Origin of the sequence: Pseudomonas sp. BF-B-15, from assembly GCF_019946675.1 — a bacterium.
GTDB classification, from domain to species: Bacteria; Pseudomonadota; Gammaproteobacteria; order Pseudomonadales; family Pseudomonadaceae; genus Aquipseudomonas; species Aquipseudomonas migulae.
Map to the genome: position 1 here is coordinate 1 of NZ_JAGYFZ010000010.1, position 93181 is coordinate 93181.

The window sequence follows — 93181 nt, forward strand, 5'->3', positions numbered from 1 at the left end:
CGCCAGCAAGCTGGCTCCTACAGGGGGGAGGCGGGGGAATTCTCGATCTGCGGGGCGACGCCGGACCTGTAGGAGCCTGGCTTGCCAGCGATGGCGGTCTGAAGGGCGGCGCAAAATTTGAGGCCGCCATCGCCAGCAAGCTGGCTCCTACAGGGGATCGCGTAAATCCTGTAGGAGCCGGCTTGCTGGCGATGTTTTTGGCATCACCGCAACGTAATGCTCGTCGACTGTAAAAGTTTGCCATCGCGGTCGTGATAACTGACGCGGATCTGTTCTGGCTCAACGATCAGGTGCGCGAAATTGTCCTGGCTGATGACCTGGCTGGTCAGTTCATGCCGATAATCTCCGGCGGCAGTCCGCACCAATGGCTGATCAAGGATGAAGGTGGAGGCTTTGGCGTAGGGCAGCAATTTGCTGTTGCACAGCGGCGAGGAGACGATGGTGTGCACCTCGAAGTCCGGGTCTTCGCTGTGGGTCAATCGACTGGTCAGGGAGCCGTGCACATCACCGGACACGAAGAACACGTTCTTGATGCGGCGTGTACGAATGGTCTCCAGCAGCCGTAGTCGTTGCTCCGGAAAGGCTTTCCAGGCGTCATCGCCCAGGCGTTTTCGGTCGGGGTAGAACATCACGCTGGTGACCACGAATTTGACCCGGGCCGGGCTGTGGATCAGCCATTCGCACAGGGCCTGCTCCTGCTCTTCGTCGAGAATGCGCCGGTCGCCGGCCGACAGGTTGCGTCGGGTCCGGCTGTCAGTGACAAACCATTCGATATCCCCGTTGGTGAATTGATACCAATAGCGTTTCAGGGGGTAACGGATGTTTCCATCTTCAAGCAACTCATGGGCCGGGCTATGGCTGGCTTGATATAACTCATAAGCGGCGATGGCATTGTTATAGAGAAAGTCATCGTTTTTGTTTTTATTGGTGGGCCAGTTGTCTTCGATTTCATGGTCGTCGAGGATCATGTAAGTCGGCGTGCCGGACATCAACTTTGAAATGTGCGGCTGGGAAAAAGCCATGCGGTACTTGCTGAGTATTTCTTTGTATTCCCGATCAGGGGCGATGATGTTCAAGTCGTCGATATAGACTTGGTCGCCAGTCATCAACAGGGCGCTGATGGGCGTTTCGGCGCGCTGCGCCAGGTTGGTGATGGAGGCAAAGATCCGGTCGCCCAGATGCGGGAACGAAGGTGCGCCGACTGTCATCCGCAGGTAACGGCATGACCCGACGATGTAAGCCCGTGGCGCTGCGGGATTGTCGGACTGGGTGCTGAAACGGTAGACATGCCTGGGCCATTGCAGCGGCAGTTCCTGAACCGTCTCCACGGTGTGCACGGGGCTCATGGGGCTGAACCAGCCTGCCTGGTATTCGTACTCGGTATCGGTGGCGAGATCGTTGAGGGCAAAGACGTCACACATGTCTCGCGTGCTTGTCAGCTGTTTGAATATTGCTTTGGACCACGGCGTATCACCGCTGCGTCGATAACGAATTCCACCAAACACCAAAGTGTCTTCTTGTAACTCGCCACGTAAAAAGATACGGGCGTGTTGAGTTGTAGTGTGGCCAATAATCGGGCCGACTGTAGGTTTAAACATATTCGAATCCATTCGAAGGGGTATTAACTAAATAAGTAAGCCGACTAAACCTTTAGTTAGTCATTTGTATAACCAAGCCTAGTGGGAGGCCGGCAAAAAATATCGTGCCGAAGTGGATTCGAGTTGTGGGCTAACTCAACCACTAACGTAGGAAAGTGACTTTCTTCAAGTCAAAAAAAGCCCCGCCAAATTGGCGGGGTTGAGGTACGAGCGTGGCGCTCGGAAAACGTGAAACGCGAACGGCCCTCCGGTGAAGGAGGGCCGGCCGGTGTTACAGCAAGATGGTGCGGATGTCCGCCAGCAGGCTGCTCAGACGCTGGGTGAAGCGTGCAGCAGCGGCGCCGTTGATCACACGGTGATCGTAGGACAGCGACAGCGGCAGCATCAGTTTCGGCTGGAAGGCTTTGCCGTCCCAGACTGGCTGGATGGTTGCCTTGGAAACACCGAGGATCGCCACTTCCGGCGCGTTGACGATCGGCGTGAAGCCGGTGCCGCCAATGTGGCCGAGGCTGGAAATGGTGAAGCAGGCGCCTTGCATGTCGTCAGCGGTGAGCTTCTTGTCGCGGGCTTTGGCAGCCAGCGCAGCGGCTTCGGCTGCCAGTTGCAACAGGCTCTTCTGGTCGACGTTCTTGATGACCGGAACCAGCAGGCCTTCAGGGGTGTCGACGGCGAAGCCGATGTTCACGTACTTCTTGCGGATGATCGCCTTGCCGCTTGGTGCCAGCGAACTGTTGAAGTCCGGCAGTTCCTTGAGCATGTGCGCGCAGGATTTGAGCAGCAGCGGCAGGATGGTCAGCTTGACGCCGGCCTTCTCTGCAACGGCTTTCTGAGCGATACGGAACGCTTCCAGCTCGGTGATATCAGCCGAATCGAACTGAGTCACGTGCGGGATGTTCAACCAGCTGCGGTGCAGGCTCGACGCGCCGATTTGCATCAGGCGAGTCATCGGCACTTCTTCGGTTTCACCGAAGCGGCTGAAGTCCACGACCGGAATCGGCGGGATGCCCGCGCCGCCGGTTGCGCCAGCAGCAGCGGCCGGTGCTTCCTTGGCCTTCTGCATCATGGCTTTGACGTAAACCTGAACGTCTTCTTTCAGCACACGACCGTGCGGGCCGCTTGGGCTGACCGCGCTCAGCTCGACGCCGAATTCGCGGGCCAGTTGGCGTACTGCAGGGCCTGCGTGAACCTTGGCGCCCGACTTGGCCGGAGCCGCCGCAGGTGCTGGAGCAGCAGGAGCAGCGGCGGCTGGCGCAGGAGCGCTCGGTGCCGCAGCGGCTGGAGCCGACGCCGCAGCCGGGGCAGCAGCAGGCGCAGCGCCTTTGACTTTCAGCTTCAGGATCAGGTCGCCGGTACCGACTTCGTCATCCAGCTTGATGGAAATGCTTTCCACCACGCCAGCGGCAGGCGATGGGATTTCCATGCTCGCCTTGTCGGATTCCAGGGTGATCAGCGACTGGTCGGCGGCGACGGTGTCACCGGCCTTGACCAATACTTCGATGATCTTGGCCTTGCCCGCCGAACCGATGTCCGGGACGTGAATGTCCTGAACGCTGTCGGCAACCGGTGCGGCCGGGGCGGCAGCGGCTGGCGCAGGTGCAGCGGCAGGAGCCGCCGCCTGAGCTGGCGCGGCCGCAGCCGGTACCGCAGCACCTGCCACTTCCAGGTCCAGAATCAGGTCGCCGGTGCCGACTTCGTCGTTGAGCTTGACGCTGATGGCTTTGATCACGCCAGCGGCAGGCGATGGGATTTCCATGCTCGCCTTGTCGGATTCCAGGGTGATCAGCGACTGATCAGCCTCGACGGTGTCGCCGACCTTGACCTGGATCTCGATGATCTGGGCCTTGCCTGCCGAACCGATGTCCGGCACGTGCACTTGCTGAACCGAAGCGGCAGCTGGCGCAGCAGTAGGAGCGGCCGGCGCTGGAGCAGCGGCCGGTTTCTCTGCGGCTTTGGCAGCAGGCGCGGCAGCAGCAGGAGCCGCAGCAGCGGCACCTTCGACTTCCAGCTCCAGCAGTTCGTCGCCTTCTTTCAGGCGGTCGCCCAGCTTCACTTTCAGGCTCTTGATGATACCGGCCTTCGGCGCAGGCACTTCCATGCTCGCCTTGTCCGACTCAAGTGTCAGGATGCTCTGGTCGGCTTCGATACGGTCGCCGACCTTCACAAACAGTTCAATTACTTCACCTTCACCGCTGCCGATGTCAGGTACGCGAATGAGTTCGCTCACAGAATCTCTCCTCAGCAGTCCAGTGGGTTGCGTTTTTCCGGGTTGATACCGAACTTGGCGATGGCTTCAGCCACCACTTTAGGTTCGATGTCACCACGGTCAGCCAGTGCTTCCAGGGCTGCCAACACCACGAAATGACGATCGACTTCGAAGAAGTGACGCAGCTTCTTGCGGCTGTCACTGCGGCCGAAACCGTCGGTGCCCAGGACTTTGAATTCCTTGGACGGGACCCACTGACGAATTTGCTCAGCGAACAGCTTCATGTAGTCGGTAGACGCGATGACCGGACCTTGACGGCCGTTCAGGCACTCTTCGACGTAGCTCAGTTTAGGCTTCTGGCCAGGGTGCAGACGGTTGGTGCGCTCGACGGCCAGGCCATCGCGACGCAGTTCGTTGAAGCTGGTAACGCTCCACACGTCGGCGCCAACGTTGAACTGCTCGCGCAGGATCTTCGCCGCTTCACGGACTTCACGCAGGATGGTGCCGGAGCCCATCAGCTGAACGTGGTGCGCCGCTTCGCGGGTGTCTTCTTCGAGCAGGTACATGCCCTTGATGATGCCTTCCTCGACACCGGCCGGCATGGCTGGCTGCTGGTAGGACTCGTTCATCACGGTGATGTAGTAGAAAACGTCCTGCTGCTCTTCGGTCATCTTCTTCATGCCGTCCTGAATGATCACCGCCAGCTCGTAGCCGTAGGTTGGATCATAGGTGCGGCAGTTCGGGATGGTGGCAGCCAGGATGTGGCTGTGACCGTCTTCGTGTTGCAGGCCTTCGCCGTTCAGCGTGGTCCGGCCGGCAGTGCCGCCGATCAGGAAGCCACGGGTACGGCTGTCGCCGGCAGCCCAGGCCAGGTCGCCGATACGCTGGAAGCCGAACATCGAGTAGAAGATGTAGAACGGCAGCATTGGCTGGTTGTGGCTGGAGTACGAAGTACCGGCAGCGATGAAGGAGCTCATGGCGCCCGCTTCGTTTATGCCTTCTTCGAGGATCTGGCCCTTTTTGTCTTCCTTGTAGAACATCACCTGGTCTTTATCGACTGGCTCGTAGAGCTGGCCGACGGACGAGTAGATGCCCAACTGACGGAACATGCCTTCCATACCGAAGGTACGGGCTTCGTCGGGGATGATCGGAACGATGCGCGGGCCGATTTCCTTGTCCTTGACCAGCTGCGCGAGGATCCGCACGAAGGCCATGGTGGTGGAAATTTCACGGTCGCCCGAGCCGTCGAGGATCGCCTTGAGCGTATCCAGCGATGGCGTCGGTACGCTGAAGCTCTGCGCGCGGCGCTGTGGCACGAAGCCGCCCAGTGCAGTGCGGCGCTCGCTCAGGTAGCGGGCTTCGGCGCTGTTTGGTTCTGGCTTGAAGAACGGCAGGTTTTCCAGCTCGTCGTCTTTGACCGGGATGTCGAAACGATCACGGAACAACTTCAGGCTGTCGACGTCGACTTTCTTGGTGTTGTGCGCAGTGTTTTTCGCTTCGCCGGCACCGGTGCCATAACCTTTGATGGTCTTGGCCAGGATGACGGTCGGTTGTTCTTTGTGGTTGACCGCTTCGTGGTACGCCGCGTAGACCTTGTACGGGTCGTGGCCGCCACGGTTGAGTTTCCAGATCTCGTCGTCGGACAGGTCTGCAACCATCGCCTTGAGTTCTGGCGTGTTGAAGAAGTGTTCACGCACGAACGCGCCGTCTTTGGCTTTGTAGTTCTGGTACTCGCCGTCGATGACTTCGTCCATGCGACGTTGCAGGATGCCGTCGACGTCTTTGGCCAGCAGTGGGTCCCAGAAACGGCCCCAGATGACTTTGGTCACGTTCCACTGAGCACCGCGGAACACGCCTTCGAGTTCCTGGATGATCTTGCCGTTGCCGCGAACCGGGCCGTCGAGGCGCTGCAGGTTGCAGTTGATGACGAAGATCAGGTTGTCGAGCTTCTCGCGGCCAGCCAGCGAGATCGCGCCCAGGGATTCCGGCTCGTCGCACTCGCCGTCGCCCAGGAAGCACCAGACTTTCTGCTTGCCTTCCGGAATGAAACCACGGGCTTCCAGGTACTTCATGAAGCGCGCCTGGTAGATCGCCTGGATCGGGCCCAGACCCATGGATACAGTCGGGAACTGCCAGAAATCAGGCATCAGCCAAGGGTGCGGGTAGGACGACAGGCCCTGACCGTCCACTTCCTGGCGGAAGTTGTTCATCTGGTCTTCGGTGATGCGGCCTTCCATGAACGCACGGGCGTAAACGCCTGGCGAGGTGTGGCCCTGGAAGTAGATCAGGTCGCCGCCGTGTTCGTCGGTCGGGGCCTGGAAGAAATAGTTGAAGCCGATGTCGTACAGGGTTGCGCTGGAGGCGAAGCTGGAGATGTGACCGCCCAGGTCAGAATCTTTCAGGTTCGTGCGCATCACCATGGCCATCGCGTTCCAGCGTACCAGCGAGCGAATGCGGCGTTCCATGAACAGGTCGCCAGGCATGCGTGCTTCGTGGGTAACGGGAATGGTGTTGCGGTATGGCGTGGTGATGGCGTAAGGCAATTGCGAACCGCTGCGGGTTGCGAGTTCACCCATACGGGTCATCAGATAGTGAGCACGGTCTTCGCCTTCTTTGTCGAGAACCGATTCCAGGGCGTCCAGCCATTCCTGGGTTTCGACGGGATCGAGGTCTTGCATGGCTTGCTCCAGGGCGGAAAGGCTTCCAGAATCGGTTGCCTGAGTTTGCGACTGGCCTTGTGGGCAGACGATATAAATTCTTGGATTGCCGAGAGGTAGGATTCGGCGGCGTGTAGTTTTACTACAAATCATCGGGCATTTCAGCTATTCGAATGTATATACGAGTAGTAAAACTACAGATGAGCGGCTTGTGGCCTCCGGCTACGTTGTGAGAATAATCGTTAAGGTTGGTCTTTTGCCAACCGAAAAAGGTGAAAGCTTGATGCTGCCTGCCAAAAATAAAGAAATTTCAGCTATTTCTAACCTTTGTTCGACAGTCGATCAGGTAGTGCAATTTGAAAATTCACTACATGCAGCCTCCTACACGCCGATCAAGGATAGACCATGAGCCTCCCTACGCTTGCTGAACTGCCCGGCATTCTCCTGCCGTTTGTCACCCGCGCCGAGCAGTCGTTCCGTACGGCCGTCGAGGCTCTTGATGATGATCAAGGCCTGTCCGCCTGGACGCCTGAGCGCTGGGCGCAATTCGCCCGCGTCACCGCCGCCAGCGACTTCGTGATTGAACAGAGCGCACGTGACCCTTTGATGTTGCTGGCGCTGGTGCAGTCCGGTGAGCTGGACCGTGGCTATGCTCCCGGCGAACTGTGCGCGCAGATTGCGGCAGCGGTGAACGCGGCTGAAACCGAAGACGAGCTCGGTCGTGCCCTGCGTCGCCAGCGCACTCGCCATCAAGTGCGGATCATCTGGCGCGACCTGACCCGTCAAGCCGATCTGGTCCAGACCTGCCGCGACCTCTCGGACATGGCCGATGCGAGCATCGATCAGGCCTATCAGTGGTTGTACTCGCGGCATTGCCAGCAGTTTGGCGTGCCCACCGGCCGACGCAGCGGCGAGCCGCAGCAGATGGTCATTCTCGGCATGGGCAAGCTTGGCGCGGTCGAGCTGAACCTGTCGTCGGACATCGACCTGATCTTCGCCTACCCCGAGGGTGGCGAAACCGTCGGCGTGAAACGCTCGCTGGATAATCAGGAATTTTTCATCCGCCTCGGTCAGCGCGTGATCAAGGCGCTGGACCCGATGACCGTTGACGGCTTTGTGTTCCGCGTCGACATGCGCCTGCGCCCTTACGGTTCGTCGGGTGCGCTGGTGTTGAGCTTCAACGCGCTGGAGCAGTATTACCAGGATCAGGGCCGTGACTGGGAACGCTACGCGATGATCAAGTCGCGGGTGGTGGCCGGCGACCAAGTGGCCGGCGCACAGCTGCAAGACATGCTGCGCCCGTTCGTTTACCGGCGTTACCTGGACTTCTCCGCCATCGAAGCGCTGCGCACGATGAAGCAGCTGATTCAGCAGGAAGTCCGGCGCAAGGGCATGGCCGACAATATCAAGCTCGGCTCCGGCGGCATCCGCGAAGTCGAGTTTATCGCCCAGGCGTTCCAGCTGATCCACGGTGGTCGCGACCTGAGCCTGCAACAACGTCCTCTATTAAAAGTACTGAGCACGCTGGAAGGTCAGGGTTACCTGCCGCCGGCGGTGGTCAGCGAGCTGCGCGAAGGCTACGAATTCCTGCGTTACACCGAACACGCGATCCAGGCGATTGCCGACCGCCAGACGCAGATGTTGCCGGACGGGGCGCAGGATCAGGCGCGCATTGCCTTTATGTTGGGCTTCGCCGATTGGGACGCCTTCCATGAGCAGCTGATGTATTGGCGCGGTCGCGTGGCCTGGCACTTTGGCCAGGTGATCGCCGACCCTGATGAAGAGGAAGGCACCGAAAGCGAAGTGGTGGTCGGCGGTGAATGGCTGCCATTGTGGGAGGAGGCGCAGGACGAAGAGGCCGCTTGCCGTCAGTTGGAAGAGGGCGGTTTCGCCGATGCCACCAAAGCGCTGAAAGCCTTGGCCAGCCTGCGCAGCAGCCCGCAATTGCGCGCGATGCAGCGTTTGGGCCGCGAACGCCTTGATGCGTTCATTCCACGGTTGCTGGCCCAGGCGGTCGAGCACGCCAACCCGGATCTGGTGCTGGAGCGCGTGCTGCCACTGGTCGAAGCAGTGGCCCGACGCTCCGCGTACCTGGTGCTGCTGACTGAAAATCCCGGCGCGCTGCGACGTTTGCTGACCTTGTGCGCCGCGAGCCCGTGGATCGCTGAACAGATCACGCGCTTCCCGCTACTGCTCGATGAATTGCTCAACGAAGGCCGGTTGTTCAAGCCGCCCTTGGCGCCAGAACTGGCCGCCGAGTTGCGCGAGCGCCTGACACGAATCCCCGAGGATGACCTCGAACAACAAATGGAAGCCCTGCGCCATTTCAAACTGGCGCACCGTTTGCGCGTCGCCGCGTCGGAAATCGCCGGCAGCCTGCCGCTGATGAAAGTCAGCGATTACCTGACCTGGCTCGCTGAAGCGATCCTCGAACAAGTGCTGGCCCTGGCCTGGCGCCAGACCGTGGCCAAGTACGGCACGCCGCAGCGCACCGATGGCACCTTGTGCGATCCCGGCTTCATCATTGTCGGTTACGGGAAAGTCGGCGGTCTGGAACTCGGGCATGGTTCGGACCTGGACCTGGTGTTCATTCACGATGGCGATCCGCAGGCAGAAACCGACGGGCCGAAACCGATCGACGGTGCGCAATTTTTCACCCGGCTGGGGCAGCGGATCATTCACTTGCTCACCGCCCAGACCAACTCCGGTCAGCTGTATGAGGTGGACATGCGCCTGCGACCATCCGGTGCTTCGGGCCTGCTGGTGAGTTCGCTCGGGGCGTTTGCCCGTTATCAGGAAAACGAAGCCTGGACCTGGGAGCATCAGGCGCTGGTACGGGCGCGGGTGCTGGTGGGCAGTCAGGATGTCGGCCAGGCGTTCGAGAAGGTTCGCGCGGCGATATTGGGCAAAGTTCGGGATTTGCCGACCTTGCGTCAGGAGGTCAGCGAGATGCGCGCGAAGATGCGCGATAACCTTGGCAGCAAGAGCACCGCGGCCGGCACCGGGGCGAATGCCTTCGAAGCCACGGCGCCGTTCGATCTCAAGCAGGACGCGGGAGGTATCGTCGATATTGAATTTATGGTGCAATACGCGGCTCTGGCGTGGTCCGAAACACACCCGCCATTGCTGCGCTGGACCGACAATATCCGCATTCTGGAAGAGCTGGAACACGAAGGGCTGATGCCCGCCGAAGACGCCAGCCTGTTGCGCGAGGCCTATAAAGCCTACCGCTCCGCCGCACACCGGCAGGCCTTGCAGAAGGACGCCGGGGTGATACCGGGCGACCAGTTCGCGGACGAACGGCGGCAGGTATTGCGGATCTGGCGCGAGCTGGGATTGAGCTGAAACCGGACAGTGGCAGCACCGAATACCCCTGTAGGAGCAAGCTTGCTCGCGATGGCGGAGTGTCAGTCACCACCAATGCTGGATGTGATGGCCTCATCGCGAGCAAGCTTGCTCCTACAGTAGATCTGCGTTGTTTTGTAAATTGAGGCAGCTAAGCTGCACCGCACTGGATGTGCACCAATACCCAATGTGGGAGCAAACTCCCACAGTAGATCTGCAGTGTTTTGTAGAATTCTCGAGGCGGGGAGGCGTATGCCTCCCCGGTTCGTTTTTGGAAACCACATGAAAATTCTGATCGTTGGGCCCAGTTGGGTCGGTGACATGGTGATGGCGCAGACACTGTTTCAGTGTCTCAAGCAACGCCACCCGCAATGCGAAATCGACGTGCTGGCCCCCGAGTGGAGCCGGCCGATTCTTGAGCGCATGCCCGAAGTTCGCCAGGCCTTGAGCTTTCCGCTCGGCCACGGCGCGCTGGAGCTGGCGACGCGTCGGCGCATCGGCAAATCCCTGGCCGGTCAGTACGACCAGGCGATCCTGCTGCCCAATTCCCTGAAGTCGGCGCTGGTGCCGTTCTTCGCCGGTATCCCGAAACGCACCGGCTGGCGTGGCGAATTTCGCTACGGCTTGCTCAATGACGTGCGCACGCTGGACAAAGAACGTTACCCACTGATGATCGAGCGCTTCATGGCGCTGGCGTACGAGCCCGGCCTTGATCTGCCGAAACCGTATCCGCGCCCGAGCTTGCAGATCGATCCGGTCACCCGTGAAGCGGCGCTGGCCAAATTCGGCCTGAGCCTCGACCGTCCGGTGTTGGCGCTGTGCCCTGGTGCCGAGTTTGGCGAGTCCAAGCGCTGGCCGTCCGAGCATTACGCCCAGGTCGCCGAAGCGAAGATTCGCGAAGGCTGGCAAGTCTGGCTGTTCGGTTCGAAAAATGATCACGCCGTGGGCGAAGACATTCGCGCGCGGCTGATTCCCGGCCTGCGTGAAGAGTCGGTGAACCTCAGCGGCGGCACGTCCCTGGCCGAGGCCATCGACCTGATGTCCTGCGCCGATTCGGTGGTGTCCAACGATTCCGGCCTGATGCACGTCGCGGCGGCACTGAACCGCCCGTTGGTGGCGGTGTACGGCTCGACGTCGCCGGGCTTCACGCCACCGCTGGCCGAACATGTCGAGATCGTGCGCCTGGGCATCGAATGCAGCCCGTGCTTTGATCGCACGTGCCGCTTTGGTCATTACAACTGCCTGCGCCAGCTGATGCCGCAAGCGGTGAACGAAGCCTTGCAGCGGTTGCAGGGCACTGTGGTCGAGGTCAAATAGTTTGCGGGTTCTGCTGATCAAGACTTCTTCGCTGGGCGACGTGATTCATGCGTTGCCGGCGTTGACCGACGCATCCCGGGCGATTCCCGGCATCACGTTCGACTGGGTGGTGGAAGAAGGTTTCGCCGAAATCCCGACCTGGCACCCGGCCGTGGGCAAGGTGATTCCGGTGGCGATCCGTCGCTGGCGCAAGAACATCTGGCAAACCATCAAAAGTGGCGAGTGGAAGCGCTTCAAGCAAAGCGTTCGCGCCACCAAATATGATCTGGTGATTGACGCGCAAGGCCTGTTGAAAAGCGCGTTGCTGACCCGCTACGTCAAGGCGCCGGTGGCGGGCCTGGATAAAGGTTCGGCGCGAGAGCCGATTGCTGCGCGCTTCTATGATCGACGCCTGGCGGTCGCCCGTGGTCAACACGCGGTGGAGCGAGTGCGTCAGTTGTTCGCCATCGCCCTGGGTTACGACTTGCCAAAAGGTCTGGGCGATTACGGCCTGAACGTCGAGCGCCTGGTGGAATTGCCGCGCAAGAATCCTTACGTGCTGTTCCTGCACGGCACCACCTGGGACACCAAACACTGGCCTGAAGCCTATTGGCGCGAACTGGCCGAGCGCGTTGGCTATCTGGGCGTCGGCGTGAAGCTGGCGTGGGGCAATCCGGCCGAGAAGGCCCGGGCCGAACGCATCGCCAAAGACATGCGCCACGTGGAAGTGCTGCCCAAGCTGAACCTGGCGGGCATCGGCAAAGTGCTGGCCGGTGCGCAAGCGTGCGTGGCGGTGGACACCGGTCTCGGTCACCTCGCGGCCGCACTCGATGTGCCAACGCTGTCGCTGTTCGGTCCGACCAACCCTGGCCTGACCGGCGCGTATGGCAAGGCACAGATTCACATGGCCAGCGATTTCCCCTGCGCACCCTGCCTGCAAAAGAAATGCACCTATCAACCGACGGCCGAAGATGCCCGCCGGTTTGACCTGAAACGCGAGTCGCCACTGTGCTTCACGCGTTTGAATCCCGAGCGTGTCGCGACCCGACTGAGCACGTTGTTACTGGCTGAGGAGCTGCGCTGATGCAATTGGCATTCGTCTTGTACAAGTACTTTCCGTTCGGGGGCTTGCAGCGCGATTTCATGCGCATTGCCCTGGAATGCCAGCAGCGCGGTCATCAGATTCGTGTCTACACGCTGATCTGGGAGGGCGATATCCCGCCGGGTTTCGAAGTGCTGGTGGCGCCGGTCAAGGCGTTCTTCAATCATCGTCGCAACGAGAAACTCAGCGAGTGGATGGAGGCCGATCTGGCCAAGCGTCCGGTGGACCGCCTGATCGGTTTCAACAAAATGCCAGGACTGGACGTCTACTACGCCGCCGACGGCTGCTTCGAAGACAAGGCGCAGAACCTGCGCAACTCGCTGTACCGTCGTTGGGGCCGCTACCGGCACTTCGCCGAGTACGAGCGTGCGGTGTTCGCCAAGGACGCCAAGACTGAAGTGCTGATGATCTCCGAAGTCCAGCAGCCGCTGTTCATCAAGCATTACGACACGCCGCTGGAACGCTTCCATTTGTTGCCGCCGGGCATTTCTCAGGACCGTCGTGCGCCACCGAATGCGGCTGAGATTCGTGCCGGGTTCCGTCGTGAATTCAACTTGCAGGACGACGAGTTGTTGCTGGTGCAGATCGGCTCCGGGTTCAAGACCAAGGGCGTGGATCGCAGCCTCAAGGCACTGGCCGCATTGCCCGCTGACCTGAAGAAACGCACCCGGCTGTTTGTAATTGGCCAGGATGACCCCAAGTTATTCCAGGTGCAGAGCGCCACCTTGGGGCTCGGTGATAACGTGACGTTCCTCAAGGGCCGCAGCGATATCCCGCGTTTTCTGCTGGGTGCTGACCTGTTGATCCACCCGGCGTACAACGAAAACACCGGGACCGTGTTGCTCGAGGCCCTGGTGGCCGGGTTGCCGGTACTGGTCAGCGCCGTGTGCGGTTACGCTCATTACATCGCCGAGGCCGACGCCGGCCTGGTGCTGGATGAACCCTTCGATCAGGCGCAACTGACGCAATACCTGACCAGCATGTTGAACGACGCTCAAGCACGGGCGGCCTGGAGCCGCAACGGTCTGGCTTTCGCCGAGACGGCCGACCTCTACAGCATGCCGCAACACGCGGCCGATGTGATTCTGGCGGAGCACGCTAAATGAAGTTGATGCTGGCTGAACCGTTCAAGAGCCTTTGGGCCGGGCGCGACCCGTTCGCCGAAGTCGAAGGCTTGCAGGGCGAGGTTTATCGCGAGCTGGAAGCGCGCCGGACCTTGCGCACCGAAGTGAACGGCCATGGTTTTTTCGTGAAGATCCACCGTGGCATTGGCTGGGGTGAGATCTTCAAGAACCTGCTGACCGCCAAACTGCCGGTGCTCGGTGCGGGCCAGGAGTGGAAAGCCATTCAGCGCCTGCAGGAAGTCGGTGTGCCGACCATGACCGCCGTTGCCTACGGTGAAAAGGGCAGCAACCCGGCGGACCAGCATTCGTTCATCGTTACCGAAGAGCTGGCGCCGACCGTCAGCCTCGAAGATTTCAGTATCGACTGGGTCAAGCAACCGCCGGAGCCCAAACTCAAGCGCGCGCTGATCGCCGAAGTCGCGCGCATGACGGGCATGATGCACCGCGCCGGGGTCAACCATCGCGACTGCTACATCTGCCACTTCCTGTTGCACACCGATAAACCGGTGACCGCCGAGGATTTCAAACTTTCGGTGATCGACCTGCACCGCGCCCAGACCCGCCCGACGATTACCCAGCGCTGGCGTAACAAGGATCTGGCGGCGCTGTACTTCTCGGCCCTGGACATCGGCTTGACCCAGCGCGACAAATTGCGTTTCCTCAAGGGCTACTTCCAGCAACCGCTGCGCCAGGTTCTGTCGGAAGAAGCGGGGCTGCTCGCCTGGCTGGAAGGCAAGGCCAACAAACTCTACGACCGTAAACAGCGATACGGGGATGCGCTCTGATGTCGGGCTGGAAACTGGAACCTGCTTATAGCGAGCTGGCAGAAGATTTCGGCAGCCTCGAAGCGGTGTTTGCGCTTAAGGGCGAGCGACTGACTCACGACCCGTTGTCCGAAGTCATCCGCGTCAATCGCAATGGCGTCAACTATTACGTCAAACGTTACGTCGGCGCGGGCAAGGGCTTGCGCCGTTATCTGGGCAAGCCGCGGGTGAAAATGGAGTGGCAGAACCTCAAGCGCTTCGCCAAATGGGGCATTCCCACTGCTGAAGTGGTGGCCTGGGGCCTGGAGCGGCGCGGTGCGGCGTACGCTCGCGGGGCGATGATTACCCTTGAACTGCCGCAAACCGTGGACCTGTCCATCCTGGCTGAACGGCATGATCCAAAACTGGCGGATCGCGCCTGGGTCGATCATGTCAGTCGGCAATTGGCCGGTTACACCCGGACCATGCACGACCACCGCTTCACCCATAACGATCTGAAGTGGCGCAACCTGTTGATCGACGACCAGGCCCGGCTGTTCCTGATCGATTGCCCCAACGGTAATTTCTGGCGCGGCTTCTGGCTCAAGTACCGTATCACCAAGGATCTGGCGTGCCTGGACAAGGTCGCCAAGTATCAGCTGTCGGCGACTCAACGCCTGCGCTTTTACCTGCAATACAGCCAACGGACACGACTCAATGCCGCCGACAAAAAACGGATCCGGCACGTGGTTAGATTTTTCGAGGGACGCGAATGACTGATTTTCTGGCTGCTGAAGACCGTGCGCTACTGGAGCGCCACGGCCTCGGCAACTTCGATGCGCTTTGGGCCAGGCAGCTTGATGCTGTGGATGAGCCCAACACCGTGCGCGGTGGCTGGAGCAGCGTGTTTCGGCTGGATCTTGAAGGTCACGGCTTCTACCTCAAGCGGCAAAGCAACTACCAGATGCGCACGTTGCATGCGCCGTTTGGCGAACCCAGTTTTGCCCGGGAATTTCGCAACATCAGTCGTTATGAAAAGCTTGGCATTCCGGCGCTGAAAGCGGCGTTCTTCGGTGAGCGCAAAGTCGAGGGCGAAGTCCGGGCGATTCTGCTGACCCGTGCGCTGGACGGTTGGGATGACCTGGATTCGCTGTTGCAGCGCTGGTCGGAGTTAAGTGGCGCGCAGCACTCGGCGATTTTGCAGGCGTGTGGCGAGCTGGCTCGGCGCCTGCACGCGGCGCGTCAGGTTCATGGCTGCTTCTATCCCAAACACATTTTTCTGCGGGCCACGGGCGACGGTTACCAGGCCCAATTGATCGACCTGGAGAAAACCCGGCCGCTGCTGTGGGGCCGACGTGACCGGGTCAAGGATCTGGAGCCGTTGACGCGGCGGGCGCCCGAGTGGAGCGATGCGCAGGTACGTGAATTGCTGGCCGCTTACCTGGATCAATCGCAGGACAGTTCGCTGATCGACAGCTGGCTGGCGCGACTGACCGCGCGGCGCAGCCACAAGGAGGCGCGCTGATGCGTTTGTCCGAACTGAAAAACACCGGCCGTAGCCCGGCTCTGCCGCTGAGCGTTTCACTGGCCGATGCCGCCGGTCCTGCCGAGTTGCAATTGTTGAGTCTGTTGCGGGTGTTGCCGGGCCAGCGTTATGTCGGCGCCGGTGTCTGGCGTGGCCGTCCGGTGCTGGCCAAGTTGTTGGTCGGCACCAAGGCGGCCCGGCATTTTCAGCGAGAACTGGACGGTGTGCGCTTGCTCGCCGCTCAAGGTCTGACCACGCCGCAGCTGCTGGCCGACGGCTTGAAGGACGGCGAGGGCGGCTGGCTGCTGTTCGATTTCCTTGAAGGCGCCGAGAGCCTGGGGGATACCTGGAAACAGGTCGAGCACTTGCCGGTGCTCGCGGATGGGCAAGGGGCCGTGTTGGCCGAGGCGTTGGGCGCGATCGGCCAGATGCACCGCAAAGGGCTGTGGCAGGAAGACCTGCACCTGGACAACCTGCTGCGCCAGGGCGGTCGACTGTATCTGATCGACGGCGCCGGGATCTGTAGCGAAACCCCCGGCCAGCCATTGTCGCGGCAGAAAGTCCTGGAAAACCTCGGGGTGTTTTTCGCCCAGTTGCCCAAGGCGCTGGAGCCTTTCACCGAAGAATTGCTGGTCTATTACCTGCTGAGCAATGGCGAGCATGCCTTGCCCATGGAAGCGTTGCAGAAACAGATCGACAAGGTCCGCAGCTGGCGCCTCAAGGACTTCCTGATCAAGGTCGGACGCGAATGCACGCTGTTCAGTGTGCAGCGCGGGGCCTTCGGGTTGCGGGCGATTCGCCGCGAGGAAGAAACAGCGATGTTGCCGGTGCTGGAGCAGGCCGATGCATTGCTCGATCAGGGCCATCTGTACAAGACCGGCGGCGCGGCGAGTGTCGGAAAAGTCGCGGTGGACGGTCGGACGCTGGTAATCAAGCGCTACAACATCAAAGGCTTTGCCCACTGGCTCAAGCGCTTCTGGCGCCCGAGCCGTGCCTGGCACTCATGGCGCGAAGGCAATCGGCTGGCATTCCTCGGTATCGCCACGCCGAAACCGCTGGCCGTGCTGGAAAAACGTTTTCTCTGGTTGCGCAGCCGGGCGTATCTGGTGACCGAGCATTTGCCGGGGCCGGACATCATCGAACGGTTTGCGCCGTACGTTGAAAGCGGTGAAGCGCCCGAGGCAGAGCTGGTGGCGCTGGATCAGTTGTTTGCAGAGCTGATTCGCGAGCGGATCAGTCATGGCGACTTCAAGGGCCACAACCTGTTCTGGCAGGAAGATCGCTGGGCACTGATCGATCTGGACGCGATGCGTCAGCACGGCTCGCTCGCCAGCTTCGCCCCGGCGTATGCGCGGGACCGGGCGCGGTTCATGCGCAATTGGCCTGAGAGCAGCGCGCTGTATCAGGTCATCGATCAGCGGCTGCCCAAAGAAATCTCCAGCGCTGCCTGAATCGGGCCTGCGGTCCTATTGCGAGCAGGCTCACTCCCACAATGGATCTGTGTTCACAGTACTTCAATTGTGGGAGCGAGCCTGCTCGCGATGGGGCCGGCACAGCCACCGGAGATCAGGCGGACAAGTTCTTATGAAATGTCCTACATGATCCCCAGACCCCATGAACTGTGCCCTGAATAGCCGCAATGCTAGTTTGCCTGACGTTCATGGAGGGCAAATCTTGACGATCAAAACGGCTGTTCTGCTCGGCACATTCTCACTGGCGCTATCTGGCTGCGGCACCGCCGTCACCGTCCTGCAAAATGACGAAGACGCGGCGCGTGACCTGCGCAAACAAAAAACCTACTGCCAGTCCATCCCGCGAATCTACAGCGGGATGGCCTACGATTTTTGTGTGCTGAATGCACCGCCGGACCCCACGGGTTTTCTTGTACCACTGGTTTTGCTGGACCTGGCGTTGTCCGGTGCACTGGACACCGTTGCCTTGCCGTACACGATTTACCGGCAGGGGGCCGATGGCAATCTCAGGATTTACTGGCGGCCGGGTCGCGGATGATCCTGGCCATGCGTCCTGGCCTTGGGTCATGTTTACGCCGCTGATAACCGTAGGGTCATTCCCGGCATGTTTACGCTATAATCCCGCCCTTTAGCTGTCTCTCGCCCCTTGCGAGGGCACATTAATTTTTGAGGCGCGTTGCGCCTGCATGCAGACTAAAGAGGCTAGACCCCTGTGGCATTGACGATTCTTGGCCTGTCCGGCGCCCTTAGCCATGATCCTTCCGCAGCCTTGTACATCGACGGCAAGCTGGTCGCGGCGGCTGAAGAAGAGCGCTTTGTGCGCGATAAACATGCAAAGAACCGCATGCCATACGAATCGGCGAAGTTCTGCCTCGAGCAGGCGGGCATCAAGCCGTCCGACGTTGACGTGGTTGCGATTCCGTTCGCACCGATCAGCCTGTTCGGCAAGGCGCGCTGGCACTACGCCAAGCGTTACTGGTACGCCCCGGACCGCGCCCTCGACGCGATCCTGATGGGCAACCGTCGCTACAAGCGCTATCGCAACAAGATCGTCTGGTGCCTGGAGCAACTGGGCTTCGACCCGAAGAAAATCAAGATCGAGCCCGTCGAGCATCACCTGGCTCACGCTTCCAGCGCTTACCACTGCTCCGGTTTCAAAGAGAAAACCGCGATCCTCGGCATCGACGGCAAGGGTGAGTACGCCACGACCTTCTTCGGTTACGGCGAAAACGGCAAGATCCACAAGATCAAGGAATTCTTCGATCCGGATTCCCTCGGCGGCCTGTACGGTGCGATCACCGAGTTCCTCGGTTTCGAGATGCTCGACGGCGAGTTCAAGGTCATGGGCATGGCGCCGTACGGCGACGCCAGCAAGTACGACTTCTCGCGTCTGGCCTCGTTCGAGAACGGCGAGCTGGTGATCAACACCGACTACGCCAACGTCATCGGCCTGCGCCGTTATAAAGAGAAGGGCAAGGGTTTCTACTTCTCGCCGAAGCTGATCGAGTGGCTGGGTCCCAAGCGCGAAGGCGACATCGCCGACGAGCCGTACATCCACTACGCCGCGAGCATGCAAGCGCTGTTCGAGAAACTGGCGTTGCAGATGATCGACCACTACCTGGGCGACGTGCTCAAGGAAACCGGCAAGCTGGCCTTCGCCGGCGGCTGTGCGTTGAACGTCAAGCTCAACCAGAAAATCATCGCCCGTGACGACGTCAAAGAGCTGTTCGTACAGCCTGCATCCGGCGATGCCGGCACCGCGGTCGGCGCGGCGGCTTACGTGTCTCACGCCCGTGGTGTGCCGGTCGAGAAGATGGAACACGTCTACCTCGGCCCGTCGTACAGCAACGAAGACGTGCTGGCAGCATGCGCCCGTCACCCGAGCAAGCCGGTATGGCGCAAGCTCGATAACATGCCGGAAAACATTGCCAAAATCATGGTCGATGGCAACCCGGTTGCGTGGTTCCAGGGTCGCATGGAGTTCGGTCCGCGTGCCTTGGGCGGTCGTTCGATCATCGGTTGCCCGAGTGCGACCGGCGTGGCTGACCGCATCAACCACCAGATCAAGTTCCGCGAGCGCTGGAGGCCTTTCTGCCCGTCGATGCTCGACACCGTCGCACCGCAGATGATCAAGATCGATCACCCGGCGCCGTTCATGACCTTCACCTTCGAAGTGGCTGAAGAGTGGAAAACCCGCGTGCCGGAAGTCGTTCACGAAGACGGCACGTCCCGGGCCCAGGTGCTCAAGCGCGAATACAACCCGCGCTACTACGACATGATGAAGGCGCTGGAAGTGCTGACCGGCAACGGCGTGTCGCTGAACACTTCGCTCAACCGTCGTGGCGAGCCGATGATCTGCTCGCCAACGGATGCCCTGAACATGTTCTTCGGCTCCGACCTGCAGTATCTGATCATGGAAGACATCCTGGTGGTCAAAGAGGGCGCGGACGCATATGACACGCTCGGCTGAACGCCATGTGCTGCAGTTCTGTCACGGCTATGACGGGCCGTTTCTGGACTGCGCCCGGCAGTACGCCAGCCTGTTCGCGGGGACCGGATATCGAGTGACCACGGTGTTTCTGACCGGGGTTGCAGACAGCGAGGTTGCCGCGGGCTGTGCTTCCGATGAAGTGTTGTTCATGGAATACAGCTCCAAGGCCATTCGTGGCCTGAAGCTGGGTGCCATCGGCGATCTGCGCAAGATCGCCGCTTCGCGCAACTTCAGCTTCTGCATCGCTCATCGTTTCAAGCCGATCTACATCGCCTTGCTGGGCACTTCGTTGCCGGTCATCGGTGTGCATCATGCGTTTGATGACTACAAGCGCGGCACTCGCAAGCTCTTCGCCCATATTTTCCGCAAGCGCCTGAGCCTGCTCGGGGTTTCCGACGCGGTGCGCGATGACATGCGCGGTTGCTTGCCGAAATGGCCGGCCGGGCGGATTCAGACGCTCTATAACCGCATCGATGTGCAAACCTTGCAAGACAGCCAGGTGTCCGTTCGTGAAGCCCGGGAAACCCTGGGGTTGTCGATGGATGCCTGGGTTGTCGGCAACGTCGGGCGGCTGCATCCGGACAAGGATCAGGCCACGTTGCTGGAAGGTTTTGCGACGGCTCTGCCGGGTTTGCCGGCTAACAGCCAACTGGTCATTTTGGGTACCGGTCGGCTGGAGCAGGACCTCAAGGCCCAAGCCCGCGAGTTGGGCATTGGCGATCGCGTACTGTTCCTTGGGCAGGTGCCCGAGGCTCGGCGTTATTTCCGTGCCTTCGATGTGTTTGCCCTGAGTTCCGATCACGAGCCGTTCGGCATGGTGTTGCTGGAGGCCATGGCTGCCGGCGTGCCGTTGCTCGCCACGGCGTGTGGCGGCGCGAAGGAAGTGGTGGAAGGCGTTGGCATTCTGTTCCCGTTGGGCGATGCCGGGCACCTGGCTCAAGGGCTGCACCATCTGGCCGCAATGGATGAGCAACAACGTCGCCAGTGCGCCGAGCTGATGCTCGACCGCCTGCGTGAGCGCTTCTCCGACCGTGCCGTACGCGATGCTTTCTGGCGTTTGCCACACGTTACCGAACTGGCGCCGAGGGGCTGATGCTCAACCGACTACAAGGCTGGCGCGAGCGTGGCTGGGCGGTGGTCGATGCCTCGACATACGCCGAGGCCTGGCACCGTTATGGCGGCAGCGTCGCGACGCATCCGATGGTCGTCGAACGACTGGCTCATTTGGCCGGCATTCCCGTGCGCTATCTGGCCTGGGCGCAAAACGGTGACGTCCAGGCGGCCATCCCGACCTGGGGCCGCGACCTTGCCTTGTCCAAGGACGTGCTCAAGCGCAACGGTAAAAAAGGCCTGTTCGACCTCGGCAATGCCGAGCTCATCCTGCCGGCCGCTGCTGATACGCAAGCGCCCCTGCGCCATCGCGCCCGTTATCTGTCAGCACTGAATGAAGGCCGCTTCGCAGGCATCAGGTTGCAGGCTGAACAATTGGCCATGGCCCGCACTCCGGAAGAGCTGTCGAAGAAGTTTCGCTACAACCAGCGCCGCGAATTGCGCTTGCTGGAGGAGGCGGGCGGCGTGGTGCGGCCGGTCAGCGAGTTTTCCAGCCGAGAACTGGCCGCGATTTATTGCGACCTGTTTCAGCGTCGCTGGGGCTTTGCGGCCACCGGTGCCGAGCGCATGGGCGAAGTGATCGAGTTGTTGCGTGATTTGTTGATTGGCTCGGTGATTTTCCTCAACGACGCGCCAATCGCGATTCAACTGGTTTACCGCGTCGAAGCGCCGCAATGGATCAGTGTCGAGTACATCAATGGTGGCGTGGACCCGCAAACCCGTGAATTCAGCCCTGGCAGCGTGCTGAGCTTTCTCAATACGCAAAGTGCCTGGGAGCATGCGCGAGCGCTGGACAAGCCCCTGCGCTTCTCCTTCGGTCGCGCCGATCGTGAATACAAGGATCGCTGGTGCAATCCTGTGCCAGTCTTCACCGTATGAGCCAATCCATGAGCCGTAAACAGCAATTGCTCAAGCGCCATCGGCGCCAGAAACGCATCGGCCTGCTGGTCGCGCTGGTGCTGTTGATTGCCATCGGCGTGCTGGTGGCCTGGTGGTTGCCGCTGATTCTGGCGGTCCTGGGCTGGATCGCTCACGAAGCATGGTTTGCCGACCATTTGTTTTATTCGCCCAAAGACGATTACGAGTACAGCTTTCCGCCCTATACCCAACAACCCAAGGTTCACCTGGACGGTGAGCATTTGCGGCTGGATGACGGCGTCATGCTGGTGGACGACGCGACCCTGGTGCTGGCGTTACGGATCAAAAGCACCTGGCTGGGGCGCTTTCTCGACCCGATAGTGGAGTTGTCGGGTGGCGACAGTCCGGACCGGCAAGTCTTTGAGCGCGGTGTGAACGGTCTGCGTTACCTCAACCTCAGCGGCCAGGCGCAGGTTCTGTCCAAAGGCGAGCTGCGTCTGCGCGGGCGTTTCTGCCGATTGCTCGGCGAACCGGTACTTTGGGCGTTTGAACATCCGGACTACAGCAATCGGCGGGTGATGGTGATCGCGCCCCATGCCGACGATGCCGAATTGGCCGCGTTCGGCTTGTACAGCAGTGCCAGCGAAAGCTGGATCGTGACGTTGACTGCCGGTGAAATCGAGGCCGAACACTATCAGCAGATGGGGCTCAAAGGCGTCGAAGCATCCCGGTTGAAAGGATCGCTTCGCGCCTGGGACAGTATCAGCGTGCCATTGTGGGGCGGCGTACCCCAGGAGCGCTGTGTCCAGCTGGGCTACTTCTGTCTGCAGTTGCCAGCCATGCAAAACGCGCCGGCCGAGGCCGTGTTGTCCCGCGAGGCGCAACTGGACGATACCCGCTATTTTCGCCGATTCAATCCGTTCGCCCTGGGCAGTGATGTGGATGGCGTGCCGTCCTGGAACAACCTGCTGGCCGACCTGAAAGAGCTGATCGAGCGCATTCAGCCCCAGGTCATTGTCTTGCCGCATCCGCGCTTTGACCCGCACCCGGACCACCTGTGTTCGCAACAAGCAGTGATGCAGGCGCTGGGCGGTACAGCCTGGCAGCCCGAGACTTTGTTGCATTACGCCAATCACCTGCACGATAACGATCGCTGGCCAATGGGCGATGCCGGTGCGGGTGTGGCGATGCCTCCGCAGATCAGTGCCGAAGAGCCATTGCGCCCCTGGTCGCTTTGCCTGTCGACCGAAAAACAGTGGCACAAGGCCATGTCGTTGGGCATGATGCACGACCTTCAGCCGCGACTTCCCCTCAAGCGTTTACTCCGCCGGGCGATACAACGTTGCCTGGCTGCCAGGCAATGGCCGGCTTTCGGCGAAAACGAGTTCTTCCGTAAAGCGGTGCGACGCCATGAATTATTCTGGGTCCATGAGCTGTCGGGAAAGAGAGAGACCAATTGAAAGTTCTGTTTCTGGTGCAGAAAGAGCAGCGAGCGATCCTCGACCGGCTGTATGACGGTATCGCTGAGCAGTGCGAGTGTGACAAGCGCGAATTGACCAGTGAGGAACAGGACGACTTGCGTGGCTACTTTCGCAAGCACGTAGATGTCTCTCGCTATGACCGGATCGTGTTCTTCCTGCGCTTCAAAAAAGAAATCAGACAGGTGAGGTTCATACAGACCCTGCCCAATCTGGTTATTCTGGAACACGATGCGTACCAGAATTACATTCCGTGCAAGTACACCGGAAAGTTCAGCGCCCATTACCGCAAGTTGCCCTGGGCGCGGGTGATCAGCTCGGGTTACATGGTCAGCCAGCGCCTGTGCGAAGAAGGCTTTGACGCGCATTTCGTGCCCAAGGGCTACGATCAGGCGCTGTTGCAGAACCGTCAGCGTGAACGTGACATCGAGCTGGGTTTCGTCGGCAGCCTGAACAGTGTTGCCTATGCCGGACGCAGGGCGATGCTCGAGTCCGTGGCCGAAGTCGAAAACCTGCTGATCACGCGCACCAAGTCGGGTGAGGAATACTGCGAGACGTTGAGCCGGATCCGTTATTTCGTGAGTGCCGATGTCGGCATGGGCGAATACATGATCAAGAATTTCGAGGCTATGGCCTGTGGTTGTGTGTTGTTTGCTTACGATCAGGGCGAAGAAGAGAATCGCGCACTGGGCTTTGTCGATATGCACAACATTGTGCTTTATCGAACGCGCGATGAATTGAGGGAAAAACTCGCGGTGTTGCGTGAGTCCCCGCAACTGACCGAGTCCATTTCATTGGCCGGGCAGGCTCTGGTAGAGCAGCGTTACACCTTCCGCGCCGTTGGGCATGCGATTGTCGACGCCCTGCGCGCGCCGCTACGCGAGCACGTTCCGCTGGGCTGGAAAGAAAAAATACGCTTAACGCTCGGGCTGTGAAGCCGGCGGTCAAACCACTAATGGAGCGGTGTAAATAAATGCTGTTCAGCGAGACTAGCGACATTTCGGTCGTCATCACCAGTTGCGGTCGCTTCGATCTGTTGAAGCGAACCCTGGAGACGTTTGACCGGTTCAATACGGCTCCCATCCGCAAGGTATTCATTACCGAGGACTCCGGCGACAGCGCCGTCGAGGCCTGCATTCCGGAGCACTGGCGGGCGCATACCCGGTTCTTCATCAACAATCCGCGACTGGGGCAGCTACGATCCATCGATGCGGCCTATGCCGAGGTGCAGACCTCGTGGATTTTCCACTGCGAAGATGACTGGGACTTCTACCGCGAAGGCTTTATCGAAGAGTCCCAATGCTTGCTGGAAGAAGATCCGCAAGCCTTGCAGGTGTGGCTGCGCAGCTTCAATCATGACCTCAAGGTTCACAGTCCTTATGTGTTTTTGAACGAGCGCAAAGTCAGCCACGGCATTCCTTTCTATGTGCTGGGCTCGCACAAGGCCGACTGGCAGGGCTTCTCCCTGAACCCGGGCTTGCGACGCCGTGCCGATTACCTGATTCATGCACCGTACTCCGCTTTTTCCGGAGAGAAAGACCTGTCGCGCCTGTATGCCGGCGAAAACCGCTATGCGCTGATTCTGGAGAACGACGCGGTACTGCACACCGGTTTCGGTGAGCACGTGGTGGTTCCACAGGAGCGGCAAAACAAGTTAAGGCGTAAACGTCTCGATCGAATCAAGCTGGTCGTGGCCCTGATTCTTGGTGTGGCAATAGGTTGGGTAGTCAATGGAATTTAGCGGCATGAAGCCAGGAAAAATCACCATCACGTCGTACTTCGGGGCAGCACTTTGCTTGTTCCTGTTGAGTTTTGTGGTGGGCTGGTCTTCGAAGTGGACCAACAACCTGTATTACGGCCTGATGGTTTTGCCTGGGCTGGTCTTTCTGGTCAAGGAGCGCGGGGCAGGCCTGTTCAAGCTCCCGTTGGCGCTGGGGTGGCTGGCTTTCCTGTTGTGGTTTCTGGTTCCGGCGACGATTGCCGGACATGCGCAGTTCTTCAAGCACATTTTCTATGTGCTGATGTTCGTGATGGTCGTGGGCGCCCTCACCAATCCACAGTTTTTCCGCAGCTCGGCCTTCGTTCGTGCGCAGTTCTGGGTCCTGACGTTGTACGTGTTCAGTTCGGCGATCTACGCCTGGGTGACCGGTGAGTATGCCGTCGGCATCCGTGTCGGACTGCTTCCAGGGCGTCTGGAAAATGTCATCTATGCCAGTATCTGGCTGTTCTGCGCATTGGGGCTGGCGCTGCCGATGTGGGTCAAGGAGCGGAGGCTGATCGAAGGTGGCCTGGCTGTCTTCCTGGCGGTGTTCGCCGTGGTCTTTGTCATGCAGACACGCACCGCGTTGGTGGGCGGAGCCTTCCTGCTGGGCGCCTGGCTGCTTTACGCGCTTTACAAGAAGCCGCGGCTGGTGGGCAGTGCGATGGCGGTTGGCCTGGTGATTCTCGGTCTGTTGTTCTGGATGGTGCACAACGAGCTTTGGTTCCTGTCCCTGTGGAACCGGGGTGATTCGTACCGCATCGAAATCTTCCACATCATGATCGGCGAGTGGCGCAACTGCGGTTGGGCGCTGGGCTGCGGCATCGGTTTCCATACTGAACAGTTGCTCGATGGCACGATGCCGATCCAGCATCCGCACAATATCTTCGTGGCCATGGGGCTTTACGGCGGTGCGGTGGCGTTGCTGCTGTTTGTCGGGTTGATGGTGGCTTCGCTGTGGCAAGCCTGGCGTCTGCGCGATGCGTGGGGTGTTTACCTGGCGTGTGCGTTGGTGATGCTGAACTTCGATGGAAGTTTGCTGATCGGCAACCCGGACGAGTTGTGGCCACTGGTGTTGCTGCCTTCGGCGATGATTCTCTCGCGTGTATTGAAAGCGCGACGCCAGGCACTGGCGTAATGCCTGACCTTCGCCTCCTCCCCGGAGGCGAAGGTGTCCAGATCATTTTTGCAGGGCGATGCTCAATTCTTCCGCAGAGCAAACGCTCTGGGTCTGGCCATAATTCTGCATGAACACCTCACCGCGATCGTCGAGCAACCACTGGCGATCCTGCGGGTAACGCACCATATGCTTGAAGTTGCGCAGCCGCAGGGTCTTGCGCAGCGGACGGCGATAGACCCGCATATCGGCAATGTCGATCAAACCCAATTGATGCTCGGGCGTCAGCACGATGTTGCCCAGGTGCGCCGAGCGGAAATAGATCCCTCGCTCATGCAGGGTCGCCATGAACGCCCCCAACTGGCCGCGCAGCGGATCAGCGTCGCCTTCGTCGTCCAGCAACTGGCGCAGGGTCTGACCCGGTAACGGATCGTAGTGCACGGCATCGCGCTCGATACTCGCGATGCGGTAGACCTGACGAATCGACGGGCAGGGAATGTGCCGTTCACGCAATGCATCACAATTGTCGGCAAAACGTTTGGCGTACGGATACCAGGCGGCCGACGTCAACAGACGCTTGCGGCGGAACAGCTTGAGGATCGAGCCGTCCGTCAACCGCAGCACCTTGTCTCCCGAACCATCCGCTTCAAGGACTTGTGCACCCTCGCGCAGGGCGAGGTATCGGGTGTGGTCAAGCGCTTGCATCAATACTCCGGGGTCGACGCCGTGAGGCATGGATAGCCGGCCATATTACCGCAGCTCAGCGACTAAAATGGCCTGTGTTACACTCGCGGGCTCTTTTCTCATACAACGGGTTCTCATGACTAGCCCTGATTCGCCTGCGCCGTCGAGCTTGAAGATTTACCTGCGCCTGCTGTCGTATGTGCGCCCGTACTGGGGCCTGTTTGCCATCAGTATCATTGGCTTCGTGATTTTTGCCTCGACACAGCCGATGCTGGCCGGGATTCTCAAATACTTCGTCGACGGCTTGAGCAACCCGGAAGCGGTGCTGTTCCCGAATGTTCCCTACCTAAAAGACTTGCAGTTGCTGATGGCCGTGCCGCTGCTGATCATCCTGATCGCGGCATGGCAAGGCCTGGGGTCGTTCCTGGGCAACTATTACCTGGCCAAGGTCTCCCTCGGTCTGGTCCATGACCTGCGCGTCGAGCTGTTCAACAAATTGCTGGTTTTGCCCAACCGCTATTTCGACACCCATAACTCCGGGCACCTGATTTCGCGTATCACCTTTAACGTGACCATGGTCACCGGTGCTGCCACGGATGCCATCAAAGTGGTCATTCGCGAAGGCCTGACCGTGGTGTTCCTGTTTGCCTACCTGTTGTGGATGAACTGGCAACTGACCCTGGTGATGCTGGCGATCCTGCCGATCATCGCGATCATGGTCAGCAGCGCCAGCAAGAAATTCCGCAAGCAAAGCAAGAAGATCCAGGTGGCGATGGGCGACGTGACACACGTGGCGTCCGAAACCATTCAGGGCTATCGCGTGGTGCGCAGCTTCGGCGGTGAAAGCTATGAAGAGCGGCGCTTTGCCGAAGCCAGTCAGGGCAACACCGACAAGCAATTGCGCATGACCAAGACCGGCGCGGTCTACACGCCGATGCTGCAGTTGGTGATCTACACCGCCATGGCAGTGCTGATGTTCCTCGTGTTGTTCCTGCGCGGCGATGCCACCGCAGGTGACCTGGTGGCTTACATCACCGCCGCCGGCCTGTTGCCGAAACCGATTCGCCAGTTGTCGGAAGTCAGTTCGACCATCCAGAAAGGCGTCGCCGGTGCCGAAAGCATTTTCGAGCAACTGGACGTCGAGCCTGAGATCGACACCGGCACTGTCGAGCGCGATCGCGTCAGCGGTCACCTTGAAGTGCGTAACCTGAGCTTCACTTACCCAGGTACCGACCGTGAAGTGCTGAAGAACATCAGCTTCACCGCGGCGCCGGGGCAAATGATCGCGCTGGTGGGGCGTTCCGGCAGCGGCAAGTCGACCCTGGCCAGTCTGATTCCGCGTTTCTATCACCATGAAACCGGCGAAATCCTGCTCGATGACGTAGAAATCGAAGATTACCGTCTGCGTAATCTGCGTCGGCATGTGGCGCAAGTGACGCAGCATGTGACACTGTTCAACGACTCCATCGCCAACAACATTGCCTACGGCGACCTTGCCGGCGCACCGCGTGAAGACATCGAAAAGGCCGCCGCGGACGCTTATGCGATGGACTTCATCTCGCAAATGCCGCAAGGCCTGGACACTCAGGTCGGCGAAAACGGCGTGTTGCTGTCCGGTGGTCAGCGTCAGCGTCTGGCGATTGCCCGGGCCTTGTTGAAGAACGCACCGTTGCTGATTCTCGACGAGGCGACCTCGGCGCTCGATACTGAATCCGAGCGGCACATTCAGGCGGCACTGGATCAGGTCATGAAAGGTCGCACCACGCTGGTGATCGCTCACCGCTTGTCGACCATCGAGAAGGCCGATCTGATCCTGGTCATGGACCATGGGGAAATTGTCGAGCGCGGCACCCACGCCCAGCTTCTGGCGCAAAACGGCTACTACTCGCGCCTGCATGCGATGGGGCTCGATGCACCGGCAGAAAACATCGCCTGACCCGACGCGAGGGTGAGCCTGGCTCACCCTCGCGCTCATCGACGTGCAATGCGTCCGGTGAATTGTATCCAGACCTTTACCTTTCTTGACCAAACCTGAATAAATCTCGGCAACGCGCTTGTTAAGGTTCCTGAACGAACTTTGACTTCAATCGAGGGGGCCATCCCCTTCGCGCGGGTGCTGCAATGTTGCAACGTTATCTCTGGAAGCTGTTGCCCAAGGCGCAACGGCAATTCTTGCTGGGGCGTCTGTCGGTCGTGGACCGTCAGGTGGTCAATCGGTCGATGTCGGCCAACCTGTGCTATCCCCAGCCTTTCACACAGCGTTCCTGCCTGTTCATTCACGTCCCCAAATGCGCCGGGAGCAGCGTCTGTGCGGCGTTGTTCGATGGCTGGAGCCCGGGGCACTTGCCCTTGTACTGGTACGAACAGCAATTTCCCGAGCAGTTTGCCGACAGTTTCAAGTTTGCTTTTGTTCGCGATCCGCTGGAAAGGGCGTACTCAGCCTACGCTTTTCTGCGGGGCAACGAGCTGAGCCTGCGCGACCGGCCCGCGCAAAAACTGGTCAGCCACTACCGCGACTTCGACGATTTTGTCGCACGTTGGCTGCACCCGGAAACGATCCAGCGGCAGCTGCATTTCGCTGCGCAAACGGATTTTCTCACCGATTCCTTCGGGCATCTGGCGCTGGATTTCATTGGCTATCAGGAGCATCTGGAGCGCGACTTTCAGCGCGTGTGCGAGCAGGTGGGCGACGCGGTGCCGCTGCCGCACATCAACAGCTCGCAGCAGCGGCGCACGGCGCCTGCCCGTGACTTCTGCTCGGTACGCACCCGCCGGTTGGTACGGCGTGTGTACCAGCGCGATTACGAGATGCTCGGTTATGAATGAGGCGCTGTCGATGTCAGTCCCCGGGATCAGGCCTTATGCGTTGTCGCTGTCGATCAACGACCGTGCCGCAATCAAATCGCAGCGGCCGCGCTGCCTCTGGCTGACGGGGTTGTCCGGTGCGGGCAAGTCAACGCTGGCCAATGCTCTGGAGCTGCAACTCAACGAGCTCGGGCGGCATACCTTTGTGCTCGATGGTGACAATCTGCGCGCCGGTCTGTGCCGTGACCTGGGGATGGGGGCTGAATGTCGTCGGGAAAATATCCGGCGCATGGCCGAGGTGGCGAGGCTGATGGTCGATGCCGGCCTGATCGTGATTGTTGCGGCGATTTCGCCGTTTCGGGCCGAGCGTGATGCGGCGCGACGGCTGTTCGCCGAGGGCGATTTTATCGAGGTGTATGTGAGCACCTCGTTCGCGGTATGCGCGCAGCGCGACCCAAAAGGCTTGTACCGGGCGGCCCGGCAAGGACGGATCAAGGATTTCACGGGGATCGACAGCCCCTACGAGGCACCGTTGTGCGCCGAGTGTGAAATCGACACGCAAACGCTGGAGATGGCAGACGCTTGCCGGCGGTTATCGGGTTTATTGCTCAATAAATGAGCAATAAACCCTGCAAAATCATCCCGTTGCAGCCGCCACACAAGCCCACGCCAACCCTGTGTTAATATCCCGCCCCTGTTCATTCTGTATGTGGGTTGCTCCATGAAGTTGTCCATGCCGCGATTCGATCAAGCCCCTGTCTTGGTGGTCGGCGATGTCATGCTCGACCGTTACTGGCATGGTGGTACCTCACGGATTTCCCCTGAGGCGCCGGTACCCGTCGTCAAAGTCGAGCAAATCGAGGACCGCCCGGGCGGTGCCGCGAACGTTGCCCTGAACATTGCCGCCCTCGGCGCGCCAGCCTCGCTGGTCGGCGTGACCGGCGACGATGAAGCCGCCGACAGCCTGGCCAACAGCCTCAAGGGCGCTGGCGTACGGGCGTTGTTCCAGCGCATCGCGCACCAGCCGACCATCGTCAAGCTGCGGGTCATGAGCCGTCACCAGCAACTGCTGCGTATCGACTTTGAAGAACCCTTCGCCACCGACGCGTTGGCGCTCAGCGAGCAAGTCGATGAACTGCTCGAAGGCATCAAGGTGCTGGTGCTGTCCGACTACGGCAAAGGCGCGTTGAGAAATCATCAAGTGCTGATCCAGGCCGCCCGTGCCCGTGGCATTCCGGTGCTGGCCGATCCCAAGGGCAAGGATTTCTCGATCTACCGGGGTGCGAGCCTGATCACTCCGAACCTCAGCGAATTCGAGACCATCGTCGGCGGTTGCGCCGATGAGCATGAACTCGTGAGCAAGGGCGCGCAGCTGATGCACGACCTCGACCTCGGCGCGTTGCTGGTGACCCGTGGCGAACACGGCATGACCCTGTTGCGCCCGGATCATCCGGCGTTGCACCTGCCGGCTCGGGCACGTGAAGTGTTCGACGTGACCGGTGCCGGCGATACCGTGATTTCCACCCTGGCGGCGGCGATTGCCGCGGGCGAGGAATTGCCTCACGCCGTGGCCCTGGCCAACCTGGCGGCAGGCATCGTTGTCGGCAAGCTCGGTACGGCTGCCATCAGCGCCCCGGAACTGCGTCGCGCCATCCAGCGTGAAGAAGGTTCCGAGCGCGGTGTGCTGGGTCTTGAGCAGTTGTTGCTGGCGGTCGATGATGCGCGTGCGCATAAAGAGAAGATCGTCTTCACCAATGGCTGCTTCGACATCCTGCACGCCGGCCACGTGACGTACCTCGAACAGGCGCGCGCTCAAGGCGATCGTCTGATCGTTGCGGTCAACGACGATGCTTCGGTCAGCCGCCTGAAAGGGCCGGGTCGTCCGATCAACAGCGTCGACCGTCGCATGGCGGTACTGGCAGGTCTGGGTGCGGTGGATTGGGTGATCAGCTTCCCTGAAGGCACCCCGGAAAACCTGCTGCGCGAGGTCAAGCCGGACGTGCTGGTCAAGGGCGGGGACTACGGGATCGACCAGGTCGTCGGTGCGGACATCGTGACGGCGTATGGCGGAACGGTAAAAGTGCTGGGGCTGGTGGAAAACAGCTCGACTACCGCAATAGTCGAGAAAATCCGCAAGTCCGAGTGATACCAAACTTTTGTAGGAGCTGGCTTGCCAGCGATGGGCTCAAGGGCGCCGCGTTTACTCAGTAGACACGCGTCATCGTTAACGACCATCGCTGGCAAGCCAGCTCCTACAGGGTTAGGTGTACGCATGCTGGGTTTTTAGGAACTGACCTTCTTGCGCGGCACGATCTTTTTCAGCAATTGCTTCGCCTTCCCGCGCAACCGCGCCAAACCGGAATCTTTCCCCGGCGGGTTCAAGCCTTGCTGGCGCACCCAATCCTTCCAGCGAATCCGCTCATCGCGCACCAGCCAGCCTTGCTGCTGGGCAAAGCTCTCTGCCAGATACAAGCCGCGTGTGCTCGCCGGGTAAAGGTGATCCTTTTTCAGGGTATACAACTCGGCCATCGGCTGGCCGTCCTGCAACGGCATCAGGTACAAGTCGGGACGCTTGCGGTCGAGGCGGGCCACCAGTTGATCGCCCTCCAGTCGTTCGTCGACATGAAACAGGCTCAGGGATTTGGCTTCCTTGGGCACGTCCAGGCGCAAGTCATAGATCAGTTGCAGCGACGCAGTCGGCAGGTGCACGTAGGCGCGCGGTCGTTCGATCAACTGCAGGTTGGCGCAGCGCACCGGCCGCGCCGAGCCGGATAGCGGCGTCAACCGAAACGGCAACGCCTCGCGATAGTGCAGCGCGGCGGAGTAGGGCGCCGGCAGCCAGGTGTCGTTGAAACGCCCGCCGAGCCAGCCTTCCGGCGTTTCCAGCAGGCACTCTTCGGCAATCTCCTGGATGGCGGTGTGCAGCGGCAGGTTCAGTTCGTGGGCCGGCACGTAACCGGAGATCAGCTTGAGCACCACATCGCCACGGTCTTGCCGACGCTGACGTACCAACACCCAGTAATCGCGATTCTGCCAATGCAGGGTCAGGCGCACCGAAACCCCGAGATTGGCCAACTCCACGGCGAACCGTTCGCTGTCAGCCACCGTCACCGGGCGGCGACGTTGCAACGTCTGGGAAAAATTCAGCGGCATCCCGACGCTTTGATAACTCAGGCCTTCGGGAGTCGCTTCGACGAATAACGGCAGGGTCTTGAAGTTGCTCGGGTTCTTTCTAATGAGCGTACGCGGCATGTCGGCTCCTGCTTAAGGCCGCGTGGGGCGGCATCAGTTGCTACGTAGGACCTGGGCAACGGTCGCGACGTTGTGGGCGAGGTGCAGCGGATTGATGGTCCCGACAATAGCACTGGCCACACCCGGATGTTCAAACAACAACTCGAAACTGGCGCGCACCGGATCCACGCCTGGACTCAGGCAGACGTGACCGCTGGCGAGGGCTTTTTTGACCAGGATGGCTTTGCCGTGATCAGCAGCATAGTCAATGACCGGCTTCTCGTTCCGTTCGTTCAGATTGTAGGTGACCATCGCGCAATCACCTTGTTCCAGAGCCTTCAAACCGCCTTCGACGGTTTTGCCGGAGAAACCATAGCCACGAATCTTGCCTTCGGCCTTGAGCGCGGCGAGGGTCGCGTAGACTTCGCTGTCGTTGAGGATCGCCAGGTCGTTGCCGTCGGAGTGCACCAGCACCAGATCGATAAAATCGGTTTCCAGGCGTTGCAGGCTGCGTTCCACCGAGAGCCGGGTATGCGCGGCGCTGAAATCGTGGCGGGACAGGCCGTCAGCAAACTCTTCGCCGACCTTGCTGACGATCACCCAGTCCTGGCGTTGACCGCGCAACAACGGGCCGAGTCGTTCTTCACTGCGGCCATAGGCCGGGGCGGTGTCGATCAGGTTGATGCCCAGGTCGCGCGTGAGTTTGAGCAGCATGCGCGCTTCGTCATCGTCGGGGATCTGGAAGCCGTTGGGGTATTTCACGCCTTGATCGCGACCGAGTTTGACGGTGCCCAAACCCAGGGGCGAAACCATCAGGCCGGTGCTGCCCAGCGGGCGATGCAAGTCGTGCAGGGTCGGTTGGCTCATGGCAGCAGTTGCTCCCAGGCCGGGACGCCCATCGGCGGCTTCGGCAACTCGGGCAGCGGCGCGGGATGGCTTGGCTGGATGCCGTCGCGTTGCAATGAGCTGATGACACGGTCGGCAAAGTCCGGCGCCAGCGCCAGTTTGGTCGGCCAGCCGACCAGCAAACGGCCTTCTTCGGCAAGGAAGGCGTTGTCCGGTCGCGTCAGGCCCGATTGCAGCGGTTCGGCGCGGTCCACGCGCAAGGTCGCCCATTGCGCGGTGCTCAAGTCGATCCATGGCAGCAATTGGCCGAGTTCTTTTTGCGCGGTGGCGATTTGCTCGGCCGGTTCGCGGGCAACCCCTTCGGCCTCGGCGATATCGCCACCCAGGTACCAGACCCATTGGCCATCGGCGGCCGGATGGGTGGTCACGGTGATGCGCGGCTTGGTGCCGCCACCCAGGCAGTGGGCGTACAGCGGTTTGAGGCTGGGCCCTTTGGCGATGATCATGTGCAGCGGTCGACGTTGCATGGCGGGCTTGGTCAGCCCCAGGGCTTCGAGTAGCGCTGCCGTCCCGGCACCGGCGCTCAAGATGATGCGTTGGGCGCGGATTTCACGCTCGTCGACTTTCAGGCCGACCAGAACGCCAGCGTCCAGCAACGGCTCGATCGTCTTCCCGGCGAGCAAGCCGTCACCGGCCAGGTCGGCGAGGCGCTGAATCAGGCTTGGCACGTCGATCACCAGTTCTGCCAGGCGATAGACCTTGCCCTTGAAACGTTTGTCTTGCAGGGCTGGCGGCAGTTGATCGCCCTTGACCTGATCGACACGGCCGCGCACGGCTTTGCTGGCGAAGAAGCTGGTGAGGTTGCCGGCGATTGTGCCGGGGGACCAGAGGTAATGGGCTTCGGACAACAGGCGCACACCGGACAAATCCAGTTCACCGTCACCGGCCAGGGCTTCACGCCAGCGGCGCGGCATGTCGGCGATGGCTTCCGAGGCGCCGGTCAGGGCGCCATGCAGCGCGTATTTGGCGCCGCCGTGGATGATGCCTTGGGACTTCAGGCTCTGCCCGCCACCGAGGGTGGCGCTTTCCACCAACACGGTCGAAAAACCCTGGCGGCGCAGGCGCGCGTTCAGCCAGAGGCCGGCGACACCAGCGCCGACAATCAAAACGTCGGTGGAAATAACGGATGGCATGCAGCGACCTCAGTGTTCAAGACGAGGGCGCAGTATACAGACTCGAAGAATGGAGGTTTTGCTGGCAATCAATCCATAGCCAGACACAAATCCTGTGGGAGTGAGCCTGCTCGCGATGAGGGCGGTACATTCAACAGAGATGTTGGCTGACATACCGCAATCGCGAGCAGGCTCGCTCCTACAATGGATCGTGTTTCAGGTCTTAGTGCCCGGCGGTTTTGGAGAAGAGCTGGATAACCACAACGCCGAGCACGATGAGCGCCATCCCCAGCATCGCCGGCACATCGAGCTTCTGCCCGTAGATAAACAGCGCCGCGACGCTGACCATCACGATCCCCATGCCGGCCCACACCGCGTACGCCACACCCACCGGCACGCTGCGCACCACCAGCGTCAGCATCCAGAAGGCAATGCCATAACCGACGATCACCAGAATCAGCGGCAGCGGTGTGCTGAAGCCTTTGACCGCTTTCATCGAAACAGTGGCGATCACTTCGGCGCAGATGGCGATGGCCAGGTAGTAGTAAGCGGTCATGGGTGCATCCTCGTGTGAAGTGTTGCTTTATGAGGTCGGCATTTTAGAGGTTGCTCAGATGGGGTAAAGTCATTACCTATCTGTGCGGGAGATGGGTTGGCCATGAACATTCAATGGAATCTGGAGCAATTGCGTTTGTTCGTCAGCGTTGCCGAGCAGCGATCGTTTTCCGCTGTGGCGCGGGACCAGCGCAAGGCGCAGTCGGCGGTCAGCAGTTCGATAGCGCTGTTGGAAGAAGACCTGGGTGTGAGCCTGTTCGACCGCAGCAGCGGCCGGCAGCCGAAACTCACTGAGGCCGGCAATGCGTTGCTGGATGAGGCGCGGGAAGTGCTGCGTCAATGCGAGCGCCTGAATGGCCGGGCGCTGGCGATGACGCGCGGGCAGGAAGCTCGCCTGCGCGTGGCTCAGGATGAGGCGATGCCGTATCAGCCGATCATTGAAAGTTTCGAAGCCCTGGCGAAACAGTTTCCCAGCCTTGAAGTGCAATTGACCAGTGCTGCCCAGGGCGATGTGGCGCGCAAACTGGTGGAGCGTCGGGCCGATCTCGGTTTGTTGTTTTATCACGATCAGATTCCCGAGGCGCTCGAACGGCGAGTGCTGGGCAGCGTCGAAATGGTCACGGTGTGCGGCGTCGGGCATCCATTGGCAACGCAGGCTCCGGTCGATTGTCAGCAACTGGCGCAGCATCGGCAGTTGCTGATGTCGACCCAGTCCAGTGTGTATCCCGGCAGCGAGCCGGCCAGCCCGCAGGTCTGGCGGGCCGACAGTTTCTACGTGATGGCCGAATGGCTGGTGCGAGGCCTCGGCTGGGCCTGGCTGCCACGGCACGTGGTGCAGTATCCGGCGTATCAGGGGTTGATGGTCGAACTGGCCAGCGAATGGACGCCGCCGGCGCTGGTGGTGGAGCTGGTCTGGCGCCGGGATGAACCGCTCGGCCCGGCGGCCCGTTGGCTGGCGGAACGTTTTGCCGTGCACTTGCAGGCGATCGGCGAAAAAACCGATAAACTCCGCCGCCATGAATAGAACTCTCTACACCGCGCTGTTTTACCTGGGGCTGCCACTGGTAGCGATTCGGCTGTGGCTGCGCTCGCGCAAGGCACCGGCGTATGCCAAACGCATCGGCGAGCGTTTCTCGCTCGGGCTGCCGGCGATGAAGCCCGGCGGCATCTGGGTGCACGCGGTGTCCGTGGGCGAAAGCATTGCCGCAGCGCCGATGATTCGCGCATTGCTGCAACGTTATCCCGCACTGCCGATCACCGTGACCTGCATGACGCCGACGGGCTCCGAACGCATCCATGCCTTGTTCGCCAACGAGCCGCGCATTCAGCACTGCTATTTGCCTTACGACTTGCCATGCGCGGCGGCGCGGTTTCTTGACCGGGTCCGGCCAACACTGGCGGTGATCATGGAAACCGAGCTCTGGCCCAACCACATTCATCAATGCGCCAAACGCGGGATTCCTGTGGCGCTGGCCAACGCACGACTGTCCGAGCGTTCCGCCAAAGGCTATGGCCGCTTCGGTAAATTGACTCAGCCGATGCTCGCCGAAATGAGCCTGTTCGCCGTGCAGACCGAAGCCGAGGCCCAGCGCTTCCGCGATTTGGGCGCCCGTGCGGAAACGGTTGAAGTGACCGGTTCGATCAAGTTCGACCTGACCATCGACCCGCAACTGCTCCAGCGTGCCACCGAGTTGCGTGGGCAATGGCGGGCGCAGGAGCGTCCGGTGTGGATCGCCGCCAGTACTCACGACGGTGAAGATGAAGTGGTGTTGGCGGCGCATCGTCAACTGCTCGACAGTCATCCTGATACGTTGCTGATTCTGGTGCCGCGCCATCCGGAGCGTTTCAACGCGGTGTTCGAGCTTTGCAAGCAACAAGGTTTCGCCACAGTACGTCGTTCCTCCGGGGAGCCGGTCGCCGCCGATACGTCGGTGTTGCTCGGCGACACCATGGGCGAGTTGCTGTTTTTGTATGCCCTGGCCGACAGCGCTTTTGTCGGCGGCAGTCTGGTGCCGAACGGTGGCCATAACTTGCTGGAACCCGCCGCGCTGGCGAAACCGGTGCTCAGTGGGCCGCACCTGTTCAACTTCCTCGAAATCGCCGCGCAGTTGCGCAGCGCCGGGGCGTTGCAGGAAGTGGAAGATGCCGAGGGGCTGGCGCTGGCGGTGCAGCGGCTGTTCGAATTGCCGCGCGATGCGCAGCGAATGGCAGACGCGGGGCTGAAAGTGATGCGCACCAATCAGGGCGCGTTGCAGCGGTTGCTGGATGGGTTGGATCGATTGATCAATCGCTGACCTGTAGGAGCCAGCTTGCTGGCGATGGCGTCCTCAGAACCGCCATCACCCGCCCATTATTGCCCCGGTTTTGCCTTTAACTGCTCAGCCGCAGCCTTGGCCAAGTCCGGTGGCAGGAAGTCCTTGTCCGGGTTGTAGTCAGCCTTGAGATAGCGTTTGAGGTCCTGCAAATCCCCCGGGTTCAACGTGCCGGCGGCCTGCTTCAGGCGCAGGTTGTCGAGGATGTAGTCGTAGCGGGTGTTGTTGTAATTGCGCACCGAGGTGTACAGCTGACGCTGCGCGTCGAGCACATCGACGATGTTGCGCGTGCCCACCTGATAACCGATTTCGGTCGCTTCCACCGCGCTCTGGTTGGAGATGATCGACTGCTTGCGCGCCTGCACCTGCTCGACATCGGTGTTCACCGCGCGATGCAGGTTGCGGGTGTTTTCCACCACCTGCCGACGCAGGCCTTCACGCTGTTGTTCGGTCTGATCCAGGCGCGAGTACGACTCGCGAACCTGCGAACTGGTCAGCCCGCCGCTGTAGATCGGGATGTTCAATTGCAGCGCCAGCGTGCGTTGCTCGACGGGGCCACCATACGGCTGGCCGAAGCCGTTCGGGTTGCTGAAGCCCAAGGCATCGTTGTCGCCTTTCTCATACTTGGCCACCGCATCCACCGTTGGTGCGTGGCCGGCCTTGCGCTGCTTCAGGGTTTCTTCGGCGGCGCTGACCGCGTAGTTGCTGGCCAGCAGATTCAGGTTCTGTTTGGCGGCGGTGTCGACCCAGGCCTTGGCGTCGTTCGGCGCCGGCGGCAGGATCGGCAAGGTGTGGACGATGCCCTGAATCGAGTTGTACTGACGGTTGGTCAGGGTGATCAACGCTTCAAACGCATCATCCACCTGACGCTGCGCAACGATCCGGTTGGCCCGTGCGGTGTCGTAACTGGCTTGCGATTGCAGCACGTCGGTCTTGTCCGACAGGCCGACATCGAAGCGTTCGTTGGACTGGTCGAGCTGACGCTTGAATGCCGCTTCTTCAGCCTTGGTCGAGGCCAGGTTGTCCTGGCTGCGCAGCACGTTGAAGTAGTCCTCGGCGGTTTGCAGGATCAGGTTCTGCTCGGTCGCCGAGAGTTGCAGGGCGGCTTGCTCATTGACGTCCTTGGCGGCCTGGTACTGGAACCAGCGATCGGCACGAAACAAAGGCTGAGCCAGCGTTGCCTGATAGGAATTGGCGCTACGGTTGGCAACGGACGACGGTTGATCGATATCGGTGCGCACGTTGGCCAACTGGGCGCCACCGGAAATATTCGGCAGCAAGCCGGCGCGCGCCTGGGGCACGACTTCTTTCTGCGCGCCGTATTGGGCGCGGGCGGCGGCCAGGTCGGCGTTGTTGTCCACCGCTTCCTGGTAGACGCTGACCAGATCGGTCTTGGTCGATAAGGGCGCTTCTGCTGCCCAGGCCATTCCATTGGAAGCACAAGACACGGCAAGGGCCAGTGAGAGTTTGCGCAGCATGAGGCCATCCCTAAAAATTACACTGATAATTTGAGCGCCAAAGGTACGGCGCAGCCCACTCAGCGTCAATGCGCGACATGGCCGTTGCGAGTGTAGTTGCGCATACGTGCGGCAACAATCGTCTGATTGCGCCATTCATCATGGTGTTTACTGCGGTGTTGGCGTTCTTTGTCAGTTGTGTCTAGACTGGCCGGGTTCTTGTCGGGGTGCCTTGCTATGAGGCTGAGATCGAATAATTTCGGATCCCGTTGAACCTGATCAGGTTAGCGCCTGCGTAGGGAACAAGATTTCTCGTCACCCGGCGAGTCCTCTTGTGCTTCGTCCGGGATGTTGTTCGACAATCGAACACCCCTCGAGCACTGAGCACAGCACTGCTGGTTTTCCCAGCGCCCGTGCGTCCATTCGATTACAGGTTCGCTCCGACAAAAATCCACTGCCTGGATGTGTTCGGAGAGCCCGTGATGACGATAAAACCAAAAAACATAACGAACCTGAGTGACTCGGCCCAAGTCGATCAACAATCGGTTCAACCGTTTACCCGCTCGCAAAAAATCTACGTTCAGGGCTCCCGCCCGGACATCCTCGTGCCGATGCGCGAAATCAGCCTTGATGTGACCCCGACCGACTTCGGCGGTGAGATCAACGCGCCGGTTGTCGTGTACGACACCTCGGGTCCGTACACCGACCCCAACGTGATCATCGACGTGCGCAAAGGCCTGGCCGACATCCGCTCGCCGTGGATCGAAGCCCGTGGCGACACCGAGCGTCTGCCCGGCCTCAGCTCGAACTTCGGCAAGGAACGCCTCGCCGATCCGGAGCTGACCAAGCTGCGATTCGCTCACGTGAACAACCCGCGCCGCGCCAAGGCCGGTGGCAACGTCACGCAAATGCACTACGCGCGTCAGGGCATCATCACGCCCGAGATGGAATTCGTCGCCATCCGCGAAAACATGAAGCTTGAAGTCGCCCGTGCCGCTGGCCTGCTGGATCAGCAACACGCCGGCCACAGCTTTGGCGCCAGCGTGCCGAAAATCATCACCCCCGAATTCGTTCGTGACGAGATCGCCCGCGGTCGCGCGATCATCCCGGCCAACATCAACCACACCGAACTGGAACCGATGATCATCGGCCGTAACTTCCTGGTGAAGATCAACGGCAACATCGGCAACAGCGCACTGGGTTCGTCCATCGAAGAAGAAGTGGCGAAACTGACCTGGGGCATTCGCTGGGGCGCGGACAACATCATGGACTTGTCCACCGGCAAGCACATTCATGAAACCCGCGAGTGGATCATCCGCAACTCGCCAGTGCCGATCGGCACTGTGCCGATTTATCAGGCGCTGGAAAAAGTCGGCGGCGCTGCCGAAGACCTGACCTGGGAGCTGTTCCGCGACACGCTGATCGAACAGGCCGAACAGGGCGTCGATTACTTCACCATCCACGCCGGCGTGCTGCTGCGCTACGTGCCGCTGACCGCCAAACGTGTGACCGGCATCGTTTCCCGTGGCGGTTCGATCATGGCCAAGTGGTGCCTGGCGCACCACAAAGAAAACTTCGCCTACACGCATTTCGAAGAGATCTGCGAAATCATGAAGGCCTACGACGTCAGCTTCTCGCTGGGCGACGGCCTGCGTCCGGGCTCGATTGCCGACGCCAACGACGCCGCGCAATTCGGTGAGCTGGAAACCCTCGGCGAGCTGACCAAGATCGCGTGGAAGCACGACGTGCAAACCATGATCGAAGGCCCGGGCCACGTGCCGATGCAGTTGATCAAAGAGAACATGGACAAGCAGCTCGAGTGCTGCGACGAGGCGCCGTTCTACACCCTCGGCCCGCTGACCACTGACATCGCGCCAGGCTACGACCACATCACCTCGGGTATCGGTGCGGCGATGATCGGCTGGTTCGGTTGCGCGATGCTCTGCTACGTGACGCCGAAGGAACACTTGGGCCTGCCAAACAAGGATGACGTGAAGACCGGGATCATCACCTACAAGATCGCCGCACATGCCGCCGATCTGGCGAAGGGACATCCGGGCGCGCAGATTCGCGACAATGCCTTGAGCAAGGCGCGATTCGAATTCCGTTGGGAAGACCAGTTCAACCTGGGCCTCGATCCGGACACCGCACGTTCGTATCACGATGAGACGTTGCCGAAGGATTCGGCCAAGGTCGCGCATTTCTGTTCGATGTGCGGGCCGAAATTCTGCTCGATGAAAATCACCCAGGAAGTCCGCGAATACGCGGCCAACCAGCGGATCGAAACCGTCGACGCCGAAGTCGCCCGGGGATTGGCTGAACAGGCTGAGCGGTTCAAGCAGGAAGGCAGTCAGCTGTACAAGAAGGTTTGATCTGACCTGAAAGGGTGGGGCCTGCACAGGCCCCATCGCCAGCAGGCTGGCTCCCACATTGGATCTGTGGCGTTCACATGTCCCCTGTGGGAGCCAGCCTGCTGGCGATAGCGATCCACACGACAACAAATGTTCCTCTGAGATAACACCCTTGAGCATTCAATCCAGCACTTATTCACCCGACATCGCGGTGCCGACCGACAAACGTGTCTTCGGCGGCCGTGATCTGTTTTCCCTGTGGTTCTCCCTCGGCATCGGCCTGATGGTTTTGCAGACCGGCGCATTGCTCGCGCCAGGTCTTGGCCTGTCCGGTTCGCTGCTGGCGATCTTCCTTGGCACGCTGGTCGGCGTTCTGCTGCTGGCCGCTGTCGGCGTGATCGGCAGTGACACCGGCCTGTCGTCGATGGCCGCGCTCAAACTCAGCCTCGGTGCGAAAGGCGCGAGCCTGCCAGCGGTGCTGAACCTGCTGCAACTGATCGGTTGGGGCTCGTTCGAAATCATCGTCATGCGCGACGCTGCCAGCCTGCTCGGCGCGCGTGCGTTCAGCGAAGGCAGTCTGTTCTCCAGTCCGCTGCTCTGGACGTTGTTCTTCGGTGCCTTGGCGACCTTGCTGGCCGTCAGCGGTCCGTTGACCTTCGTGCGCCAGATCCTGCGCAAATGGGGCATCTGGCTGCTGCTGGCCGCGTGCATTTGGCTGACCTGGAACCTGTTCGCCAAAGCCGATCTGGCGGCGTTGTGGGCGCAGGCCGGGGACGGTTCGATGCCGTTCGCCGTGGGCTTCGACATTGCCATCGCGATGCCGCTGTCGTGGCTGCCGCTGATCGCTGACTACTCGCGTTTCGGCAAGCGTGCGAAAAACGTGTTCGGCGGGACGGCGATTGGTTTCTTTATCGGCAATTTCTGGCTGATGAGCCTGGGCGTGGCTTACACCCTGGCGTTCGCGCCGAGCGGTGAAGTGAATGCCTTGCTGTTGGCGCTGGCCGGTGCCGGCCTGGGGATTCCGCTGCTGCTGATTCTGCTCGATGAGTCGGAAAACGCCTTTGCCGACATTCACTCGGCGGCCGTTTCCAGCGGGATTTTGCTGCGCTTGAAAGTCGAACACCTGGCGTTGGCCATCGGTGTGGTCTGCACCCTGATCGCCTTGTTGGCGCCATTGGCCCAGTACCAGAACTTCCTGCTGTTGATCGGTTCGGTGTTTGCGCCGCTGTTCGGCGTGGTGCTGGTGGATCACTTCATCCTGCGTAAACGCAGTGCTCAAGTGGCGTCAGCCGCATTGCGCTGGCCGGCGCTGCTCGCCTGGCTGGGCGGGGTCAGCACCTATCACTTGCTGGCCAATCTGTATCCGGACATCGGCGCAACCCTGCCGTCGTTGATTCTGGCAGGGCTGCTGCAACTCGTGCTGGGTCGGGCCTTCAGTTACGGCCGGGAAACAGCTCGGGCTTGATGATGCCGTTCAGGCGAGGGTAGGGGATCTTCAGTTCGACGTGGCCCAGCGCGTAAGGCGCGATGGTGCTCACGTCGTACTTGAGGATCACCCCGCCGTAGGTCAGCGCTATGTTCTGGGTTTTCTGGAACGGCCAGCTCTTCACGAACTCCGGTTCCTGATCGAGCTTGGTGCTGATCAACCAGCTGTTGTGCGCAACCTGCGCCGCTTTCCAGAACGCCTCTTCCTGACCTGGCACCAACATGTCGGACAAGGTCAGCACTTTATGCTGCTGGCGCGAATAGTTGATGAAGCTGCGGCCCGGCGTGCCATGTGCACCGCCGGTGTCCAGGTAGCTGGAAAATTCGACGATCACCAAGCCGTCATGCTGCTCACGTACTTTGGCTTGCAAGTAGCTGCTGTAGCGCGGGCCGGCGGTGCGCAAAAACTCATCGCGATAGGCCGCCAGCGTCGGTGCCACCGGGGCATCGGGCGAGGTGCGGGTCATTTGCAGCAGACGTTTTTCGACAATGCCGTCCAACTGCGGCTCGGCGGGGAAGCGCAGCGTATCGATGTTCACCAGCGGGCAGTCAGGTGTCGTGCAACCCGGTTTCAGCTGTTCGGATGCATCGCGGGTAGTCTCCAGCGGCGCCCGGTAGTTGGGCTGGAACAGGCTTTGGCAAGCGCCCAGGGTCAGGGCGATTGCGGCCACGGAGGCGATTTTAAAAAGCGACATGGGCGTCCTTCGTAAAACAGGGAAAGGCAAAAAGTTATCCGCTTCGACTCTCAACGAAGCAGTCAGTTCGCCACTAAGCTAATTAGAGTTGGTTTCGCCCTCACCGTCTATCCCGCTGACTGGAAAGGGGCTGCATCAAACGGCGCGGGCGCGTTAGGATGGCGCGAAGTCGAGGTTGCAAGTAACCAAAAGGAGCCTCGGATCGGACTAGCAGTAAACGAGGATTGTCATGACTGATTTTGCCAACGCCATTCCGACCGCCGTTGATATCGTTCGGCGCGAAAAGTGCTACGAGGGCTTTTACAAGCTCGATCGCGTGCACTTGCGCCACGAGTTGTTCGCCGGTGGCATGAGCCGCGAAATCAATCGTGAAGTGTTTGTTCGCCACGATGCGGTCTGCGTGTTGCCCTACGACCCGCAGCGCGATGAAGTGGTGTTGATCGAGCAGTTTCGCGTCGGCGCCATGGGCAAGACCGACAATCCCTGGCTGATTGAACTGGTCGCTGGTCTGATCGACAAGGATGAAGTGCCGGAAGAAGTTGCTCACCGCGAAGCGCAGGAGGAAGCTGGGCTTGTATTCGGGGCGCTCTGGCCGATGACCAAGTATTTTCCATCGCCGGGTGGCAGCAATGAATTCGTGCATTTGTTCCTGGGGCGTTGCGAGACAACCGGGGTCGGCGGCCTGCATGGGCTGGAGGAAGAAGCTGAAGATATCCGCGTCACGGTCTGGGCGTTCGAGGATGCCCTGCAAGCCGTACGCGACGGACGAATTGCCAACGCGGCCAGCATCATTGCCTTGCAATGGTTAGCTTTGAACCGCGCTGAAGTGAGGGGGTTATGGTCGTAAACAAGTTGCGCGATCGCTACCGGGTGGACCTCGTGGGGCTGCAAGCCTCTTGCGAGGCCAACTACGCGCGCCTGATGCGACTGCTGCCGGACATGCGCAACGAGCCGGCGGCGCGGCGCATTGCCGTGACCCACGGCGAGCAGATGCTCGGCGTGCTGGCCCTTGAAGTGCTGCAGGTCTGTCCATACACCACGACCCTGCAAGTGCGTCAGGAACACAGCCTGCCGTGGCTGCCGGTGCCGCAACTGGAAGTGCAGGTCTATCACGACGCCTGCATGGCCGAAGTGGTCAGCGCCGAACATGCGCGACGCTTTCGCGGGATCTATCCTTACCCGAACGCCTCGATGCACCAGCCGGACGAAAAGGCGCAGCTGAACATGTTCCTGGGTGAATGGCTGAGCCATTGCCTGGCGTGTGGGCACGAATACGCCGTTGTGCGTTGAGCTCGCTAGATGTGAACTGCGTCAGCTTCTCGGATTTCCTCTTTCGTTCGTCCCCCAGCATAATCGCGGCATTCCACTTATCCCGTGTTTAGCCCTGGGAGACCGCCTTGCCGAGCGTATCCACTTTGACCCCCGCCGATTCGGCGTTGCTGGTGCAACTGTCCGACAGCCATCTGTTTGCCGAAGCGGACGGCACGTTGCTGGGCATGAATACGCGCGACAGCCTGCAAAAGGTCATCGAGCTGGTCAGGCAGCAACAGCCGCAGATCGATCTGATCATTGCCAGCGGCGATCTTTCTCAGGACGGGACGCTGGAGTCGTATCAGCAGTTTCGCGACCTGACCCGGCAACTCGATGCGCCGGCGCGCTGGATTCCCGGCAATCACGACGAACCGCAGATCATGGCCGCAGCCGCCGTGCACAGCGCGCTGCTGGAACCAGTGGTGGATGTCGGCAACTGGCGCGTCACGTTGCTCGACTCGGCGGTGCCGGGGTCGGTGCCGGGGTATTTGCAGGATGAACAATTGCAGTTGCTGGCGCGCTCGCTGAGCGAGGCGCCGGAGCGCCATCATCTGGTGTGCTTCCACCATCATCCGGTGTCGATCGGGTGTGCGTGGATGGAGCCGATCGGGTTGCGCAATCCCGAAGCACTGTTTGCTGTGCTGGACCGGTTCCCGCAAGTACGTGCGGTGCTTTGGGGGCACGTGCATCAGGAAATCGATCAAGTGCGTAACGACGTGCGCCTGATTGCCTCGCCCTCGACCTGCATTCAGTTCGAGCCGGGCAGTGAGGATTTCAAGGTCGGCGAGCAGGCGCCAGGGTATCGGTGGTTGCGGCTGTTGCCCGATGGTCGGCTCGAAACCGGCGTAGAGCGCGTGACCGGGTTCGACTTTCAGGTCGATTACGGTTCCAACGGCTACTGAATATCTGCGGTGCTGCCATCGCCAGCAGGCTGGCTCCCACAATGAATTCGCGTCGTGCACAAATCCCTGTGGGAGCCAGCCTGCTGGCGATGGCGTCCGCTCAGACGACATGAATTCCACGGATATCCCCGATTCCCCCGACACCCTGTAAACTCCGCCTTCTTTACCCGACGCACAGGGAGTTCAAATGTCCGGTTCGATCCTTTATATCCACGGTTTCAACAGTGCGCCTTCGTCAAAAAAGGCCACTCAGTTGATCGAAGTGATGGAGCGTCTGGGCTTGAGCGATCACCTGCGCGTTCCGGCCCTGCATCACCATCCACGCGAGGCCATCGGTCAGCTCGAACAGGCAATTTCGGAGCTTGGCCGGCCACTGCTGGTCGGCAGCTCACTCGGCGGCTACTATGCGACTCACCTGGCCGAGCGCCATGGCTTGAAAGCCCTGTTGATCAACCCCGCCGTCAGTCCGCACCGGATGTTCGACGGGTATCTGGGGACGCAGAAAAACCTGTATACCGATGAGGCCTGGGAATTGACCCACGACCATGTGACGGCCCTGGCCGAGCTGGAAGTGCCGGCGCCCCAGGACCCGCAGCGGTATCAGGTGTGGTTGCAGACGGGCGACGAAACGCTGGATTATCGCCTCGCCCAGCAGTATTACCGGGCCTGTGCCTTGCGCATCCAGGCCGGCGGCGACCATAGTTTCCAGGGTTTTGCCGGGCAATTGCCGGCAATGCTGAGTTTTGCCGGCATCGGCGCAGATTTGTATCAGGCGATTGATTTCACTGCACTGTGAGTCATCGCCTCTATTTAATAGAACATTTGACGACGAGACCCCATGGCCACTCCCAGCGCTAGCTCTTATAACGCAGACGCCATCGAAGTCCTCTCGGGCCTCGACCCGGTGCGCAAACGCCCCGGCATGTACACCGACACCAGTCGGCCGAACCACCTCGCCCAGGAAGTCATCGACAACAGCGTCGACGAAGCCTTGGCCGGGCATGCGACGTCGGTGCAGGTCATCCTGCACGCCGATCACTCCCTGGAAGTCAGCGATGACGGCCGTGGCATGCCGGTGGACATTCACCCGGAAGAGGGTGTGTCGGGCGTCGAACTGATCCTCACCAAGCTTCATGCGGGCGGCAAGTTTTCCAACAAGAACTACCAGTTCTCCGGCGGTTTGCACGGGGTGGGTATTTCGGTGGTCAACGCCTTGTCGACCGAAGTCCGGGTGCGCGTGAAGCGCGACGGCAACGAATACCAGATGACCTTCGCCGACGGTTACAAGAAGACCGAGCTGGAAGTGGTCGGCACCGTTGGCAAGCGCAACACCGGCACCAGCGTGTTCTTCGCGCCAGACCCGAAGTACTTCGACTCACCGAAATTCTCCATCAGCCGCCTCAAGCACGTGCTCAAGGCCAAGGCCGTTCTGTGCCCGGGGCTGCTGGTCAGTTTTGAAGACAAGGCCACCGGCGAGAAAGTCGAATGGCATTATGAAGACGGCCTGCGCTCCTACCTGGTGGACGCGGTCAGCGAATTCGAGCGCCTGCCGGACGAGCCGTTCTGCGGCAGCCTGGCCGGTAACAAAGAAGCGGTCGACTGGGCGCTGCTGTGGTTGCCGGAAGGTGGCGACAGCGTGCAGGAAAGCTACGTCAACCTGATCCCGACGGCCCAGGGCGGTACGCACGTCAACGGTTTGCGTCAGGGCTTGCTTGATGCCATGCGCGAGTTCTGCGAATTCCGCAGCCTGCTGCCACGCGGCGTGAAGCTGGCGCCGGAAGACGTCTGGGAACGCATCGCCTTCGTCCTGTCGATGAAAATGCAGGAGCCGCAATTCTCCGGCCAGACCAAAGAGCGTCTGTCGTCCCGCGAAGCGGCGGCGTTCGTGTCCGGTGTGGTCAAGGATGCGTTCAGCCTGTGGCTCAACGCTCACCCGGAAACCGGCATGCTCCTGGCGGAGCTGGCGATCAACAACGCCGGCCGTCGTCTGAAGGCCAGCAAGAAGGTCGAGCGCAAGCGCATCACCCAAGGCCCGGCACTGCCAGGCAAGCTCGCCGACTGCGCCGGGCAGGACCCGATGCGTTCCGAACTGTTCCTGGTGGAAGGTGACTCCGCCGGTGGTTCCGCCAAGCAAGCGCGGGACAAAGAGTTTCAAGCGATCCTGCCGTTGCGCGGCAAGATCCTGAACACCTGGGAAGTCGACGGCAGCGAAGTACTGGCCAGCCAGGAAGTGCACAACATTGCCGTGGCCATCGGTGTCGATCCGGGCGCGGCGGACATGAGCCAGCTGCGTTACGGCAAGATCTGCATCCTCGCCGACGCCGACTCCGACGGTCTGCACATCGCCACGTTGCTGTGTGCGCTGTTCGTCCAGCATTTCCGCCCGTTGGTGGATGCCGGTCACGTCTACGTCGCGATGCCGCCGCTGTACCGAATCGATTTGGGCAAAGAAATTTACTACGCCCTCGACGAAGCTGAGCGTGACGGCATTCTCGATCGTCTGGTGGCCGAGAAGAAACGCGGCAAACCACAGGTCACCCGATTCAAAGGTCTGGGTGAAATGAACCCGCCGCAACTGCGCGAAACCACCATGGACCCGAACACCCGGCGTCTGGTGCAACTGACCCTGGAAGATTTCGAAGCGACTTCGGAAATGATGGACATGTTGCTGGCGAAGAAACGCGCCGGTGATCGTAAATCCTGGCTGGAATCCAAAGGCAACCTGGCCGAGGTTCTTGGCTGATGCGGGTTGGCTTTGCCCTGGCGTGTGCGTTACTTCTGACCTCGGCTTCGGCGTTTGCCGAGCCGGCACCGGAGTTGCGCCTGTTGTCCGAGCATCCCGTGGAGGGCATGCGCGGCGGCAACCTGTCGGGGCTGGCCCAGTGTGGCAAGAATCTGTGGGCCGTTTCCGATCGCGACGACGATCAGATCTACCGACTCGAAACCGGCGACACGGTCTGGCAGGCTGAAACCGTGCGCATCGGTGTGCCGCCGGTGCCGGACAGCGATTTGCCCTGGGGTTTGCGTTCGCGAACCTGGGTGGCGTCGTTCGCGCGCGGCGGGGACCTGGATTTTGAAGGCATCACCTGCGACAGCGCCGGCAATCGCTACATCGTCAGCGAGTCCCATGCGGCGATTCTGCAAGTGCCGCCCGTTGGGCCGACGTCCTGGCTGAAGATTTCGCCGATGCTGGTTCGCGAGGCGCGGGCCAGCGGTATGTTGTTGCACTTCAATGCATTGTTCGAGGGCCTGGCGATCAATCCGGAGGGCGACCAGTTATGGTTGGCTGCCGAGCGTGAGCGCCGAGGACTGCTGTTGATCAAGCGCCAGCAAACGGTCTGGGATTGCGACGGCGGCTGCGTGTTGCTGAGCGAAGCCGGGATGGAAATGCAGCCGGCGAAATTTCCCAAGGCCAGAGCGGTGTCACGGGATTTTGCCGATCTGTCGTTGTTCAACGGCAAGCTGTTCACCCTTGAGCGCAACGCGTTCGAGATTTGCCGCCGTGACGCGGTGACGGCCAAGGTCGAGCGTTGCTGGTCGTTTGCCGACGAGGCATTGCAGGAGAACCGTCGTTATCCACAGGGCTATGGCCTGACGGAAGCGCTGATCGTCGACGCCGATGGCGCCTGGGTCGGCATTGATAACAACGACGGTGCCCGTGCTGATGGCGAGTATCGCCCGGTCGTCTGGCGCTTTGCCGCGCCGGAAGGTGGCTGGAGTGCCAAGCCATGACGCCGCAAACACCTGGAAAACGCGCCGGTCGGGTGTTCATGGTGCTGGCCTGGTGCGCAGCGTTATTTCTGGCGACACGGTTTTTCGGCCAATGGGAGGAGCGTCAACAAAATCCCAACGTCGTCGTCAGCTCGGAACAGGGCGAAGGTTTTATCGAAGTGAAACTGGCCAGCAACACCCAGGGGCACTTCGTCGCCAGCGGCCAGATCAACGGCCAGTCGGTGGATTTCATGCTGGATACCGGGGCGACCGATGTGGCGATCCCGGCAGAAATGGCCGAACGGCTAAAACTTGAACAAGGCTTCGGGGTGACCCTGAGCACCGCCAACGGTCGCACCGAGGGTTATCGAACCCGTGTCGACCGGCTGCAACTGGGCGACATTGTGCTGCGTGATGTGCGCGCCATCGTCGTGCCAGGCCTGGATGGCAAGCAAGTGCTGCTCGGTATGAGCGCGCTGAACAAACTTGAATTTACCCAGCGCGGTGGCACCATGCTGCTGCGCCAGACAACGAACCGATGAGGCCCGCATGAGCGACTCCCTTGATCTCAGCCTGGACGGTGTAGAGCGCCGGTCACTGGCTGACTTCACCGAAAATGCCTACCTCAACTACTCCATGTACGTGATCATGGACCGTGCCTTGCCGCATATCGGCGACGGCCTGAAACCGGTACAGCGCCGCATCGTCTACGCGATGAGCGAGTTGGGGCTGGACGCCGATTCCAAGCACAAGAAATCGGCGCGTACCGTCGGTGACGTGCTCGGTAAATTCCACCCGCACGGCGATTCGGCCTGCTACGAAGCCATGGTCCTGATGGCCCAGCCGTTCAGCTACCGCTACACGCTGGTCGACGGCCAGGGTAACTGGGGTGCGCCGGATGATCCCAAGTCCTTCGCCGCCATGCGATACACCGAAGCGCGGTTGTCGCGTTATTCCGAAGTGCTGCTCAGCGAACTGGGCCAGGGCACTGCGGACTGGGGCCCGAACTTCGACGGCACACTCGACGAGCCATTGGTGTTGCCGGCACGTTTGCCGAACATCCTGCTCAACGGCACCACCGGCATTGCCGTGGGCATGGCCACCGACGTTCCGCCGCACAACCTGCGCGAAGTCGCGACTGCCTGCGTGCGTTTGCTCGATGAGCCAAAAGCCACGGTCGAACAGCTCTGCGAACACATTCAGGGTCCGGATTACCCGACCGAAGCGGAAATCATCACGCCGCGCGCCGACCTGCTGAAAATGTACGAAACCGGCAAGGGCTCGGTGCGCATGCGCGCCGTGTACCACATCGAAGACGGCGACATCATCGTCACCGCGCTGCCGCATCAGGTGTCTGGCGCCAAGGTGCTGGAACAGATCGCGGCCATGATGCAGGCCAAACCGTCCAAGGCCCCGCAGATCGCTGACCTGCGCGACGAATCCGACCACGAGAACCCGTGCCGGATCGTGATCATTCCGGGCGCACGGAAAAACTTCGACCACGACGCGCTGATGCAGCACCTGTTCGCCAGCACCGAGCTGGAGTCGAGCTACCGGGTCAACATCAACATCATCGGCCTGGATGGCAAGCCGCAGCTGAAGAACCTGCGTGCGTTGCTGGTTGAATGGCTGGAGTTCCGCGTTCAAACCGTGCGTCGTCGTCTGCAATTCCGCCTCGACAAGGTTGAGCGTCGCCTGCACCTGTTGGACGGTTTGTTGATTGCCTACCTCAACCTGGATGAAGTGATTCACATCATCCGCACCGAGGAGCATCCGAAAGCCGCCCTGATCGCGCGTTTCGCCCTGAGCGAAATCCAGGCCGAGTACATTCTCGACACCCGTTTGCGTCAGTTGGCGCGACTGGAAGAAATGAAGCTGCGCTCCGAGCAGGATGAACTGCTCAAGGAACAAGCCAAGCTGCAAGCCCTGCTGGGCAGCGAAGCCAAGCTGAAAAAGCTGGTGCGCACCGAGCTGATCAAGGACGCCGAAACTTACGGCGACGACCGTCGTTCGCCAATCGTCGAGCGCGCCGAGGCCAAGGCCTTGACCGAGCACGATCTGCTGCCGAACGAGAAAGTGTCCGTAGTGCTATCGGAAAAAGGCTGGGTCCGCTCCGCCAAAGGGCACGAAATTGACGCCACCGGGCTTTCCTACAAGGCAGGGGACGGTTTCAAGGCCTTGGCGGCCGGACGTTCCAACCAGTTTGCGGTGTTCATCGACTCCACCGGTCGCAGCTATTCGGTGGCCTCGCACACCTTGCCTTCGGCCCGTGGCCAGGGCGAACCATTGACCGGTCGTCTGACGCCGCCGCCAGGTGCGACATTTGAATGCGTGCTGATGCCGGAAGACGATTCGCTGTACGTGATAGCCTCCGATGCCGGTTACGGTTTCGTGGTCAAGGGCGAAGACTTCCAGGCGAAGAACAAGGCGGGCAAGGCGCTGCTGAGCCTGCCGAACAACTCGAAGGTCATTCTGCCGCGCCCGGTTGCGGATCGTGAGAACAACTGGCTGGCGTCGGTGACCACCGAAGGTCGCTTGCTGATCTTCAAAATCAGCGATCTGCCACAATTAGGTAAGGGCAAAGGCAACAAGATCATCGGGATCTCCGGTGAGCGTGTGGCCAGTCGCGAAGAATATGTCACGGACATCGCTGTGCTGCCGGATGGAGCCACCTTGGTGCTGCAGGCCGGAAAGCGTACCTTGTCACTGAAAGCGGACGACCTCGAACACTACAAAGGTGAGCGTGGACGTCGTGGTAACAAACTTCCACGGGGCTTCCAGAGGGTAGATGCGCTGCTCGTCGAAAACCTCAATTAACCGCGCTAGAGCGCTCGATCTACGATTTAACGCGTAGATCGACGCTTTGCCGCTGGAGTCGGAACGCATATTCACGGATGATATGGCCTTTCCAAGCGCCGGCGTGGCCGAGCGTTCTTCATATTTATTGAGTATTTTCACTGTGGTGTGCCTTGTGGCAACCACCTGGATGGGACGATGACTGCTCTGCGCCTTCCTTTTATTTTGATGCTCGCTGGCGTTCTTGGCCTGGCGGGTTGCAGCGTTCACCAACCGGTGTCGCTGTATCAGCTGGACAGCGGAAGTCCGGCTCAGCCTGCGCAAAGCGCGGGCATGGCGGTATTGCTCGGCCCGGTAACGGTTGCCGATTACCTGCAGCGTGAAACGTTGCTGCAGCGTCAGCCGGATGGCAGCCTTCAGGCCTCGACCGATGGTCGTTGGGCCGGCAGCCTTTCTTCCGACATCGATCAACTGTTGCTGCGTCAGGTAGCGGGTCATCTGGACAGTCAACGTGTGGTGCTGGCGCCGGCGAGCGTGGGTTTCACGCCGGATGTTCAGGTACTGCTGACCATCACGCGCCTGGACTCGGGTGAGTCGCAACCGGCGATCCTCGATGCTCAATGGCGTTTGATCGACCGTCGCGGGCAGGTTCGCGATAACCGCATCGTTCATCTGCAAGAACAGCACGCGGGCGGTACAGCGGCGCAGGTTCAGGCTCAGGGTGTGTTGCTGCAGAAACTCGCCGAACAGCTGTCGATCGCGCTCAAGCCATTGGCCAATCAGCCACCGATTGCAGAAGCGCCAAAAAAACCGGCGGCCAAGCCTGTGGCTCCGGCGACAGAGCAAGAGAAACAGCCGAAGATCCCGATGGCTGCACCGATCCGTACGGATATGGAAGTGTTCAGGTTCTAAGGCCTGGATAGATTTCAAACAGAGCCCGCAGAGATGCGGGCTTTGTTGTTTCTGCAGATTGGAAATCCTCGGTGCTGCTGACGGCCCCATCGCTGGCAAGCCAGCTCCTACAGGTTCCGCGTCGTGCATACATTATGCGGGCAACACGATTTCTGTAGGAGCTGGCTTGCCGGCGATGACGGCGGAACAGGCAACAAAAAACCCGCAGACAATCACTTGTCTGCGGGTTTTTTTACTGCGGGGCTAAGGCTTACGCCCGACGCTCATGCATCCGCGCCAACTGTCGCTCCAGCATCGACGGATAAGGCTCCATCAACCGCTCCACGCAGCACGCACCCTCAGGGCTGGCAATCGGGCGGATTCGCGCGCGCTGGCGAATCAGCGCGTCGTCACTGATCTTGCGCTCCACCAGCAGCAGATTGCGGCTGTGTTGCGACAGGGCCAGGGCGTCCTGGGCGGTTTCGGTCAGCAACAGGTCGATCTGGCTCAGACCGAACAGCTCATCACCCAAGGTCACGCCCAGCTGCAATTGCAGGGTGATGCCGCTGTCGGCGACTTCGATCTGCAACTGATGGCCCAGGGCTCGCAGCAACTCGCCGCAGCAGATGGCGTTGGTCAGGTAGTCGTCGCCGCTGTCCTCGGTGTGGAACACCATCAGCGTGCTGCCATCGTTCAGGCTGTGCAGTTCGCCCTCATAGAGCGAGGCCGCCTGATCGAGGCAATCGCGATAACGTTTGAGCAGTTCTTCCAGGCGCGCCCGTGGCAGGCGGCGCAATTGATCCTGGGCGCCCAGTTGCACGGCCAGCACTGCGCTGTGTTGCGGCACGTTCGATACTGGCGCTCTGACTACTGGTTTCGCGGCTGTCGATTCATCACGCAAATCGGCAAACGCATCGTCGTCATCTTCGTCTTCGACGGTGCTGACGATGTGCCGTGGTGCAGGTTTGAGGCTAGCGACAGGCTTGGTCTCGTCGAAACTCGGGTCGCGCAGGTTGCGCACTTCGAAGGACGGCTCGGCGTCATCGTCGTAATCGACGTCGTCGAACTCAGGTTCCGGTGCGGGCTCCGGCTCGGCCGGTTCCGGCGCGAAGTTGGCGTGCAGCTGGCGAGCCAGGTCGCCGATTTCATCCTGGCGGTCGGTGGCCGGGGTGTATTCGTCGATGTTGCGCAGCCACACGCGCAATTGCAGCAGCGGCGTGGAGATGTGCCGACCCAGGCGCAGGCTCAAGGCCAGGGACAGTGCCAACAGAATCGCACTCAAGATGCCCATGCTTTGCAGGCTGATGGTCATCGGTTGCTGGAACTGATCCATGTCCAGGCTGATGCGCAGTTGCCCGGCGGTCACGTCCTGGAAGGTGATCTTGCTCTGGTACATGCCCTCGGCTTCGCCCAGCAGGCCGTGCTTGGGGCGCTGACCGGCTTCGGCGAGGATGCGGTTATCCACGCTATAAATGGCGGCGTGGGCCACCAGCTTGTTCTTGGTCAGGTTGTTGAGCAGCACGTTGAGGCTGAGGATGTCGTTGGACACCAACAGCTCCGTGGCGGACGTGGCGGTCTGCGTGGTCAGGCTTTCGCCCAGCGCATCTGCCTGCTCGTGCATGGCCTGCTTGAACTGCAAACCCATCACGCAGGCGTAGATCACCAGGGCCAGAGCGACCAGGATCACGTTATGGCTGGCGATGCGCAATGCAATCGGTACACGGCGGTGGCGCAGTGCACGGAAGATCAGCAGAAAGAAGTTATCGGTTTTAACTGGCGTGGGCCGGTTCACTTGAGCTCGGCTCTTTTGTCCGTGAAGTTGACGCGCAGTATAGCGACAGGCCCTAGACCGGCAAAGCGCTCACGGTGCCCGATGGTCACTGAAAGTGGGTAGAATGCGGTTTTTTTCCACCTGCGGGGGTGCGCCTTGCGCGAAATCGTCCTGATAAACATCACTGGTGAGGACCGTCCGGGTCTGACCGCGGCCATTACCGGCGTTCTGGCCCAGGGTGGTGTGAACATTCTCGACATCGGTCAGGCGGTGATCCACGACACCTTGTCGTTCGGCATCCTGGTTGAAATTCCTGACACCGAGCAAGGCAAGTCGGTGCTCAAGGACATCCTGTTCAAGGGCTATGAGCTTGACCAACAGGTGCGTTTCACGCCGGTGTCCGAAGAGGATTACCAGCAATGGGTCGGTAATCAGGGCAAAAAACGCCACATCGTGACGCTATTGACCCGCAAAGTGACTGCCGGGCAATTGCAGGCCGTGAGCTCGATCACCGCCAAATATGGCCTGAACATCGACCACATCGATCGCCTGTCCGGGCGCATGCCGCTGGATACCCCGGCCGATAAAGGCAAGGGCTGCATCGAGTTTTCCGTGCGTGGCGAAGCGGCGGATCCGCAAGCGCTACGAGCGGAATTCCTCAGCGTCGCCCAGGAATTGAACGTCGACATCGCCTTCCAGGAAGATTCGCTGTTCCGCCGCAACCGTCGTCTGGCGGTGTTTGACATGGACTCGACGCTGATCGAAGCCGAAGTCATCGACGAACTGGCCAAGGCGGCCGGTGTGGGCGATCAGGTTTCGGAGATTACCGAGCGGGCGATGGCCGGCGAGCTGGATTTCCGTGCCAGCTTCAAGGAACGCCTGGCGTTGCTCAAAGGGCTGGATGTCAGCGTGCTGGATTCGATCGGTGCCTCGCTGCGCCTGACCGAAGGCGCCGAAACCCTGTTCGCCGAGCTCAAGCGTCTGGGCTACAAGACCGCGATTCTGTCGGGCGGCTTCACCTACTTCGCCAAGCAATTGCAGGCCAAGCTGGGCATCGACTACGTGTTCGCCAACGAGCTGGAAGTGGTCGATGGCAAGGTCACCGGCGTGGCGGTCGAGCCGATTGTCGATGCGCAGCGCAAGGCGGATCTGCTGAAGGAGCTGGCGCACAAGGAAGGCTTGCGTCTGGAGCAGACCATTGCGGTCGGCGACGGCGCCAACGATTTGCCGATGCTGGCGATTGCCGGGCTGGGCGTGGCATTCCGCGCCAAGCCGCTGGTCAAACAGTCGGCGAAGCAGGCGATCTCCACGTTGGGGCTGGATGGCGTGCTGTATTTGCTGGGTTTTCGGGATCGTGACGGGCAGCTCTGAGTCTTGTATTGACTGATAGGGCCTCTTCGCGGGCAAGCCTCGCTCCTACAGGTAATTGCGTACCCCTGTAGGAGCGAGGCTTGCCCGCGAAGGACGCACCGCGGTCTCAGGACTTCACCCTCAAAGCGTCTTCCACAACGAATCAAACTCCTCCTCGACACCAACCACGCCGCTCCCCGCGGCGTTGTCGTTTCTGGCGGCCTCAAGCGACCGATACGCAAACTGATTGAAGCTGTTGGTGCTCGACACCCGCCGATCCAGTCCGGCCCGGCGCTCCTCGCCGTTGGTGTTGATCAGCACTTTGTGGCCTTCCTGGAACGGCAGGCGCGGAGCGAGCAGGGTGGCCGGTAAATCTATCGCGCTGATGGCCGGCAGCAACAAGCCGCGCAGGTAGTGGCTGTGGTCGTCCCGGGTGCGCACCAGTTGCAGGCCGCAAGGTTCGGCGTATGGCGCGACTTGCTCGATGCCCATCTGCGTGCCGCCGCCGCGAACCTGGCGAATCCAGCGCACCACCGCAATGCTCCAGCCTGCGCCCGCCGTGTCCTCGATGCCGACCATCTCGCCAGCCTGTAGCTCGGCTGGCACTGCGTCAGGCCAGGCCAGGCAATAACCGCCCGGGCTGTGATTGATCACGGGCAGGACGTACGTCGGAAAGTGGCGATTGCTGTCGCTGGCTTCGTGACTGTCGTCATTCTGCAGCTGCCGGTATTCGATTTCTTCGTAGGGCAGCAACGTGTCGGCGGTGCCGTGGGGCGCTGCGTCGAAGGCATGGCTCCATTGGTCCTTTTCCCGGAGCGCGGGCGATATCGCCGTGAACTGCGCACGGCGGGCGCCGGGGTGTTTCAGGATTTCGCTGAACGGGCGCTGCCCGCCCAGATAGAAGTGCAGCGCGCTCATGCCCACGCACAAGGTCAAGGTGCCTTGACTGGCGGTGCGCTGGAAACTGCGCTCGACCGCCTGCCCCCACGCGGCCCTCAGGTGTTGCAGCGTATCCAGGCTCAGGCCTGCTGGCACCGGGAGTGGCGACTCACTGTCGTTTTTTTCCAAATGGGTGTCGATGGCTGCGACCAGCGGCTGCGGATCGAACCCCAGCAAACGCTCCTGTTGCCCGGGCCGGAATTTCGAGCGGTAACGCGGCCCGATGTCGAGTTCCGGGGCGATGGCAAACAATCCATCGGCCGGTGTTTCCGGTTGCAGCTTGATCAGTTTGCTCCACGGCTCCAGCACTTCGGCGAGCCGCGCGATCTGGTTCTGGCGCAGTTGATTGCAACGTGCGGCGCCCACTAGCAGGGCGACCACGTACGTCTGTTCGATGCTCAGGTTTTGCGTCTGACTCGCCAATTCATCGCGCAGGTTCAGATGCTGCAGCCGAAGGCTACAGGCGATTCGATACAGCTGGTGCAGCTCCAGCCACACGCCTTCCGGCACCGGGCAATAGAGTTGGGTGGCGCGGATCAGTGACCCGTTGAGGCAATGCATCGCCCGCTGCAACGCCTGGGCCAGCAGCGGCGCACGGTCCTTGCTGAAGCGCGGCGTGATGCGCACGACGATCTGTTTATAGCCGATCGCCAAGTGGCTTTGCAGCGCCTGGCAGAGGTTGGCGATCTTGCTTGAACGCTCGTCGAGGGCAATCGACTGGTGCAGGAAATGCCGCTCCAGGTGTTTGCAGACGTAATACACCTCGGGCCTTAGCAGTTCGAGCAATTGCAGGCGATTGTCGCTGGGTGTCAGTAACTGGTTCAGTTCGCTCAAGCCTTGATAGAGCTGGCGAGCGGTTTCGCCGATGTTGGCTTTGGGCAGGTTGGCGATCCAGCGCTTGAGGTCGCGCGGGGTGGCTTCGCAGAACGACAGGCGCAACTGTGCGGGGACAGGGGCGCGCAGCAGACGGTGGGGACTGGTCTCATTCATGCGGTGGACAAACTCCAACCGGGAAATGGGCAGTGAATGACCAGACTTTAGCAGCTATGACTCGGGGGCGCGCATTGCAATGCCTGTTCTCTGTAGGAGCGAAGCTTGCTCGCGAAGAGCCGGAGGACGACGCGGATCATCAGGCAGATCCCGGTTGTCGTTGACGACCTTCGCGAGCAAGCTTCGCTCCTACAGTAAAGCGGCGTTGGATCAGGCTTTCGGCAGGCCCATGCCCTGGCCCATCTGCACCGGCGAACCGGCCGCCAGTTCTTCAGCCCACTGCACTTGATCCGGGCCGAACAGCACAACAGCCGTCGAACCCAGTTTGAAACGACCCAGTTCCGCACCTTTCTCCAGGTGGATCGGCGCACGGGCAGCTTCGTCGTAGCGGAAGGTTTTCAGCTCGCGTTTCGGCGGGGTCACCAAACCAGCCCACACGGTTTCGATCGACGCCACGATCATCGCGCCCACCAGCACCACGGCCATCGGCCCGCGCTCGGTGTCAAAAATGCACGCCACACGCTCGTTGCGGGCGAACAGCTCCGGAACGTTTTCCGCCGTGGTCTGGTTGACCGAGAAAATCCGCCCCGGAATGTAGACCATCTCGCGCAGCGTGCCGGCCAGCGGCATGTGCACGCGGTGGTAGTCTTTCGGCGACAGGTAAATCGTCGCGAAATCACCGCCCATGAACGGCGCGGCGTTTGCCGCGTCACCGCCCAGCAGTTCCAGCACGCTGAAGCTGTGGCCCTTGGCCTGGAACACGCGACCGTGCTCGATCGGGCCGAGCTGGCTGACCGCGCCGTCGGCCGGGCTGAGGATGGCGCCCGGGGTTTCGTCCAGCGGACGAGCGCCGTCTTTCAAGGCGCGGGTGAAGAACGCGTTGAAATGCTCGTAGGCGGTCAGGTCTTCGACCAGGGCCTGGGACATGTCCACCTGATAACGCTTGGCGAACCACGCGGTGAACGCATTCTTGAACCAGCGCACACGGCATTCGGCGATGCAGCCGGCCAGTCGCGAGAGCAAGTGGTGGGGCAGCAGGTATTGGCTGAGGATAAACAAACGCTTATTCATTAACTGTCCTTAAAAACCTTAAATCTCTACAGGCGTATCGGGATGGTTACCCCATTCGCCCCAGGAGCCGGCGTAGCCTTTGACCCGCGGATAACCGAGGGACTTGGCCACCAGATAGGTGAAGCCAGAACGGTGGTGAGTCTGGCAGTGGGTAATCACTTCTTTGTCTTTGCTGATCCCGAGTTGTTCGAGGATCTGCGGCATGTCCGTGCGGATGCGCAGGTTGCGCGTCCGGTCCATGCCCGCGGTCCATTCGAAATTGACCGCGCCGGGAATGTGTCCGCCCTTGGCCGCCAGGACTTTCTCGCCGGAGTACTCCAGCGGCCCGCGCGCATCCCAGATCGCCAGGTCGGCGGCGCCGAGACGGCTTTGCAGGTATTCGCGGGTGGCGGTGGGTTCGTCGTGCAGGGTCAACGCAACCGGGCCGCCGACCGCGGGCGGGATCTGTATCGACATCGGCGAGCCTTCCGCCAGCCATGCCGTCAGACCGCCGTCGACATAGTGATACTTGTGGTGGCCGATGACATCCAGCAGCCAGATAAAACGCCCGGCCCAACCGCCGCCTTCGTCGTCATACACGACGTAGACCGCATCGGGGTTGTGGCCCAGCTCGCCGAACAACGCTTCGAGAGCCGCTTGCGGTGGCATCAGGCCCGGCGCCGGTGGCTGGCCGAGTTGCGTGCGTTTCGGATCGACAAAGCGCGCGCCGGGAATATGCCCTTCGGCATAGCGGGCGCTGCTGGTCAGGTCCACCAGAATCAGATCGCGGGCATCTAGTCGAGAGAGCAAGTCGCTCGGTTCGATCACCAGCGGCAAGCCAGAGAAGTCAGACATGTGAGGTCTCCAGAGCACAAAGGGGAGGATTGTAGCGGGTCATTGGCCGCGATGGCTAAAGGTGTGCAGGGCTTTCTCGATGCACTGCGCCGTTTTGCCAAAGGCTTGCACGGTAATTTCGGAGAACGGCCCGCCGCCCTGGTCCGCCACCACGATCATGATCACGCGGCCGTTGTTGACCAGCGAGCGCAACAGCAGGTGTTCGCCACCGAACTGCGAGCGCAGGCTGGCCGGCAGCAGCGCCGAAAATTGTGCGTTGTTGGCCGGGGTCAGTCGTACCTGGGCTTGCTGCGAGAGCAGGCGTTGCAGCACGGTGCTTTGACTGACCACGAAATTCAGGCCGGCCGTTTCTTTCGGCAGCCCGGCAATCTGGTGCACGCGCAGATTGGCGTGTGTGCGGTCGGCCATCAGGATCATCACCCGGCGCATGCCACATGCAACCAGTGCATCGCGGGCCGAGTTGGTCAAGTGCATGGCATTGGTGAAACGACTCGGCTCCACCAGCAGCTCGGCGCATTGTTTGCGCCACTTGGCCAGGTCCTCGGCGGTCGGCGCCGGGGCCGGCAGCAAACCGGCGTGCACACGGTTCATGCCCTGCGGCCAGAGCAGCGCGACGGCGGGGTGCCAGAGGTCTGGCATGGCGTGCTGGCGCGCACTGTTGGCGGCCTGCTGGTGAAGTTGCTGCTGCACCTCGTCCATCGGCATTTGCAGGTAAAGACTGGTCAGGTACTGCCAGCGTTCACTGTGCGGACAGTCCCATGCGTGCTGTGCCGACAGCGCCAGACCGTTGGCCAGCAACACCGTGTTGGCCGGCTGATTGAGCCAGCGGCGTAACGTCGGATCGTCATCGAGACGGTTCTGCTGGCGCAATGGATGATCGCTGTCGCGCGCGATGCGCAGGACTTTCACCAGTTCCCGTTGCTCATTGAGTAACAGCTTGTAACCCTGCTGCACCCAGTTCGGCAGGTGCCAGATTTCCACCAGTGCCTGACCGATTTCCAGCAGGCGTACGCCGAATAATTGTTTCTCGACTTTACGTGCGGACTCGCCCTTATGGATGACCCGCAGCTCCCATTCTTCGAGCAATTGCGGATGGGTCAACGCCAATGGCCACAGCGGCGATAAAAACAGCAGGCTGCCCCAGTGGATGTCCTGCCACAGCCGCGCCAGGCGAGCGGCGAAAAAGCCGTTGGCCTGTTGCGTCGCGTGCTGGCTGATCATCTGCAACTGGCGCAGGGTCACGGGAATGTCCGATTCCGGTATCGCGGGCAGCCGTGCGAGCAGTTCTTCGGTGCGCTTCAAACCGAGGCGATTGATCGCCACCTCAAGGTTTTCCGCAGGCTCGGTCATGCTGCCGTGGGTGTGCCGGTTGGCTTCGCGAATCACGCTCAAGGCCAGGGCGGGGCTGTCCTGCATCAGCTCGGCGATATCGCGCAACGAGCTGCGGTTGTCGCCGATGGCCTTGCAGACCCGGTCATGACTGCCTTGCGGAACGGGCAGGTGCACGCCGTCCAGAAGCTTTACCCAGCCTTGGAGAGTGTTTGGTTTTGGAGTTGGAACGTTCGTTTCGTTAGCCATGGTTGGACGCGATCATCGTCTGCATTACCTATGCCCGAAGTGGGCCAAATTGGCTTTTCGCCTGAACTGGCTATAGTCTGGCGCAGTTTTGCCGATAAGTAGAAGAAGAGATTTTTTAACTTCCGAATATGACCTTGAACCCGACTCAGTAAGTGCTCTCCTACCTATGGCTAAAATAATCGGCATCATCGTCGTATTCGCGAGCGTGCTCGGCGGATACGTGCTTTCCCACGGCAAGATTGCCGCCCTGATACAACCCTTCGAGGTGATGATCATCGGTGGCGCGGCCCTTGGCGCATTCCTCCAGGCCAACCCCGGTTACATGACCCTGCACGTGCTCAAGAAGTCCTTGAGCATGTTCGGATCGCGTTTCAATCACGGCTACTATCTTGAAGTGTTGGGGCTGATCTACGAGATCCTCAACAAGAGTCGCCGCGAAGGCATGATGGCCATCGAAGGCGACATTGAAGATGCCGCCGCGAGCCCGATCTTCGCCAAGTACCCGTCAGTGCTCAAAGACGAGCGCATGACCGCGTTCATCTGCGATTACCTGCGCATCATGTCCTCCGGCAACATGGCTCCCCATGAGCTGGAAGGCCTGTTCGACATGGAACTCTACAACCTCAAGGAAGACCTCGAACACCCGTCCCACGCGGTGAACGGCATCGCCGACGCCATGCCCGGCTTCGGTATCGTCGCGGCGGTATTGGGTATCGTGGTGACCATGGCGTCCTTGGGCGAAGGCGACCAGAAATCCATCGGTCTGCACGTGGGTGCGGCACTGGTCGGTACCTTCTTCGGTATTCTCGCGGCGTACGGTTTCTTCGGCCCGCTGGCCCACTCCCTGGCCCACGATGCCAAGGAAGAGCTGAACGTCTACGAAGCCATCAAGGCCTCGCTGGTGGCTTCGGCTTCCGGCATGCCGCCATCGCTGGCGGTAGAGTTCGGGCGCAAGGTTCTGTACCCGGCGCACCGTCCTAGCTTCGCAGAGCTGGAACAAGCGGTTCGCGGTCGCTAAGTCATGGAAAATAATCAGCCGATTATTATCAAGCGCGTCAAGCGCATCGCCGGCGGGCATCACGGGGGCGCCTGGAAAATCGCCTTCGCCGACTTCGCGACGGCGATGATGGCGTTCTTCCTGGTGTTGTGGCTGCTGTCCACCGCGACACCGGAACAGAAGCTCGCCATCGCCGGTTACTTCAAAGACCCGATCGGCTTTTCCGAAAGCGGTACGCCGTACATCATCGATCTGGGCGGCACGCCGACCCTGGCGCCGGAAAACACCCTCAACCCCGAGGTGAAATCCCAGCCGCAGCCGGACAAGGTGACGGTCGACGCCGAGCAGGTCGAAGGCATGGCCGAGATGGTGGAGAAGGAACGCCTCGAACTGTTGCTGCAAGAACTGCAGAACAAGGTCGAAGAGAATCCGCAACTGAAGAAATTCAAGGACCAGATTCTGTTCGAGATCACGCCGGATGGTTTGCGCATCCAGATTGTGGACGCCGAAAACCGCCCGATGTTCGACTCCGGCAGTGCGCGCCTGAAACCGTACTTCGAAGACATTCTGCTGGCCATGGCCGACACCATCAAAGCGGTGCCGAACAAGATCAGCATCAGCGGCCACACCGACGCCAAGCCGTACAGTGGCCAGGGTGATTTCGGCAACTGGGAGCTTTCAGCCAACCGTGCCAACGCTGCACGTCGTGCGCTGGTGGCGGGCAGTTATCCGGAGCAGCAGATCGCACGCGTGGTCGGTTATGCCTCGTCGGCATTGTTCGATCGCGAGAACCCGCTCAACCCGGTCAACCGCCGCATCGACATCATCGTGCTGACCAAAAAAGCCCAGCGTGCCATCGAAGGTTCGCAAGGAGCGGAGCCGACTCCGGAGCCGACGCAAGGGCAGGGCGGCCCGGGTGAAGTGCCGGCCGATCCGAATGCATTGCCGGCGGATAAAGAACCGCTGCCGGCGCATGAGCTTCGCGAGCGCTTGAATCTGTTCGATGACCCGGCACCGAAACCGGCTGAACCGCCGAAGCAGTGACCCACAAAAAAGCCGACAGCGATGTCGGCTTTTTTTTGCTTTGGTTTGGAGGTCACTTCATTTTCAGTTTGAGCGCGGTCCCTTGTAGGAGCCGGCTTGCTGGCGATGGCGGCCTTATGGCTGGCGTGGGTTTTTTGGTGTGTACATATCCATTCCTGCGGTAACGGCCGCCTATGGTTTCGCTCTTACAGCGAGTCACTTTGGAAAAGCCCCAAAGTAACCAAAAGGCTCTTGCCCCTTTCGTTCGGTGGCTCGCTAATGCTCACCATGCCCTCGCTCCGGTCCTGCTCCGTGGGCCCGCCGCCATCGGCCATCCATGGCCGGGGGCGGCTAACCCGGCATCCATGCCGGGTTGCCCACTGCGCAGAACCTGCGCTCGGCCTCTCGAGGGGGCGCTCAGATCAAAAGCGGAAGGCGAGCTAACGCTCGGCCTGATGAGTGGTGAGAAGCGAAAGCAAACGCGATTCCCTGTAGGAGCCGGCTTGCCGGCGATAGCGGTGGGTCAGGCAATAAGTACGTGACTGAACGGACGCAATCGCCGGCAAGCCAGCTCCTACAGGTATTGCGCTCGTCCCGGTGTCGCCAAACTACGTCGAATTTGCAGGCACCAGGACAGCCATGACACTTTGGATGTGCAGGGCTGTGCACCGAAAATGAGAAAGCCGCGAGATGATCGCGGCTTTTTTTGTTTCTGCGAGAAGCGGCCTAGTAGCTGCTCTCCGGCAAACTCGCGATGATCGAGCGATAGCTGTTCATTCGTTGCTGCTGCACGCGACCTTCTTCCAGTGCCTTGAGCAATGCGCAACCCGGTTCGCGGTCGTGCTTGCAGTCGCGGAAGCGGCAGGTGCCGATCAGGTCGTTGAACTCGATGAAACCGGCTTCGACGTCGGAACGGCTGACGTGGCCCAGGCCGAATTCGCGGATACCCGGGGAGTCGATCAACTCACCACCACCGGGGAAGTGGAACAGCCGCGCGGTCGTGGTGGTGTGAGTGCCCTGGCCGGACAGCTCGGACAACGGGCCGACGCGGGTTTCGACTTCCGGCAGCAGGCTGTTGACCAGCGACGACTTGCCGACGCCGGACTGGCCGACGAATACGCTGATGCGTCCGTCCAGTTGTTCCTGAAGTTGCTCCATGCCATTGCCGTGGTGCGCCGACACTTCCAGTACCGGATAACCCAGCGTGCGGTAAACCGCGAGCAAGGCATTCAGCGCCGGGGCGTTCTGCTCGTCGATCAGGTCGAATTTGTTCAGCAGCAGCAACGGCCGGATGCCGGCGTGCTCCGCAGCGACCAGATAGCGGTCGATCAAATTGGCGTGAGGCTCGGGCAGCGGCGCGAAGACGATGACGATCATGTCGACGTTGGCGGCCACCGGCTTGAGCTGGCCACGACTGTCCGGGCGGCAGAGTTCGGTTTTGCGCGGCAGTTGCGCCACGATCACCCCGATGCCCTGGTTGCCGGCACGCCAGACCACCTGATCGCCGGTCACCAGCGCCGGCAGGTTGGCGCGCAAGTGGCAGCGGAACACCTGGCCGGCCAAATCGCCATCGAGTGCTTCGACTTCGACCTGCACACCGAAGTGTGCGATCACCAGGCCGGTCTGTTCCGGACCCAGGTCGCCACCCTCAAGTGCCTCGACAGCCGAGGACTCGCGTTTGGCGGCGCGGGCAGCGCGTTCGCCCTGAATCTTTTCGATGCGCCAGTTTTGACGACGATTGAGTTGGCGTTTGGCCATGGGTGTTCCGTATCAAGAATGCAGCGATTAGGTAAAACGGCCGCGAGTTTAGCACGCCCGGCCACCTCCCTAGGCTAAACTGCGCAGCATTGCCTAGGAGCCGACACATGCAAAACCCGCAGAATCTGATCTGGATCGACCTGGAAATGACCGGTCTGAACCCTGATACCGACGTCATCATCGAGATGGCCACCATCGTCACCGACAGTGATCTGAACACCTTGGCCGAAGGCCCGGTGATCGCGATTCACCACAGCGATGAAATCCTCGCCGGCATGGACGAGTGGAACACCCGTCAACACGGCGGCTCGGGCCTGACCCAGCGCGTGCGCGACAGCCGCATCAGCATGGCCGAAGCGGAAGCCGAGACCATCGCTTTCCTGGAGAAGTGGGTGCCGAAGGGCAAGTCGCCGATCTGTGGCAACAGCATTTGCCAGGATCGCCGCTTCCTTTATACGCACATGAAATCCCTGGAAAGCTTCTTCCACTACCGCAACCTCGACGTCTCGACGCTGAAAGAGTTGGCCGCACGCTGGGCGCCGGACGTGCGCGACAGCTTCAAAAAGGGTAGCACCCACCTGGCGCTGGACGACATCCGCGAATCCATCGCCGAGCTGCAGCACTACCGCAAGCATTTCATCAAATTCTGATTCAGCAGCGCCTGTGCTGACGCTTTCGCGGGCAAGCCTCGCTCCTACAGGTTTTGCGCAAACCTGTAGGAGCGAGGCTTGCCCGCGAAGGGAGCGACGCGGCCTATCTCCGTGAACGCCCCCTTTTGGTGCTGCACCTAAATGGCTAGACTGCGCGCCTTCCTGCAAGGACCGCCACCATGTTGCTGATGCTTTACCTGATCGCCATCACCGCCGAAGCCATGACCGGCGCACTGTCTGCCGGCCGTCGCGGCATGGACTGGTTTGGCGTGGTGCTGATCGCCTGCATCACGGCGTTGGGCGGCGGTTCGGTGCGCGACGTGCTGCTGGGTCACTACCCGCTGACCTGGGTCAAACACCCGGAATACCTGGTGCTGACCTCGGTTGCGGCCATGGTCACTGTTTTCACGGCTCGCTGGATGCGCCACCTGCGCTCACTGTTTCTGGTGCTCGACGCCGTGGGACTGGTGGCGTTCACCCTGATCGGCTGCATGACCGCGCTGGAAATGGGCCACGGCATGCTGGTGGCGTCGGTCAGCGGTGTGATCACCGGGGTGTTCGGCGGCATCCTGCGCGACATCTTCTGCAACGACATCCCGCTGATCTTCCGCCGCGAACTCTACGCCAGCGTCTCCTTCGCGGCGGCGTGGTGCTACATGCTGTGCATCTATCTGCAACTGCCCGGTGAACAGGCCATTCTCATCACGCTGTTTGGTGGCTTCCTGCTGCGGTTGTTGGCGATTCGTTTTCACTGGGAAATGCCAAAGTTCGTTTATAACGACGAGCAATGAGCGGCAATGCTTACATTCGTCAATAACGGCACGAATGACCTATAAAGTTGCGGTATATATGTAGCGTTTGTCAGGCAAGTAATTAAATAAGCTGTGGTTTTCCACTGTTTAAAAAGGTTACTTGCATGTCCGATTCAGACTCGACAAACGCGCAGCCCGGCGCGCATCAAACGTTGATAATAAAGTCGATTCCCGACTGGTTGATTCGTGCGCCTGCCGAAAGACGCCTGGCATTGAAAAGCGCCGGGGTTGTTTTTCCTGACTGGTACCGCTCGGCATCCGCCGCCAGTCATGAGGCCTTGAAGCAGGCGACTCAACGTAGCTGGGTTTCGCAAACCCGGGTGGACCGCCTGTTTGAAGGCCTTGCCGACGTTCGCGCATTTGCCGAGCCGTTGCTGGTTGAGGCCCTGAAAAGTCAGTTCGAGATAGAACTGGATGTCAGGAAAACGTACCTGCGACTCTATGTCCCCAAAGACTTACCGGTCCGCTATGAAGTGACGACGATTTCACTTCTGGATGCTGCCTTGCATAACTTCGAAATGAAGGAGGCGGCAGCGCGTTACTTTGACAGCGCTTCATGTTTTATCACTGAGCCCGATGCGGCCGGACAGTTCGATATCCTTCAAATTAATAGTCGCTTGTCTGTCGCGGCATTTGCCTCGCTGTGCCGACAACTTGATATCGGAGGGCGCTATAACCAGCAACTTGAGGCGCTGTTATTACCTGCGGATGCTGCGGCCAGAGCGATGCTGGCACACAAGGTCGTTGCCAGTCAGCAGGATCGATTCAGGGTGGCAACACTCCTGGCGCGAATGAAAGGGGACATTGGGCACGCTGAACAGACGCTATTGCTGGGCCTGCTCACAGAGCAAAAAACACCATTGCCTGGCGCGAAAGCGCTGCGCTTGTATCAACTGAGCCTCCTGGGAACGGCGTTGACCGGCATCGTGCTGTTCTCGGCGGATCCAGAACATTCTCGCGAAGTTGAACCGGTGATTGCCTACATCCCCGATGACCCTGAGCACCCGCTGAAAACCTATGCCTCCACCCGCGAATTTGTGGACGAACTGACCCGGCAATTGCGCTCTACCGATTACCAGCGTTTTTTTGCCCGGTTTGTCGCTCACGACCAACGAGGCACCTTTTTCGCCACGTTGCTTAATTTGCTCAACGCCGCAGCCCCCGATGCGCGTCCCAACCTCCGGATGCAAACACAGCGCGTGGGTCCGCAACTGTGGACCTGGCTGTACCAGTCCAGGCTGAACCAGATCCTCAATGACGCGCGCGTCATGGCCGTGTCTACCGCAGACGAAGACCGCAAGTCGCGCTGGGAACAATGGGACTGCCTGGAAAAAGTCGCCACCGTTGTGCTGGAGGTCGCGGCGCTGGCGGCGATCCCGTTCGTGCCGTTTCTGGGCGAACTGATGTTGGCCTATACCCTGTACCAACTGCTGGACGACACGTTTACCGGCATCCTTGATTGGGCCGAAGGGCAGTTGATCGAAGCGTCGGCGCATTTGCTGTCCATTGCTGAAACGGTCGCCCAGTTAGGCGCGTTTGCCTTGGGCGGCCTGGCCGTCGGCAAACTGCTGTCCGTCGCCCCCGGCGCTTTCGTCAACCGCTTGAAAGTCGTTGATTTGGGGGCGGGCCAGCAACGATTGTGGAATCCCGATCTGAGTACGTATGAGCGTGCGGTGCGCTTGCCAGCCGACTCCCGGGCCGATGCGCTCGGTTTGCATCGGCATCAGGGCGCGAGGGTGCTGCCTCTTGATGGGAAAACCTATGAAGTGGTGCCCGAGACTGACGGGGATGCCTATCGCATTCGCCACCCGGACAGGCCGGATGCCTACAAACCACAACTTGCTCACAACGGCGCAGGAGCGTGGGCGCATGAGGTTGATCGCCCCATGGAGTGGCGGCGCGCACAGCTGTTTCGGCGCCTGGGGCATTCGGTGGCCGAGTTTTCGGATGTCACGGCTGGACGCATTCTGGCGGTAAGCGGCATCGACGAGGCAGTGCTGCGCGACATGCACGTTCATACCCGGCGCCCTCCAGCCTTGCTCGAAGACACCATCCAGCGTTTCAAACTCGATCAGCAGATTCAGGCGTTCATTACGCAGATGCAAAGCACCGATTCGCGGGTGTATTTGAAAGCCGATCCGCAGATGCAGGTGCAACTGCTGCAAGCTCAGGGCGTCAGCCTGCAGGACAGCCAGCTGCGAAGCGGCGATGTGGTTCGAAGCGTGATTGAAACACTTGAGGATGCGCAGCTGAAAAAACTGCTGGGTGAAAGCCCTGCGTTTGGCGATTCATTGCCAGGAATCGACGTGCGAGCCGCCCGGCTGCGACTCAGAATCGCGGTTTGGGCACAGGAGAGTCGTGGCAGTTTGTTCGAGACAAGTGAACGCCACTTTGAGCTGAGCAGTGATGAAAACACCCAGCAGATACGCCGGATTTTTCCTGACCTGCCCAAAACCATCGCTGAAGAATTATGGCGCCATGCAGCGGCTGTCGATCGCCTTCACATGCAGCACAACCCCGGAATCACCCGGCGAATGGCGCATGAAGCGCTGTTCTATCTACGGGAGGTGCGCCTGAGCAGGGCGTACGAAGGGCTTTATCTGGAGACGAGTGCAAATCCGGACTCCGACAGGCTGGCGCTGCATGGGCTCGAAAACCTGAACGGCTGGTCGCCAGAGGTGCGCATCGAAGTGCGTGAGGGCAGCATTGACGGTGAGTTGGTGGACAGTATCGGTGGTCCCGAGGCCCCGATTCGCAAAGTTCTGGTCAGACAGAATGGCCAGTACCAGGCCTACGATGGCTTCGGCAAGGAGCTGCACGCATTCGACGATCTCTACGGCGCTGTCCAGCATGCTCTTCCCGATGTTCAGCGCCGGGCGTTGGGTTTGCCTCATGTCGGGCAGGGCGTGGGGCTTCGGCAGGCGGTCAGGCAACAATCACTGATGCCTCGCTCGCAAGCCCGGGCCTTGCTGGGACAGCCGCCTTTGGAGGCGGACGCTCGTTCGCCCATGGGGCTGGCCGTGGGGCGTACCGGCTATCTGTTGGGCGGTGGCGATTTCGTACCGGAGCCGGTGCGCTCCGTAGGGCAGCGGCTTCAAGCGCTGTACCCGACGCTCTCCGAGGAAGAAATGACGACGCTACGCAGCGAGCGATTGATCGGGGAGCCGGTGTTGGCCGTTGCGCGCCTGGAGAATGAGTACGTCACGTTGGTCAATGATTTGGAGATGTGGAGCAATGACGTGCCTCCCCGTCATCCGGCCACGGGATCGATGCTCACAGACAATGAACTCTCTATTCAGCGCCAGGGCAGAAAGCTGTTCGCGCAGGAGTTGCAGGCAAATTGGAGTCGCAGACTGACGACGGCCAACCGCTACACACCGACCACGCTTGATTACGATCTGGAGATACTCGGCGAGTTACCGGTGTTGTCGGCAGACTTCAGCCATGTTCGTGAGTTGTCTTTGAGCAGCAGCGCCGGGTTGGGCGGGCATTCCTTTCTCGCCAGCTTCCCGGGTGTGCGGTACCTGACATTGTCAGGCTTCGCGCTGGAGACTTTGCCCATGGAAATCTATCAGATGAGGGCACTGGAGACGCTGACCCTTGATGACTGTGCTATCGAGCTGAATGAGGCGGCGGTCGAAGGCCTCGCGCATATGGAGGATTTGACGCTTTTACACTTGGATCATAACCCTCTTGGGTTGCCCCCCGATGTTCGTTTCATGAGCCAGCTGGACAGTCTCTACTTGAAAAACACGGGTTTGATGGAGGTGCCTGTTGGATTGTTCGATCTTGAACAGTTGGCATTCGCCGATCTGAGATTCAATCAGATCACCACATTGCCGGATGAACTGTTTGAAGTTTCAGATGCTCGAGAGGTTAATTACAACTTGTTGGGTAATCCGTTAAGTGAAGCCTGCAGGTCGCGCATTGAGAGTTATATTGAGAACTCAAGTCTTGATAAAAAGATAATGATTCAATTTGATGGTGCGCTGGGTGAAGAAATCGATTGGCAGGAAGCGCCTGATTCGGACGACAGCGGAGTTGATGAAGGTGATTCGGACTGAGTCGGCTGTAATACTTTGTAAGTGATTGGTTGGGTGGAAAGTATTATGTTTAAGTTTGTGGTAATTACTGCATTGAGGCGCTGATTTTTTCTTGTTATTAATCGGTGATACGACCCGTTGAATCGATTAATAACCAGCAAGGAATGCGTCATGAGTAATGTTCAAGGCTTGACTGCTTCGGTAGAAAGTAACAAACCATCCATATCCGGATTATCAAGACTGGAGGTCCGCTTCGAAGCCCCCGGTGTCGAATCAAAAAAAGTGTATGCCAATGGGCGGATGCAAGTTCGCGTCTGGGTGTTCGTCGAAGCGGTAGATGAAAATGGTGATGCAGTTGAAATCGACCTTTCCCCGCTTCAATTCTCCGCAAAGCTGATTCATTTCCACAATGGCCAGCCATTGGAAGGTGAGTCGTATCAAAATCTGCCACTGGCTGGTTGGAATGCCAGTCGTTACGAAAACGGGTACACCCATGACGTGCCCGGAGGTGTTCAATCCGGTAGCGCAGGGAGCAGCAGCGGAACGCCCGTAGAGTTCTGGGTTTCATCGGCAATCGACGGGCAAGCTCAAATCGCTGCTGAAGTGACAGTGCAGGGCAAGGTTTACCGAAGCAATAACACCCTGAATCCGGATGGCCGGAAGATTTCCAGAAGTGTTGTGATTCATGCGGAAAAAAGCCCTGATTATGGCGTAGAGCAATTTACGTGGCAGTCGCATGAACTCCGCGGATCGTTTGAGGGCGATCTATTGTTTCGATACAACTTGGGGCTGTATCCAGGCGGCAAGCAAGTAAAACTGCTGCGTTGGGAAAGTCGTCAGTACGAAGTCGGTGGTACCTACCCTGTTTTATTCTGTGATACAGGCTTGATTCTGGGGCGGGATGCGCCGAGGTCCTTCGTGGGTGTCATTGCTCCTTCTCGGGCAACAGAGTTGGATGTCTATGTTTCTGAGTGGCGAAAGGTTGAAGTAAATCAGCGTTCGGGGGAGTTGGCAGTTATAAAAGGTGTGCCTCCGCAGTATGTTTACACTAATCAAGTGAGAGTTGAATCTTTTCACTTTGTCGCTTTCGATGAGTTCGGTAATACGCACAATTTATCGATTGAAATCGATATTCCTAATGATGAGTTTGTATTGAGAAGAGGCTGAGAATCAATTGGGTCAAAGCTTTGATCAAGACATGTGCGTAGCTGATGTGCTGCGTGATGATTCAATATTCATGAGTTTTAGGGGTATCTGATAATGACAGTCAGTGAAGTGGCGAACGTCTATTCCAATGCGTTTAATTTTGATGAGTTTCTCTCCGGCGGGGTCGACCCCCGTACCGGTATTTACACCTGTTCGTTGATGTTGGGTGACATCAAGTCCGCAGACTTGAACGGTCCTTCTTTGCCAATCAGCTTGTCCTACAGCCCACTCAACAGTATCGACAGCGGTTTCGGCAGCGGTTGGTCGATGGCAATGACCCGTTACGACGCGGGCAATGAAATACTCGGTTTGTCCGGTGGCGGAAGTTTCAAGACGAAGCAGACAGCCGCCCACCTGGTCTTCGATGAGTTGAAACTTGAGACGCTCAAGGTTGAACGGTCTGGGCCAGGGCGTTTTGACGTCATCCATAAAAATGGTGTGCGTGAAGAGCTGAAGATCTTTGAGGGCAGCGATGTAGCGGTGCCGATGAGGATCGTTGGCGCCAATGGCGCTGCCATCACGCTCGACTACACCGCCATCAACGGGCAACCGGCGCTGGTGGCTGTGAAGGACACACAACGTACGTTGCTGAGCATTTCCCGTACCAGGGGCAAGGTTACGCTGACGCAATACCCCGGCACTGAATGTGAAGCCAGCTTTGTGTTGTCGCTCGCTAACAACGCGGTGGCTTCCATTGATTTGCCCGTAGGCGGGTCCTGGTTTCTGACCTATGAGCCTTTCGGCAATCTCCAGTGCCTGACCCAGGTCGATTCGCCGCTAGGAGCGCGAGAGATCATCGGGTATCAGGAAGCGGGGCATCAATTCCCGCCTGGTTCGCCGATTCGCTCCATGCCTTATGTGATCTCCCACACCGTGTACCCACGGCAGAATCAGCCCGGGATCACAAAAAATTATGAGTTCTCGCAGAAAAATTTTCAGGGCTTCGATGACGACGGCAGACGGTGGTCCCCGGACGGTGACACGCTCTACAAGAGCTCGTTGGGCTATGAGTATTCTTCGACCGAAAAACTGATGGCGGGTACGAAGGTCCACAGCTCCACGGTGCGCACCTACAACAAATATCATCTGCTGGTTTCGCAGGTGACAACCTGTCAGCAGATGATCACCACCCGGTCCACGGTGTACCACATCGATTCGAGCAAGAGCTTTCTCGAGCAACCTGCGCAGTTTCGATTGCCCAAAGTCCAGACGTTACGCTACGAAAACCGCACCGCCGGGACATCGCGCGAAGAGCTTACCCACACCGAATTCGATGGGGCAGGCAACCTGCTCAAACAGGTCGGACCAGATGGCGTCACGACCCTGTCCGAATTTTATCCCGCTGCCGGAGCGGAGGGATGCCCTGCCGACCCATTGGGATTTGTCCGGTTCGAGAAGCAGAGAACCATCATCCCGGCATCACAAGCATCGGATAAACCAAGCGCCGCCTCGACGGTGATGCGTTATCGCTATGCCTTGCACGCCTCGTTGCAAGGTTCGCCGGTGACCGCCGTGCTGCCTGTCGAGGAGAGCTTTTATGAGCTGAGCGCAGACGCTGAAATTCTGCGTTCGAAAACACAACGGGTTTACGTCAATCAGCCTGATGACCCGCTGCGCCATGGCTTGCTGCAAAAACAAACCGTCACGCAGAACGCCTTGGCGACGGTTACCGAGTTTTCCTATGTGCTCGACAACAACCGGCTTGAAATTCAGAGCACCCTCAAGGGTTTCGATGGCACCGTTAAAACCGCGGCTCAGACACTCTCATCGCTCAACGGCATGAAGCTGGGCGAGCGCGGCGAAGACCAGGGAGCGGTTGCCTACACGTTCGACGCCATTGGCCGGCCCCTGAGCGAAACGTTTTCGCCGGGCACGGCCAACGCCGCCACCCGCCGCATGGTTTATCAGGCGGCCAGCAATAAAGCACCGGCGACGATGCTCACGACGGATGTGGCCGGCGTTCAGCAAAAAGTCGTGTACGACGGCCTCGGGCGCGTCGTCGCAGTCGAAGAGCAGGATTGCGATAACCCGGACGAAGCGGCCAGGACCCAGTTGCTCGTTATCTATACAGCGCGCCACGATGCGCTGGGGCAGTTAGTGGAGCAAACGCATTCTGACTGGTGGGATGGGGTTGCGAGACCGGTCAAGACCGGGTTTGTCTACGATGGCTGGGGACAGGTCAAGACCACGCTTCACGCTGACGGGCGCAAGGAGCATTGCACAATCGACCCTGTGGCCCGCACTGAAAGCCGCTGGCTTGAGGGCATGGGCAAGTCTGTCACCGGCCTCAATGTTTTCGGCAGGCCTGATCGTATCGAGTCGTTCAATATTGCGGGTGAAACCCAAGGCGCAATCGTTCATGGCTATGACGGCATCGGCCGAGCCATCAGCCAGACCGATCCTGTCGGCAACACCACCACCTATGAGTACGACGTGTTCAATCGGTTGCGGCGCAGCGTCTTGCCCGACGGGAACACCGTGCAGACCGACTACGCGCTGCACAGCCAGGCGTCGCTTGCCACTGAAGTGAAAGTGGCGGACCAAAGTCTTGGGCGGCAGACATTCGATGGCTTGGGCCGCTTGAGCGAAAGCACCGTGGGTGGACGCGCGGTCACTGCGGGCTACGCGGCAGGATTCACGCAACCGATCTGGCAGAAAAGCGCCAGCGGTGAAAAAGTCGAGTTCGTTTATGCGCGCGATTTCGGCGGGCGCGTGATGCAGCGCAAGGCGACCGGACTCGAGGCCGAATTTACCTACAATCCGCTGCATGGGCAGCCAACCCGTTGTGTCGAGCAGGGGCGGGAAACGCGTTTCGAATATCACCCTTCCGGACGCCTGAAAAGTGAAACCACTGTGCACGCGGGCGTGGACCGGACGGCGTCGTACACGTATACGTTCGGTGGCCGGCCTCTGACCTGCGTCGATGTACTCGGTCAGACGCACAAGACGGAGTACGACGAATGGGGGCGGGCAAAGTCGTTTGAGCAGAATTCGCTCAAGGCCGACTTTATCTACAACGCCGTGGGCCTGCTGGAGCGAGTCGACTCGCAGGATACGCAGGCCAAGCGTTCCATGACGACCCGCCTGATCTACGACGATCAGGGGCGAGAAATTTCGCGCAGCTTTGAGGTCAAGGGCGCTGCTACTCAGACCCTGAAATCGAGTTACGACCTCGCTGGCAAGCTGACGCAGAAAGTGCTGGGCATCGGTGAAGACGTGCTGCGCGACGAACGCTTCGACTACGACGCCCGAGGTCGACTGGGCAGCTACACCTGTAGCGGAACGCTGCGGCCACGCGATCCCTTTGGCAAAGACATTATCAAGCAGACCTACGTTTACGATGCGCTGGATAACATCGTCAGCCTGCAAAACGATTTTCCCGGTGGCAGCAACACCACGACCTTCACCTACAGCGCTGTCGATCCCACGCAACTGATCGAGGTTCAGCACTCTCACGCGGATTATCCGTCGCCGGTTACGCTGCAATATGACGCCAACGGCCAGATGATCCAGGACGATCAGGCTCGTACGCTGAGCTACGACGCACTGGGGCGATTGACGCAAATCGCTGCGGCATCCGGGGCGGTGATGCGCGGCTATCACTACGATGCGCGCGATCGCCTGGTCGAGCTGTCACAACCCGGCGGGCCGGGGGCCCAGCGCTTCTACCATGACGGGCGGGTGATCAACGAGATCAGCGGTGCTGACCGTCGTACCTGTGGGCGCCAGTCCGGTTTATTGCTGGGGGAACAGCAGCAGGGCGCGGCCACCGGATTGACGCTGTTTGGCACAGACCTGCAGCAAAGCGTTTTGATCGCCGAGTCCGGTGCACAGCGCGACGAAGTTGCCTACAGCCCCTACGGATATCGTCCTGCCGAAGGCGGGATATTCAGTCAGGCAGGATTCAGCGGTGAGCAGCTTGATCCGTTGACCGGGCTCTATTTGCTGGGCAATGGTTACCGGGCCTACAGCCCGACGTTGATGCGTTTCCTCAGTCCGGACAGCTTGAGCCCGTTTGGCGCGGGTGGATTGAACCCATACGCTTACTGCCTGGGCGATCCGATCAATCGGGTTGATCCGACCGGGCATGTTTCCTGGCAATCTGCCTTGGGCGTTGGCCTTTCGTTGTTCAGTATCGCGACAAGCATCCTGACCTTTGGCGCAACCACGCCGCTGGCGGTCGCGAGCCTGACGTTGGCGCTGGCTTCCGGGATCGCCGGCATTGCGAGTGAGATTGCCCATGAAGTGATGCCGCAATCAGAGCTGGGGGACGTCCTCGGCTACGTGAGCCTGGGGTTGGGGTTGGCGTCTTTTGCGGCTGGGGCAGGGGCGGCCGCTCAGGGCGCCGGCAAGGTCGCGGGAGCGTTCCGGTCAGGTTTGAGCGGTGATGCGCAAGGGGCGGCCAAGGCGATGGCCAGCGGGACGGGCGGAAGTCGCTCTGGAGCCGGATCATCCCCCCCGCCTGCGGGAGCAGCGTCTTTAAGATGGAAGATCAAGTTTTACAACTCACAGCGCGGCGTTCCTGGTTTTGACACGCTGACAGACGACGGCAAGAAGAAATACTTTTTGTTCAAGAACGCTATTAATGATGAGGGGATATCGCCGGTCGAGGCAGCAGCGCGGCTAGGCAGCAGTACTTTCTATAACGAAATGGTGCCGTTTAGATCCCCAAACGCCAGACAGCTTCTCGAGCCGGGATACTTCAATTTCACCGGCGAAACCGAGATCAGGCTTAGTGGGGCCAAACGTCTGTTTTTTTACGCAAATAGAGACAAGCGATGGGTGACATTGTATTGGATCGGCCATACAAAAAAAGGAAGTTGAGGCCGAGGTGAGCATACGCGTCGTGAGTGGGTGGCGAGATCAGGCGTTGCGCAGTTCATGCTGACGCAATGCCCACTCCACATGCTCTCTCACCAACTCCGAGGGGTATTCCCTTCGCGCCTTCAATGCTTCCAGCACCGGAATCGTTGAAGGCGCATTCCCCAGGCCCACCGCCAGATTCCGCAACCAGCGCTCATAACCCGCCCGACGCAGCGGCGAGCCTTCGGTGCTGCTCAGAAACCGGTCTTCATCCCACATGAACAGCTCAGCCAGTTCAGCGTTGTCGAGGTTGTGCCGTGGCTTGAAGTCGCTTTCGCCGGACGGACGGGCAAAACGGTTCCACGGGCAGACGATCTGGCAGTCATCGCAGCCGAACACCCGATTGCCGATCAATGGCCGCAGATCCTCGGGGATCGCGCTTTTCAGTTCGATGGTCAGGTAGGAAATGCAGCGCCGGGCGTCTAGGACATAAGGGCCAACAAAGGCGTTGGTCGGGCAGATGTCGAGGCACGCGGTGCAGCGGCCGCAATGTTCGGTGGCGTGCGGAGGATCTTCCGGCAACGGCAGATCGACAAAGAGTTCACTGAGAAAAAAGTAACTGCCGGCCTTGCGATTCAAGACCAGCGTGTTTTTGCCGATCCATCCAAGGCCGGCCTTTTCGGCGATGGCTTTTTCCAGCACCGGTGCACTGTCGACAAATGCGCGGTAGCCGAACGGGCCGATGACCGCCTGAATCTTTTCTGCCAGTTGTTGCACGCGTTTACGGATCAACTTGTGGTAATCGCGGCCCAAGGCATAACGCGACACGTAGGCTTTTTCCGGTAGTGCCAGCAATTGCGCCATTTGGGTGTCGCCCGGCAGGTAATCCATGCGCAGGGACACCACCCGAAGCGTGCCGGGCACCAGCTCTTCCGGGTGTGAGCGTTTGCTGCCATGGGCGCCCATGTAGTCCATTTCGCCGTGGTAACCGGCTTCGAGCCAGCGCGCCAGGTGCTGCTCATGCTCGGCCAGATCCAGGCCGCTGATGCCTACTTGCTGAAAGCCCAGCTCGCGGCCCCAGTCCTTGATGGATTGGGCGAGGGCGGGCAGGTCTGTGGTAATAGCGGGCATGAGGCGAGAGAAACCGGAGCTGAGGTGCGTATAATTCTGCCAGACATCGGAGCCCGAAGACGCATGCCGCACACTAAAGATGATTTACCCGACGTGCTGTACAGCGCCGCGCAAGTGCGAGCGCTCGATGCGAGCCTGATTGCGGCCGGTACGCCGGGCTTCGAATTGATGCAGCGGGCGGCGCGGGCGACCTGGCGTGCGTTGGTCCGGCACTGGCCGACGGCCAACGAACTGACGGTGGCCGCTGGCCACGGCAACAACGCCGGTGACGGTTATCTGGTTGCGGTGTTGGCCAAGCGCGCCGGCTGGCATGTGCGCGTGCTGGCGGTCGGTGATCCCCAGCGTTTGCAAGGCGATGCTGCCTTGGCCCACGCCGAGGCCCTGTCCGAAGGCGTCGCCGTTCAAGCCTGGAGTGCACAGTCGGAGTTGCGTGGCGTTGTACTGGACGCCTTGCTCGGCACCGGCCTGACAGGCAAGGTGCGCGAGCCTTACGCCAGTGTCATCGCGGCGATCAATGCCAGCGGCCTGGCGGTTGCGGCGGTGGATATTCCGTCGGGCCTTTGTGCGGATACGGGAAGCGTGCTCGGTGCGGCTGTCCGGGCGGACCTGACCGTGACCTTCATTGGTTTGAAACTGGGCCTGTTCACAGGGGAGGCGGCGGACGTGGTGGGCGAGTGGGGCTTTAATGATCTGCAAGCTTCGCCTGAGTCTTTGAGCGGGATCGCCATCAGTGCTCATCGTCTGACGGCCGGTAACTTGCCGCGTCTGGCGGGGCGTGCGCCGACCGCCCATAAAGGCAAATTCGGCCATGTCTTGCTGATTGGCGGTGATCGCGGTTTCGGCGGTGCCATTTTGCTGAGTGCACAAAGTGCGCTGCGCGGTGGCGCGGGCATGGTGTCGGTGGCCACTCGCAGCGAGCACGTGCCAGCCGCACTGGCCAGAATTCCCGAGGCGATGGTGCTGGGCACTTCGTCGGCGAATCAGCTGATGGGTTTGCTGCAAAAGGTTTCCGTGCTGGTGGTCGGTCCGGGCTTGGGGCAGGCTTCGTGGGGACGCAGTCTGCTGTCGGCGGCGGCCAATGCGCCGCTTCCACAAGTCTGGGACGCCGATGCGTTGAATATGCTGGCTGACGAACTCGTGAGCCTGCCCAAGGACTGCGTGATCACGCCGCATCCGGGGGAGGCGGCACGGTTGCTCGGGATCAGTACCGCTGAGGTTCAGGCCGACCGTCCGTCCGCTGCTCACGCATTGAGCAAAAAATATACAGCTGTAGTGATTCTGAAAGGCGCCGGCAGCCTTATTGCCAGTCCCGACGGGCGCCTGGCGGTGTGTCATCAAGGCCATCCGGCCATGGCCGCTGCCGGTCTGGGCGATGTGCTGGCCGGTCTGGTCGGCGCGTTGCTGGCCCAGGGCATGGACGCGTTCGATGCGGCCTGCCTCGCCGTCTGGCTGCACGCCAATGCCGGCGCGCAACAAGGTAAATCGGGCCGTGGGCTGGCGGCCAGTGATCTGATTCCAGCCATTCGTCAGTTGTTGGAGGAGCAAGCACCGTGTCTGAAGTAACCCTGTACCTGGCTGATGAAGAAGCGATGACCGCGTTTGGCGCCCGCATCGCGAAAACCACCGAAGGGCACGGTCTGATATTTCTGGAAGGGGATCTGGGGGCGGGGAAAACCACGTTGTCCCGCGGCATCATCCGGGGGTTGGGGCATGAGGGCGCGGTAAAAAGTCCGACGTTCACCCTGGTCGAGCCCTACGAGATTGGCGACATCCGCGCCTTCCATTTCGATCTCTATCGTTTGGTCGACCCTGAAGAACTGGAGTACCTCGGCATCCGCGACTATTTCGAAGACGATGCCTTGTGCCTGATCGAGTGGCCCGATAAAGGTGCAGGCTTTTTGCCAAAGCCCGACCTGACCATTACCATTAGCCCGCAAGACAGCGGGCGTTCGCTGAAAATTTTGTCCCAGGGCTCGCGTGGCGAGTCGTGGTGTGCCGCTTTGGCATTGGAAATCAATTAAATGATGGGGTCAGGTATGCGCTTTCGCGCGATGGTAGCTGCCGTAGGGATGTTGTTTTTGGCGGTGACCGTCGACGCTGTGGCCGAAACGAAGGTCAACAGCGTCCGTCTGTGGCGGGCGCCGGACAACACACGGTTGGTGTTCGACCTGACCGGGCCGGTGCAACACAGCGTTTTTACCCTGACAGCTCCGGACCGACTGGTGATCGACATCAATGGCGCGACCCTCGGTGCGCCGTTGAACGTCTCCACCGCCAACACCCCGATCACCGCCATGCGCTCGGCCCAACGCACGCCGACCGACCTGCGGGTGGTCATCGACCTGAAAAAAGCCGTCACGCCGAAGAGCTTCACCCTGGCGCCGAACGCCCAGTACGGCAACCGCCTGGTGGTCGATCTGTTCGATAACGCCGCCGACGCCGCGCCGATTCCTGCGCCGACCAACGTCGCGACCGTCGCGCCGGTACCGGTCACCCCGGTCGATCCCCCGGTCAAGCTGCCGCCCGCCCCGGCCGGCAAGCGCGACATTATTGTCGTGATCGACGCAGGTCACGGCGGCGAAGACCCGGGCGCCTCTGGCTCTCGTGGTCAGCGTGAAAAAGACGTGGTGCTGGCGATCGCTCGCGAATTGCAGCGCCAGGTCAACGGCATGAAAGGCTTCCGCGCCGAACTGACTCGCACGGGCGACTACTTCATTCCGTTGCGTGGCCGTACCGAAATCGCCCGCAAGAAGGGCGCCGACCTGTTCGTTTCGATCCACGCCGATGCCGCGCCTTCGGCTGCTGCGTTCGGTGCCTCGGTGTTCGCCCTGTCTGATCGCGGCGCCACGTCGGAAACTGCCCGTTGGCTGGCCGACAGTGAAAACCGCTCCGACTTGATCGGTGGTGCCGGCAACGTCAGCCTCGACGACAAGGACCGCATGCTCGCAGGCGTGCTGCTCGACTTGTCGATGACCGCCTCGCTGACGTCCAGCCTGAACGTCGGTCAGAAGGTTTTGAGCAACATTGGCCGCGTCACGCCGCTGCATAAGCAGCGCGTGGAACAAGCCGGGTTCATGGTGTTGAAGTCGCCGGACATCCCGTCGATCCTGGTGGAAACCGGGTTCATCTCCAATGCCAACGAAGCCTCGAAACTCGCGGCGTCCAGCCACCAGCAAGCGCTGGCTCGCTCGATCAGCAGCGGCGTACGCCAGTTCTTCCAGCAGAATCCGCCACCGGGCACTTACATCGCCTGGCTGCGCGATTCCGGGAAAATCGCCCAGGGGCCGCGTGATCACCGGGTGAACCCGGGTGAAACCCTGGCGATGATCGCTGTGCGTTATCAGGTGTCCCCGGCCACCTTGCGCAGCGCCAACAACCTGAAAACCGACGAGCTGAAAATCGGTCAGACCCTGACCATTCCCGGCACCGAACTGGCATCCAAAGAATGAATCAGGCCGTGATCAACAGCGCTCGCATTGAGCTGCTCAGCCCGCGACTGGCGAACCAGATTGCCGCCGGCGAGGTGGTCGAGCGCCCGGCTTCGGTGATCAAGGAGCTGCTGGAAAACAGCCTCGATTCCGGCGCCAAGCGCATTGACGTCGATGTCGAGCAGGGCGGCGTCAAGCTGCTGCGGGTGCGCGACGATGGCAGCGGCATTTCTGCCGATGACCTGCCGCTGGCCCTGGCCCGTCACGCCACCAGCAAGATCCGCAACCTGGAAGACCTTGAGCAGGTGATGAGCCTCGGGTTCCGTGGTGAGGCACTCGCCTCGATCAGCTCCGTGGCGCGCTTGACCCTGACCTCCCGCACCCGCGATGCCGATCAGGCCTGGCAGGTCGAAACCGAAGGCCGGGACATGGCGCCCCGCGTGCAGCCAGCCGCTCATCCGGTGGGCACCTCCGTGGAAGTGCGGGATCTGTTCTTCAACACCCCGGCGCGGCGCAAGTTTCTCAAAACCGAAAAAACCGAATTCGATCACCTGCAAGAAGTGATCAAGCGTCTGGCCCTGGCGCGCTTCGACGTGGCGTTCCACCTGCGCCACAACGGCAAAACCATCCTCAGCCTGCATGAAGCCCATGACGACGCGGCCCGCGCCCGGCGTGTGGCGGCGATCTGCGGCTCGGGGTTCCTGGAGCAGGCGCTGCCGATCGAAATCGAGCGCAACGGCCTGCATTTGTGGGGCTGGGTGGGCTTGCCGACCTTCAACCGCAGCCAGGCGGACTTGCAGTACTTCTTCGTCAACGGCCGCGCCGTTCGCGACAAACTGGTGGCCCACGCGGTGCGCCAGGCCTATCGCGACGTGCTGTTCAATGGTCGGCACCCGACTTTCGTGCTGTTTTTCGAAGTCGATCCGGCCGGTGTCGACGTCAACGTGCACCCGACCAAACACGAAGTGCGCTTCCGTGACGGGCGCATGGTCCACGATTTCCTCTATGGCACCTTGCACCGTGCCTTGGGCGATGTGCGACCGGATGATCATCTGGCGGCACCGGTGGCGACCGCCATCGTTCGTCCGAGCGGCCTCGAGGCCGGTGAATTCGGTCCGCAAGGCGAAATGCGCCTGGCGGCCAATGCGCTGCTGGAGCAGCCTCAAGCGCAACCGTCGTTCAACACGCCGGCGGGCTCGGGCGCTGGTGCCGGTTATCAGTATCAATACACGCCGCGTCCTCAGTCCGGCGTGCCTGCGGCTGAAGCCCAGGCGGCTTACCGTGAATTTTTTGCGCCGCTGCCGGAAGCCAATGCTGTCGCGCTGCCGGCCGGTCAGGACGATATTCCACCGTTGGGTTACGCATTGGCGCAACTCAAGGGTATCTACATCCTTTCGGAAAACGCCCAAGGCCTGGTATTGGTGGACATGCACGCCGCCCACGAGCGGATCATGTACGAACGCCTGAAAGTCGCCATGGCCAGCGAAGGCCTGAGCGGTCAGCCGCTGTTGGTTCCGGAATCGTTGGCGGTGAGCGAGCGCGAAGGCGATTGCGCCGAAGAAAACGTCGCGTGGTTCCAGCGTCTGGGCTTTGAGTTGCAGCGTCTCGGCCCGGAAACACTGGCCATTCGACAGATTCCGGCCTTGCTCAAGCAGGCGGAAGCCAATCGATTGGTTAGCGACGTGCTGGCGGATCTGATGGAATATGGCACCAGTGACCGGATTCAGGCGCACCTGAACGAATTGCTTGGCACCATGGCCTGCCACGGCGCGATTCGGGCGAATCGGCGTCTGGCCCTGCCGGAAATGAACGGTCTGCTGCGTGACATGGAAAACACCGAGCGCAGCGGTCAATGCAACCATGGCCGACCGACCTGGACCCAATTGGGCCTGGACGATCTGGACAAACTGTTCCTGCGCGGTCGTTGATGAGCCAGCTCCCTCCTGCGATTTTCCTGATGGGCCCGACCGCAGCGGGCAAGACCGACCTGGCCATCGAGCTGACCAAAGTCCTGCCTTGCGAGCTGATCAGCGTCGATTCGGCGCTGGTCTATCGCGGCATGGACATCGGCACCGCCAAGCCCTCGAAAGAGATTCTGGCCGAATTTCCCCATCGTCTGATCGATATTCTTGACCCGGCAGAGAGCTATTCCGCCGCAGATTTCCGCCGTGACGCCCTCGAAGCGATGGCCGACATCACCGCGCGGGGCAAAATTCCGCTGCTGGTGGGCGGCACAATGCTCTATTACAAGGCTTTGGTCGAAGGCCTGGCGGACATGCCAGCGGCCGATCCTGAAGTGCGCGCGCAGATCGAAGATGAAGCTGCACGCCTTGGCTGGCAAGCCCTGCACGACCAATTGGCGATCATCGACCCGGAATCGGCAGCGCGTATTCACCCGAACGATCCGCAGCGACTCAGTCGAGCGCTGGAAGTTTATCGTGTCAGCGGTCAGAGCATGACCGAGCTTAGACTGAGACAATCTGCGCAAAGTACTGAAGCAGCCGCTTCGGGACTGCAACAATTGCCCTATACTGTCGCGAACTTGGCCATTGCTCCGGCAAATCGTCAGGTACTGCACGAGCGAATTAAACAAAGATTCACTTTAATGTTGGAACAGGGATTCATCGACGAGGTCGTAGCCCTGCGTAAGCGAAGTGACCTGCATTCCGGGTTGCCGTCTATACGTGCAGTAGGCTACCGACAAGTCTGGGACTACCTGGATGGCAAGCTGACGCAAGCCGAGATGCAGGAGCGTGGAATCATTGCCACGCGCCAATTGGCGAAACGTCAGTTCACCTGGCTGCGCAGTTGGGCTGATTTACACTGGTTGGACAGCCTGGATTGCGACAATCTGCCGCGCGCCTTGAAATACCTGGGGACCATCTCCATATTGAGCTGAGTCCTTGCAATTGCCGTCTATCCTTGGGGGTGTGACGGCCACAAGCCATCTGTTTACCTATTTTTTATATTGAATCCTTAAAGGAGTGCGGCACATGTCAAAAGGGCATTCGCTACAAGACCCTTACTTGAATACTTTACGTAAAGAGAAAGTTGGGGTGTCCATCTACCTGGTCAACGGGATCAAACTGCAAGGCACGATCGAGTCTTTCGACCAGTTCGTTATCCTGCTGAAGAACACCGTCAGCCAGATGGTTTACAAACACGCTATCTCTACAGTGGTGCCGGTTCGTCCAATTCGTCTGCCTAGCGCAACCGAATCCGAAGCAGGCGACGCTGAGCCAGGTAACGCCTGATAGGAGTCTCCTTTGTTCTTTGAGCGCCACGGTGGTGGTGAGCGAGTGATCCTCGTTCACTTGGATGGACAGGACCCTGAGGCGCGCGAAGATCCGCAGGAGTTTCAGGAATTGGCTAATTCGGCCGGCGCCGAGACCGTTGCGTTTTTTAACGTGCCGCGTCATCGGCCAACCGCCAAATTCCTGATCGGTAGCGGCAAGGTCGAGGAACTGCGCGACCTGGTCCATGCCGAAGAAGCCGATCTGGTGATCTTCAATCACACGCTTACGCCCAGTCAGGAACGTAACCTCGAACGTGTTTTCGAGTGTCGCGTGATCGACCGCACCGGTCTGATTCTCGATATTTTCGCCCAGCGCGCCCGTACCCATGAAGGCAAGCTCCAGGTAGAACTGGCCCAGCTTGACCACATGAGCACCCGGCTGGTTCGTGGCTGGACTCACCTTGAGCGTCAAGGTGGCGGTATCGGCATGCGTGGCCCGGGTGAAACCCAGCTGGAGACCGACCGTCGCTTGCTGCGGGTTCGCCTGCGACAGATCAAGGGCCGCCTGGAAAAAGTGCGCAGCCAGCGCGAACAGTCGCGACGTGGCCGTACGCGTGCGGATATCCCTACCGTGTCTTTGGTGGGGTATACCAACGCCGGCAAATCCACGCTCTTCAATAACGTGACGAAATCCGACGTGTACGCGGCTGACCAGTTGTTTGCCACGCTGGACCCGACCTTGCGCCGTCTGGAACTGGCCGACCTGGGGCCGATTGTCCTGGCCGACACCGTGGGTTTCATTCGTCACTTGCCCCACAAGCTGGTCGAGGCATTTCGGTCTACGCTCGAAGAGTCGAGCAACTCCGACCTGTTGTTGCACGTGATCGATGCGGCCGAACCGGATCGCATGTTGCAGATCGAGCAGGTGATGGTGGTGCTGGGCGAGATTGGTGCCCAGGACTTGCCGATCCTCGAGGTCTATAACAAACTCGATTTGCTTGAAGGCGTTGAGCCACAGATCCAGCGCGACGAAAGCGGCAAGCCTCAACGGGTCTGGTTGTCGGCGCGTGATGGCAGTGGTCTGGAATTGCTCGAACAAGCCATTGCCGAGTTGCTGGGCAGTGAGATGTTTATCGGTACCTTGCGCTTGCCGCAACGATTCGCTCGACTGCGTGCGCAGTTCTTCGAACTCGGGGCGGTACAGAAAGAAGAACACGACGAAGAAGGTGTCAGCTTGCTGGCCGTTCGATTGCCACGCTCGGAGCTCAATCGGCTGGTCAGCCGTGAAGGCGTTGTGCCGACAGAGTTCATCGAACAACACACTTTGCAATAAAAGCCTGAGAAAGCGGTTGTGCCGCGGTGACAGGCATTCTGTAGCATTGGTCGGCGCGCCGTGGGTGCGTCTTTGCTTTATCAGATGGAGAGCGCTATGGCTTGGAATGAGCCGGGTGGCAACTCGAATAATCAGGATCCTTGGGGTGGCAAGCGTCGCAATAACGGCGACCGCAAGGGACCACCGGATCTCGACGAGGCCTTCCGAAAGCTGCAGGAAAGCCTGAATGGGTTGTTCGGTGGTGGTAAGAAACGCGGTGATGACGGCGGTGGTCCGGGCAAGAGTGGCGGCTTTGGCGGCCTGCTCGGCATCGGCCTGGTCGTGTTGGCGGCCGTTTGGCTGTACAGCGCGGTCTATGTAGTCGACGAGCAGGAGCAAGCCGTGGTGCTGCGCTTCGGCAAGTACTACGAAACCGTCGGCCCGGGTCTGAACATCTATTTCCCGCCGATCGATCGCAAGTACCTGGAAAACGTCACGCGTGAGCGTGCGTACACCAAGCAGGGTCAAATGCTGACTGAAGACGAAAACATCGTCGAAGTACCGCTGACCGTGCAGTACAAGATCAGCAACCTGCAGGACTTCGTGCTGAGCGTCGATCAGCCGGAAATCAGCCTGCAGCACGCGACCGAAAGTGCCCTGCGCCATGTGGTGGGTTCCACCGCGATGGACCAGGTGCTGACCGAAGGTCGTGAATTGATGGCCAGCGAGATCAAGGAGCGTCTGCAACGCTTCATGGATACCTATCGCACCGGCATCACCGTCACCCAGGTCAACGTACAGAGCGCAGCGGCACCGCGTGAAGTGCAGGAAGCCTTCGATGACGTGATCCGCGCTCGTGAAGATGAGCAGCGTTCGCGCAACCAGGCTGAAACCTATGCCAACGGCGTCGTGCCGGAAGCCCGTGGTCAGGCCCAGCGCATCATCGAAGATGCCAACGGTTACCGTGACGAAACTGTCTCGCGCGCCAAGGGTGAGGCCGATCGCTTCACCAAACTGGTCGCCGAGTACCGCAAGGCACCTGAAGTCACCCGCCAGCGTCTGTACCTGGACACCATGCAGGAAGTCTTCAGCAGCACCAGCAAGGTTCTCGTGACCGGCAACAAGAATGGCCAGAGCAATCTGCTGTACTTGCCGCTGGACAAGATGGTCGAAAGTGGTCGCAACACCAGCACTTCGGTGACCGGTGCGGCAGCCACCAGCAATGAAGCGAATGCACGTGCGGCAGCTGATCTGCAGCAACAGCCTGCACGTACCAGGGAGAGTCGCTGATGAGCAATAAATCGCTGATCGCCCTTATTGTCGGCGTCGTCGTGGCGATCGCAGCCTGGAACTGCTTCTACATCGTGGCTCAGACCGAGCGTGCGGTGTTGCTGCAGTTCGGTCGCGTGGTTCAGACCGATGTTCAGCCGGGCCTGCATGTGAAAGTGCCTTACGTTAACCAGGTGCGCAAGTTCGACTCGCGCCTGATGACGCTGGATGCGCCGACACAACGCTTCCTGACGCTGGAAAAGAAAGCAGTCATGGTCGATGCCTACGCCAAGTGGCGCGTGAAGGACGCTGAGCGTTACTACACCGCGACTTCCGGCCTCAAGCAGATTGCTGACGAGCGTCTTTCCCGTCGTCTGGAATCGGGCCTGCGTGACCAGTTTGGTAAGCGCACGCTGCACGAAGTGGTGTCGGGTGAGCGCGATGCGCTGATGACCGATATCACCGCTTCGCTGAACAAGATGGCGGAAAAAGAGCTGGGCATCGAAGTGGTCGATGTTCGGGTCAAGGCCATCGATCTGCCGAAAGAAGTAAACCGCAGTGTGTTCGAGCGTATGAGCTCCGAGCGTGAGCGTGAAGCTCGCGAGCACCGCGCCAAGGGTAACGAACTGGCAGAAGGCATTCGTGCCGACGCCGATCGTCAACGCCGCGTGCTGCTGGCTGAAGCCTATCGTGAATCCGAAGAGGTTCGCGGTGATGGTGATGCCCAGGCCGCTGCGATCTACTCCAAGGCCTACGGCCAGGATCAGGAGTTCTACGGTTTCTACCGTAGCCTGCGTGCCTACCGTGAAAGCTTCGCGAACAAATCCGACGTCATGGTCCTGGACCCAAGCAGCGACTTCTTCCGTTACCTGGAAAAAGCCAAGCCTTGATACGACGTTGACCTGAATCATCCCCCGCCTGGCGGCTAAAGCCTCGGGCGGGGTGATCCTTTGGGAAAACGTGTGTATGATGCGGCAGCCGGGAAATTCCCGGCTTTTTTGCGTCTGCACGTTTGATTGCTGTTGTTTATGCAGGCGCCCGAGTTGAATGACTCGACAGGTTTTTCGAGGAAAGTGATTGGCGAAGCTTATTTTCAGGCTTTTCGCCGCGTTGTTTATGGGGGGCTTGTAAACAAAGCCGATCATTTTCTGCTTCACTCAAGGCTCGCCCATAGGCTTGCCGCCCGGACCATAGGGGAATGGCGTAATGGCAACGGTAGACCGCTGGCTGCTGCCAGATGGCATCGAAGAAGTACTGCCACCGGAAGCGGCGCGCATTGAAGTCGCGCGTCGTCAGGTGTTGGATCTGTTCCAGAGCTGGGGTTACGAGTTTGTCGTGACTCCCCATATCGAGTACCTGGAATCCTTGCTGACCGGCGCGGGCCAGGACCTCGATCTGCGTACCTTCAAGGTCATCGACCCGCAATCGGGCCGGCAGATGGGTTTCCGTGCCGACATCACGCCGCAAGTGGCGCGCATCGATGCGCATACCCTGCGTCGCGAAGGTCCGAGCCGTCTGTGCTATGCCGGCAGCGTGCTGCACGCTCAGCCACGTGCCTTGTCGTCCTCGCGCAGCCCGATTCAACTGGGCGCCGAGTTGTACGGCGATGCCAGCCCGAGCAGCGACGTGGAGGTCATCAGCCTGATGCTGGCCATGCTGCAACTGGCCGACGTGCCGGAAGTGCACATGGACCTCGGTCATGTCGGCATCTACCGTGGCCTGGCCCGCGCGGCCGGCTTGTCCGGTGAAGTTGAACAACAGTTGTTCGATGCGTTGCAACGCAAGGCCATCGACGAGGTCATTACCTTGACCGAAGGTTTGCCTGCCGATCTGTCGGGCATGCTGCGTGCGTTGGTCGATCTGTGTGGCGGCCGTGAAGTGTTGAGCGCTGCTCGCGAGCGTCTGGCGAATGCGCCGGCGCCGGTTTTGGCAGCACTGGACGATTTGCTGGCGATTGCCGAGCGTTTGTCCGTGCGTTTCCCGGAACTGCCGCTGTATTTCGATCTGGGCGAGTTGCGCGGCTATCACTACCACACCGGTGTGGTGTTCGCGGTGTTCGTGCCGGGCGTTGGTCAGTCCATCGCTCAGGGCGGTCGTTACGATGACATCGGCGCTGACTTCGGTCGCGCTCGTCCGGCAACCGGTTTCTCTACCGATTTGAAAACCCTGGTGACCCTGGGGCGTGCTGAAATCGAGCTACCGTCTGGCGGTATCTGGATGCCTGACAGTACGGATGCAGCACTCTGGCAGCAGGTTTGCCAGTTGCGCAGTGAGGGTCAGCGTGTCGTTCAGGCATTGCCTGGGCAACCTTTGGCCGCCGCCCGTGAAGCGGACTGCGACCGGCAATTGATTCAGCAGAACGGGCTTTGGCAAGTATCGCCACTGGCTTCTTGAGTTTTCCTGCCGGCCCTTGGCCGGCACCAAGTTTGCGCGAATGAGGACAAGTGTTATGGGTAAGAATGTCGTAGTCCTGGGCACCCAATGGGGTGATGAGGGCAAAGGCAAGATCGTTGATCTGCTGACCGAACATGCTGCCGCCGTAGTGCGCTACCAGGGTGGCCACAACGCTGGTCATACCTTGGTGATCGATGGCGAAAAAACCGTCTTGCACCTGATCCCGTCGGGCGTGCTGCGCGAAGGCGTGCAGTGCCTGATCGGCAACGGCGTGGTGGTTGCCCCCGACGCTCTGCTGCGGGAAATCATCAAGCTGGAAGAGAAAGGCGTACCGGTGCGTGAGCGTCTGCGTATCAGCCCGTCCTGCCCGCTGATCCTGTCCTTCCACGTTGCGCTGGACCAGGCCCGTGAAAAGGCCCGTGGCGAGCTGAAGATCGGTACGACCGGTCGCGGCATCGGCCCGGCCTACGAAGACAAGGTTGCGCGTCGTGGCCTGCGTGTCGGCGACCTGCTCAACATGCCGCGCTTTGAAGACAAGCTGCGTGAACTGGTGGATTACCACAACTTCATGCTGGTGGGTTACTACAAAGAGCCGGCCATCGAGTTCGAAAAGACCCTGGCTGAATGCAAAGAATACGCTGAGCTGCTCAAGCCGCTGATGCTGGACGTGACGGCCGAGCTGCACGACCTGCGTCGCGCCGGCAAAGACATCATGTTTGAAGGCGCCCAAGGTTCGTTGCTGGACATCGACCACGGTACCTACCCGTACGTGACCAGCTCTAACACCACCGCTGGCGGCGTTGCTACCGGTTCGGGTGTTGGCCCGATGTTCCTCGACTACATCCTGGGCATCACCAAGGCTTACACCACGCGTGTAGGTTCGGGTCCGTTCCCGACTGAACTGTTCGACGAAGTCGGTGCGCACCTGGCCAAACAAGGTCACGAGTTCGGTGCGACTACTGGCCGTGCTCGTCGTTGTGGCTGGTTTGACGCTGTTATCCTGCGTCGCGCTATCGATGTGAACAGCATCTCGGGCATCTGCCTGACCAAGCTGGACGTACTCGACGGTCTGGAAACCATCAACATCTGCGTCGGCTACAAAGATGCCGAAGGTAACGCTGTTGCCCCGACTGACGCTGACAGCTACGTGGGTCTGCAGCCTGTGTACGAAGAAGTGCCGGGCTGGACCGAGTCGACCGTGGGTGCCAAAGCCCTGGAAGAGCTGCCAGCTAACGCACGCGCCTACATCAAACGCGTCGAAGAGCTGATCGGTGCGCCGATCGACATTATTTCGACGGGCCCGGACCGCAACGAAACCATCGTTCTGCGTCACCCGTTCGCTTAATAAGTCGTTGATGTAAAAAACAAAGGGCCCTTAATCGGGCCCTTTGTCGTTTATGCCTGTTGGACGGCATGACCTTTGCTGTGATCTTCATTAAGAGCGCGTCTTCTGGCGTGCCATCAATTTAATGGCGTCAATGCAGAGGGATATCAAGTGTCGGCGGTTCTCTCATTGTTACAAAGCCGTCTATTGCGGCCTGTGTTCGTTACCCTTGGTATCGCCCTTTTGGTGCAGGTGCTGGTGGCTGTTGCTCTGACGCGGAGCACGGTGACTGCGCTGGAAGCTGATTTAGGTGTGCGCCTGGGTGCCGACAGTCAAAAACTTTCCGGCGAGCTGGAGCAGGCGGGACGCGAAGTCACGTCGAGCCTCGACAACCTCTCCACCAGCACGCGTCAGCGCCTCACGGCCGGTTTGTCCTCGCGGCTGAAGGACGAGCAGGTGCAGCTGCGTGCGACCCTGGAAAAGGACCTGAAGGACTCCGCCAATGATATGGCGCAGCTTCTTGCTTCCGTCGCGCCCCGCGCCATGTGGGACAGTGACGTTCCCACCCTGTCCGAATTCGCCCGCCGGGCTCAGCGCAATCCCAACGTGTTGTTCGTGATCTATGACGACGCAACGGGGCAGCACCTGACGCGCTACCTCAACCGCGAAAACCCGATCAACAAGGCTCTTCTGGAGAAAGGCCAAGGCGAGCGCGCGCTGGATAAAGTGCTGGATGCGGCTAAAAACGATCCATCGGTCTACTACGTCGAAGCCTCGATCAACCCTAATGGCGTGGAAATCGGCAAAGTCTTGATGGGCGTCTCCACTGCCTCGGTGGAAACCGATCTGGTGGAGCTGGACAAGCGTTTCTCGGCACTGATCTCCAGTAGTGATCAACTGGTCGGCGACAGTCTCAAGGGCGCGGCGGCTGATAGCGCCACGGCGATGCGGGCGCGTCTGACGTCTGCTCAGTCCACCGCCTCGGAAATGAAAGCCAACACCACCAGCACCGTGCAGGAAGCCGCGGCGACCTTACGCTGGCGCATCGGTATGGGCCTGGCACTGGTCGGTTGCGGTGTGCTGCTGTTGCTGGCGGTCGTTTTGGGTCGGCGTGTAGTCAATCGCTTGAAGCTGCTGATTGCCGCGATGGACGACCTGGCGGCGGGCGAGGGCGACCTGACCAAGCGCGTGCAGATCAACAGCAAGGACGAAATCGGCGACATGGCCTCGGCGGTCAATCGCTTTGTGGATAAGTTGCAGCCGATCGTGCGCGAAGCGGGCGATGTGGCCCAGCGTACCGGCGTGGAAATCGGCGCCATGACCCTGCGTAACGCCGGTGCCGATGCGGCGGCGGGCATGCAGCGTGACGAAGTGGCCGAAAGTTTGCGCGCCTTGTCGCAAATGGCTGATGAGGCCCAATCTGAAAGCCACGCAATGCAGGCAGCCTTGAAGCAAGTGGTGGATATCCGTTCGGCCACCGATGAAAACACCCGGACCTCGGCGAAGGTCGGCAGCCTGATCGAAGCGTTGGCTGGGCAAGTCGATACCGGCGCGAAAGTCATCGAGCGACTGGCGCAGCAAAGTGAGCAGATTGAAGTGGTGCTGACCGTGATTCACGGGATCGCCGAGCAAACCAACCTGCTGGCGCTGAACGCTGCCATTGAAGCGGCGCGTGCCGGTGAGACCGGTCGCGGCTTTGCCGTAGTGGCGGACGAAGTGCGGGCGCTGGCGAGCAAGACCCAGAGTTCCACGGGCGACATTCAGGCGCACATCGTGGCGTTGCAGCAAGGTGCGCGTGAGGCGGTGGAAGTGATCGGCCAGGCCGGGCGTCAGGCCAGCGAGGGTTTGCTGGTGTTGCGTGACAGTGCGCAGTTGCAGCAATCGGTGCAGGTGTCGGTCGAGCAGGTGCATGCGGCGATTGGTCTGGCGACGCAAGCGGCGGCCCATCAGGCGCAAGGTGCGCAAGCGGTGCGGGGTCGGGTTGAAACCATTCATGCGCAGGCTGAGAAGGCGGCTCAGGCGGTGGTGGAAACCACGGCCAGCGGCAAGGTGCTGGATGGCCTGGCGGCGCAGTTGAAGGCGAGCCTGGGGCAGTTCAGGGCTTAAGATTTGTATTGGCGGGTCTGACGCCTTCGCGGGCAAGCCTCGCTCCTACAAGGGTTGTGTAACCCCCTGTAGGAG

At 60.3% G+C, this 93181-nt stretch carries 72 protein-coding genes and 1 riboswitch; of the genes, 55 read left to right on the top strand and 17 right to left on the bottom strand.

Going from position 1 to position 93181, the window contains the following annotated elements; all coding sequences use genetic code 11:
• Window positions 1–233 (top strand): hypothetical protein (locus tag KGA97_RS05165; protein ID WP_223480324.1); only part of this gene is annotated, 233 nt, incomplete at its 5' end.
• Here the strand turns inward: KGA97_RS05165 and KGA97_RS05170 are convergent.
• The 3 genes from KGA97_RS05170 to aceE all read right to left on the bottom strand — a co-directional run bounded on the left by KGA97_RS05170 (window position 204) and on the right by aceE (window position 6479).
• Entirely contained in the window at window positions 204–1598 is a 1395-nt protein-coding gene (locus KGA97_RS05170) for an alkaline phosphatase D family protein (protein ID WP_223480325.1), read from the bottom strand. The two genes, KGA97_RS05165 and KGA97_RS05170, sit on opposite strands and share 30 nt — an antisense overlap.
• A gap of 271 nt (window positions 1599–1869) precedes the next feature.
• Complete coding sequence (aceF, locus tag KGA97_RS05175; protein ID WP_223480326.1) at window positions 1870–3822, bottom strand: dihydrolipoyllysine-residue acetyltransferase; 1953 nt, start codon at window positions 3820–3822, stop codon at window positions 1870–1872.
• Between the two features lie 11 nt (window positions 3823–3833).
• Window positions 3834–6479: a pyruvate dehydrogenase (acetyl-transferring), homodimeric type gene (aceE, locus tag KGA97_RS05180; protein WP_008027850.1), complete on the bottom strand. Its 2646-nt coding sequence runs from the start codon at window positions 6477–6479 to the stop codon at window positions 3834–3836.
• Window positions 6480–6669: 190 nt separating this feature from the next.
• Here aceE and KGA97_RS05185 point away from each other — a divergent pair, with 190 nt between their 5' ends.
• The 17 genes from KGA97_RS05185 to KGA97_RS05265 all read left to right on the top strand — a co-directional run bounded on the left by KGA97_RS05185 (window position 6670) and on the right by KGA97_RS05265 (window position 25899).
• A complete protein-coding gene (locus KGA97_RS05185; protein ID WP_157214357.1) occupies window positions 6670–6867 on the top strand; it encodes a hypothetical protein in 198 nt (65 codons plus the stop codon).
• Window positions 6864–9803, top strand: a complete 2940-nt coding sequence (gene glnE, locus KGA97_RS05190; protein ID WP_223480327.1) for a bifunctional [glutamate--ammonia ligase]-adenylyl-L-tyrosine phosphorylase/[glutamate--ammonia-ligase] adenylyltransferase — start codon at window positions 6864–6866, stop codon at window positions 9801–9803. Before KGA97_RS05185 ends, glnE begins: the two co-directional genes overlap by 4 nt.
• A 282-nt stretch (window positions 9804–10085) precedes the next feature.
• The gene (waaF, locus tag KGA97_RS05195; RefSeq protein WP_008040346.1) at window positions 10086–11120 is read left to right on the top strand and encodes a lipopolysaccharide heptosyltransferase II; all 1035 of its coding nucleotides are present in this window, start codon (window positions 10086–10088) and stop codon (window positions 11118–11120) included.
• Between the two features lies 1 nt (window position 11121).
• Window positions 11122–12183 (top strand): lipopolysaccharide heptosyltransferase I, encoded by a 1062-nt coding sequence (gene waaC, locus KGA97_RS05200; protein WP_008027853.1) that lies wholly within the window; start codon window positions 11122–11124, stop codon window positions 12181–12183.
• The gene (locus tag KGA97_RS05205) at window positions 12183–13307 is read left to right on the top strand and encodes a glycosyltransferase family 4 protein (RefSeq protein WP_008027854.1); all 1125 of its coding nucleotides are present in this window, start codon (window positions 12183–12185) and stop codon (window positions 13305–13307) included. Before waaC ends, KGA97_RS05205 begins: the two co-directional genes overlap by 1 nt.
• Complete coding sequence (gene rfaP, locus KGA97_RS05210) at window positions 13304–14110, top strand: lipopolysaccharide core heptose(I) kinase RfaP (protein WP_223480328.1); 807 nt, start codon at window positions 13304–13306, stop codon at window positions 14108–14110. The genes KGA97_RS05205 and rfaP overlap by 4 nt, the downstream gene beginning before the upstream one ends.
• The gene (locus KGA97_RS05215) at window positions 14110–14844 is read left to right on the top strand and encodes a lipopolysaccharide kinase InaA family protein (protein ID WP_008040356.1); all 735 of its coding nucleotides are present in this window, start codon (window positions 14110–14112) and stop codon (window positions 14842–14844) included. Before rfaP ends, KGA97_RS05215 begins: the two co-directional genes overlap by 1 nt.
• A complete protein-coding gene (locus KGA97_RS05220) occupies window positions 14841–15593 on the top strand; it encodes a lipopolysaccharide kinase InaA family protein (RefSeq protein WP_008040359.1) in 753 nt (250 codons plus the stop codon). Before KGA97_RS05215 ends, KGA97_RS05220 begins: the two co-directional genes overlap by 4 nt.
• Window positions 15593–17044: a lipopolysaccharide kinase InaA family protein gene (locus tag KGA97_RS05225; RefSeq protein ID WP_223480329.1), complete on the top strand. Its 1452-nt coding sequence runs from the start codon at window positions 15593–15595 to the stop codon at window positions 17042–17044. The genes KGA97_RS05220 and KGA97_RS05225 overlap by 1 nt, the downstream gene beginning before the upstream one ends.
• Before the next feature lie 223 nt (window positions 17045–17267).
• Window positions 17268–17603, top strand: coding sequence for a YceK/YidQ family lipoprotein (locus KGA97_RS05230; protein WP_192226902.1), 336 nt, complete (start codon window positions 17268–17270; stop codon window positions 17601–17603).
• Between the two features lie 174 nt (window positions 17604–17777).
• The gene (locus KGA97_RS05235) at window positions 17778–19535 is read left to right on the top strand and encodes a carbamoyltransferase (RefSeq protein WP_008040362.1); all 1758 of its coding nucleotides are present in this window, start codon (window positions 17778–17780) and stop codon (window positions 19533–19535) included.
• Window positions 19519–20649 (top strand): glycosyltransferase, encoded by a 1131-nt coding sequence (locus tag KGA97_RS05240; RefSeq protein WP_008040363.1) that lies wholly within the window; start codon window positions 19519–19521, stop codon window positions 20647–20649. The genes KGA97_RS05235 and KGA97_RS05240 overlap by 17 nt, the downstream gene beginning before the upstream one ends.
• Window positions 20649–21545: an antimicrobial resistance protein Mig-14 gene (locus KGA97_RS05245; protein WP_192226904.1), complete on the top strand. Its 897-nt coding sequence runs from the start codon at window positions 20649–20651 to the stop codon at window positions 21543–21545. Before KGA97_RS05240 ends, KGA97_RS05245 begins: the two co-directional genes overlap by 1 nt.
• An 8-nt stretch (window positions 21546–21553) precedes the next feature.
• A complete protein-coding gene (locus tag KGA97_RS05250; RefSeq protein ID WP_223480330.1) occupies window positions 21554–22984 on the top strand; it encodes a PIG-L deacetylase family protein in 1431 nt (476 codons plus the stop codon).
• Window positions 22981–23937 (top strand): glycosyltransferase, encoded by a 957-nt coding sequence (locus KGA97_RS05255; protein ID WP_223480331.1) that lies wholly within the window; start codon window positions 22981–22983, stop codon window positions 23935–23937. The genes KGA97_RS05250 and KGA97_RS05255 overlap by 4 nt, the downstream gene beginning before the upstream one ends.
• A 38-nt stretch (window positions 23938–23975) precedes the next feature.
• The gene (locus KGA97_RS05260; protein WP_008040375.1) at window positions 23976–24743 is read left to right on the top strand and encodes a hypothetical protein; all 768 of its coding nucleotides are present in this window, start codon (window positions 23976–23978) and stop codon (window positions 24741–24743) included.
• Window positions 24744–24747: 4 nt separating this feature from the next.
• Window positions 24748–25899 (top strand): O-antigen ligase family protein, encoded by a 1152-nt coding sequence (locus KGA97_RS05265; protein WP_008040383.1) that lies wholly within the window; start codon window positions 24748–24750, stop codon window positions 25897–25899.
• A gap of 42 nt (window positions 25900–25941) precedes the next feature.
• On the opposite strand, the gene KGA97_RS05270 is transcribed toward KGA97_RS05265, so the two are convergent.
• Window positions 25942–26583 carry a hypothetical protein gene (locus KGA97_RS05270; RefSeq protein ID WP_008040384.1) on the bottom strand — a complete coding sequence of 214 codons (642 nt, stop codon included), beginning with the start codon at window positions 26581–26583 and terminating at the stop codon, window positions 25942–25944.
• 115 nt (window positions 26584–26698) lie between these two features.
• Between KGA97_RS05270 and msbA the strand changes: the two genes are divergently transcribed.
• The 4 genes from msbA (at window position 26699) to hldE (ending at window position 31513) form a co-directional block, all read left to right on the top strand.
• Window positions 26699–28498 (top strand): lipid A export permease/ATP-binding protein MsbA, encoded by a 1800-nt coding sequence (gene msbA, locus KGA97_RS05275; protein ID WP_008040387.1) that lies wholly within the window; start codon window positions 26699–26701, stop codon window positions 28496–28498.
• Between the two features lie 185 nt (window positions 28499–28683).
• On the top strand, window positions 28684–29388 hold the full coding sequence (locus tag KGA97_RS05280; RefSeq protein WP_008040389.1) for a sulfotransferase family 2 domain-containing protein: 705 nt from the start codon (window positions 28684–28686) through the stop codon (window positions 29386–29388).
• Window positions 29381–29986 carry an adenylyl-sulfate kinase gene (gene cysC, locus KGA97_RS05285; RefSeq protein ID WP_008040391.1) on the top strand — a complete coding sequence of 202 codons (606 nt, stop codon included), beginning with the start codon at window positions 29381–29383 and terminating at the stop codon, window positions 29984–29986. Before KGA97_RS05280 ends, cysC begins: the two co-directional genes overlap by 8 nt.
• A 102-nt stretch (window positions 29987–30088) precedes the next feature.
• Window positions 30089–31513, top strand: a complete 1425-nt coding sequence (gene hldE / locus KGA97_RS05290) for a bifunctional D-glycero-beta-D-manno-heptose-7-phosphate kinase/D-glycero-beta-D-manno-heptose 1-phosphate adenylyltransferase HldE (RefSeq protein WP_008040393.1) — start codon at window positions 30089–30091, stop codon at window positions 31511–31513.
• 137 nt (window positions 31514–31650) lie between these two features.
• Here the strand turns inward: hldE and KGA97_RS05295 are convergent, their stop codons facing one another.
• The 4 genes from KGA97_RS05295 to KGA97_RS05310 all read right to left on the bottom strand — a co-directional run bounded on the left by KGA97_RS05295 (window position 31651) and on the right by KGA97_RS05310 (window position 35172).
• On the bottom strand, window positions 31651–32619 hold the full coding sequence (locus KGA97_RS05295; RefSeq protein WP_008040396.1) for a hypothetical protein: 969 nt from the start codon (window positions 32617–32619) through the stop codon (window positions 31651–31653).
• A 33-nt stretch (window positions 32620–32652) separates the two neighbouring features.
• Window positions 32653–33465 (bottom strand): aldo/keto reductase, encoded by an 813-nt coding sequence (locus tag KGA97_RS05300; protein WP_008040399.1) that lies wholly within the window; start codon window positions 33463–33465, stop codon window positions 32653–32655.
• Window positions 33462–34637, bottom strand: a complete 1176-nt coding sequence (locus KGA97_RS05305; RefSeq protein ID WP_223480332.1) for an NAD(P)/FAD-dependent oxidoreductase — start codon at window positions 34635–34637, stop codon at window positions 33462–33464. Before KGA97_RS05305 ends, KGA97_RS05300 begins: the two co-directional genes overlap by 4 nt.
• A gap of 202 nt (window positions 34638–34839) precedes the next feature.
• On the bottom strand, window positions 34840–35172 hold the full coding sequence (locus tag KGA97_RS05310) for a DMT family transporter (RefSeq protein WP_008027887.1): 333 nt from the start codon (window positions 35170–35172) through the stop codon (window positions 34840–34842).
• Window positions 35173–35274: 102 nt separating this feature from the next.
• On the opposite strand from KGA97_RS05310, the gene KGA97_RS05315 reads away from it, so the two are divergent.
• Window positions 35275–36195 (top strand): LysR family transcriptional regulator, encoded by a 921-nt coding sequence (locus KGA97_RS05315; RefSeq protein ID WP_008027889.1) that lies wholly within the window; start codon window positions 35275–35277, stop codon window positions 36193–36195.
• Window positions 36188–37465: a lipid IV(A) 3-deoxy-D-manno-octulosonic acid transferase gene (waaA, locus tag KGA97_RS05320; protein ID WP_223480333.1), complete on the top strand. Its 1278-nt coding sequence runs from the start codon at window positions 36188–36190 to the stop codon at window positions 37463–37465. The genes KGA97_RS05315 and waaA overlap by 8 nt, the downstream gene beginning before the upstream one ends.
• A gap of 56 nt (window positions 37466–37521) precedes the next feature.
• On the opposite strand, the gene KGA97_RS05325 is transcribed toward waaA, so the two are convergent.
• Window positions 37522–38961, bottom strand: coding sequence for a TolC family outer membrane protein (locus KGA97_RS05325; protein WP_008027893.1), 1440 nt, complete (start codon window positions 38959–38961; stop codon window positions 37522–37524).
• A gap of 192 nt (window positions 38962–39153) precedes the next feature.
• Window positions 39154–39259, top strand: a riboswitch (TPP riboswitch).
• Window positions 39260–39422: 163 nt separating this feature from the next.
• Here KGA97_RS05325 and thiC point away from each other — a divergent pair.
• Together thiC and cytX are read left to right on the top strand one after the other, a co-directional pair.
• The gene (thiC, locus tag KGA97_RS05330) at window positions 39423–41312 is read left to right on the top strand and encodes a phosphomethylpyrimidine synthase ThiC (RefSeq protein WP_207284717.1); all 1890 of its coding nucleotides are present in this window, start codon (window positions 39423–39425) and stop codon (window positions 41310–41312) included.
• Window positions 41313–41463: 151 nt separating this feature from the next.
• Window positions 41464–42756 (top strand): putative hydroxymethylpyrimidine transporter CytX, encoded by a 1293-nt coding sequence (gene cytX / locus KGA97_RS05335; protein WP_223480334.1) that lies wholly within the window; start codon window positions 41464–41466, stop codon window positions 42754–42756.
• Here the strand turns inward: cytX and KGA97_RS05340 are convergent.
• On the bottom strand, window positions 42725–43471 hold the full coding sequence (locus KGA97_RS05340) for an RsiV family protein (protein WP_008040407.1): 747 nt from the start codon (window positions 43469–43471) through the stop codon (window positions 42725–42727). The genes cytX and KGA97_RS05340 overlap by 32 nt on opposite strands.
• Before the next feature lie 229 nt (window positions 43472–43700).
• Between KGA97_RS05340 and KGA97_RS05345 the strand changes: the two genes are divergently transcribed.
• From KGA97_RS05345 to KGA97_RS05385, 9 genes are all read left to right on the top strand, one after another.
• Window positions 43701–44318: an NUDIX domain-containing protein gene (locus tag KGA97_RS05345; protein WP_008027900.1), complete on the top strand. Its 618-nt coding sequence runs from the start codon at window positions 43701–43703 to the stop codon at window positions 44316–44318.
• Complete coding sequence (locus tag KGA97_RS05350) at window positions 44309–44761, top strand: DUF1249 domain-containing protein (protein WP_008027902.1); 453 nt, start codon at window positions 44309–44311, stop codon at window positions 44759–44761. Before KGA97_RS05345 ends, KGA97_RS05350 begins: the two co-directional genes overlap by 10 nt.
• A gap of 107 nt (window positions 44762–44868) precedes the next feature.
• Window positions 44869–45684 (top strand): 3',5'-cyclic-AMP phosphodiesterase, encoded by an 816-nt coding sequence (gene cpdA, locus KGA97_RS05355; protein ID WP_008040409.1) that lies wholly within the window; start codon window positions 44869–44871, stop codon window positions 45682–45684.
• A gap of 187 nt (window positions 45685–45871) precedes the next feature.
• On the top strand, window positions 45872–46480 hold the full coding sequence (locus KGA97_RS05360; RefSeq protein ID WP_008040411.1) for a YqiA/YcfP family alpha/beta fold hydrolase: 609 nt from the start codon (window positions 45872–45874) through the stop codon (window positions 46478–46480).
• Window positions 46481–46522: 42 nt separating this feature from the next.
• Window positions 46523–48427 carry a DNA topoisomerase IV subunit B gene (parE, locus tag KGA97_RS05365; RefSeq protein ID WP_008027908.1) on the top strand — a complete coding sequence of 635 codons (1905 nt, stop codon included), beginning with the start codon at window positions 46523–46525 and terminating at the stop codon, window positions 48425–48427.
• A complete protein-coding gene (locus KGA97_RS05370) occupies window positions 48427–49416 on the top strand; it encodes an esterase-like activity of phytase family protein (protein ID WP_008027910.1) in 990 nt (329 codons plus the stop codon). The genes parE and KGA97_RS05370 overlap by 1 nt, the downstream gene beginning before the upstream one ends.
• A complete protein-coding gene (locus KGA97_RS05375) occupies window positions 49413–49937 on the top strand; it encodes a TIGR02281 family clan AA aspartic protease (RefSeq protein WP_008027912.1) in 525 nt (174 codons plus the stop codon). Before KGA97_RS05370 ends, KGA97_RS05375 begins: the two co-directional genes overlap by 4 nt.
• 7 nt (window positions 49938–49944) lie before the next feature.
• A complete protein-coding gene (gene parC / locus KGA97_RS05380; RefSeq protein WP_008027914.1) occupies window positions 49945–52212 on the top strand; it encodes a DNA topoisomerase IV subunit A in 2268 nt (755 codons plus the stop codon).
• Between the two features lie 177 nt (window positions 52213–52389).
• Entirely contained in the window at window positions 52390–53103 is a 714-nt protein-coding gene (locus KGA97_RS05385; protein ID WP_008027916.1) for a membrane integrity-associated transporter subunit PqiC, read from the top strand.
• Between the two features lie 250 nt (window positions 53104–53353).
• On the opposite strand, the gene KGA97_RS05390 is transcribed toward KGA97_RS05385, so the two are convergent.
• A complete protein-coding gene (locus KGA97_RS05390) occupies window positions 53354–54874 on the bottom strand; it encodes an AhpA/YtjB family protein (RefSeq protein ID WP_223451136.1) in 1521 nt (506 codons plus the stop codon).
• Between the two features lie 135 nt (window positions 54875–55009).
• Between KGA97_RS05390 and serB the strand changes: the two genes are divergently transcribed.
• Window positions 55010–56224, top strand: a complete 1215-nt coding sequence (serB, locus tag KGA97_RS05395; protein WP_008027919.1) for a phosphoserine phosphatase SerB — start codon at window positions 55010–55012, stop codon at window positions 56222–56224.
• A gap of 120 nt (window positions 56225–56344) precedes the next feature.
• Here the strand turns inward: serB and KGA97_RS05400 are convergent, their stop codons facing one another.
• The 4 genes from KGA97_RS05400 to KGA97_RS05415 form a co-directional block, all read right to left on the bottom strand.
• A complete protein-coding gene (locus tag KGA97_RS05400; RefSeq protein WP_223480335.1) occupies window positions 56345–58132 on the bottom strand; it encodes a molecular chaperone in 1788 nt (595 codons plus the stop codon).
• Between the two features lie 210 nt (window positions 58133–58342).
• Window positions 58343–59203 carry an archaetidylserine decarboxylase gene (gene asd, locus KGA97_RS05405; protein WP_008040415.1) on the bottom strand — a complete coding sequence of 287 codons (861 nt, stop codon included), beginning with the start codon at window positions 59201–59203 and terminating at the stop codon, window positions 58343–58345.
• A gap of 18 nt (window positions 59204–59221) precedes the next feature.
• Window positions 59222–60037, bottom strand: a complete 816-nt coding sequence (locus KGA97_RS05410) for a rhodanese-like domain-containing protein (RefSeq protein ID WP_008040417.1) — start codon at window positions 60035–60037, stop codon at window positions 59222–59224.
• A 39-nt stretch (window positions 60038–60076) separates the two neighbouring features.
• Window positions 60077–61615, bottom strand: a complete 1539-nt coding sequence (locus KGA97_RS05415) for an HDOD domain-containing protein (protein WP_223480336.1) — start codon at window positions 61613–61615, stop codon at window positions 60077–60079.
• 166 nt (window positions 61616–61781) lie between these two features.
• Here KGA97_RS05415 and motA point away from each other — a divergent pair, with 166 nt between their 5' ends.
• Together motA and motB are read left to right on the top strand one after the other, a co-directional pair.
• On the top strand, window positions 61782–62633 hold the full coding sequence (gene motA, locus KGA97_RS05420) for a flagellar motor stator protein MotA (RefSeq protein WP_008027935.1): 852 nt from the start codon (window positions 61782–61784) through the stop codon (window positions 62631–62633).
• 3 nt (window positions 62634–62636) lie between these two features.
• Window positions 62637–63656, top strand: coding sequence for a flagellar motor protein MotB (gene motB / locus KGA97_RS05425; RefSeq protein WP_192226918.1), 1020 nt, complete (start codon window positions 62637–62639; stop codon window positions 63654–63656).
• A gap of 705 nt (window positions 63657–64361) precedes the next feature.
• Here motB and rsgA read toward each other — a convergent pair.
• Entirely contained in the window at window positions 64362–65393 is a 1032-nt protein-coding gene (rsgA, locus tag KGA97_RS05430) for a small ribosomal subunit biogenesis GTPase RsgA (RefSeq protein WP_008035286.1), read from the bottom strand.
• Window positions 65394–65500: 107 nt separating this feature from the next.
• Between rsgA and orn the strand changes: the two genes are divergently transcribed.
• The 5 genes from orn to KGA97_RS05455 all read left to right on the top strand — a co-directional run bounded on the left by orn (window position 65501) and on the right by KGA97_RS05455 (window position 76928).
• Entirely contained in the window at window positions 65501–66043 is a 543-nt protein-coding gene (gene orn / locus KGA97_RS05435) for an oligoribonuclease (protein ID WP_008035288.1), read from the top strand.
• Between the two features lie 179 nt (window positions 66044–66222).
• The gene (locus KGA97_RS05440) at window positions 66223–66834 is read left to right on the top strand and encodes a trimeric intracellular cation channel family protein (protein WP_008035291.1); all 612 of its coding nucleotides are present in this window, start codon (window positions 66223–66225) and stop codon (window positions 66832–66834) included.
• Window positions 66835–66959: 125 nt separating this feature from the next.
• Complete coding sequence (locus tag KGA97_RS05445; protein WP_223480337.1) at window positions 66960–70919, top strand: dermonecrotic toxin domain-containing protein; 3960 nt, start codon at window positions 66960–66962, stop codon at window positions 70917–70919.
• A gap of 150 nt (window positions 70920–71069) precedes the next feature.
• A complete protein-coding gene (locus KGA97_RS05450; protein WP_223435526.1) occupies window positions 71070–72065 on the top strand; it encodes a hypothetical protein in 996 nt (331 codons plus the stop codon).
• Between the two features lie 93 nt (window positions 72066–72158).
• Complete coding sequence (locus KGA97_RS05455) at window positions 72159–76928, top strand: RHS repeat domain-containing protein (RefSeq protein ID WP_223480338.1); 4770 nt, start codon at window positions 72159–72161, stop codon at window positions 76926–76928.
• Between the two features lie 39 nt (window positions 76929–76967).
• On the opposite strand, the gene queG is transcribed toward KGA97_RS05455, so the two are convergent.
• Window positions 76968–78038, bottom strand: coding sequence for a tRNA epoxyqueuosine(34) reductase QueG (gene queG, locus KGA97_RS05460; protein ID WP_223480339.1), 1071 nt, complete (start codon window positions 78036–78038; stop codon window positions 76968–76970).
• A 63-nt stretch (window positions 78039–78101) separates the two neighbouring features.
• Between queG and KGA97_RS05465 the strand changes: the two genes are divergently transcribed.
• The 12 genes from KGA97_RS05465 to KGA97_RS05520 all read left to right on the top strand — a co-directional run bounded on the left by KGA97_RS05465 (window position 78102) and on the right by KGA97_RS05520 (window position 93106).
• Window positions 78102–79601 (top strand): NAD(P)H-hydrate dehydratase, encoded by a 1500-nt coding sequence (locus KGA97_RS05465; protein ID WP_223480340.1) that lies wholly within the window; start codon window positions 78102–78104, stop codon window positions 79599–79601.
• Window positions 79589–80059: a tRNA (adenosine(37)-N6)-threonylcarbamoyltransferase complex ATPase subunit type 1 TsaE gene (gene tsaE, locus KGA97_RS05470; RefSeq protein WP_008035315.1), complete on the top strand. Its 471-nt coding sequence runs from the start codon at window positions 79589–79591 to the stop codon at window positions 80057–80059. Before KGA97_RS05465 ends, tsaE begins: the two co-directional genes overlap by 13 nt.
• Before the next feature lie 48 nt (window positions 80060–80107).
• On the top strand, window positions 80108–81487 hold the full coding sequence (locus tag KGA97_RS05475) for an N-acetylmuramoyl-L-alanine amidase (RefSeq protein WP_404943243.1): 1380 nt from the start codon (window positions 80108–80110) through the stop codon (window positions 81485–81487).
• Complete coding sequence (gene mutL / locus KGA97_RS05480) at window positions 81484–83394, top strand: DNA mismatch repair endonuclease MutL (protein ID WP_008035318.1); 1911 nt, start codon at window positions 81484–81486, stop codon at window positions 83392–83394. The genes KGA97_RS05475 and mutL overlap by 4 nt, the downstream gene beginning before the upstream one ends.
• Window positions 83394–84365, top strand: coding sequence for a tRNA (adenosine(37)-N6)-dimethylallyltransferase MiaA (miaA, locus tag KGA97_RS05485; protein WP_207284797.1), 972 nt, complete (start codon window positions 83394–83396; stop codon window positions 84363–84365). Before mutL ends, miaA begins: the two co-directional genes overlap by 1 nt.
• A 94-nt stretch (window positions 84366–84459) precedes the next feature.
• Window positions 84460–84720, top strand: coding sequence for an RNA chaperone Hfq (gene hfq / locus KGA97_RS05490; protein WP_007902656.1), 261 nt, complete (start codon window positions 84460–84462; stop codon window positions 84718–84720).
• 12 nt (window positions 84721–84732) lie between these two features.
• Window positions 84733–86034 carry a ribosome rescue GTPase HflX gene (gene hflX / locus KGA97_RS05495; protein WP_008035321.1) on the top strand — a complete coding sequence of 434 codons (1302 nt, stop codon included), beginning with the start codon at window positions 84733–84735 and terminating at the stop codon, window positions 86032–86034.
• A 96-nt stretch (window positions 86035–86130) separates the two neighbouring features.
• Complete coding sequence (hflK, locus tag KGA97_RS05500; RefSeq protein WP_008035322.1) at window positions 86131–87303, top strand: FtsH protease activity modulator HflK; 1173 nt, start codon at window positions 86131–86133, stop codon at window positions 87301–87303.
• Window positions 87303–88172: a protease modulator HflC gene (hflC, locus tag KGA97_RS05505; protein WP_008035323.1), complete on the top strand. Its 870-nt coding sequence runs from the start codon at window positions 87303–87305 to the stop codon at window positions 88170–88172. The genes hflK and hflC overlap by 1 nt, the downstream gene beginning before the upstream one ends.
• 316 nt (window positions 88173–88488) lie before the next feature.
• On the top strand, window positions 88489–89676 hold the full coding sequence (locus KGA97_RS05510) for an ATP phosphoribosyltransferase regulatory subunit (RefSeq protein ID WP_008035324.1): 1188 nt from the start codon (window positions 88489–88491) through the stop codon (window positions 89674–89676).
• A 55-nt stretch (window positions 89677–89731) separates the two neighbouring features.
• Complete coding sequence (locus KGA97_RS05515) at window positions 89732–91021, top strand: adenylosuccinate synthase (RefSeq protein WP_008035326.1); 1290 nt, start codon at window positions 89732–89734, stop codon at window positions 91019–91021.
• Between the two features lie 150 nt (window positions 91022–91171).
• Window positions 91172–93106 carry a methyl-accepting chemotaxis protein gene (locus tag KGA97_RS05520; protein ID WP_223480341.1) on the top strand — a complete coding sequence of 645 codons (1935 nt, stop codon included), beginning with the start codon at window positions 91172–91174 and terminating at the stop codon, window positions 93104–93106.
• Window positions 93107–93181 lie beyond the last annotated feature (75 nt).

Excerpts from the sequence above, each read along its gene's own strand:
- KGA97_RS05170 (WP_223480325.1), bottom strand. The coding sequence starts at position 1,598 with ATGTTTAAACCTACAGTCGGCCCGATTATTGGCCACACTACAACTCAA.
- aceE (WP_008027850.1), bottom strand. The coding sequence starts at position 6,479 with ATGCAAGACCTCGATCCCGTCGAAACCCAGGAATGGCTGGACGCCCTG.
- glnE (WP_223480327.1), top strand. The coding sequence starts at position 6,864 with ATGAGCCTCCCTACGCTTGCTGAACTGCCCGGCATTCTCCTGCCGTTT.
- waaF (WP_008040346.1), top strand. The coding sequence starts at position 10,086 with ATGAAAATTCTGATCGTTGGGCCCAGTTGGGTCGGTGACATGGTGATG.
- KGA97_RS05205 (WP_008027854.1), top strand. The coding sequence starts at position 12,183 with ATGCAATTGGCATTCGTCTTGTACAAGTACTTTCCGTTCGGGGGCTTG.
- rfaP (WP_223480328.1), top strand. The coding sequence starts at position 13,304 with ATGAAGTTGATGCTGGCTGAACCGTTCAAGAGCCTTTGGGCCGGGCGC.
- KGA97_RS05215 (WP_008040356.1), top strand. The coding sequence starts at position 14,110 with ATGTCGGGCTGGAAACTGGAACCTGCTTATAGCGAGCTGGCAGAAGAT.
- KGA97_RS05220 (WP_008040359.1), top strand. The coding sequence starts at position 14,841 with ATGACTGATTTTCTGGCTGCTGAAGACCGTGCGCTACTGGAGCGCCAC.
- KGA97_RS05225 (WP_223480329.1), top strand. The coding sequence starts at position 15,593 with ATGCGTTTGTCCGAACTGAAAAACACCGGCCGTAGCCCGGCTCTGCCG.
- KGA97_RS05240 (WP_008040363.1), top strand. The coding sequence starts at position 19,519 with ATGACACGCTCGGCTGAACGCCATGTGCTGCAGTTCTGTCACGGCTAT.
- KGA97_RS05245 (WP_192226904.1), top strand. The coding sequence starts at position 20,649 with ATGCTCAACCGACTACAAGGCTGGCGCGAGCGTGGCTGGGCGGTGGTC.
- KGA97_RS05250 (WP_223480330.1), top strand. The coding sequence starts at position 21,554 with ATGAGCCGTAAACAGCAATTGCTCAAGCGCCATCGGCGCCAGAAACGC.
- KGA97_RS05260 (WP_008040375.1), top strand. The coding sequence starts at position 23,976 with ATGCTGTTCAGCGAGACTAGCGACATTTCGGTCGTCATCACCAGTTGC.
- KGA97_RS05265 (WP_008040383.1), top strand. The coding sequence starts at position 24,748 with ATGAAGCCAGGAAAAATCACCATCACGTCGTACTTCGGGGCAGCACTT.
- KGA97_RS05270 (WP_008040384.1), bottom strand. The coding sequence starts at position 26,583 with ATGCAAGCGCTTGACCACACCCGATACCTCGCCCTGCGCGAGGGTGCA.
- msbA (WP_008040387.1), top strand. The coding sequence starts at position 26,699 with ATGACTAGCCCTGATTCGCCTGCGCCGTCGAGCTTGAAGATTTACCTG.
- KGA97_RS05280 (WP_008040389.1), top strand. The coding sequence starts at position 28,684 with ATGTTGCAACGTTATCTCTGGAAGCTGTTGCCCAAGGCGCAACGGCAA.
- cysC (WP_008040391.1), top strand. The coding sequence starts at position 29,381 with ATGAATGAGGCGCTGTCGATGTCAGTCCCCGGGATCAGGCCTTATGCG.
- hldE (WP_008040393.1), top strand. The coding sequence starts at position 30,089 with ATGAAGTTGTCCATGCCGCGATTCGATCAAGCCCCTGTCTTGGTGGTC.
- KGA97_RS05295 (WP_008040396.1), bottom strand. The coding sequence starts at position 32,619 with ATGCCGCGTACGCTCATTAGAAAGAACCCGAGCAACTTCAAGACCCTG.
- KGA97_RS05300 (WP_008040399.1), bottom strand. The coding sequence starts at position 33,465 with ATGAGCCAACCGACCCTGCACGACTTGCATCGCCCGCTGGGCAGCACC.
- KGA97_RS05305 (WP_223480332.1), bottom strand. The coding sequence starts at position 34,637 with ATGCCATCCGTTATTTCCACCGACGTTTTGATTGTCGGCGCTGGTGTC.
- KGA97_RS05310 (WP_008027887.1), bottom strand. The coding sequence starts at position 35,172 with ATGACCGCTTACTACTACCTGGCCATCGCCATCTGCGCCGAAGTGATC.
- KGA97_RS05315 (WP_008027889.1), top strand. The coding sequence starts at position 35,275 with ATGAACATTCAATGGAATCTGGAGCAATTGCGTTTGTTCGTCAGCGTT.
- waaA (WP_223480333.1), top strand. The coding sequence starts at position 36,188 with ATGAATAGAACTCTCTACACCGCGCTGTTTTACCTGGGGCTGCCACTG.
- KGA97_RS05325 (WP_008027893.1), bottom strand. The coding sequence starts at position 38,961 with ATGCTGCGCAAACTCTCACTGGCCCTTGCCGTGTCTTGTGCTTCCAAT.
- thiC (WP_207284717.1), top strand. The coding sequence starts at position 39,423 with ATGACGATAAAACCAAAAAACATAACGAACCTGAGTGACTCGGCCCAA.
- KGA97_RS05340 (WP_008040407.1), bottom strand. The coding sequence starts at position 43,471 with ATGTCGCTTTTTAAAATCGCCTCCGTGGCCGCAATCGCCCTGACCCTG.
- KGA97_RS05345 (WP_008027900.1), top strand. The coding sequence starts at position 43,701 with ATGACTGATTTTGCCAACGCCATTCCGACCGCCGTTGATATCGTTCGG.
- KGA97_RS05350 (WP_008027902.1), top strand. The coding sequence starts at position 44,309 with ATGGTCGTAAACAAGTTGCGCGATCGCTACCGGGTGGACCTCGTGGGG.
- KGA97_RS05360 (WP_008040411.1), top strand. The coding sequence starts at position 45,872 with ATGTCCGGTTCGATCCTTTATATCCACGGTTTCAACAGTGCGCCTTCG.
- parE (WP_008027908.1), top strand. The coding sequence starts at position 46,523 with ATGGCCACTCCCAGCGCTAGCTCTTATAACGCAGACGCCATCGAAGTC.
- KGA97_RS05370 (WP_008027910.1), top strand. The coding sequence starts at position 48,427 with ATGCGGGTTGGCTTTGCCCTGGCGTGTGCGTTACTTCTGACCTCGGCT.
- KGA97_RS05375 (WP_008027912.1), top strand. The coding sequence starts at position 49,413 with ATGACGCCGCAAACACCTGGAAAACGCGCCGGTCGGGTGTTCATGGTG.
- parC (WP_008027914.1), top strand. The coding sequence starts at position 49,945 with ATGAGCGACTCCCTTGATCTCAGCCTGGACGGTGTAGAGCGCCGGTCA.
- KGA97_RS05385 (WP_008027916.1), top strand. The coding sequence starts at position 52,390 with ATGACTGCTCTGCGCCTTCCTTTTATTTTGATGCTCGCTGGCGTTCTT.
- KGA97_RS05400 (WP_223480335.1), bottom strand. The coding sequence starts at position 58,132 with ATGAATGAGACCAGTCCCCACCGTCTGCTGCGCGCCCCTGTCCCCGCA.
- asd (WP_008040415.1), bottom strand. The coding sequence starts at position 59,203 with ATGAATAAGCGTTTGTTTATCCTCAGCCAATACCTGCTGCCCCACCAC.
- KGA97_RS05410 (WP_008040417.1), bottom strand. The coding sequence starts at position 60,037 with ATGTCTGACTTCTCTGGCTTGCCGCTGGTGATCGAACCGAGCGACTTG.
- KGA97_RS05415 (WP_223480336.1), bottom strand. The coding sequence starts at position 61,615 with ATGGCTAACGAAACGAACGTTCCAACTCCAAAACCAAACACTCTCCAA.
- motA (WP_008027935.1), top strand. The coding sequence starts at position 61,782 with ATGGCTAAAATAATCGGCATCATCGTCGTATTCGCGAGCGTGCTCGGC.
- motB (WP_192226918.1), top strand. The coding sequence starts at position 62,637 with ATGGAAAATAATCAGCCGATTATTATCAAGCGCGTCAAGCGCATCGCC.
- rsgA (WP_008035286.1), bottom strand. The coding sequence starts at position 65,393 with ATGGCCAAACGCCAACTCAATCGTCGTCAAAACTGGCGCATCGAAAAG.
- orn (WP_008035288.1), top strand. The coding sequence starts at position 65,501 with ATGCAAAACCCGCAGAATCTGATCTGGATCGACCTGGAAATGACCGGT.
- KGA97_RS05440 (WP_008035291.1), top strand. The coding sequence starts at position 66,223 with ATGTTGCTGATGCTTTACCTGATCGCCATCACCGCCGAAGCCATGACC.
- KGA97_RS05445 (WP_223480337.1), top strand. The coding sequence starts at position 66,960 with ATGTCCGATTCAGACTCGACAAACGCGCAGCCCGGCGCGCATCAAACG.
- KGA97_RS05450 (WP_223435526.1), top strand. The coding sequence starts at position 71,070 with ATGAGTAATGTTCAAGGCTTGACTGCTTCGGTAGAAAGTAACAAACCA.
- KGA97_RS05455 (WP_223480338.1), top strand. The coding sequence starts at position 72,159 with ATGACAGTCAGTGAAGTGGCGAACGTCTATTCCAATGCGTTTAATTTT.
- queG (WP_223480339.1), bottom strand. The coding sequence starts at position 78,038 with ATGCCCGCTATTACCACAGACCTGCCCGCCCTCGCCCAATCCATCAAG.
- KGA97_RS05465 (WP_223480340.1), top strand. The coding sequence starts at position 78,102 with ATGCCGCACACTAAAGATGATTTACCCGACGTGCTGTACAGCGCCGCG.
- KGA97_RS05475 (WP_404943243.1), top strand. The coding sequence starts at position 80,108 with ATGTTGTTTTTGGCGGTGACCGTCGACGCTGTGGCCGAAACGAAGGTC.
- mutL (WP_008035318.1), top strand. The coding sequence starts at position 81,484 with ATGAATCAGGCCGTGATCAACAGCGCTCGCATTGAGCTGCTCAGCCCG.
- miaA (WP_207284797.1), top strand. The coding sequence starts at position 83,394 with ATGAGCCAGCTCCCTCCTGCGATTTTCCTGATGGGCCCGACCGCAGCG.
- hfq (WP_007902656.1), top strand. The coding sequence starts at position 84,460 with ATGTCAAAAGGGCATTCGCTACAAGACCCTTACTTGAATACTTTACGT.
- hflK (WP_008035322.1), top strand. The coding sequence starts at position 86,131 with ATGGCTTGGAATGAGCCGGGTGGCAACTCGAATAATCAGGATCCTTGG.
- hflC (WP_008035323.1), top strand. The coding sequence starts at position 87,303 with ATGAGCAATAAATCGCTGATCGCCCTTATTGTCGGCGTCGTCGTGGCG.
- KGA97_RS05510 (WP_008035324.1), top strand. The coding sequence starts at position 88,489 with ATGGCAACGGTAGACCGCTGGCTGCTGCCAGATGGCATCGAAGAAGTA.
- KGA97_RS05515 (WP_008035326.1), top strand. The coding sequence starts at position 89,732 with ATGGGTAAGAATGTCGTAGTCCTGGGCACCCAATGGGGTGATGAGGGC.